We start from the raw sequence: 112,134 nt of genomic DNA on the forward strand, positions 1-112,134 counted from the left end.
TGACGACGCTGCCGCCACGGGCCAGCGTCCGGTCGATGGCGTTCGCGAACCATTCGCGGGCCGCGGCCTCCTCGTGCCGCCGGCTGCCGTAGGTGGACTCCATCAGCAGCACGTCGGCCCCCGTGAAGGGGTCGGGCGGGTTCAGCAGCGGGTGGACGGGCCGCCCGAGGTCGCCGCTGACGGCGAGGGTGTGGCCGTCCTCCAGCACGAGGTGCACCCAGGACGACCCGAGGATGTGCCCGGCGGGGTGCAGGCGCAGGGTGGTTCGGTCGGTGATCCCGATCTCGGCGTGGTGCGGGACGGGGTCGAACTGCTGGAGGGTGCGCTCCACGTCCTGCTCGGTGTACAGCGGCAGCGCGGGCCGGTGCTTGGACCAGCCGTTCCGGTTGGCGTGGTCGGCGTCCTCCTGGAGCAGATGCGCGCTGTCGCGCAGGATCAGCTCGGCGATCCGCGCCGTGTACGGGGTGGTGAAGACCGGCCCGCGAAAGCCGTCCGCGACCAGCCGGGGCAGGTAGCCGCAGTGGTCCAGGTGGGCGTGGGTGAGCACCACGCAGTGCACGTCGGCCGGGTCCAGCGGCAGCGGGCGGCGGTTGCGCCGGCGCAGCTCGGCCAGGCCCTGGAACAGCCCGCAGTCGATCATGACGCGGGCGTGGTCCGTCTCGACCAGGAACTTGCTGCCGGTGACGGTGCCGACCCCGCCCAGGAACGTGAGCAGGCCCGGCCGGGGCGTCGGGGCGGGCTGGTTCTCCATGGCGGCCTCCCGGGGGTCCGCTTCCCAGCATCCGCCGGTGCCGGGCGCTCCGCACCGGCCGCACCCGCACGGAAGGACGTGTACATCCCAGGTTTACCCGCCGCTACCGCACAGGGTTGACGACGCGACGCGACGCCGAAGCGAGGATGGGCCCACCCCGGCAGCAATCCGGCAGAGCCAGACAGCGCCCGACAGAGCTCGGCAGAAGGAGAAGGAACGTGAAGAAGATCGCCGCGATCCTGGCAGGCACCGCCCTGCTGACCCTGGGAACCGCCATGCCGGCCCACGCCTCCGACGACTGGACCAAGATCTCCGGCTGGTCCGGCCTGACCAACAGCCGGGCCACCGGCTACCTGTACTACCAGAACCGGATCGAAGGCTGGGGCCGGGTCGACTGGAGCGGCACCACCGTCGAGGTCCACGCCGGCGCCGAGGACGTCCTCGAGGGTGACGGATTCTGCTCCGCCACCCAGATCCGCTACCACGTCAAGACCGGTTCCGCCTGGAACCCGGACTGGCAGTACCGCACTCCCGCCCTCGACTGCAGCGTGAACGGCAGCCAGGTCATCTCGCCCTACTACCGCTCCAACTACCCCATCAAGGACGTCGCCTTCCGCACCTGCCTGGCCCGCGCGGACGGGACGATCGTGGAGTGCGGCATCTGGTTCTGACCACCCCGAGGACGCCGCAACCGCAGGTCGCCACGCGCCCGTCCCGGCGCCCGCCCAGGCCGGCCGCAGGCGCGGTCAGCTCGGCTGGCGCCGGGTCCACTGCGGCTCGATCTGCTGCCACGCGGTGTCCCAGTCGGCGTAGCGGCGGCGGTCCAGGACGCGCAGCGTTCCCTTCCACACCAGGGTGCAGAGCAGCGGCAGGGCGGTGACGGCGAGCAGTGCGGCGGTCAGCGCCACCGCGACGGCCTCGCCGGCGCCGGCCGGTTGCGGGACGACCTCGTCGCGGTCGTTCAGCCAGATCCGGACCGGGGTGCCGGCCGGCTGGCCGGAGGACACCACGGCGCTCGCCCGGTGGTCGGTGCCGTCGGTGTTCCAGGTGACGGCGGCCCGGGTGGTGGTGACGCCGATCGCGGCCGGGACGTCGGCGACCAGGCGTGCCGTCACCGGGTGCCGGGTGGCGGCCGCGGCCCTGGCCGCCCGGGCCTGGTCCTGGTGGACCAGCAGGCCGACGGCGAGCGCCACCGGGATCGCGCCGATCGCCAGCACCAGCAGAACTCGCGCCACCCACCACTGCACGCGGTCACTGCTCCGCCTCAGTGGGTTCTTCCGTTGCTGCGGATGCGCGTGCATGCCGCCCGCCTTCCTGACCGCTCGACCGGGCCCCGTACCCCTCCAGCTTTTCGGCGACAGCCGCCTCGCGACATGGTCCGGACGGCCCTATTCGGCCCGACAACCGGCCCGGGTCGCCGGGCCGACTCGTCCCTGCGGCGCCACCGGGAGCACGCTGAAGGGACAGGCCGGAAAGGTGGAGACCATGGGTGCGACGGGAACCGCACGAAACGGCGCCTGGGTGGTGGCCCGCCCCGGGCCGATGGGTGCCGGGGACGGGCCGCTCGTCTGGGAGCGGCGGCCACCGCCCGTCCCGGGCGAGCGGGAGATCCTGGTCGAGGTGGAGGCGTGCGGGGTGTGCCGCACGGACCTGCACCTCGCCGAGGGTGATCTCCCGCCCCGGATGCCGCGGTGCACGCCCGGCCACGAGGTGGTGGGGCGGGTGACCTCGACCGGCCCGGGCGTGACGGAGTTCACGGCCGGCGACCGCGCGGGGGTGGCCTGGCTGGCGGGAGTGTGCGGGCGCTGCCGGTACTGCCGCAGCGGGCGGGAGAACCTGTGCCCGGCCTCGACGTACACCGGCTGGGACCGGCACGGCGGCTACGCCAGGTTCGTCACCGCCGACGCCGGCTTCGCCTACCCGCTGCCCGAGGGCCCGCCCGCCGAGGAACTCGCGCCGCTGCTGTGCGCCGGCATCATCGGCCACCGCGCCCTGACCTGCGCGAACCTCCCGCCCGGCGGCCTCCTCGGCATCTACGGCTTCGGCGCCTCCGCCCACCTGACCGCCCAGATCGCGCTCGCCCGGCGCGCCCGCCTGGCGGTCTTCACCCGTGCCCCGGCCGCCCGCGAACTGGCCCTCGACCTCGGCGCGGGCTTCGCCGGGGACTCCTACGACGCCCCGCCGGAGCCCCTGGACGCCGCCATCCTGTTCGCACCCGTCGGCGAACTCGTCCCCGTCGCCCTGGCCGCCCTCGACCGCGGCGGCACCCTGGCGGTCGCGGGCATCCACCTCACCGACATCCCCGCTCTCAACTACCAGCGCCACCTCTTCCAGGAACGCACCCTGCGCTCCGTCACCGCCAACACCCGCACCGACGGCCACGCGTTCCTCGCCGAGGCAGCCCGCGTCCGCCCCACCATCCACCTCACCCGCTACCCCCTGCACCGGGCGGGCACCGCCCTCGCCGACCTCGCCGCCGACCGCGTCACCGGCGTCGCCGTCCTCCTCCCGGACTGACCTGCGCCACCACCCGTCCGACGGCCACGAGTTCCCGGCGAACGCCGCACGCGCGACCGGGGCTGGACGCAGGTCTCCCGGTGACCGTCCCTCGCCCGCAGTAGGGTCCGCGCAAGGGAAAGAGGGGTGCCACATGGAGCGGGCCCGAGTCCTGTTGCTGGATGCGGCTCCTGGCGAGCTGCTGGGTCGGGAACTGGAGCGTCTGCTCGGCCACGGGCTGGCCGTCACGCTGAACCTCCGGCGGGTGGCCGACCGCGCCGGGGCGCGGGCTGCCTGGGCGGGCCGGGTGGACTTCACGGATTTCGACGCCTTCGACGAGTCCGCGCTGCTCGCCGAGACCGTCCGGGGCGGACGCGGCTACCACGCGGTCAAGTCCCGTGCCGGTGTGCCACTGCGCGCGGCGTTCCTCGCGGCTGCGACAGACCCGAGGCTGGCGAACAGGCTTCGGGTGGTCGGCCGGGCCGGGGCGGGCACCGATCACATCGAGTTGGCGGCCGCCGCCCGTCACGGGGTCGCTGTCACCCACACCCCGGGGTCCAACGCGCATGCGGTCGCCGAGTTCGCGCTCGCCCAGCTCCTCGCCCTGGCCCGGGATCTCCCGGCACTCAACGAGGCGGCGCACCACGGCAGTTGGCGCGCACCTGCCGCACCGGCGGTGGAGCTGTCGGAACTGACGCTGGGCATCGTCGGACTCGGCCGGACCGGCCTGGCCCTGGCCGCGCGGGCGACCGCCCTGGGCATGGAGGTCCAGGGCGTCTCGCGGCGACCGGCCGAGGCTTCGGTACCCCGGGCCCGTTCCCTCAGCGCGCTGCTGGCAACCAGTGATGTGGTCTCCCTGCACCTGCCGCTCACTCCCCGGACCCGAGGGCTGGTCGGCCGGGCGGAGCTTGCGCTGATGCGTCCGGGGTCGATCCTGCTGAACACCGCCCGGGGCGGGATCGTTGACGAACAGGCGCTGGCCGATGCGCTCCGCGACCCCGCGCACCCCCTCGCGGCAGCCGCCGTCGACACCTTCGAGCACGAGCACGCGGCCTTCGCCTCACCGCTCTTCGGCCTGCCGAACGCCCTGCTCACCCCGCATGTCGCCGGAATGACCAGGAACGCGATGGCCACGGCGGCCCTGCGCTGCGCGGACCACATCGCGGCCCTGCTCACCAACCGCCCCGACGGCGTACCTGTGGTGTGACCAGGTGACGCCTTCCGGCGAACGCCGCGACCGGGTACCCAAAGGGGCCCGGCGAGCCGACCGCGACACAGAGCGCGACGCGGGACCCTTCCGTACCGGTGTCCTCACTCGCACGGGCGACCTGGTGCACCCGTCCGGGCGGCGTGCCGCACTGGTCGTTTGCTGACCAACTACCAAGTGTTCAGGCTGTGCTGTGCCACTTGATGTGCCACTCCCCACTCCGGCTGTTCGCAGGAGGCGTTCGCCATGGCGTTCTTCGTCAAAGACTTGATGATCACTGTGCTCCCGCAGCACTTCCTTCCCCTCGACATCTGCGACGCGACCACCGGCGACGGTGGTGGCGACGGCTGCGGCGACACGGGGGTCTGTGGTGACACCGGCGTCTGCGGGGAGACGGGGGTCTGTGGTGACACCGGCGTCTGCGGCGACACCGGCGTCTGCGGGGAGACGGGGGTGTGCGGTGCCACCGGCGTGTGCGGGCCCACCGGCTGTGGTGACACGGTCTGCGGCGACACCGGCGTCTGCGGGGAGACGGGGGTGTGCGGTGCCACCGGCGTGTGCGGCGAGACCGGCGTCTGCGGGGAGACCGGCGTGTGCGGCGCCACCGGTATCTGCGGCCCGACCGGCTGCGGCATGACCGACTCCTGCGGCATGACCGACAGTTGTGGGATGACCGACTCCTGCGGCATGACCGACGGCTGCGGCATGACGGACAGTTGCGGGATGACCGACTCCTGCGGCATGACCGACAGCTGCGGCCCCACCGGATGCGGCATGACCGACAGCTGTGGCATGACGGACGGCTGCGGCATGACCGACTCCTGTGGCATGACCGACAGTTGCGGGATCACCGATTCCTGCGGCATGACGGACAGCTGCGGCATGACCGACTCCTGCGGCAGCACGGGCGGCATCAACCAGGCCTGGCAGCTGACGGTCGAGCAGAACCCGGCCGCCCTCGGGCCGCTGATCTCGGTCCGCGCCGAACTGGCGGTGCTGCGCGCCCAGATCGCCCAGCACGAAACGGGCGTGGCTCAGCGCCTGGTCGCCATGCCGCAGGCGGCCCTCTCACCGACGGACATCCAGGTCCCGCAGACCGCGCAGGAGATGGAGTTCCTGGAGGCCCGCCTGTTGGAAGCCGCCCGGCACCTGCGCACGCAGCGTGAGGAGTTGGTGCGGAATGAGCGTCGGCAAGGCTGAGGCACCGCAAGCTCCGTCCGCCGGCCGGGCCTGGGAGGAGCTGCGGGTCCACCCGGACTACCGCCTCGTCCCAGCAGGCGAACTGTCCGCGTCCCAACGTGCCGCGCTCGACCTCGGTGACCCTGGTCAGGTCGCCGGCCTGCTGGTCCCGCAGCGCCCGGGCCGGACGGTGCGGGCTGTCTCCGCCGAGGCGTTCGCCCTGCTCTCCCGGCTGCCCGGCCCCCGGATCGACGAGGTGCCCGATGCCCGGCTGGCCTGCCTGGTGCTGGACGGCGTGCTGGAGCTCACCGGCGGCGGCACCCGGCTCTCCGGCCCCCGCGCGATGGCCGTGCTGGGTGTGCCGGAGCCGGTCGGCACACCGGCCACCCGACTCGACCGGATCAGCCGGGCAGCGGTCCGGCACACGGCCGGGCTCGGCCTCGACGGCCCCGGCGACCTGGCCCGTCGGCTCTACGGCTACCACCGCCACCCCGCCTCGCCGGGCTGGACCGCCCGGTTGGCCACCTCGCGCGCGGTGCGCCAGTGGCTGGCCCGTGGCCGGCCCCCGCACCCGCGCGACTGGCGCGAGGTCGCGCCGCGCCCGGACAACGACCGGTGGCGCATCTACCGTCACCGGCGGGCGGCACCCGGCAGCCTGCGCCACAAGCTGTACATCAGCCCCGAACCGTCGGCGCTGCCCGAGGTGCTGCCGCGGGTGGTCCGGATCCTCGGGGAGCTGGCGGCGCCCTGCTTCAAGGTGGCCGACGACGTCTACGGCGTCCTGCGGCCGGACAAGCTGATCGCCTACCTCCCCTCCAGGGCCCGGCTGGACGAGCTGGCCGGCGTCCTCGCCGCGGAGCTGGCGGGCGTCCCCGTCCAGGGCGTCCCGTTCACCGCGACGCTGACCGCCGACGGCCTGCTCTCCTGGGCAGTGGATCCGCCGCCTCGCGGCGCGCCGGCGGGCGCCGAGAGCTGGCGGGGCTGGGTGGCCGGGCGGCTCGGTCATGCCCTGGCCGCCGCCGGGCGGGCCGCCGCGGACACCGCCGAACCCACCGAACCCGCCTGGAGCTACGCGCTGCGCCGGGTCCGCCTGGAGGACGTCGACACCGACACCTGGACCCCACTCGCGGGCCGTCTGGAAGGGGACTCATGGGCCTGGTGACCGACACCTCGCTGACCGGCGAACTCTGCCTCCCTCCGGACGTCGTGATCGCCCCGGTCACCCAGCTGCACGCCCAGGTCCGGCGACAACTGCGCTGCGCCGACTCGGACTACGTGGTGAGCCGGCCGACCGGCCGGACGCGCTCGCTGCTGATCGACCGTCAGGCCGCCGAGTTCCTCCTGGCCTTCCGCCGGCCGAGCACACTGCCCCAGGCGGTGGTGGCCTACGCCGCCCCGCACGGCCTGGCGGCGCAGCAACTGTTGGACGAGGTGTACCCGGTCGCGGCGCGACTGCGCGCACTGGGCCTGCTGGTCCGCCCGGGCGAGCCGGCCGCGGCCGCCCTGGCCCACCGGCTGAGCCCGGGCGACCGGGTGGCAGGCTGGACGGTGCTGGGCGGGGTCCAGGCACTGGAGGACAGCGAGGTCTACCGGGCCCTCGGCCCCGGCGGGCGCAGCGCCGCCCTGAAGATCGCCCGCCGGCCGGCCGATGCCCGGCTCGCGGCCACCCTGCACCACGAGCAGGCCGTGCTCGCCCGCCTCGCCGGAGCACCGGTGCCGGCCGTCCTGGCAGCCGGGACCGAGGCCGACCGGCCGTACCTGGTGCTGGAGTGGATCGAGGGCGTCGACGCCCTCGCCGCCGCCCGGGCGGCGCGCGCCACCGCTGCCGCACCGTCCGCCCTGCGCGAGCTCTGCGCCCGGCTCTTCGAGGCATACGCGGCAGTCCACGACCGCCAGGTGGTCCACGCCGACGTGCATCCCAAGAACGTGCTGGTCGCTCCGGACGGCACCGCGCGCCTGGTCGACTTCGGCCTCGCCCGGTTCCTCGGCGCCGGTGCCGGACCGGCTCGCCAGGGTGTCGGCTACTTCTTCGAGCCCGAGTACGCGCTGGCGGCGCTGGCGGGACGCCCGCTGCCCCCGGCCTCGGTGCCCGGCGAGCTCTACGCCGTCGGCGCCCTGGCCCACCTGATGCTGACGGGCCGCCACTACACCGACTTCCCGCTGGAGCGCTCCGCGTTCCTCGACGCGATCGCCCACACCCCGCCTTCCTCGTTCGCCGACTCCGGTGCGCCCGCCTGGCCCGAGGTCGAGCAGGCGCTCTCGGCGGCGCTGAGCAAGGACCCGGCGCACCGCCCGGCGTCCGCGCAGGCCCTGGCGGAGCGCTTGCGCGCTGCGCCGCTGCCCCGCGCGCGGCCCCGTCCGGCCCGCACCGCGGTCCCCGACCGCCCGCCCACGGAGCTCGCCGCCTTCCTGCCCGGCGGTGCCTGGTACCCGCGCAAGGCACTCCGGCCGCCGACGGCCTCGGTCCACTACGGCGCGGCCGGGGTGGCCTACGCGCTGCTGCGCCTGGCCCAGCTGACGGATGACCGGACGGCGCTGGCAGCCGCCGATCTCTGGGCCTGCCGGACCGGCGCCGCGCTCGGTGGGACGGAGCGGTACTGGTCCCCCGCCATCGGCATCACCCCCGAAGCGACCGGGCCGACCGCGCTCCACCACACCCGTTTCGGCATCGCGCTGGTGTGCGCCCTGGTCGCGCACGCCCGCTGGGACCCGCCGGCCGTCAACGCGGCGGTGGACGAGGTGGTCGCCGGGGCGCACCGGCCGCTCGACCGGATCGACCTGGTGAGCGGCGAGGCGGGAGTTCTGCTGGCCTGCGCGCAGTTGCTGGAGGCGCTGCCGGACGATCCGCTGCTGCACCGCGCGCAGCTGCGCGCGGCCGGCCGGCAGGCCGCCGAGCGCCTGGCGGAGCGCCTGCGCGCCGCGGGTGTCCCCGGCGGCAGTGGCTTGGCGTCGCTGGGCATCGCGCACGGTTGGGCCGGGGCGCTGTACGCGCAGTTGCGGTGGGCGAAGGCCGCGCGCGTTCTGCCGTCCGCCACCCTGCCCGATCACCTCGACCGGCTGGCCGCCCTGGCGGAGCGCGACGGCGCCCGGCTGCGCTGGCCCGACCGGGCGGGCCGTCCGGCGGCCGCCGCGCCCTTCGGTGCCGGTTGGTGCGGCGGCGCCGCCGGCCAGGTGCACCTGTTCGGGCTCGCGTACACCGTGTTCCCCGGCCGCGGCTACCGGGAGGTGGCCCTCGGGGCGGGCGCGGAAGCCTGGCACGCCCCGGACGCGGGCAGCAGCTTGTGCTGCGGTCTCACCGGGCGCAGCTACGCCCTGCTCTCGCTGGCCCGGCTGACCGGCGACCGGGCCTGGCTCGACGGCGCGGCCGAGCTCGCGCACCGCGCCGAGCCGTCCGCCGACCGCCCCGGGACTCCCGCGCACAGCCTCTACAAGGGCGCCCTGGGCCGCGCCCTGCTGGAACTGGACCTCCAGCACCCGGACCGGTCGGCGCACCCGCTCTTCGCCCCCGAGGGCTGGCCGCCGCGTGCCCGCTCGAAGGCTCCGACCCAGCAGACCGAAGGACTCCGATGAGCGCCCCCGCCGACTCGATCCCGCTCGGCTTCCTCGACCTGGCCAAGCGCGCCAAGGGCCCGGCCCGCAGGGCGCTCCAGGACTCGCTCCGGCTGGCCGAGCTGGCGGACGCCGCCGGGTACGCGCGGTACTGGGTCGCCGAGCACCACGTCGAGGACGCCGCGCACTCGTGTCCCGAGGTGCTGCTCCCGCTGATCGCCGCCCGTACCGAGCGGATCCGGGTGGGTTCGGGGGCGGTGCTGCTGAAGTACTACAGCCCGTTGAAGGTCGCCGAGACCTTCCTCGCCCTGGAGGCGCTCTTCCCCGGCCGGATCGACCTGGGCGTCGCCAAGGGGCCCGGTGTGGTGGACCGGAGCATCGCCGAGGCCCTGGTGAGCGAGAACGTGTGGGAGCTCGGCGAGGACGGCTTCGCCCACAAGGCCTTCCAGCTCGCCGAGCTTCTCGCCGCCGCCCCGGAGGCCCGCCCGGGCGCCGGCGTGCGTGCCCGCCCCTGGGGAGTGGCGCCGCCGCCGCTGTGGATCCTGGGCTCCGGCCCCGGCAGCCCGCAGCTGGCCGCCCGCCTGGGCTGCCCGCTGGCGGTGGCCCTGTTCTTCGGCGGCAGCTCGGCCGACGGCGCCGAGCTTCTCGCCGCCTACCGCGCCTCGGCCCGGCCCGGCACCGCACCGGGTCCGACGATCGTCGCCGTCAGTGTGACCGTCGGCGACTCCCCTGCGGAGGCCCGCCGCCGCGACGACGCGCTGGTCGCGGACGGCCGGCTGGCCGCGAACGTCGTGGGCACCCCGGCGGAGGTGGCGGCCCGCCTGCGGACCATCCAGCAGGCCTCGGGCGCCGACGAGTTGCTCATCACCAGCTTCTCTCCGGACCACGAGGAGCGGGCCCACCTTCTGGCGGCGCTCGCCACCGCCTGGCGCGGCGCGGCCGAGCGGACCCCGCTCGCGCAGCCGGCCGCCAGCTGAGCCCGGGGAGCCGGTTTCCCTCCCCCGGAACCCGCGGACGAGTCCGGCCCGGGCGCGCAGGGGCTGCGCGCCTCCCGGGCGCCCCTCGCTTGTAGGCTCGTGTGGAGCAGCTCTGATTCTTGAAGGGGGATCCTGTGCGCGCCCGTCGGTGGATAACTGTGGTCGCTGGAGTCGTCGCGCTGAGCAGCCCGGCGGTCGCGTACGCCCGTGGCGGGGGCGGCAGCCACGGGTTCGGTGGCGGCGGCGGAGGTGGGGGCGGTGGCTCCCACGGGTTCGGTGGCGGCTTCGGCTACGGTTTCGTGGCCGGTGGCGGCGGCGGTGGGATCTTCCCCCTGCTGGTGATCGTGGCTGTCGTTCTCCTGATCCTGTGGCTCAGGTACCGGCGCCGGAAGGCACGGCAGGCAGCCGGTCTGAACACGGTGTCGGACCGTACGGCGCACCGCGCGGACGAGCAGGCGCGCGAGCGCGCCGACCAGGTCGGGGCCCGGGTCGATGCCATCGCCGACACGGATGCGACCTTCGACCGCGCCGCGCTCGAGCGCCGGGCCGTCTGGCTGTACGTGACCGCCCAGCAGGCCTGGACCCAGAACGATCACGCCACGCTGCAGCAGATCCTGTCCCCGGTGCTCTACGGCAAGTGGGCCGACGAGCTGCACGACTACGCGTCGCGCGGCGAGGTCAACGTCGTGGAGATCGTCTCCGGCCCGGTGGTCGAGCTGGTCGACGTCGCGAACCGCGCAGGCGAGGTGAACGACACCGTCACCTTCCGGGTCACCGCGACGCTCAGGGACTACGTACGCCGCGGCTACGGCCCGGACGCCGTGCGCAAGGACGGCTCGACGCGCCCGGTCGAGTACTGGACGCTGCGCAAGAACCAGGCCGGGGAGTGGATCGTGTCGTCGGTCGAGCAGGCGGCCGAGGGCGCGCACCACCTGACCAGCGCCATCGAGACGGACGGCTGGGACCAGAAGGAGGTCGCTCGCGAGGCGGTGCTCGAGGTGGCCGGGAAGACCGCGGTCAAGGGTGTGAGTGACATCCTCTCGCTCACCAACATTTCGTGGAGCACGGATGCCGACACCGCCGCCGGCGATCTGAGCGTGCTCGACGGCCGCTTCGACAGGGCGGTTCTCGAGGTCGCCGTCGAGCGGTTCCTCGAGGAGTGGGTCATGAACGACGGCAGCCTGGACTTCACGTCCCTGCGCACGGTCGATCGAACCGTCATGCGTGACGCTGTCATCAGGTCGGTCACGGTGCGCTCGCTGGTCTCGCGCGACCCGATCGTCTTCCGTGTCTCGGTCGACGCGGAGGGCGTCTACTACGAGGTCGACCGGCGCAGCGAGCAGGTGCTCCGCGGCGACGCACGCGAGCGCCGGCCGATCACCTTCGTGTTCGACCTCCGGCTGGACGACGCGTCGGCCAAGGCGTGGACCGTGGTCGCCGCCGACGCGAAGTAAGGGCTGCCTCGTCACGCGTGGCGTGTTGGGGCCGGGTCGCACTCTCCGGGCCGGGGTTGTCCAGGCCGGTCAGGCGGCCGGCTCGGCCCAGTCGATGCGGTGCCGCAGCGGCCAGGAGAGCTTCTCCTGGTTCATCAGCTTCATGGCGACCGGCATCAGCGCGTCGCGCAGCACCCGCCCGACCGGGCCGGCCGCCTTGTTGCTGTTGGTGCGCTCGGTCTGCTTGATGATGCGCTCGACCCGCGGGCGGCGCAGTTCCTCGTACCGGTCGAGTGCCCGGGTGAGGGGCAGGTCCCGCAGGCAGCGGGCGAGTTCCACCGAGCTCTCGATCGCCAGTGAGGCGCCCTGGCCGGAGCTGGAGGACGGCGCGTGGGCCGCGTCCCCGGTCAGCACCATCCGGCCGCGGCTCCAGTGCGGCACCCGGGGCATGTTTTCGATCGGCCCGGTCATCAGCAGCGCGGCCGGATCGGTGCGCCGGATCAGGTCCGGCGCCGGGGTGCGGTCGTCGGCGCAGGCCTCGGCCAGCACCTGGAGCCACCGCTCGGCTCCGCGGGAGGCCGCCTCGGCCGGTGTCAGCGGCTCCGGGTGTGGCAGGTTGACGAACCAGACGGCGTTGCCGCCGATCACCTGCAGCCCGAAGAAGGCTCGCTTGCCGAAGGTCATGAACATCTTTCCGCCGGTGTCCGGCACCAGGCCGGCTTCGGCGCTGACGGCGCCGAAGCCCTGCAGCCCGGTGTAGCGCGGCTGCGGGGCGGCCGGGTCGATCAGCGTGCGCACGGTGGAGCGGATCCCGTCGGCGCCGACCAGCAGTTCGCCGGTGGCGGTGGTGCCGTCGGCGAACCTCGCGGTGACGGTGCCCTCGCCCTCCTCGACTCCGGTCAGCCGCTTGCCGTGCTCGATCCGGATGCCCCGGCGCCGGGCCTCGCCGTAGAGCGCCTGGTAGAGGTCGCTGCGCATGACCAGCCGGGTGGGTTCCAGCGTGTCGGGGCTGCCGATCTCGGCGAGCCGCTTGCCGTTCCAGCTCTGCAGCACGATCGCCTTCATCGGGTCGCCGAGTCGCCGGATCCGGTCGCCGACGCCGATCGCGTCCAGCGCGGCGAGGCCGTTGGGTGCCAGGCCGAGTGCGGCGCCGACGCTCTCGGCGGTGCCCTCGTAGGCCTCGTACACGGTGGCCTCGATGCCCGCCTGCTGCAGGGCCATCGCGGTGACCGGGCCGGCCACGCCGCCGCCGATGACCAGGGCAGTGGTGATCTTCGTTGTCATGTCCTCGTGCTCCTTCGGGGTCAGACCCGGGCCGGGTCGTCGGCGACGCGTGCGGCGCCGGTGCGATGGGCCGGTCGGGGGGAGCGCAGGTCCGGGACGTGGATGCGCTCGGTGGTGGTGCTCATGGCGGAAGTGCCCCCTCGTCGGGGCCGACTCTCTGCCGGCCCGCCCATAGTTGCACTGCGACTAGTTCCGCTGCAACTAGTTTCGCTGGGAGTAGTATCCGGCGCATGAGTACTGCCCCCAAGAGCTCGCCGATCCAGCTGACCGTGCTGTCGCTGCTGCACCTCAAACCGCTGCACCCGTACGGGATGCAGCGGCTGCTCAAAGAGTGGGGCAAGGACCAGGTGGTGAACGTCGGACAGCGCACCAGCCTCTACCGCGCGATCGACCGGCTGCTGGGGGCCGGGCTGATCGCCGTCCGCGAGACCGGGCGCGACCAGCAGTACCCGGAGCGCACCGTCTACGAGATCACCGACGCCGGCCGTGCGACCACCCGCACCTGGCTGCTGGAGATGCTGCGCGAACCCAAGCTCGAGTTCCCCGAGTTCCCGGTCGCCCTCGCCAACCTGATGCTGCTCGCACCGGACGAGATCGAGCAGGCCCTCACCGCCCGCCTCACCGCGGTGCGCGCCGGCCAGGCCGCCCAGGAGCGCTCGCTCGCCGACACGGCGGCGCTCGGCGTACCCCGGGTCGCGATGCTGGAGAACGAGTACGCCCGCGCCCTCGCCGCAGCCGAGGGCGACTGGCTGGAGTCCGTCCTCGCCGACCTCCGCTCGGGCCACCTCACCTGGAGCGGCGAGGAGCTGATCGCGATCGCCCAGGCCGGCGACGCCCAGGCACCGCAGTAGCCCACCCGGAGGGGCGGGCCGCCCGCGTCGGCATCAACACTGGTACGCAGGGCGGACGTTGGCGCGAGGCCGGGGCGCGACGTCCCCGTGTTCGCCAACGCGGGCGGCGCGCACGAACCCGAGCCGGTGGGGCCGGTCGGGTGGCCACGGCGGCCGGGCGGCGTCAGGAGGCGAAGAGATCGGTGCGGTCCTCGCCGAGGTGGGCCCGTAGGACGGCCAGGGCGCGCATGCTCTGGGTCTTCACCACGGAGTTGCTGACCCCCACCATCTCGGCGGTGGCCTCGACGGTGTGGTCCTCCCAGTAGCGCAGCAGCACGATCGCCCGATCCCTGGCGGTGAGCAGCGCGAGAGCGTCGATCAGGGTGAGCCGGATGTCCGCCGAGCCGCCCTCGTGGCCGGTGTCCAGGATTCGGTCGGGGACCTGGTCGATCGCCACCTCGCCGGTGCTGCGCAGGCGCTTGTGGTCGAGCAGGCTGTTGAGCAGCACCTTGCGTGCGTAGCCGAACGGGTCGAGGTCCCGACGGGTGATCCGGGGCCAGGCGAGGTACATCTTGGTGAGCGTCGTCTGGGTGAGGTCCTGCGCCAAGTGCCAGTCGCGGCACATCAGGTAGGCGATCTGGCGCAGCCTGACCGCCCCGGCCTCCGCGAACGCGGTGAACTCTGCTTCTTTCCGCACCGGTGGTGCCCCCTGATCGTGTGTGCGGTGGATCCCGGGTGGGGAGCGCGGCCCCGGAGGCCCCGGAGCCGCGCTGGAGCAGGTCAGTCGATCTGCGGGAGTGCCGGGAAGCGGGCGGCGGCGGCCGCGCCCTGGGCAGGGGTCATCATGGTGCGGAAGGCGGGGTTTCCGGCCAGTTCGGCGGCGGCCTCCTCGGTGAGCGGGAGGATCCCGGGCAGGTTCGCCTTGCCGTCCCGGGCCAGGCAGCTGGCCATCTGCACGGTGACAGCGGTGCTGTCGGCGTGGCGGACCGTGACCACGGTGTTCTGGATGCAGTTGTCATCCGCGTGGGTGACTCGGACCTGCTGGCCGTACTTGTCCCGGTGGCAGCCGTCGCCGGTCGAGCACTTGGCGTCGGGGGACGCGGTGCCGACGAAGATCCGCATCATGCCCAGGCCCTCGGGGGTCCTGACGTTGACCTGGGCGACCGGGACGTCGGCGGCGTACTTGCCGTGCGCCTCGGCCGCGTTGTTCGCGGCGTATCCGCTCGTCTCCAGGCCGGCGGGCAGCGCGTCCAGCACCGTCGCGAGTACGGCCGCGCCGCTCACCCGGACCAGGGTGCCGGACGCCGCCGGCGACGGGGCCGAGGCCGGGCCCGCGGAGGCGGCCAGGGCGGGCGTGCCGCCTGCCGCCGGGCCGACCAGCCCGTTCCCGCCGCCGGCGCCGTGCAACTGACCACCGGCCAGCACGGCGACGGCCGTCATCGCCAGCGCCGCCCCGGTCACCTGCCCGACCGTCCGTACCCGGCGGGCGCGGCGGCCCTTCCTGGTCGCCTCCGCCACCATGCCACCCAAGGGGGGCGGCGTCAGCGCGGACAGCTCGTCACTCAGGTCCAAGCGGAAATCCTTCATCGCTGACTCACCTTCTGTCGTCATCTGCGCACGCCGGCCATGCGGACCCGCTCGAACGCGGCTCTGACCTCTACACGGGTGCACGGATGCGCGAGGTCACAGGAATCAGCCGCCGTTACCCGACCGTGACCCCGCCCTGCCCGTGACGGCCGGCCCCGCCCTCCGGCCGGAGGCCCTCGGCTACGCCCGGCTCACCTCCGCCTCCGGAGCCGCCACCGGAGCCGCAGGCCGGCGCATCGTCAGGACGAGGACGGTCAGCGCGGCGAAGATGACCGCCGCGGCGAGGCCGGTGACGTGGAGGGCGGTGGTGAACGCCTCGCGGGCGTGGTGCAGCAGGGTGGCGCCCTGGTCGGCGGGAAGGTGCCGCGCGGCCGCGACCGCGCCGGCCAGGGAGTCGGAGGTGCCGTCCATGCCGTGCCGGTAGACGAGGGCGGCCAGGACGCCGAGCAGGGCGAAGCCGAGCGAGCCGCCGAGGTAGTTGCCGGTCTCCGACATCGAGGCGGCAGAACCGGCCCGTTCCGGGGGGACGGAACCGAGGACGATGCCGGTGCCGAGGGCGAACAGCGGGCCGGTGCCGAGGGCGAGGACGGTGATGCCGGTCATCGCCAGCGGCAGGGCGCGGTCTCCGTCTACGGCCGCCAGCAGCAGGCCGCCGAGCGCGGAGCAGGCCAGGCCGCCGGCGATCGCGGTGGTCTGCTCCATGCGCCGGGCCAGGGCAGGTGCGGTCATCGTGCCGACGGCCACGCCGATGCCCATGGGGGCGAACAGCACCGCCGAGACGGCCGGGGAGTGGTCGAGCACGTTCTGCAGGTACTGGGTGACGAGCAGTCCGGTGCCCGCCATCGCCACGCCCGCCAGGACCAGCCCGACGAGGACCGCCGTGAACGGGCGGCTGCGCAGCAGGCGCAGGTCCAACAGCGGGGATTCGACCCGCAGTTGGCGGCGGACGAAGAGGAGTCCGAGCACCGCGCCGGCGACCAGCGCGAGGGCCGGCCAGGCGGACGCGCCGCCCGTGATGCCCTCGATGGCCAGCTGCTTGATGCCGTACACCAGCAGCATCATCGCCGTCAGCGACAGCCCGACGCCGGCCGGGTCCAGCCGGCCGGCCCGGTCGCTGCGGAACTCGGGGAGCAGGACCGGCCCGGCGATCAGCAGGAGCAGCATCGGCGGGACGGCGAGCAGGAACACCGATCCCCACCAGAAGTGCTGGAGCAGCACTCCGGCGAGCACCGGTCCGAGCGCGCCGCCGGCGAACTGGCCGGTCGCCCAGATCGCGACGGCCCGGCCGCGTTGCTGTGCGTCGGGGAACATGGTGGTGATCAGCGACAGGGTGGACGGGGCCAGGGTCGCGCCGGCGACGCCCAGCAGGGCCCGCGTGATGATCAGCATCAGCGGATCGACGGCGAAGGCGGCCACCACCGAGAGCACCGCGAACGCGGCCGCGCCGGTCAGCAGCAGGCGCCGGCGGCCGATCCGGTCGCCGAGGGTGCCCATGGTGATGACCAGTCCGGCCACCATGAGTCCGTAGCTGTCGCTGATCCACAGCTGCTGGACGTTGTCCGCCCCGAGGTCGGCGCTGAGCCGCGGCAGCGCCAGCAGCAGCGCGGTCACGTCCATCGCGACGATCAGGGTGGGCAGCATGAGCAGGGCCAGTCCCCACCGTGGCCGGTCGACTCGCATCTTTGAAAACTCCGGTTTCTCCGACTGTTCGAGACTGTTCTCGAGCTTGCGCGGGGTGGTCGGAGCGGACGGGCGGTTCTTGACATCCCCGCACCTCCCCGCGCGCAGAGAATTTCCCGCCCGAAAAATGTCAAGACCGCGCCGCCGGCTCCGACCACACCCCGAGGGCCCGGCCGGGCCCGCCAACGACGAGGAGTGCGAGATGAAGTTCCTGATCGGCCTGCACATCAACCCGGCGGTGCTGGACGCGCTGACCGACGAGGAGAAGGCGGGGCTGGGGGCCGGCCACGGCAGGTTCGTCCAGACGCTGAAGGACTCCGGCGAGCTGATCCTCACGCAGGCGCTGGTGGATCCGTCGCAGTCGGCCGTGGTGTCGGTGCGGGGCGGGCGGACGGTGGTGACGGAGGGTCCGTTCCTGGAGGCGAAGGAGTTCCTGGGCGGCTTCTACCTGGTGGACTGCGAGAACAAGGAGCGGGCGGTCGAGTTGGCGGCGCAGATCCCGGACGCCGCGATCGCGGGTCTGGGGGTGGAGGTGCGTCAGGTGATGTTCTCCGACGGAAACCTGGAGGCATGACGGCAACTGACGTCGAGGGCCTGCTGCGTGAGCTCGCGCCGCAGGCCCTCGGCACCTCGGTGCGCCGGTGGTCACGCTCAACCGTGCGATCGCCCTGGCCGGGGCCGAGGGCCCGTCGGCGGGCCGGCGCCGCCGGCGTCCCTGGACGGTGACGGGCGGCTGGCCGGCCATCACCGGCTGCTGCCGGTTCGGGCGCATCTTCACCTGGAGTCCCGGGCGGCCCGGGTGCGGGAGCGGCGGGGCACTGACGGGCCGGGCCCGTGACATGAAGTCATGACCCTGACAACACGGCTGGCGGGCCGTCCCGGACTCCACATGCGTCGATCCCAGGGCCCACCTAGCGTGGGGGGAGGACATCGTCGATCCGACGATGACGTCCGTCCTTCCCCAAGGAGGCGTATCCGATGCTTGCCCAGACCGTGCTTGCTCCGCACCGGGCGACGACGCCCGAACTCGGCGCCGTGAAGGCCCTGATGACCGAGGACGAGTCGGCGGTCAGCGACGCGCCGCTGTACCGCCCGGAGGCCGTCGGCCTGCTCCTGCTCGCCCTGTTGCTCTCCCCGAAGGGTCCGAAGGAGAAGAAGTAGCACCGACCCGGCATCAGATCGGAAAACCCCGAAGAATCGGAAGAAAGCAGTAGATCCCATGCCGTTCGCCGAATCGCCCCAGCGGGAGTTCGCTGCCGCGACCGAGTGGGCGGCAGGCCGCACCCTCGACGCCCTCACCGGCGCCGGGGGCGCGGCTCTTCCCGCCCCCGCCGCGCCCGAGCCGCAGGCCCTGCTGGCGGGCGTCCGGGTGCTTGGCCCGGACGTCTTCGCCCCGTCCCTGCTCACCGGCGTCCCGACCCCGCCGGAGACCGCCGAGATCGCCGCCGAGGCTCTTCGGCTGTTCCCCTCCGACGAGTCCGGGATCCACGTCTGGCGCGACCGGGCCACCGCCGAACTCCTCTCCCTCGCCGGGTATCCCGTCCCGGCCCCGGCCCCGCCCCCGCCGCCCGACCCCGGCAAGGACGGCTGGCAGCGCTGGTCGGTGCGGATGGCGCAGGTGTCCTGCCTGGCGCTGCCGACCCTGGACGGCCCGATGCACGAGCGCGCCCGTGAGCACCCGCTCGCACTCGCCCGGGGCGCCGCCCGGGCCGTGCTGCGGCGCGACCACCGCACCGCCGCCCGCCTGGTCCGCTGGCTGGCCTGGCTGCACCGCACCGGCATCCCGTCCGCACTGGAACTCCCGCCACTGCTGCGGCAGTTGGCGCTGACCGGCGACGGCAGCGCGCGCAGTGCCCTCGACCTGGCCGTCGCCGAACACCTGGCCGCCGCATGAACCCGGCCGTGCTCGGCAACGCCCACCGGTTGGCCACCCGGTCCCTGGAGTGGCTGCACACCGCGCACGAGCAGGGCCTCGGCGTCCTGCCGCCCGACGAAGGGGCCGACCTCTCCGACCCCGACAACGCGTACAAGCCGATCGGCGAATGCGCCCTCGCCGCCTCCCTGGTCCTGCGCGAAACCGTCTCCGGGCCCACCGAACGGGAGCGCGCCCGGGTGCTGCTCGACTTCGGCTGGCAGCAGCTGCGCCAGGGCGACCTGCTGTACGAACGGCAGTTCCGGCACATGCTGCTCAGCGACCCGCTGGAGACGTACCTGCACTTCCACCGCGCCGGCTACCGGCACGCCGCGCTGGACGAACTGCTGCACGGCCTCGACGGGCTGCGCGCGACCCACGCCGTGGAGACCATGCCGAACCGGCGCCTGGCCGTCGCCAACGCCCGCCACGTGATCGGACTGGAGAGCCGCCCCGACTGGAACGCGATCGCCGCCACGACCTGGCTGGGCGCCCGCCCCGAACCGTGGGCGATCGACTGGATGACCGGCTACAGCGTCACCCACACCGTCTTCCACCTCACCGACTGGGGCGCGCTGCCCGGCCGGCTGCCCGCGCCGCTGCGCGAGTACCTCGCGGCCTGGCTGCCGGTGTGGGCCGACATCTGGCAGGAGACCGGGCAGTGGGACCTGCTCGGCGAACTGCTGATCGTCGACGCCTGCCTGCCCGAGTCGGTCTGCGACCCGCAGAACTGGGAGCAACTCGCCGCCGCCCAGCGCGCGGACGGCCTGCTGCCGCGCGACCTGGACCCGGTGGACGAGGATCCGGCGCGCGCCTTCAAGGACCACGAACACACCGCGGTGGTCGGCGTGCTGGCCGGCACCCTCACCCTCGCCCGCGCGCTGCGGTGAACCCGCACCTCGCGGCACTCACCCGCACGGTGCCGCGCCACGCGGCCGTCGCCCTCGCCCTCGTCTCCCCCGACGAGGGCGAGCAACTGCTCTGCCACGGCCGGACGGACGGCCGCTCCGGCGGGCCGGTCACGCCGGACACCGGCTTCGAACTCGGCTCGGTCAGCAAGACGTTCACCGCCCTGCTGCTCGCCGAACTGGCCGCCCGCGGCGAGGTCGCTCCCGGGGACACCGTCACCGTCTCGGACACTCCCCTCACCCTCCTCCACCTCGCCACCCACACCTCCGGGCTCCCCCGCCTGCCGCGCGGCCTGCGGCGCTCGGCGCTGCCCGCCTGGTTCACCAACCCGTACGCGTCCTACTCGGTCGCGGAGCTGGACCGGGCGATGACCCGAACTCGCCTGCGGCACAAGCCCGGTAGCCGGGTGCACTACTCCAACTACGGCGTGGGGCTGCTCGGCCGCGCGCTCGCCGAACGGACCGGCCAGGAGTACCCGGCGCTGCTCGCCTCCCGAATCAGCGGGCCGCTCGGCCTCACCGGCACCGGCTGCGAGCCCGGCTCCGCCGTCGGACACCGCCACGGCCGCCCGCTGCCGCCCTGGCAGATCCCCGCTCTCCCGGGCGCGGGCGCCGTCCGCTCCACCGCCCGTGACCTGCTGCGCTACCTCACCGCCCACCTCGACCCGGCCACCGCCCCCGCCCCCGCTCTTGCCGCCGCGCTGCGCGACGTCCAGCACCCCCGCCTGGTCAAACCCCGCTCCACGGACCGGATCTGCCTGGTCTGGAACCTGCGCCCGACCCCCGACGGCGACGTCCTCTTCCACTCGGGCGGCACCCGCGGCTGCACCTCCTTCGTCGCCTTCTGCCCCGGTCGCGGCACGGCCCTGGCCGCGCTGACCAACGCCGGCCCCCGCCTCGACGGCCGCTTCATCCAGACCGGCTACCAGCTCTTCCGGGCGCTCTGACCGCAGCGCCGGCCTCTGCCTCGAAGCCGGAGCCGGCGGCGGCAGCGGGTGTCCGAGGGCGGCTGCTCCTGCTCCGGGTTCGACGATGCCGGGCTCGTGCGCTTACAGCAAGGGCGGGGTGTCCTGGGTACGGGCGTGTACGCGCTGGCCGGGACACCCTCGGCGGGCTCCTACCCGTCCTCGTTCCCGTACGCGCACACCGGTTCGCTGTACGACGTCACCACCGGCTCCAACGGCAGCTGCTCGCCAAGCTACCTGTGCACCGCCACCACCGGCTACGACGGCCCGACCGGCCTGGGCACCCCCAACGGCACGGCGGCCTTCACCGGCTGACGATTCCGCAGGGTCGCCGACGGGCGGTGGCGCGCAGGGAACTCCCCTCCCCTGCGCGCCGCCGTCCTTGTTCCGTTCCGGGGTGCGGCCGTCAGTGATCGGGGCAGTGTTCAGGACGACGCGGGGCGGATCAGCCGCTCGTCGGGGATGACGGCGACGCCGAGGATCTCGATCATCGCCTCGGGCTGCCACAGTGCGGTGGTGCCGATGCCGGCCATCGCCGGGTAGACCGGCCCGGCGAGCTCGCGCCAGACCTCGCCGATCTGCTTGCCGTGCGCCTGGTAGTCGGGGATGTCGGTGAGGTAGAGCGTGATGCTCACCAAATCCTGCGGCTGCCCGCCGGCCTCGGCGAGCGTGGCGAGCAGGTTGCCGAAGGCCTGCCGGAACTGTTCGACGATCCCGCCGGGGACGATCCGCATGTCCCGGTCGAGGGCGGTCTGGCCGCCGAGGTGGAGGGTGTTGCCGCAGAGCGTGCCGTGCGAGTAGCCGCGGGGTTCGGGCAGCGACGCGGGGTTGACCGGGACGGGGGCCGAGTGGCTCGCCATGGAGGACTCCTGCGGGTCTGGTAACCGTCTGGTGCCGTCGGGTGTCGTCGGTGCGTCACCGTAGCAGCTATTGACAGTCTTGTGACGGTCGCAGAACCATTGAAACGGCGCCCCCGTCCCGGGCGGCGTGCGGCGGTGCCGAAGTGGAGGTAGCTCCATGCGTCTGGCAACGGTCACCCACCCCGGCGGAGGCACCAGCGCGGCCGTGGCCCGGGGAGAGGTCTGGCACGCGCTCCCGGCCCCCGATCTGTCGGTCTGGCTCCGCACCGGCGCGCCGCGGCAGCCCGGTGAGCCGATCCCCGGCGCCGTTCCCGTGCTGCCGCTGCCCGCGCCCGGCAAGGTGATCTGCTGCGGGCTGAACTACGCCGAGCACATCCGCGAGACGGGCCGGGAACTCCCGTCCCACCCCACGCTGTTCGCGAAGTTCGCCGACACCCTGACCGGTCCGCGAAGCGACCTGGTGCTGCCGCGCGGCCTCCAGGTGGACTGGGAGGCGGAGCTGGCGGTGGTGGTCGGCGCGACGCTGCGGCGCGCCGACCGGGCGGCGGCGCTGGCCGGCATCGCGGGGTACACGGTGGCGAACGACGTCTCGGTGCGGGACTGGCAGTACCGGACGCTCCAGTGGTTCCAGGGCAAGGCCTGGGACGCCTCCTGCCCGGTCGGCCCGGTCCTGGTCACCCCGGACGAGCTGGACCCGGCGGCCGGGCTGGAGGTGCTCTGCCGGGTCAACGGCGAGCGGGTGCAGCGCGACAGCACCAAAACGCTGGTCTTCGACGCCGCCGACCTGCTGGCCTACATCTCCGCCTTCACCGTGCTGCGCCCGGGCGACCTGGTCCTCACCGGAACGCCCGGCGGCGTCGGCGCGGCCCGCGACCCGCAGCGTTTCCTGGCCGACGGCGACGTACTGGAGACCTCGATCTCCGGCATCGGCACCCTGCGCAACACGGTGCGCTTCACCGATTGACCTGCGCGACCGGCGAGCCGCACCACCACCGCGCGCGGCAGAGCCGACGATCCATCAGAGCGAACTCTCTCGAACCGACCCCCGCACCGACGAGGAGCTTCCCATGGACCCCACGCCCGGCAACTCCCCCGACTACAGCTCCTACCTGCTCGAAGGCGACAACTCGGGGTACGCCACCGAAAGCGGCCTGGTGGTCCCGGTGGTGACCAGGGCGGGCGACGAGCCCGCCGACACCGGGCAGTCGGCCGGCGCCACCCGGATCTCCGGCATCAGCATCCAGCACACCCCGGCCACCCGGCTGTGGTTCGGCAAGGTCGGCAACGAACCCGGCTACCGGTCGGTGCCGCACCACCACGGCGAGGCGGAGACCGGCGGCTACGTGCTGTCCGGGCGGGGCCGGATCTACTTCGGCGCGAAGTTCGCCGACTACGTCGATCTCACCGAGGGCGACTGGGTGTTCGTCCCGCCGTTCATGCCGCACGTGGAGTGCAACCTCGATCGCAACCGCCCGCTGACCTGGATGACCACCCGCACCCCGGAGAACATCGTGGTCAACCTGCCCGAGGTGCCGGACGCGGAGCTGCCCGACTGGCTGGAGCGGCCCTGATGGCCGACACCACCTCGGAGTTCTTCGCCGCGGCCGTCACCCTGGAGCCCGCCCCGCCCGAGCACTTCGACCTCGCCTTCACCGCGGTGACCCAGCCCTGCCCGTGGCCGAAGGCGTACGGCGGCGACCTGGTCGCCCAGGCGGCGGCCGCGGCGATGCGCTCGGTCGGGGACGGCAAGGTGCTGCACTCGGTGCACTCGTACTTCATGCGCCCGGCCGAGATCGGCGAACCGGTGCGCCACGAGGTGGAGTTGCTGCGCGACGGCCGCGGCTACGCGACCCGGCAGGTGCGCGCCTACCAGCAGGGCAAGGCACTGTACGTATGCCTGGCCAACTTCGCGGCGGGCGAGAGCGGCGGCAGCTTCGCCGCCGCGCTGCCCGAATGGGCCGCCGACGGCCTGCCCGGGCCGGAGGAACTGCCCAGCTCCGCCGAGTACTTGGCGCCGCGCTCGGGCGGGACGATGACGGCGGCGTCCAAGGAGTACTGGTCGGCGGGGCGCAGCTTCGACCTGCGGCACGTGCCGGGCCCGGTGTACCTGGAGGTCGAGGGCGGGCGGGCGCCGCACCAGGCGGTGTGGGTGCGGCCGTTCGACGCGCTGCGGCCGGTGGAGGGGCTGAGCGACGCGCAGCGCGACGCGGCGGCGCTGGCGTACGTGTGCGACTACACGATCCTGGAGCCGGTGCTGCGGGTGCTGGGCCTGGGCTGGGCGCGGCCGGGGCTGGTGACGGCGAGCCTGGACCATGCGATGTGGTTCCACCGGGCGCCGCGCCCGGGGGTGCTGGACGGCTGGCTGCTGTACGCGCAGCAGGCGGTGGCGGCGGAGTCGGGCCGGGGTCTCGGGGAGGGACGGTTCTTCACGCCGGACGGGGTGCATCTGGCGACGGTGCTCCAGGAGGGCATGATCCGTGCGGGGGCCGGGAGATGACGGAGTCCGGGTTCCGTGACACCTTCGCGCGCGACCACCTGCCGCCGGTCGGGCAGTGGCCGGTGCTGGAGTTCACCACCGAGCTGCTGCACCACCCCGAACGTCTCAACGCGGCGGTGGAGTTGCTGGACCGTCAGGTGGCTGTGCTGGGCACGGACCGGCCGGCGCTGCGCACGCCCGGCGGGGAGGTGTGGACGTACGGCGAGTTGCAGTTGCGTTCGGCGCAGGTGGCTCAGGTGCTGGCCGAGGACCTGGGGCTGGTGCCGGGCAACCGGGTGCTGCTGCGTTCGCCGAACAATCCGTGGGCAGTGGCGGCCTGGCTGGGTGTGCTGCGGGCGGGCGGGATCGCGGTGGCCACCATGGCGGCGTTGCGGGCGCGGGAGTTGGGGCCGATCGTCGCGAAGACCCGGCCGGTGGTGGCGCTGGTGGACCACCGCTTCCTGGACGAGGTGCGGGGCTTCCCGGGGCTCACGGTGGTGCCGGTCGGCGGCGACGGTCCCGAGGACCTGGTGCGGCGGGCCGCGGGCCGGGCGGGGCGGTTCGCGGCGGTGGACACGGCGGCGGACGATGTGGCGCTGTTCGGGCCGACCTCGGGGACCACGGGCGTCCCGAAGATCACCGTGCATTTCCACCGCGATCTGCTGTCGATCGACGGCACCTTCGGGAAGTGCACGCTGCGGCTGCGCCCGGACGACCTGGTGGCCTGCACGGCGCCGCTGGCGTTCACCTTCGGGCTGGGCATGCTGGTGGTGTTCCCGCTGCGGGCGGGTGCGTGCGCGTTCCTGACCGAGTCGGCGACGCCGGCGGAGCTGGCCGCGCTGGTGGCCGAGCACGGGGTGACGGTGCTGGCGACGGCGCCGACCGCGTACCGGCAGATCGTCAAGTCGGGTATGGCGGGGCGGCTTTCGGGCCTGCGGTGCGCGGTGAGCGCGGGCGAGCACATCGCGTTGGAGGTGTGGGAGCGGCTGCGGGCGGAGACCGGTCTGCGGGTGGTGGACGGCATCGGGGCGACCGAGCTGCTGCACATCTTCATCTCGGCGGCCGGCGAGGAGATCCGTCCGGGTGCGACGGGCCGGCCGGTGCCGGGGTTCCGCGCCGCGGTGCTCGGGCCGGACGGTGAGGAGCTCGGCCCCGGCGAGGAGGGGCGGTTGGCGGTGATCGGCCCGGTCGGCTGCCGCTACCTGGACGACGAGCGGCAGGCCGACTACGTACTCAACGGCTGGAACGTCACCGGCGACACCTTCGTCCGCGACGAGGACGGGTACTTCTGGTACCGGGCACGCAACGACAACATGATCATCTCGTCCGGTTACAACATCGCCGGGCCCGAGGTGGAGGCCGCGGTGGACACCCATCCGGACGTGGTGGAGTCGGCGGTGGTGGCCGCGCCGGATGCCGAACGCGGCTCGGTGGTCTGCGCGTTCGTGGTGCTGCGGCCGGGCGCGGCGGCGGACGCGGCGACGGCCCGGAGCATCCAGGAGCACGTGAAGCGGCAGCTCGCGCCGTACAAGTACCCGCGCGAGGTGCGGTTCGTCGAGGCGCTGCCGCGCAATCCGAGCGGCAAGCTCCAGCATTTCAGGCTCCGCCGGCTCGTTGAGGACTCGGCGGAGGGTGCGGCAGTGGAGGGCACGGCATGAGGATCGCGGTGGTCGGCGGCGGCCCGGGCGGGCTGTACTTCGCCTCGCTGATGAAGCAGTTGGACCCCTCGCACCGGGTGACGGTGTGGGAACGCAACGCCCCCGAGGACACCTTCGGCTTCGGCGTGGTGTTCTCCGACGAGACGCTGACCGGCATCGAGGGCGCGGACGAGGTGGTGCACGCCGCGATGGAGCGCGGCTTCGCCCGCTGGACGGACATCGACGTCGACTTCCACGGCCACCGCTTCACCGTCGGCGGGCAGGGTTTCGCCGCGATGGGCCGCAAGGAGCTGCTGGAGATCCTCCAGCGGCGCGCCGCCGAACTCGGCGTGCGCGTCCACTACCGCACCCCCGCGCCGGGCGTCGAGGAGCTGCGGGCCGGGCACGACCTGGTGCTGGCGGCGGACGGGGTGCACTCCGCTGTCCGGGCCTCGCTCGCGGAGGCGTTCCGCCCGTCGCTGGACCGCCGGCACAACAAGTACATCTGGCTCGGCACCGACCTGGTCTTCGAGGCGTTCCAGTTCTTCGTCAAGCAGACGCCGTGGGGCACCATGCAGATCCACGGCTACCCGTACTCGGCGACGGGCTCGACGTTCATCGTGGAGGTGCACGAGGAGGTGTGGCGGCGGGCCGGTTTCGACCGCACCGCCGGGCGGGAGTTCGGGCCGGGCGAGTCCGACGAGTACGCGGTCTCCCGGATCGCCGAGATCTTCGCCGAGGAGCTGAAGGGCCACCGGGTCCGCACCAACAACTCGCGCTGGCTGAACTTCACCACGGTGCGCAACGAGCGCTGGTACGAGGGCAACGTGGTGCTGCTCGGCGACGCGGCGCACACCGCGCACTTCTCGATCGGCTCCGGCACCAAGCTCGCCATGGAGGACGCGCTGGCACTGGCGGCGTGCCTGCACGAGCGGCCGACGATCCCGGAGGCACTGGCCGCGTACCAGGAGGAGCGCCGGCCGGTGGTCGAGTCGACGCAGCGGGCCGCGCAGGCCTCGCTGGAGTGGTTCGAGAACATCGGCATGTACGCCGGGCAGGCGCCGACCCAGTTCGTCTTCAACCTGCTGACCCGCTCGCGCCGGATCACCTTCGAGAACCTGAAGGAGCGCGACGCGGAGTTCGCCGCCCTGGTGGAGGGCGACTTCGCCCGGCAGCAGGGGCTGGCGCAGGCACCGGCCATGTTCCAGCCCGTGCAGATCGGCCAGTTGGAGCTGAGCAACCGCGTCATCGTCTCGCCGATGGACATGTACTCCGCGGTGGACGGCGTGCCCGGGGACTTCCACCTGGTGCACCTGGGCTCGAAGGCGCTGGGCGGCGCGGGCCTGGTGATGAGCGAAATGGTCTGCGTCTCCCCCGAGGGCCGGATCACCCCCGGCTGCGCGGGCCTGTGGAACGACGGGCAGCGCGACGCCTGGCAACACGTCACCGCCTTCGTGCACGAGCACAGTTCGGCGCGGATCGGCCTCCAGCTGGGCCACTCCGGCCGCAAGGGCTCGACCCGGCTGATGTGGGAGGGCATCGACGAGCCGCTCCCGGACGGCAACTGGGAGGTGATCGGTCCGTCCGCGCTGCCGTACGGGCCCGGCTGCCAGGTGCCGCGCGAGGCGACCCGGGCCGATCTGGACCGGGTGGTCGCCGACTTCGAGTCCGCCGCCCGGCGCGGGGTGGCCGCCGGCTTCGACCTGATCGAGGTGCACGCCGCGCACGGCTACCTGCTGTCCTCCTTCCTCTCCCCCGTCGCCAACCGCCGCACCGACGCGTACGGCGGCAGCCTGGCGAAGCGGCTGCGTTTCCCGCTGGAGGTGTTCGACGCCGTCCGGCGGGCGGTGCCGGAACGGATCCCGGTGACGGTGCGCATCTCGGCGAGCGACTGGCTGCCGGACGGCACCACCGAGGAGGACGCGGTGGAGATCGCCCGGGCCTTCGTCGAACACGGCGCGGCCGCGATCGACGTCTCCTCCGGGCAGGTCGCCAAGCACGAGAAACCGGCCTACGGACGCTCCTACCAGACGCCGTTCGCCGACCGGATCCGCCACCGGGTGGCCGCCCCGGCGGGGGTGCGGGTGATCGCGGTGGGCGCGATCTCCTCCTGGGACGACGTCAACTCGATCCTGCTGGCCGGGCGCGCCGACCTGTGCGCGCTGGGCCGCACCCACCTGTACGACCCGCAGTGGATGCTGCACGCGGCGGCCGAACAGGACTACCGGGGCACGGGCGCCGAGTGGCCGGTGCAGTGGCGGGCCGGGCGCCGCCGACCGCCCACCGCCCGCACCGACCGCGTCCCGCCCCGGCTGTCCCTGCTGCGCGACGGCGCCCCCGCGACGGTGCACCTGCGGTGGACGCCGGACCGGGTCGGGGCGCCCGCGTGAACGCCCGGGCCGGGGCAGGTGCTGGCGTGAGGGCACGGGCAGGTGCTGGCGTGAACGCCCGGGCTGCGGTCCGATCATCGGTGCGGCGTCCGCCATACTCACTGGGATGAGCGAGACGCAGGACGCCCGGCCCACCGCGGCGCGCCGTTCCCGGACCGTGCTGGTGACCTTCCTCGGCGCCGTCGTCCGCAAGCTGGGCAACTGGATGCCGATCGCCGGCACCGTCGAACTGCTCACCCAGGCCGGCCTGGACGCCTCCAGCGTCCGCACCGCCGTCTTCCGGCTCAAGCAGCGCGGTTGGCTGGAGGCGCAGACCCGCTCGGGCGTGCGCGGGTACGCGCTGACGCCCGCCGCGCTGGAGGCGCTGGCCGCCGGCGACGAGGTGATCTGGCACGCCCGGCAGCCCGCCGACCTGGCGGACGGCTGGTGCCTGGTCAACTTCTCGGTGCCGGAGTCCGCCCGGGCCAGGCGTCATCAGCTGACCGCGCACCTGGCGGCGCTCGGCTTCGGCAACATCGGCGCGGCGGTGTGGATCGCCCCCGCCCGGATGCTGCCCGCCGCCGGGCGGGCGATCGAGGAACTCGGCCTGACCGACCAGTGCGCCCTGTTCACCGGCGACCACGTCGGCGGGCAGGACCTGGCCGCGATGGTCCGCAAGGGCTGGGACCTGGACGAGATCGACCGCCGCTACCGGGAGTTCCTCACCGCCCGCACCGCCGAGGCCGACCGGCTGTCCGCCGCCGCCTTCGTGGACGGCCGGGACGCCTTCGTCGGCTACCTGTCGGTGGTCGACGACTGGCGCAAACTCCCGTTCCGCGACCCGGGCCTGCCCCCGCAGGTGCTGCCCGCCGACTGGTCCGGCCCCGCCGCCGTCCACCTCTTCGAACGCCTGGTCACCGCGCTGGAGGGCCGCGCCCTGGCCCACGCCGCGCCCTACTGGAGACCGTAGGGCGCCCAGGCGGCGGCACACAGGGCGGTGACGAGTTCCTCCTGGTAGCGGGCGGCGGCAAGCCAGGCCGTGGCGAAGCCGAGGTGGTCGGTGATGTGCAGGCGGCCGAAGACGTCGCGTTCCCGGTCCGCCGCGGCCGCGTGGAGCGCGGCGAGCAACTGTTCGCCGGTGCCGAGGCCCGCCGACCGCAGCCCACGCCCTTCGGCGGCGGCCCGGTCGGACCGTCCGGCCAGCGCCCGGCGGCCACCGGTGACGGCCTGTTCGAGCGGGCGGGTCAGCAGGTGGAACGGCGGCTGCGGAGGGAAGACCGCCGCAGGCGGCGTTTCCGTGCCGCCCGATGGCAGGTCGGTGCCGCCCGGCGGCAGGTCGGTGCCGCCCGACGGCAGGTCGGTGCCGCCCGGCGGCAGGTCGGCGTACTGGAGGCGTTCCAGGCCCAGGCTGACGCGGTTGCGGTACGCGGGCGGCAGGGTGAGCGCCGGATCGGGCCGCCCCGGGGCCGGTGCGGCGGCCAGCAGACGCAGGCACGGGTGGGTGGCACGCTCCAGCCTGCCGACCACGCGCAGCGGCAGGCCCGGTGCGGACGCGAGCGCCACGAGGTTGGCGGCGAACGCGAGCCGCGGGTGGTCCTGGGCGGGGAGCAACGCCACCGTCAACTCCCCGCACCGGGCGAGCAGTTGAGGGGCGGCCGACCCGGAAACGGCTCCGGGAACGGCTCCGGGCCCGAGCACGGTGACATCGAGGAACAGCAGGTCCGATCCGGCGGGTCGCCGGTCGTGCGGGATGCGCCCGGCCGTCAGGGCGCGTTCGATCTGGGCGGGCACCGGTTCCGCCCAGAGCCGGGCGACGGGCTCCTCGTCCCAGTCGGCCCCGGCGGCGCGCAAGGCCCGGACCTGCGCGCCCGCGCCGAGCCGCCCGGAGTCGGTCCGGGTGGCGCCCTGGACGGTCAGCCCGGCTCGGGCGAGGTCGCGGTGCGACAAGGTCGCGTCACCGAGCCGGACCGGCCGTCCGGCCGCCGCCCCGGCGAGCCGCGCGGCCTCGGTCGGATCGGCGTGCGGGGTGATGTCGGAGACCGTGGAGAGCCTCCCGGCCGCGTCCACCACCCAGACCGTGACACCGGCGTGGGTGGCCGACACCACCGGTTCGGCGAACAGCCCGTACAGGCGGAGCGCGCCGACCTCCCGGTAGGCCTGCCGGGGTGTTCCCCGCAGCTCCCGGGGCGTGAACACCGTGGTGGCGCCGAGCAGTTCGCGATGGGCGGCCACCAGGTCGGCGAGCCGGTGGTCGGGCTCAGCGGCGCGAGCGGCCCGCAGCCGGGTGACCACGTCGGTGGCCAGGGCGGCCGGCCGGTGCAGGCCGAGCAGCCGGGCCTGGTGGGCGGCACGCAGCAGTTCCGCCTGCAGGATGCTTCCGGCGCCGCTGACGCCTGCGGCCAGGGCCTCGGCCGCGATCCGGCGCAGGCGGTCGACGGCCTCGGCCTCGGCGGGGGTGAGCGGCTCCTCCGGCGGCCGGACGTCAACTCCGGTGTCCGGGGCGGGTTCCGGGCGCGTCGGCTCGTCGGCGGACGGCTCGTCGGCGGTGGGCTCATGGTCGGTGGGCTCATGGTCGGACGGCTCGTCGGCGGTGGGCGCGGCCAGTGGGGCGACCGTGACGGCGGCGGCGCGGTGCAGACACCCGGGGGCGAGCAGGCACCCGCACCGGACGTCCTCGGCCGTGCGGACGGTACCGTCGGGGGCGTGCAGGACCAGCACGGTCTCCTCGTCGATCCGCAGGGTCCAGTCCTCGCCCACCCGCTCGATCGGGCGGTCGGCGAGCTTGGCGGCCGCGCCGTCGAGCCGCTTCTGGAGCCGCGCCGACAGCGCCGACACCACCTCCGCTACCACCTCGGCGGCCACCGCGGGCCATGAGGTGCCTGTCATCGGATCCTCTCCCCCACCCAGCGGGCCAGTTCCAGCGGACTGAGCGCCGCCACCGGCATGCCCGCGGCGACGAGTTGTTCGGCGACGGCTTTGGAATACCGGGGTTTCCCGGTGTCGTCGAGTGCGGCGCAGCCCAGCAGGTGGCAGCCCGCGCCGACCAGCGCCCGGGTCTCGGTCAGCAGCCCGCCGAGCGGGTGGCCCTCCTCGAAGTCGCTCACCACCGCGATCAGCGTGCGGGACGGCACGGTGACCAGCTCGCGGGCGTACCGCAGGCCCGCCGCGATGTGCGTTCCGCCGCCGACCCGGACCTCCAGCAGCAGTCCCAGCGGGTCGTCCACCCGTCCGCTCAGGTCGACGACGTGGGTCGAGAAGGCCACGAAGTGCGCGGTCAGCGACGGAACACCGGCCAGGATCGACGCGGTCAGCGCAGCCCAGACGGTGGAGGCCTCCATCGACCCGGACACGTCCACGACCAGGATCAGGCGCCAGTCGTTGGCCTGGGTCGCCCTGGTCCGGAAGACGGGCCGTTCGGGCACGATCAGAGTGCGGCCGTCCTCGCCGGGCCGGGCGGTGGCGAGGTTGGCCCGGATCGTCCGGTCGAGGTCGAGCGGGCCGCCACGACGGCGGCTGGGCCGGGGCAGGGTGAGACCGGTCAGCGCCGGGCGCAGCGTGCTCGCGAGCTCCCGCGACAGTTCGTCCACCAGGCGCCGCACCAGCGGGCGCAGGGCGGCGAGGCGCGCTTCGGGCAGGCCGCCCGCGTGCTGAAGTACCGTGCGCAGCAGCTCGACCGAGGGGCGGACGGCCTCCGGGGCGAGCGCCTCCAGCACATCGGTACGGCCCTGCCCGGCCGCGGCGGCGAGGACCTCCTCACGGATGCCCGGCCCGAACAGGGCCACCAGTTCCTCGGACCACTCCCGCACCCCCGGGTACGGCGCTTCCCGGCCGCCGCGCCGACCACCGGTCGGGCCGGGGACGGAGCCCTCGCCCCGGCCGGAGCCGTAGAGCTCGTCGAGCGCGGCGGCGAGGCGCGCGGTCCGCCCGCCCGGGCCCGAGCCGCTGCCCGGGCGTCCGAGCACCAGCCGCCAGCGGTCGGCGGGCGGGAGAGTCGTTCCGGGGGCGGAGCCGGGGGCGGACGGCGCGATCTCGGCCGGTTGGGCTGCGGGCTGGCCGAGCTGGTCGAGCCGGCCCTGCGCGTCCATCAACAGGCCGCTGGCTTGCAGGAGTTGACGTACCGCCCGATCAGCCCGGGCCCACGTCGCGAGGGTGGCCGGGTCGAGCTCGGTCGGCAGGGTGTCGACCCGTACGCCGAGGCGTTCCTCGACGACCGCGAGCAGCCGGTCCCGGGCGGCCGGGCTGAGCGTGTCGAACCCGCCGCGCAGGGCGGGCAGCCGGTCCAGGAAGGCCTCGTCGGACAGTTCGGTGACGCGTGCCAGCAGGGGTTCGAGCGCGGCCGGGGCGGCGGTGAGCAGCCCCTCGGCCGCGGTGAGCAGGCCACTGAGGGAACGGCTGAGCGCGGCCCGACCGGCCGGCGCGGTGGCGGCGTCCACCCACGAGGCGACCCGGCCACCGAACTCGGCGGCCTCCTGGTGGCCGAGCAGCACCCGGGTCGCACCGGCCGCGCCACGGATCAGCGGCGAACCGTCGTCGGCGAGGCGGCAGAGCGTGTGGCCGAGCCTGCTGCCACCGTCGGGGTCGGCCCGGCGAGCGAACTCCACCAGGGCGCGGGCGTCGGCGAAGTCGTCGGAGCCCACCAGCCCTTCGAGCCCTCGGACGGCGGCGGCGGTGAGCAACTCGGCGGCCTCGGCGGCCGGGCCGAGCAACAGCGCGACGGCCTCGCGGCCGGCCAGGTGCCCGGCGGCGAACCGGTCGAGCAGCGCGAGCCCGTCGAGCAGTTCGGCCAGGGACGCCACCGCCGGTACCTCCTCGGCGAGTTGGCCGAGCCGGGCGGCAGTCAGCGCGGGCAGGGCGCACCCGGCGGCGGCAGCGAGGCCGTCGATGGTCTGCCGGGCGGTCGAACCGCCCGCCTCCCGTTCGCGTCGCAGCCGTTCGCGCAAGGTCCCGTCGGCGGCCTGAGCCGGCGTCACCCCGCGCATGCCCGCGACAGTGAGCATGGCGGCGACGGCCGGCGTCCACTGCACCCGCCAACGCGACCCGAGCGCGTCGGCGCCACCGGCACCGGTCACGGCGACGGGTTCGCCGTAGGGCACGCCGCACACCTCCAGGCGACGCAGCAACAGTTCGCGGCGGGCGTCAAGCGGCGAGCGGTGCGGGTCGAGCCGGAGGTCGCGCGCGGACGGCTCCGCCACGTCGGGCAGACCCAACTCGGCGAGCAGCCCCTCGACAGCCGGACCGAGACCGCTGCGGGGCGCGGCCGGGGTCGGACGACCGGTCCGCGTCCCGACCAGCACCCCTTCGAGCGCCCGCGCCACGGCCCGCCCCCGCCCGAGCGGCTCCCCCTGTGCCAACACACTCTGCACCGCCTCGATCAACTCCCCCCGCCCCGCCGCCGGCAACCCCCGCAACCGCGCCAGATCCCCGGCCACCCGCACAATCTCCCGCCCATCCGCAGGCCCTGCGGGATGCCCCAGCCCACGCAGCGCATCACAAATCCGCACCACGGTCCGGGTGAGCTCCGCAGCAAGCCTGTCCGGGTCTCCGGCGGCAGTCAGCACGGTGTGCTGCCACTCCGGGTCACGGATACCGGCGGGATAGCCGGACCGGGCGTCGAGCAGGGCGTAGGTGTAGGGGACGAGGGAAACGACATACGACTCCGGCCCGCCGGGTGACTCAGGTACAGCCCCCGACGGCGGGACGATCTCCGGCCCCGACACGGCCGCGACGCCCTTCGCCGGGACGGTCACCGCGAGCGCTGCCGTCAAAGACCCCGCGCCCCCCGACGCCGGTACAGCTGCCGAAGGCGAGGCGGTCACCGAAGGCCTGGCAGCCTCCACCGGCGGGGCAGTCAACGACGGCAAGGCGGTCATCGACGCCGGAACGGCCGGCGCCGGTAGGCCAGTCGCCAACCCCAGCGCGGTCGCTGACGCCGGAACAGCCTCCAACGGCGAGACGGCCGTCGAGGCCGAAACGGCAGACGCCAACGAATCGGTCGCCAACCCCGGCGTGGTCTCTGGCTCCGGGCCGGCCGCCATCGGCGGGACACCTTCCGCCAGCGGCGCAACCGCCACCGGCGCGACGCTCACCGAAAGGGCCGGGGCAGCCGCCGAAGGCGGGACAATCTCCGGCCCCAACACGGCCGCGACGTCCGGCGGGGCGGTCACCACAGGCGCTGCCGTCGGCGACACCGAGGAAACCGTCGAAGACCCCGCGCCCACTGCCCCCGGAACAGCTACCGAAGGCAAGGCGGTCAGCGAAGGCCTGGCAGCCTCCACCGGCGGGGCAGTCAACGACGACGAGGCGGTCATCGACGCCGGAACGGCTGGCGCCGGTAGGCCAGTCGCCAACCCCGGCGCGGTCGCTGACGCCGGGCCGGCCACCATCGACGGGACACCTTCCGCCAGCGGGGCAACCGCCACCGGCGCGACGCTCACCGAAAGGGCCGGGGCAGCCGCCGAAGGCGGGACAATCTCCGGCCCCGACACGACCGCGACGTCCTGCGGCGGGGCGGTCACCACAGGCGCTGCCGTCGGCGACACCGAAGAAACCGTCGAAGACCCCGCGCCCACCGCCCCCGGAACAGCTGCCGAAGGCGAGGCGGCCACCGAAGGCCTGGCAGCCCCCACCGGCGGGGCAGTCAACGACGGCAAGGCGGTCATCGACGCCGGAACGGCTGGCGCCGGTGGGGCAGTCACCAACCCCGGCGTGGTCGCTGACGCCGGAACAGCCTCCAACGGCGAGACGGCCGTCGAGGCCGAAACGGCAGACGCCAACGAATCGGTCGCCAACCCCGGCGTGGTCGTTGCCTCCGGGCCGGCCACCATCGACGGGACACCTTCCGCCTGCGGAGCCACCGCCACCGGCACAGCGCTCACCGAAAGGGCCGGGGCAGCCCCCGAAGGCGGGACGATCTCCGACTCCGACACGACCGGCAACTGGCCGGCCGCAGGCAGCAGATCAACATCCGCCGGTGGCGGGACACTTGCCACCCGGTCGTCCTGAAGCAGCGCCGGTGCATGGAAGGCACCGATGACTGCGGCGACCCGGCGGCCTCCCTCCCCGGCTGCGTGGATGCGTGCGCGCATCCACGCTTCGCGGTGGAGGTCGAGCGGGTCGATGGTGCGGGCGTCCTCGCGCAGGGCCCAGCCGACCAGGAGGGCGGCGCGGCGGACTTCTTCCGGGGTGCAGCCTGGAGCGGGGGCCTCGACGAGGCGGTCCCACAGGTCTTCGTCGGGGCGTCCGGTCAGTCGGCGGCGGAGGGCGTCGGTGAGGCCCGCCGCGCGGTCTGGGTCGCTGTCGCGGGTTTCGGCGGGGCGGTGGGCCAACGGCAGGTCGCAGGCGACGGCAGGCACACCGTTGCGGGCGGCCCAGCGGAGGGCGGTCAGCTCCGGGGAGAAGTCTGCGAACGGGTAGAACGCCGGGCCGGAACCTTCCTCGGCGGTTGCGGCGGCGAGGGCCACCGGCGCCTGGGTTCGCTCGTCCGCGAGGAGGCCGAGCCACGGCTGGAACTCCTCGGGCAGTTCGACGAGCAGCACGTCGGGCCGCGCCGCGTCGAGCAGGGCGGGCAGCACGGCCGCGATCGACGGGGCGTGGTGGCGAACGCCGATCAGGTAGGGGCCGGGGCCGTCCGCACCCGAACCGGCAAGCTCGGCCAGGGCCTCGGCCGGGGACGCCCCGAACTCGCTGTCGGCAGCCACGGCAGCAGCCGACCGCCCGGAACGGTCCTCATCGGAACGGGCAAGCCTCGCCGCAGGCCCCTCGAACGCAAGGTCAGCAGCGACGACAGCGGCCGACCGCCAGGGGTGGCCTCCACCGGACCGGGCAAGCCCGGACGACGAGGCACTCGTGGCTGACAAGGCGCCATGGCAAACATCGATCAAGTCCAGCCCACCGCCGTCCATCTCCGCACGGACAAGCCCCGCTGGCGAGGCACTCGCGGGCGGGCGGAGTCCTACGGCCTGGGCCGACGAAGCTCCATGGCGAACATCAATCAGGTCCAGCCCAGCGCCGTCCATCTCCGCACGGGCAAGCCCCACCGCAGGCCCCTCGAACGCAACGTCAGCAACCGCAACAGCGGCCCACGGCCCAGACCGGGCAAGCCCGGACGGCGAGGCACTCTCGGCCGACAAGGCGCCGTGGCGAACATCGATCAAGTCCGGCCCGCCGCCGCCCGTCCCCGCGCGGGTAAGCCCGGGCGGCGAGGCGCTCGTCGGTGGGTGGGCGAAGGGGGTCATCGCCGTCAGCCCCCCAGGGTGGGGCGCAGGTCCCACAGGGTGCGCCAGGTTGTGGAGCCCTGTTCGGCGCGGCGGCGGACTGCGCCGTCCCAGTAGCCGAGCAGGCGGGCCGTGTCGGCGGGGTCGTCCTTGCGGACGACGCCGACGAGTTGGCCGGGGAGGCGGGTGAGGGTGTCGCCGCCGTCGAGGTAGGCGGCGGTGACGCCGAGCGCGGTGGCGACGGAGACGGCTTCGGCGGTGCTCATGACGGTGGAGGGGCGTTCGACGTCCCAGCCTTCGACGGAGCGGCCGGTGCGCAGGTCGCGGAAGGCGGTGACCAGGGCTTCCAGGACGGCGTCGTCGACCGCGTACGGCGCGCCGGCCCGGGCGACGGCGGCGGTGGACTGGCGCCGGACCAGGTCGATCTCGGCGTCGAGGTCGCCGATCGGGCCGACGGTCTCGAAGTTGAAGCGCCGCTTGAGGGCGGCGGACATCTCGGAGACGCCCTTGTCGCGCAGGTTGGCGGTGGCGATCAGGGTGAATCCGGGGGCGGCGTGCAGTTGGGCGTCGGCGCTGCCGGCGAGTTCGGGGACGGCGATCCGGCGTTCGGAGAGCAGGGAGACCAGGGCGTCCTGGACTTCGGGCAGGCAGCGGGTGACTTCTTCGACGCGGGCGACGGCACCGGTGGTCATCGCGGTGAGGACGGGCGAGGGCACCAGGGCTTCGCGGCTGGGGCCCTTGGCGAGCAGCAGGGCGTAGTTCCAGCCGTACTTGAGCTGGTCCTCGGTGGTGCCGGCGGTGCCCTGGACGGTGAGTGCGCTGGTGCCGCAGACGGCGGCGGCGAGCAGTTCGGAGAGCATCGACTTGGCGGTGCCGGGTTCGCCGACCAGCAGCAGGCCGCGTTCGCCGGCCAGTGTGACCACGCAGCGTTCGACCAGGGCGCGGTCGCCGACGAACTTCGGTTCGACGGTCGTGCTGCGGCGGCCGTGCTTGAGCTTTTCGCCGCCGCTGCCGAGCACGAAGGTGACCACGGCGCGCGGGGTGAGCCGCCAGCCGGGCGGGCGGGGGCCGGTGTCGTACGCGGCGAGGAAGGAGAGTTCGGCGGCGTACTTGTCCTCGGGCAGGACGAGCTGCCGCTCGGGTGCGGAAGCGGTGCTCGTGGCGTGATCCTCGGTGCTCGCGGTGCTCGTGGCGTGATCCTCGGTGCTCGCGGTGCTCATGGCGTGATCCTCGGTGCTCGGGGTGCTCATCGGCGGCCTCGCCGGCGGGTGTTGGTGGTGAGCTGTTCGTAGCCGGGCCGGTCGCCGTCGGTGATCCGCTGCCAGGCGCGGGCGAACAGGTCGGGTGCCGGGTGGTGCGGCAGGATCGCCAGGTCGGACGGGATGGCGTACAGGCCGGCCTTCCAGACTTCCACGGGCAGGCCGGGCGACTTGGCTTCCTGCCAGCCTCCGGGCAGGAACAGGCTGCGCCCGGCCCGGGACCGCTTCGCCTCCAGCACCAGGTCGGTGGCGGCGAGTTCGGCCCGGGCCCGCTTGAGCCGGGCGGGCTTCCAGCCGGTCCAGCGGGCGGTGTTGCGGTCGGTCGGGTCGGGGAGGGCGAGCAGTTGCAGGTAGAGGGCGGCGGCGTCCTCGCCGAGCCCCAGCTTCGCGGCCACCTCGGCGACCAGCGCGGGGGCGCTGCGCTGCGGGTCCTGCGGCAGGCCGGCCGGTTCGTCGGCTGCGGAGCCGTGGGCGGTCAGCCGGGCCAGGTCGTCGCCGAGCAGCGCCCGCAGGGCGGCCAGCCCGTCCTGGTGGCGCTGGGTGCCGAGCAGGTCGGCGAGCAGGCCGAGCAGCGGGTCGTCCGGGCCGGTGAGCGCGGCCGGCCGCAGGTGTGCGGTTTCGCCGTAGTGGCTGGGGGCCAGCACGATGGCCTCGCCGCAGGCCACCGGTTCCTCACCGGCCTGGCCGTTCTGCTCCGGCAGGCCGAAGTGGCCGCGCAGCACGGCCGGGAGCGTCTTGTCGCGGACGGTGGAGTACCGGCCGAGGTCGAGCAGCAGGCCCGGGTCGGCGAGGCGGGCGCGGATCGCGGCCAGCGACCGGGGCAGTGCCGGGCGCAGGTCGGAGCCGTACGGCAGGCGGTGGGCCAGCCAGCGGAGTGCGTCGACCGCCCTGGCGAGGGTCCAGGCGTCGGGGAGCGCGTCGGGGTCGTCGGGGAGCAGCTCGACGCCGTGCTCGGTCGGGCGGACGCGCTGGGTGGTGGTGCGGGCGAGCCAAGCGGTGGTCTCCGGGTTGAGGACCTGTTCGATCGCGGAGATGGTCGTCCCGTTGACGGTGGTCTGGTCCTCCTCGGGGAGGGTCCGCAGGCGTCCGCGGCGCTCGATCCAGCGGGCCGCGGCGGCATCCGTCGCCAGGCCGTCGGACCAGAGCTGCGCCGGGTCGGCGGGGAGCAGGGCGGCCATGACGGCGTCCAGGTCGGTACGGCCGACGGCGCGCAGCCACTCCGCGGCGACGTTGGCCTGGGTGGCCTTCAGCTCGTACTGGGCGAGCTGTTCGGCCGTGGGGAAGTCGCTCCACCGGGAGTACAGCCCGTCAGGCATGGCGAGCAGCAGGGTGGCGCGGGCCCGGCCGATGCCGGTGGCGGCGTCGAACTCCTCGGCCTGCGCGGGCTGCCGGGCGATCGGGCCGTGCTGGGCGAGCTGTGCGGTGAAGCGGGCGATCCAGTCGGCCGTCAGGTCGTCGCGCACCCGCCGTTCCCCGGTGATGGTGAAGTCGGCGACGGGCCCGAACTCCCCGGACGGGTCGTGTTCGATCGCGTCCCAGTGCAGGAGCTCCCCGTAGTGGCTGCGGCATTCCAGCACGACCACGGTGCGCTCGCCCTGGCGCAGCACCTGGCCCTCCCGGGCCGGGCGGGTCCCGGACCCAGGGTTCGCGCTGTCGTTCTTCTCGCTGAGTGTCACCTGACGGAGGGTCGGCCCGCCGTCGGCGAGCGGGCCGCGGGTCAGCTCGGTCAGCAGCAGGGCCAGCGCGGACCGGGCGGGCTGCTCGGTGGCGGGGACGGCGGCGGCCAGGGCGAGTGGGGCGGTGCGGCCGAGCAGGTCGGCCCAGCCGTGGTAGCTGCCCCGCAGGGAGAGGCGGTGCGGGTCGGCCGTCCAGCGGGCGGGCCGCTCCTGCGGCGGCGCGGCCAGCAGGTCGGTGACGGTGCGCAGGTTGGCGAGCACGTGCCACTGCTCCGGCTCGCGCCGCCAGCGCTGCCCGAAGCCGTCCGCGGAGCCGAGGACTCCCTGGAGTGTCTCGTGCAGCGTCCCGTCGTCGCCGTGTTCCGGCTGGTACGCGGCGGGGGCGGCCGGGGTTTCGGTCTCGGGCTGCGGCAGCGGTGCGAACCGGGCGGCGCGGGTCGCGGTGTCGGTGGCGATCCGGGCGAGGCCGGCGACGCCGGCGATCAGCAGCGGGTCGGTGAGGCCCGGCAGCGTATCGGCGACGGCCGCGACCGGGACGGTCTGGCCGGCCAGGGCGCCCGCGACCTGTCGGACGGTGCCCTGGATCAGCACCAGTTCGGGGCGGCGCGGCGGTTCGGCGTCCTCGGCGTCCACCGGCCAGGCGGCGTCGAGGAGTTCGGCGGCCTGGCGGTCGGTGACGGTGCGCAGCAGCTGCGAGCCGGCCTCGTCGCGGGGGCGCAGCGCGTGCCAGTGGTCGAGCGGCGGTACCAGGGCCGTTCCGGCGGCGTGCAGCTGGCCGGGGTGGGCGGTGGTGACCTCGGCGAGCTGGTCGGCGGTGCGGCCGGTGCCGTCGAGGGGTGCGAGCACGATGCTGCGGTCGGCGGCGGCGACCAGGGCGAGGGCGGCGCCGCCGGGCAGGCCGAGGCGGCCGACCGGCCAGTGGGCGGATGTCGGCGCGGTGACCCGGTGGCCGTCGGTGCCGGTGAAGGTGGCCCGGTCGGGGCCGGTGCGCAGCCAGCCGCCGAGCAGGGTGCCGTCGGTGCCGAGCGGGCTGCGTTCCAGGCCGGGCTGGAGCGGCAGCAGCCGGGACTGCAACGGCCGGAGGGTGCCGGTCGGGTCGCCGTCGGTGCTGAACAGTGGCGGTGCGGACGCCCGGCCGTGGCTGCCCGTCAGGGGGTCGTACTCGACCAGGGCGCCGCGGCGGTACGTCCAGTGGCCGACGCCGTCGCTCAGCACGGGGCGTTCGGCGGGCAGCGCGGTGTCGCCGGCGTGCAGGACCCGGCCGCCGGTGGCGCGGCCGCCGCCGGGCAGCGGCAGCGAGGTCCGGCTCATGTGGTGGGGGCCGTAGTAGCCGACGTCCACCGGTTCGCCGGTCGGCGTGAACACCTGGTCGGGCCGGCCGGACCAGTACGCGCGCACCTCGCCGTCCTCCCGCCAGGCGACCAGCAGTTCGCCGTCCACGTAGCGCAGGCGGGGGCTGTGCCAGCGGGGCAGGTCGGCGGGGCAGCGCAGGTCGTGTTCCAGCAGGATGCAGTCCGGGCCGACCACGACGGCCCTGTTGCGGCGGGCCAGGATCAGGGCCGGCCAGGCGTCCTCGATCTGCAGGTCGCTGCGGTCGGTCCGGCCGGGGACGCGGCCGGTCTCCTCGTCCTCGAAGAGGCGGCGCAGTCCCTCCTCCAGGGCGGGCCAGCCGAGTTCGTCGAGGATGCCGGCCCGCAGGGTGTGTCCGAGCAGGGCGGCGACGTCGAGTCCGGCGATCCGGGCGGCGGCGGCCGGGTTGGCCTCGATGAGGGCGGGGCGGACGGGGCCGAGTGCGGCCAGCAGGCTCAGGGCGCCGGCCAGGCCGGTCGCGGACCGCAGTTCGTCGGCCCGCTCGTCGGCCCATTCGACGAACAGGGCGCGCAGCACCGGGTACTGGATGCCGACCGGGCCGAGCCTGCTGCCGCCGTGCTTCTGCCAGACGGCGGGGACGGCGTTCTTCAGCGCGGCGCGGAAGCGCGGGTCGGCGGCGACGGCCGCCAGGTCGCGGCGGCCGGCGTCGCCGTCCTCCAGCCAGGGGCCGAGGTCGATCGACGGGGTGTCCGTCGGGTCGGCGACCGGGACCTGTGCGGCGAGCAGCAGGTCGAGGACGTTGAGCGCCGTCGGGTGCGCGGGCGGGAGTTCCACCGGGACGGCCTCGGTGCGCAGCCGTTCGGCCATCCGGGCGGCGAGTTCGACGGTGGCCCCGCAGGCGGGGCGGGAGCGCCAGCCCCGGTCGAGGTGGGCGGTCCAGCGCTGGAGCCAGCGGGCGGCGGGCTCCGCGCCGGTGGCCTTCGGGTCGGTCAGGAGCTGTTCGGCGCCGGACTCCTGGAGCAGCGTCAGCCAGTCGGCGTCGGTGGCGGCGTCGTCCTTGGAGCCGCTCGGGGTCGGCAGGATCTCCAGCAGCCGGGCCCGGACCGCCTCGTCCCGGCGGGCCAGGTCGGTCAGCGCGCCGCGCCAGGACGTCCACACCGCGGCAGGGGCCCGGCCGACCGCGGGCGAGGACAGCAGTTCGCCGAGCAGCAGCTGTTCCTGTTCCCGCTGGTCGAGCCCGGCGGCCCGGATCAGTTGCCGGGCGTCCTCGGCGATGCCCGCGTACGGGGCCATGCCTGCCGCGGAGCGTTCCGCGCAGAGCTGGCGGAAGCGCTGCCAGGCGGTCGGCGCGTCGAGTCGCCCGGCGAGGTCCTTCACGTACTGGCGCAGCGCCTTGACGGTCAGTGCGCCGCCGAGCGCGAACTCCAGGAAGACGGCGCGCAGCCGTTCCTCGTCGATGGCCAGGCTGTGGGTGCGCTCGGCTTCGCGGGCCTTGCCGAAGTACGTCGCGGCGTAGTTCTGGTTGCCCTGTTCGAGGAAGATCCGGCCGACCTGTTCGCAGTAGGTGGGCAGGAAGTGCGGGACGGCGCGGCCGAGGCGGACGGCCAGTTCGTCGAAGCCGTCCTTGGCGTTGCCGGGCTTGGACTTGATCTGGCGGGCGAGGCGTTCCATCTCCTTGACCACGGCCAGCGCGTGGTGCCCGTTGGCCGGGTCGTGGACCAGTGCCCAGGCGGGGAAGCCGAGTGCCTCCTGCCGGACCTGGCCGACCTCGGCCGGTTCGCCGTCGGGTATCAGGCCCAGGAACTCCACGGCGAGGTCCTCGGCCGGGCCGAGGGCGCCGGGCACCAGGCGGACGACGGTGCGGCCGTCCAGCCCGGGGTGCCGGTAGCTGCGGGCGGTGAGCGTGTCGACAGTGCTGTCGGGGCCGTCGGCGGTGGCGGTCCGGCCGGGCGTCAGGACGGCGCCGGCGTCGAGCAGGTCTTCCCGGTACTGCGCGTCGGTGCGGGTGCTGTCCGTCATGCCGACTCCTCCCCTTCGATGGTGCGGCCGGCGTACAGCGCGGCGGCCATCCGCGCGCCTTCGGACCAGGCCACCGGCCCGACTTCGGTGAGCGGCACCGGCCGCCCGTCGGCGCCGACCCAGCTGAGCGGGCCGGTCTCGCACTCGTCGTACTCGTAGTAGTCGCCGACCCACATCCGGGCCTCCAGCGTGCGGCCGCCCTCGACCAGCGGCACGATCGCGTACCCGCCGCGGATGCGGTGGCCGAGCCGGGTGCAGCGGCCGACCAGTTCGCGCAGCTCCTTGTAGCGGCCGCCGGCCCAGGTGTCGATCCGGGTGGCGGCCGGATCGAGGTCGGCGGGCCGCTGCCAGACCTCGCGGTGCAGCTGCTGGAGCTGCTGGGCGACGTCCAGCTCGACGGCGAACTCCCGCAGCTCGTCGAGGTCTTCCAGCAGGACGGGGTGCGGGATCCGGATCTCGGCGTCGGTCAGGCGGACGGTGTCGCCGTCCAGATCGACCACGCCGATGCCGCGTGCCGGGTCGGCGTCGCGCAGGAAGCCGGCCACCGAGCCGTCGGCGCCCGTCACCACCAGGTCGCGCAGCACCGACCGCCAGGCCTCGTCGGCCCACACCGCGCCGAGCACGGCGGCGGGGACGGGAAGCGAGCGAACCATCCACCGCTCGACGGTGGCCAGGCACTGCCGCTCGTGCCCGCCGAGCCACTCCGCGAGGCGGCGCAGCTGCACGACGGCCGGGTCGTCCTTGAGCTTCGCCGGCACCGTCTTCAACCGGCGGCCCGCCGCGTTCCGGCACGCGACCTTTCCGTCCGCCTCCAGGGTGACCTGATAGTCACCCGCTGTCAGCCATGCCACGTCAGAGCCCTCCCGGCCGCCGTTCCTGAGCTGGGAAGAAACCTAACCGCCCACACCGACACATGATCGTCGTGGGTGGTGCCGTCTTCCCGGCGGCGGGCCGCCGAGGTACCGTCACGAGACGCGAAACTCCCCTGCCACAAGGGCAGTTGCAACACCAACGACACCAGGAGGGCGTTCATGCCTCGTACCGACATCCGTGCCGCCCTCAACGACCTCGTCTTCTCCCCGGACCTCGACCTGAACGAGGCCGCCGAGCGTCACATCACCCCCGACTACGTCCAGCGCACCGACGGCAACACCCTGGACCGCCACGCCTTTCTCGCCCACATCGCCCACCTCCGCGCATCCGTGGCCTCCGGCGTGATCGAGGTGCACCAGGAACTCTTCGACGGCGACCACTACGCCGACCGCCACACCGCCACCATCTCCCTGAAGGACGGCTCCACCCTCCTCATGGAAATCCACCTCTTCGGCGAGTTCGCCCCGGACGGCCGCTTCCGCCGCGTCCACGAAACCACCCGCGTCCTCGAAGGCCCCGTCAACGCCCCCTGACCGGCCCAGCCCCTCAGCCGAAGCGCAGCGCTTCAGCCCCGACCCACCAACCCCCACCCACAAGCCGTGACCACCAGCCGAACCCGGTCCCTCGCAAGTCCCAGACCACAACCACCCACCCCCCAGCCGAAGCGCAGCGCTTCAGCCCCGCCCCACCAACCCCCACCCGCAAGCCGCGATCACCAGCCGAACCCGGCCCCTCGCAACTCCCGAACCACCACCACCCACCCCCAGCCGAAGCGCAGCGCTTCAGCCCCGGCCCACCAGCCCCCACTCGTAAGCCGTGATCACCAGCTGAACCCGGTCCCTCGCGTCGAGCTTGGTGAGCAGCCGGGAGATGTACGTCTTCGCGGTCGCGGCCGTGAGGTGCAGCTCGGCGGCGATCTCCGCGTTGGAGCGGCCGAGGCCGACCAGCGTGAGGATCTCGCGTTCGCGGCCGGTGAGCGCGTCGAGCGTCGCGGTCGCGGCGGTCGCAGACGAGGTCGCCGGTTGCCGGGCGAAGTGGGCGATCAGGCGGCGGGTGACGGTCGGGGCGATCAGCGCGTTGCCCGCGGCCACCACCCGGATCGCGGCCAGGATCTCGTCCAACTCCATGTCCTTGACCAGGAATCCGGACGCGCCGGCCTGCAGCGCGCCGTAGACGTGCTCGTCCTGGTCGAAGGTGGTGAGCACGAGGACCTGCGGGGCGTCCGTGCCGCCGCCGGTGATGATCCGGGTGGCTTCGATGCCGTCCATGCCGGGCATCCGGATGTCCATCACCACGATGTCGGGCCGCAGTTCGGCGGCCAGCCGCACCGCGTCGGCGCCGTTGCCCGCCTCGCCGACGACGGTGAGGTCGGGGGCGTCGGTGATGATCATGTCGAGGGAGGCGCGGACCAGCGGCTGGTCGTCGACGAGCAGGACGCGGATCATCGGGCGGGCTCCAGGGGGACGAGGGGGTCGGTGCTTGCGGGGACGGGCAGCCGGGCGGCCACCCGGAAGCCGCCGTCCGGTTGCGGCCCGGCGGTGAACTCGCCGTGCAGCAGGGCGGTCCGCTCCCGCATGCCGACCAGACCGTACCCGCTGCCGTCCGAATGCCGGGGCCCGGGCCCGGAGTTGACCACACTGAGGGCCAGCTCGGCCGGATGGAACTCGATGAACACCTGGCAGGTGCGCGCCTTGGCGTGCCGCACCACGTTGGTCACCGCCTCCTGCACGATCCGGTAGGCGGACAGTTCGATCTCGGGCGGCAGCGGACGGCGCGGGCCGGACCAGTGCAGGTCCACCCGGACGCCGGCCGCGGTGGTGGTCGCGGCCAGCCGCGCCAGGTCGTCCAGCCCCGGTGCGGGCGCGGACTGTTCGGCGGCGTCCTCGGGTTCCGCGTCGCGCAGCGCGCCGAGCAGGCGGCGCAGCCCGGCCAGCGTTTCGCGTCCGGCGGTCTCCACCTCGCCGAGGGCGGCGCGGGCGCGTTCGGGCTGGGTGTCGAAGACCCGCCGGGCGGCGCCGGCCTGCATCGCCACGATGCCGATGTTGTGCGCCACCATGTCGTGCAGCTCGCGGGCGATGCGCAGCCGTTCGGAGGTGATGGCCTGTTCGGTGGCCTGTGTGCGCAGCGCCTCGGTGTGGGTGTGGCTCTGGTGGACGGCGTGTCCGATCAGCCAGGCGATCGCGGTGGCGAGTGCGCCGGTGAGCGTGGTGCTGCCGTGGTCGTCCATGTGGAACAGCACGCGCAGGCCGGAGTAGCCGAGCAGGGTGCCGAGCGCGAGCGCACCGGCGATGACCGAGGTGCGGGTGGGCTGGGTGGCCGCGAGGTAGCAGATCGCCACGTCCACGACGAGGTACTGGAGCAGCGGGATGTCGGCGACGGCCATCGCCATCACCGACGCGACGGTGCCGAACAGCAGCAGGCAGAGCGCGGTCAGCGGGCGGCGCCGGCGGCGGCCCGCGGCGAGCACGGCCAGCACGGCGATCACTTCGTTGAGTTGGTTGCCGGTGCTCAGGGTGAGGACGGAGATGCCGTCCCGCATGTGCATCTGCTCGAAGACGGTGTACGCGGTGACGGCGAACCAGAGCAGCACCATCCAGGTCCCGGGTGCCACGCGGGAGAGGACCTTCGACGGCACCCGGGTGAGATTCATGCCCCGAGCGTAGCGATCATCATTCAAGCGCCGCAGTCCTCCGTGGATGACATCCCGGAGTTGATCGTCCGTCGATCCGACTGTCCACCGTCGCCGAATGTGCCCGGGTGCCGCTGCCCGGCACCGTTGTCCCCGTGATCGAAGTAACCCGTCTCACCAAGCGCTACGGCCGCATCACTGCCGTCAACGACCTGTCCTTCACGGTCCGTTCGGGCCATGTCACCGGCTTTCTCGGCCCGAACGGTGCGGGCAAGAGCACCACCTTGCGGATGATCCTCGGGCTGCACGCCCCGACCTCCGGTTCGGCGACCGTGGCCGGCCGCGACTGCCGCACCCTGCGGCGGGCGCTGCGGCAGGTGGGGGCGCTGCTCGACGCCGGGGATGTGCACGGCGGCCGGACGGCCCGCGACCAGTTGCGTTTCCTCGCCCGCAGCAATGCGATCCCGGCGGGCCGGGTGGACGAGGTGCTGGGCGAGGTGGGCCTTTCGGCGGCCGCGGACCGGCGGATCGGCGGTTTCTCGCTGGGCATGCGGCAGCGGCTGGGCATCGCCGGTGCGCTGCTGGGCGACCCGCCGGTGCTGATCTTCGACGAGCCGCTGAACGGGCTGGACCCGGAGGGGGTGCTGTTCGTCCGCAACCTGTTCCGGCGGCTGGCCGCCGAGGGCCGCACGGTGTTCGTCAGCAGCCACCTGATGACGGAGATGGAGCACACCGCGGACCGTCTGATCGTGGTCGGGCGCGGCGAGTTGCTCGCGGACGAGACGGTGGCGGACTTCGCGGCCCGCGGCGCGCAGAGGACCGTCCAGGTCCGTACGACCGACCCGGCGGCGCTGGTGACGGCGCTGACCGCCGACGGCGCGCAGGTGACGCAGGCACCGGACGGCCTGCTGACGGTGACCGGCCCGGACGCGACCTCGATCGCCCGGACCGCCCTCGACCACCGCCTGCTGATCCACGAACTGGTGCCCCGCACAGGCTCGTTGGAGCAGGCCTTCATGGAACTGACCGGCAGCAGCGTCGAGTACGCGGCAGGAGAACGAGCATGAGCACCCTTCACCCGACCATCGACCGGGTCGATCCGCCCGCCAGGTTCACCGACCTGCTGGCCGCCGAGTGGATCAAGCTGCGCTCGCTGCGGTCGATCCCCTGGTTCCTGCTGGTCGCCGCGCTGACCATCATCGGCATGAACGCCAACGGCGCCCGCGTCTCCCGCGCCGAGTTCGACTCCTGGACGGCCCAGGCGCAGGCGTACTACGCGCAGTTCGGCGCGCTGCACGACGCGTTCACCCGGCCGTGCGCCTCGCTGGTGCTGCTGATGATGGGTGCGCTGGGCGCGATCGCGATCCTCAGCGAGCAGACCACCGGCCTGCTGCGCACCACCTTCGCCGCCGTCCCGGCCCGCACGGAGCTGATGGCCGCAAAGCTGGTGGTGGTCGCCGCGACGGCCACCGGGTTCGGTCTGCTGGTGGCGTCCGTCTCGTTCTGGCTGGACGAGGCGATTCTGGCCGGCAGGTACGGCGGCGTGTCGATCGGCGATCCGGGCGCGCTGCGGCTGCTGCTCGCCTCCGTGCTGCTGGCGCCGGTGGGCGCGCTGGTCGGTCTGGCGCTCGGCGCGGTGATCCGGCACAGCGTCACGGCGATGGTCGCGCTGTTCGCGCTTCTGTTCATGGTCCCGATGTTCGTCCGCGACAACACCCACTTCGGCGCGGTCGTCGCGCACGCGCAGCCGTTCAACGCCTGGGACCGGCTGGGGCTGGTCGGGGAGCTCACCGGCGTCCCCTACCCGTCCTCGATCGGCGGGGCGTGGACGGTCTACCCGGTGTGGGCGGCTCTCGCGGTGCTGCTCGCGCTGTTCACCGTGCCCCGGCGCGACCAGTGACCCTCCCTGTCCACTCCACCTCTGGAGCCGAAATGTCCCTCCCTCGCCCCGAGTTGACCCGCCGCCGGCTGCTGGGCACCGCCCTGGCCCTCGGCGCGGTCGCACCGTTCGCCGCCGCACCGCTCGCTGCCGCCCGGCCCGCCCGGGCGGAGGGCACCACACCGTCGCGGCTCACCCTGCCCGCCCCCACCGGCCCGTTCCCGGTGGGCACGGCGCCGCTGCACCTGGTCGACACCTCCCGGCCGAACCCGCTGTCCGGCCCCGGCATGAGCCCGTACCGCGAGCTGATGGCGAGCGTCTGGTACCCGGCGTCCCCGGCCCGGGCGGGCGAGGGCCTGCCGCTCGCCCCGTGGCTGGCCGACGGCGCCATGCGGGCGTTCCTGGCGGCCGTCGGCTTCCCGCTCGACCCGGCGCTCGTCCCGCTCACCGCCGGCCGGCTCGGCGCTCCCGTGCACCGCACCGGCCACCGCCTGCCCGTCGTGGTGTACTCGCACGGCTCGGGCAGCCACCGCGCCGACCACACCGTGATGGTGCAGGAGCTCGCCAGCCACGGCTACGTGGTGGTGACGGTGGACCATCTCGGCAACTGCTTCAGCGAACTGCCGGACGGCCGGGTGCTCACCCCGGCGGACCTGCACGGCACGATGTACGCCCTGGACTACTCCGTTGACCTGCGCTTCGTCCTGGACTGCGTCGAGCAGCTGGCCGCCGGACACAACCCGGACGCCGGGGGCCGCCCGCTGCCGGACGGGCTGGGCGCGGCCGTGGACGCCTCGCGGATCGGCATGTTCGGCTGGTCGAAGGGCGGCACGGCCACCGCCTGCACCATGCTGGCCGACCGCCGGGTGCTGGCGGGTCTGGCGCTGGACGGCCCGATGCAGCCCGGCTTCGGCCACCCCAGCATCACCGCCGACCTGGACCGGCCGTTCCTGCTGATGACCGCCGACTTCGCGCGCGCCACGGACCCGTACGTCGCCGAGTTCTGGTCCCACCTGCGCGGCTGGCGCCTGGAAGTCCGGGCGGCGGGCGCCGTGCACCCCTCGTACGGCGACAACGTCACGCTGATCCCGCAGGCGGGCCGCCTGCTCGGCCTGGCCGAGGAGCAGATCCAGCGCATGGTCGGCACCATCGACCCGGCCCGCGCGCTGCTGATCCAGCAGGCCTACCCGCTCGCCTTCTTCGACCTCCACCTGCGCCACCGCGCCGCCCCGCTGCTCGACGGCCCCTCACCCCGCTTCCCCGAGGTGGCGTACCTGCCCTGACCTCCAGGCCCGGAGGATGAGCGGACCTGCCCGCAACTACTGCGGACGCAGTACACAACTGTCTGCACAGCGACGACGACGCAGGTGGGGGCGGTGACGAAGGATGAATCATGCTGCGGGCGGACCGCGCCGGAATCCGGTGCCGGTGCCGCCCTCGGCGTGTTCCGCGACCGTGCACCGAATCCGAAGGAGGCCGCTCCCCCGTGGCCACGTTCCTGTACCGCCTGGGCCGATGGGCCTTCGACCGGCGCAAGCTGGTGACCCTGCTCTGGGTCGCCGTGCTGGCCGTCGGCGGAGTGCTCGCGGCCAAGGCGCCCGCCGCGCCCGCCGACGCCTTCGCGATACCCGGCACGGAGGCGCAGAAGGCCTTCGACCTGATGAACCAGCGCTTCCCCGGCGGCCACGCGGACGGCGCCCAGGCCCGGATCGTGTTCGTCGCCCCGGACGGTCAGAAGATCACCGCGGAGGCGAACCAGCAGGCCGTTCAGAAGACCGTCGGCGAGCTGGCGCACGCCCCCGAGGTCACCGGCGCGGTCGACCCGTTCCAGGCGCACACCGTCTCCCAGAACGGCACCACCGCGTACGCCACCGTCACCTACTCGGCCAAGGCCGGCGAGCTGTCCAAGGAGGCCACCGCCGCCCTGGAGCAGGCCGCGCAGCACGGCCGGGACGCCGGGCTGAAGGTCGAGATGGGCGGCACCGCGCTGGCCGGTCACGGCGAGGCGGGCGGCAGCAGCGAGGCGATCGGCATGGCGCTGTCCGCCGTCGTCCTGGTGATCACCTTCGGTTCGCTGGTCGCGGCGGGGCTGCCGCTGCTGACGGCCGTGGTCGGCGTCGGCCTCGGCATGACGCTGATCACCGCGCTGGGCAGCACCCTGGGCCTGTCCGCCACCACCGGCACGCTGGCGATGATGCTGGGCCTGGCGGTCGGCATCGACTACGCGCTGTTCATCATCTCGCGCTACCGCGCGGAGCTCGCCGAGGGCCGCGCCCCGCGCGAGGCGGCCGGGCGGGCCGTCGGCACGGCGGGTTCGGCCGTGGTGTTCGCCGGTCTGACCGTGGTGATCGCGCTGGCCGGCCTGTCCGTGGTCGGTATCCCGATCCTGTCCAAGATGGGCCTGGCCGCCGCCGGAACGGTCGTCATCGCCGTGCTGGTGGCGCTGACCCTGGTGCCCGCGCTGCTCGGCTTCATCGGCCGCAAGGTGCTGCCCCGCAAGGAGCGCAAGGCCGCCGCGGACAGCACCCGCCCGGCGAGCGGTGACAACGGCGGCGCCCGCTGGGCCCGGTTCGTGCTGCGCCGTCCGCTGCTGGTGCTGATCGGCGGCGTGATCGGCCTCGGCGTGATCGCCGCCCCGGCGCTGGACCTGCGCCTGGGCCTGCCCGGCGACGAGGCGAAGCCGACCTCGACCACCGAGCGCCGCGCCTACGACCTGCTGTCGGACGGCTTCGGCCCGGGCTTCAACGGCCCGCTGACCGTCGTGGTGGACGCCAAGGGCTCGCCCGACCCGAAGGCCGCCGCCGAGCAGGTCTCCAAGACCGTCTCCGGCCTGCCCGGCGTGGTCGCGGTCACCCCGCCGATCTTCAACCCGGCCGGTGACACCGCCCTGGTCAACGCGATCCCGGCGACCGGCCCGGCCGAGGCGAAGACCAAGGACCTGGTGCAGGCGATCCGCGACGACGCGGCCGCCCAGAAGTCCGCCACCGGCGCGACCGTGCTGGTCACCGGTACCACGGCGATGAACATCGACGTGTCGCAGAAGCTCTCCGACGCGCTGGTGCCGTACCTCGCGCTGGTGGTCGGCCTCGCGATCGTCCTGCTGCTGCTGGTGTTCCGCTCGGTGCTGGTGCCGGTGAAGGCCGCGGTCGGCTTCCTGTTCTCGGTGGCCGCCGCGCTGGGCGCCGTCGTCGCGGTCTTCCAGTGGGGCTGGCTGGCCGACCTGATCGGCGTCGAGCAGACCGGTCCGGTGATGAGCATGATGCCGATCTTCATGGTCGGCGTGGTGTTCGGCCTGGCCATGGACTACGAGGTGTTCCTGGTCACCCGGATCCGCGAGGACTTCGTGCACGGCGAGAGCGCCTCGGAGGCGATCGTCACCGGGTTCCGGCACAACGCCCGGGTGGTCACCGCCGCCGCCCTGATCATGATCTCGGTGTTCGCCGGCTTCATCGGCATGAGCGAACCGATGATCAAGATGATGGGCCTGGGCCTCGCCACGGCCGTCGCGCTCGACGCCTTCGTGGTCCGGATGGCACTGGTCCCGGCCGTGCTCGCGCTGCTCGGCCGCCGCGCCTGGTGGCTGCCGAAGAGCCTCGACCGGATCCTCCCGGACGTCGATGTCGAGGGCGCCAAGTTGCAGTCCGCGGCCGACGAGTCCGTCGAGGACCGCAAGTCCGTCACCGTCTGACCGGCACCGGAGCGCTCCGGGCCCGGACCATCGTTCGAGCCCGGAGCGTTACCGTTGCAGGGCGGGGCCGTCCTCTCCGGAGCAGGCCCCGCCGCCGCGCGCCGACCCGGCGCATCCCCCCGTCGAACCCCAGCGCCCGGCCCGGAGAGCACCGTGACGACCACCGACCTGTGGCAGCGCCTGCGCCGCGACCACCCCCGGCTGCTGGACGTCGCGGGCGGCGTCGCGCTGGTCCTCGTCGTCACCCAGGGCGTCAGCGCGGACCAGCACAACGGCCGCTTCGTCCTGCCCGACCTGGCCTCCGTACTGCTCGCCGCGGCCTCCACCGCCGCCGTCTTCCTGCACCGCCGCCACCCCCGGGCGGTGGTCCCCGCCACCTTGGCCTGCACCATGGCGCTGGGCGTGATCAACACCCGGCTCACCGTCGCGCTGGCCGCGCCGCTGCTGGTGGCGCTGTACCTGGTGGCCGTCCGCACCGACCGCTCCACCGCGCTGCGCGCCTCGGTCGCCAGCGCGGTGCTGCTCGCCGGAACGGCGCTGGCCTTCGGCCCCGGCGGTCCGATCGGCGAACGGCTGGGCGTGCTGGCCTGGGCGCTGCTGCCCGGCGCCCTCGGCGACTCGGTCCGCAACCGCCGCGCGCACCTCGCCGCGATCGAGCGGCGCGCCGAACGCGCCGAGCGCACCCGCGAGGAGGAGGCCCGCCGCCGGGTCGCCGACGAGCGCATCCGGATCGCCCGCGACCTGCACGACGTGGTCGCCCACCACATCGCCCTCGCCAACGCCCAGGCCGGCATCGCCGTCCACCTGATGGACCGGCACCCCGACCGGGCCCGCGAAGTGCTCAGCCACCTCACCGACGCCACCGGCTCGGCCCTCCAGGAGCTGCGCGCCACCGTCGGCCTGCTGCGCCGGGCCGAGGAGCCCGCCCCGCTGGAACCCACGCCCGGCCTCGACCGGCTGCCGGACCTGATCAACGCCTTCGAACAGGCCGGGCTGCCGGTGCGGCTCACCGTCACCGGCGAGCAGCGCCCGCTCTCCCCCGGCGTCGACCTGACGGCCTTCCGGATCGTCCAGGAGTCGCTGACCAACGTCGCCAAGCACGCCCACGGCGCCGACGCCGAGGTCACCCTCAGCTACACCGGCAGCCGGCTCGCGCTGTCCGTCGCCAACGGCCTGGCCACCGGACGGCCGGTCCCGGCCTCGGTCCGGCAGGACGGCCCGGGCGGCTTCGGCCTGATCGGCATGCGCGAGCGGGCCGTCGCGGTGGGCGGCCGGCTCAGCGCGGACCGCCGCGCGGACGGCGGCTTCCAGGTCACCGCCGACCTGCCGCTGCGCACCGGCAGCCGCGACACCCCCGCCTTCACCGACCAGGAAGAAAAGGACTCCCCCCGATGACCATCCGTGTCCTGCTCGCCGACGACCAGGCCCTGCTGCGCGGCGCCTTCCGGATGCTGATCGACGCCGAGGACGACATGGAGGTGGTCGCCGAGGCCTCCAACGGCCGCGAGGCGGTCGAGCTCACCCGCTCCACCCGGCCCGACCTGGTCCTGATGGACATCCGGATGCCCGGCGGCGACGGCCTCGCCGCGACCACCGCGATCTGCGGCGACGAGGAGCTGTCCGGCACCCGGGTACTCATCCTGACCACCTTCGAGATCGACGAGTACATCGCCCAGGCCCTGCGCGCGGGCGCCGACGGCTTCCTCGGCAAGGGCGCGGCGCCCGCCGAACTCCTCGGCGCGATCCGCACCGTGGCGGCCGGCGACGCCCTGCTCTCGCCCGCCGCCGCCCGCGCGATGATCGACCGCTTCCGCGCCCAGCCGGGCCCGGCCGCCGAGCCGGCGGCCGACCGGCTGGCCGTGCTCACCGCCCGCGAGCGCGAGGTGATGGCGCTGGCCGCGACCGGCCTGAGCAACGAGGAGATCGCCGAGCGGATCTTCGTCAGCCCGTTCACCGTCCGCACCCACGTCCACCGGGCGATGTCCAAGCTGGACGCCCGCGACCGCGCCCAGCTCGTCGCGCTCGCCTACCAGTGCGGTCTGGTCCCGCCGGGCCGCCCGTCCTGAGGCCTTCGGCGGCTCAGTGGCCGTCGCCGCCCTCGGTGCTGCTGGAGGTGAGGGCGTCCTGCCAGGCGGCCTTCGCGCCGGAGTCGCCGATCCGGTAGACGTCCACGACCGCGCCGACGGCCACCACGGCGCACAGCACGGTGGCGCCGATCCGCATCGCGGTGGAGATCCGCCGGGTGCTGGCGTCGCGGGTGAACCACCAGACGGCCACGGCCAGCAGGAACAGCCCGCCCACCCACGGCAGCAGGCCGTCCCCGAGCTCGGCGTGCTTGCGCACCAGGTCGTTGCGCTCGACGTTGTGCTCCAGCCACTCGCCCGCCTCGGTGGTCAGCGGAACGCACGCCAGCGTGACGAAGGCCAGCACCGGCAGCAGCAGGCCGGCCCGGCGGGCAACGGCCGGGCTGAGCGCGCACACGATCAGCGCGAGCGCGGTCAGCGGGACGAACACCACCACGATGTGGACCAGAAGTATGTGCGTGGGCAGACCGTTGAGCGTGCTCACCGAGAAACTCCTTCCGACCGGCGGGCCCGGCAGCCACCCGGGGGCGGTGGCCGCCGGGCCCGCACCATGGTGGCAGCCCAACTTCTCAGTTCCCCATGAACGGGCACTCAGGCCGCGGGCGCCCGGTGGTCGAAGGCGATCAGCGGGTCGCCGGTGAGCGGATGCACGGTGACGGCGGCCCGGACGCCGAACACCTCGGCGAGCAGCTCCGCCGTGAGCACCTCGCGCGGCGGCCCGGAGGCCACCAGGACGCCACCGGCCAGCACGTGCAGCCGGTCGCAGACGGACGCGGCGGCGTTCAGGTCGTGCAGAGCGACCAGGGTGGTGGTGCGCTGAGCGCGCAACAGGGCGAGCAGCTCGACCTGGTGACGGATGTCGAGGTGGTTGGTGGGCTCGTCCAGCACCAGGACCTCGGGCTGTTGGGCGAGCGCGCGGGCCAGCAGGACGCGTTGGCGTTCGCCGCCGGAGAGAGCGGCGAACCGGCGTTCGGCGTGGGCAGCCATGCCGACCCGGTCGAGGGCGCGGGCGGTCTGCTCGCGGTCCTCGGCGCTGTCGGCGGCGAACGCCCGCTGATGCGGCAGACGACCCAGACCGACCATCTGACGCACAGTCAACTCGAAGGCCTCGCCGCGTTCCTGGGGCAGCGCGGCCAGCTGACGGGCGGCCTCGGCGCGGGGCAGCGCGGCCAGGTCGCGGTCGTCGAGCAGCACCCGCCCGGCCCTCGGGGCGAGGTGCCGGTAGACGGCCCGCAGCAGGGTGGACTTGCCGCTGCCGTTGGGCCCGATCAGCCCGGCGATCTCCCCGGTCTCGGCGACCAGCCGGACACCGGCCACCACGTCCCGGCCGGCCAGGGCGACGTGCAGGTCGTCGAGGGCGAGCCTCACCGGTTGTCCTCCATCCGTCGGTCGAGCAGGAACAGCAGGCCGGGCGCGCCGAGCAGCGCGGTGACCACGCCGATCGGCAGTTCCTGGGCGTCGAGCGCGGTGCGGGCGACGGTGTCGACGGCCGTGAGCAGAACGGCGCCGGTGAGCGCGGACAGTGGCAGCAGGCGGCGGTGGTCGCCGCCGACGAGCAGCCGGCACAGGTGCGGCACCAGCAGGCCGACGAAGCCGATGGCGCCGGAGACGGACACCAGCACGCCGGTCAACAGGCTGGTGACCACGAAGAGTTCACGGCGCAGCCGGTCGGGGGCGACGCCGAGCCCGGCGGCGGTCTCGTCGCCGAGGACCAGCGCGTTCAGCGCCCGGGCGCGGGCCTGCAGAGCGATCCCGCCGAGCGCCACCGCGGCGGCCGGGACGGCGAGTTGGCTCCGGGTGGCGCCGCCGAGGCTGCCCATCAGCCAGAACAGCACGCCGCGGGTCTGCTGCTCGTCCCCGGCCCGCAGCACCAGATAGCTGCACAGCCCGCCGAGGAACTGGCCGACGGCGACCCCGGACAGCACCAGCCGCAGCGGCGAGAACCTGCCACCCACCCGAGTGGAAGGAACCACCCCTGACCATCCACCCGGACAACGTGCTGCCCGACGGCCGATGGGACGACCGGCTCTTCGAACTCGACTACGAAGGCCGCCGAGGCCACTACCGGGTCGTGCGCGGCCTCGGCGAACAGATCGGCATCGTGGAGAAACACGGCGGGGTCTGGATGCCCAAGAACACCGCCGGAGCCTGGGTCGGAGCCACCGCCGGCCGATCGGGCTACCTCACCCGCCAGGTCGCCGCCGTCGAACTGTCCATCACCGTCCCGCTCCCGCCGCCGGAAGAACTTGAGCAGTACCGGGTGATGCCAGACCCCACCCCCTCGTCGTGACCGAGCGTGAGGCCCAGACGCGGAGCACCCCACCTCCATCGGAAGTGGGGGTGGGGGAGGTGAGCGGTCAGCCGAGGTAGACCTTCTGCCACTCCAAGGACGTCATGGTCAGCGCGGCCTCGGCGAGGGTGCGCGCCGACTCGGTCTTGAGGCTGCCGAGGCTGCTGTCGATCCACGGCTGGACGTTCTGGTAGCCCTGCTCGCGGTACTCCACTGCCTGGATCAGGCACTCCAACTTGTCCGCGTCATGGGCGACGACGACCTCCAGGCTCTCGGCGTTCTCGTACTCCTCCACGATGGCCTGTACTCCGGCAACGACAGCCGGATGAGCGGCGCTGACCTGATCGGCGGTCACGCGTTCGTTCGAGGCCGCGGTGAGGTAACGCCGACTGATGTGGGGGATGTCGCTGACCCGGGTCTCCTGGGTGTCGTGGAAGAGGCACAGCAGCGCGACCTTGGCCGGGTCGGCCCCCTCCATCATTGCGAGCACTGCGCCCACGATGCCCGTTCGGAAGGAGTGTTCGGCGATCGTCTCGGGGTCCTTGACCCCAGCGATCCACCAGCCGGAGCGCTTCGCCCGCTTGAGCATGCCCGCCTCGAACAGGTAGCTAGCGGTGCCCTTCGCCTGCTTGTCGTCCGTCATCGCTGTCCTTCGCTGTTTGATCGGTTGTTGCTGTATCCGCCTACCCGCAGACCGTAGTGCACAGACTCCAGCTCTCGGCGGGACTGCCCTGAAAGGCCGTCACCGTCCAGCAACGTGCACACTCGTGCAGCCAGGTCCCGGGCTGTACGGGGGTCTGCGTCGGCCAGGCCCCGGCGGGTGAGCATGAGTGCCCAGATCGAATGGACGTACAGATCGGTGTACTCGCCTGCGCGGTCCAGCCGGATGGCGAACTGCCGCAGCAGCGATGACGCATCCCACGCGGGGCGTTCCTGCTCGGCCATGAAGTCATCGCTGGTCTGGGGACGTGAATCGAGCCCGAGCCAGTGAGCCCAATAGTTCAGGTTCGCGGCTTCGAAGTCGTCGTTGTCGGTGATCGAGCGGGCGATGAAGTCCCGGAGTAGTTCTGGATCTCCCTTCCTCGCCAGTGCCGCCGCGACCGAACGCGCCTCGGCCCAGCGGGGCGACCATCCCGAGCCCGCCGAGGGGATGCGCCCTCGACGCTGCATCCCCCCAAACCATTCGGCCACATCCCGGGTTCGGTCGTAGGAGGACAGGTACCAGACCTGCCTTCGGAGTAAGGCGGTCTCCTCACCCCCGCTCTCCACCAGGTCGGCGGTATGCCGGAGGTTGTCGAAGAATCGCGCGCGCATGTCCTGCCCGAGAAGCGGCGCGGTGGAGACAGGCCCGCGTCGGGCGGCAGGAATGCTCAACTCGGCAGCCACCGCACCGGGCAGAACCCCGCTGACCGCCCAGCCGATCATGTGCGTGGTGTCGCGAGTAAGCACCCACCCGGCCAGCGGATGCTCCAGAACTTCGGCCCTCGCGGGCCTGAACCGCAGTATCTCGCTGAGGACGAAGTCTGCGTCCATGGCAAGGCTGATCAGGTTGACCAGCCCACTTGGCGCGCCGAGCAGGATCAGCCTCCGGCGCAGCATCACCAGGTTCCCGGCCCGCGTGGAGGAGAGTGGCCGGCGGCTGGACTCCCAACCCTGGACGGTGCTCTTGTCGATGCCCAGGTCCACGGCCAACTCGTCCTGAGTTCTCGGGATCTGTTCCCGGATGACCTTGAACAGGAAGCCGGAAATCACCCCTTCGGGGACCCTGACGACCTCGGACGGACTGTCAGTCAGTGTCTCGGTGCGCCTCGGTGGTGTCCGTCCAGCCATTTCTTCCCCCCTTGGCCTCGGTCGTCCAGGTAACTCGTACCGGCAGTCCGTCGAACACTGGATTCACCGGCCGTAACTTCATGACTACGGCATCGCCGGTGACAGCGGAAGCCTAGTGCCACCTCGGTCTTCTGCGAACGACGGTGCTGCCCTGCCGTGGAGCCCCCGCGGCAGCCTCAACCACCCAGCGGGAGGACCAGCATGTCCACCAGCACGATGCCGTCCGTCGGCACGCTCGGCTCGCGCTTCCGGTAGATCCGTAGTGACCGCGACGCCTGATCCCACAAACCCCCAGGCAGTCGCACGATTCCCGAGGACGGGCCTCCCCACGGCGGCCTCGGGGGAGGGAACACCACCATGACGAGACGCAAGACCCCGAGGGTCTACCGCGAGCCCGATCCCGGCCCGTCGAAGGCCGAGCGGTACCGCCTCCCGGAGGGTTGGAGCCCGCTGGCCGAGTACCGGAAGGCCAATGCGGCCGGCAGGGCCCCGTCCCCGGGCGAAGCCGTGCAGGAGTCGGCGGTGCGGCCCTCGTGCCGCTGCCGCAACTGCATCACCCTCAGGGGTGCCGCGTGAGTACGCGGGGAAGCGACGGGGCAGGAATGGGGCCGCTGGTCCGCACCGTGGGCGAGGGGCGCGTCGTTGACCGGCCCGACGGCTACCGCGAGGGGACCTGCTGGGTCTGTCGGCGCGAGACGCTGGTCTGCGTAGGCCTCCAGCTCCAGGCCCCCGGGGAAGCCCGGAGCACGGGCCACTGGATCTGCGACGACTGCATCGCCCGCGCCCGGACTCCCCAGCGTCGCGCCGAGCTGCGGGCCGCGCTCGACCGGCGGCTGGCGTAGCCGGGTGGACGATCAGGACGATTACCGCGCCGCAACCCAGCGGGCCGCTCGGGGAATCCCGGCCTCCAGACCGATCGTCGTGGCGTACACCGTGGCGCTGGTGGTGTTGTTTGCGCTGGCGGCAGCCCTTCTCGTATCCGGCCGCGTCTGACCCGCACCCTCGTGCCGCACGGCACCCATGAACTCCCCGGCTGGCGGAGGATTCTTCGCCAGGCCGGGGCACCACCCTCGCTCCGCCCGCTCGTGACGAGCGGGCGCAGTCAACCCGATGGGAGAAGCACGTGGGCACCATCACCGAACCCACCACGGCGCTGGCCGAGTTGGGCAAGTTCTTCACGATCGCCGGTCAGTTCCTCGATGCCGGCCGACCCGTGCCGCAGATGTTCTCCGGAGCCATCGACCGGGCGTGGCACCGGCTCACCGAGAGCCCCGACAAGCACGACGCTTTCACGATCAAGTACGCCGGCCGCAGGCTCCAGCACGCCGTGGTCGGCGGCGAGGGCTTCATCGACTGGGTGGGCGCCTACGAGAAGGCGTACGGGCCGCTGCCGGAGATCTGGTTCACCGACGCCGACGGCGAGTTGGACGCCGAAGCTCTGGGGCGCTACCGCACCACGGGCACGGTCTGGGCGGAGTGGGACTGCGGCCCGATCGAAGGCACCGACGGCGATGAGCTGGTTCCGGCGGCGTCCTACCTGTGAGTGCAGAACTCCGCGTGGGAGTGTCCCGGCCGACCGCCGGGGCGCTCCGCCTCGTCGAAGCCCGCACCGAGCACCCCGTTAGTGTGGACGCGCACGGGTACGTCGCCGAGGTGTCCGGGCACTGCCCGTTCCTGCGGCCGTCCGTCCGGCGCGGGATGACCGGGTGGACGGTGTACGAGATTGCGCCCGGGGCTCACCGCTGCGCCGTGGAAGCCGAGTTGTTCCACGCCGGGGTTCAGGCCGCGGAATGGGTTCGCCCGCTGATGGGACGGCCGTTCGGCCTCCTCGCGTGCGAGAACGTCGTGGTTCTCGGGCAGTGCGAGGGTGCCGGTCACCGGGAGTTGATGGCCTGGCCGCACTGGGCGCTGAAGCACCTGTACGCCCCGGTCGGCGTCATGGTCGGCAAGTTCGCCCGGGGCGCGGCCGAGACCGGCCGACGTGGACAGCGCATGCCGCCGCCGCCGTTCTCGTTCCTCCCGGTCCGGGCCGGCGTCCGGCCGCTGGACCCGAAGTTCCTCACGAGGACGCCCGACCTCGCCACGGCCCTGGCCGTGTCGGTGGACGACAGGCGGGACGTCTTCGCGCACATCCCTTGCGAATGGAAGGCAGTTCGAGAATGGGCAAGTTCCCTGCCGAGGCCCGGGAAGCGGTGAAGGCCGCCAAGACCATCTGCGGCAGCCCGATGGCGCTGGCGCCGATCAGCGACCGGCGGGGCTCTGCGGTGTGGAAGGCCACCGGCCCGGACGGTGCGGCGAGCATCAAGCTCGGCACCGGCGAGGCCGCCGAGGTCACCGCCCGCGAGGCCTCCGTGCTCGACCAGCTCCCCGGCTACACCGTGACCGCCGACCGGTACACCGACGGCGTCTGGCTGGTCACCCCGTGGCTGGCTGGCAAGTCCACATGGGGGCGCTTCCAGCCCTTCCGCAAGGGCGACGGCGGGCGGGACGGGGCCCACGACGCCGCCGTCGGGCTGTGCCGCGCCGTGGCGGACCTCCACGCCGACGGATGGGTGCACGGCGACCTCCAGCCGCAGCACGGCGTCCACCACAAGGACGGCACCGTACGCCTGCTCGACTTCGCGTGGTCCCGGAAGATCGGAAGCACTCCGTGGACCGCGTTCGACGGCACGATGATCCACCTCACCGCGCCCGAACTGGCGGCCCGGATCATCACCGGCCCCCAACCGGTCAACACCACGCAGCCTGCCGATGTCTATGCCCTGGCCGGCACCCTGTGGACCTGCGTCACCGGGAAGTGGCCACTGCACTATTCGGCTACCGGCCTGAGCTGGCAGACGCCGCTGGGCAAGCGCCGCGAGGCCATCGCCGCCAGGGCCGTGCCGCTGTCTCAGGCGTTGCCGTGGCCCGCCCTCCAGAACCACCTGCGCCCCGTCCTCCTGGCCGAACCGGACGACCGGCCCACCGCCGCCGAACTGGCCAAGCTCCTTGAGACGGTGACCGGTTGATCGAGCTGCGCGAGCTGGGCCCGGGCGACGCCGAGGCCCTGCTGCGGATCTACAGCGCGGAGGCGACGCGCCATCTGGACCGCGAGGCCATGGACGCCACCGAAGCCCACCACTACGTGCGCGACGCCGCAGCCGCCGCAGCCCAGGTCCCGCGCACGCTGTACGTGCTCGGCCTGGCCGTGGACGGCGAACTCGTCGGCGTCGTCAAACTCCACCGCGACCGCCCCGTCGCCGCCGTCAGCTACATCCTGCACACGGACGCCTGGGGCCGGGGCTACGCCACCGAGGGCGTCCGCCGAATCCTCGCCCTCGCCTTCGGGCAGCTCGGGCTGCCGGAGGTCCGCGCCAAGCACCGCCCGGACAACGCAGCCTCCGGCCGCGTCCTGCGCAAGGCCGGCTTCGTCCCGACCGGCGCGCACAACGGCTTCACGACCTACGCCATGCGGGCACCCACACCCCGCGAAGTCACCGTCGAAGTCCACCCCGTGGCGGGCTACGAGCTGGAGATCGAAGGCACGGACGACCGCCCGTTCGTCACCCTCGAAGACATGGATGACAGCCGCCACGAAGTCGTCTCCCTGTCCGTGCGCGAGTCCCTGGGCATCCCCGACCACGTCCCGCTCGTGCTCATGATCAAGGACTCCTCCGGGCCGATCGCCCGCACCGAGCAGGCCGCCGCCGGGTTCCCGCTGCCCCCGGGCAGCACGGACTGAACGCCCTACCCCCGAACCGCGCCCTCTGGAGGAACGTTGGGCACCGCGCCCGCCCATCCGGTCACCTCGTACGTCCTGTGTACGGACCCCGCGTCGCGCCTGCTGCTCGTCCAGGCCGCGGGGGTCGGCACGTGGCACCTGCCCGGCGGCGTGATGGAGATCGGGGAGTCCCCGCTCGACACCGCCCGCCGGGAAGTCAGGGAAGAACTCGGCCTGAAGCTCGACCTGTTGGCCGAAGATCTGCTCGGGGTCGAGTGGGCACAGGCCCGCCGCGAGGGGGCCCGGGATCGCATCGTGTTCCTGTGGGCGGGGCCGATGCTCAGTACCGCCGACACCGACCGAATCGCTTTGCAGGAACGCGAGTTGTCGGCCTGGCGTTGGGCGGATGCCGAGGAAGCCCGCCGGCTGCTGCACCCGGCTGTGGCCGCTCGAATCCGGACGCCTCTCCAGTGGCCCGGACGCGTTACCTATCAAGAGACCCGACATGAGAGGACCGAATCCAATGACAGCCGAGTTCCCCGCCAGGACCCTGCGCATCGGCACGCGTAGCTCGCCGCTCGCCCTGGCCCAGACGGACTTGGTGATCGCGGCCCTGCGGGAGCACGTCCCCGACCTGGTGACCGAGGTCGTGCCGGTGACGACCGAAGCCGATCTGTGGCAGGGCGACCTTGCGCAGCTCGGCGGCAAGGGCCTGTACACCAAGCAGATCGACGCCATGCTGCAAGGCGGCACGGTGGACATGGCCGTCCACTGCATGAAGGACGTGCCCGGCGACGTCCCGCTGCCCCACGGCCTGGTCTTCGCCGCCTACATGGAACGCCCGGACGTGCGGGACGTGCTGCTGTTCCCCGAGGGCTCCGAGTACCGCACGCTCGCCGACCTTCCCCCGGGCGCGGTCATCCTGTCGTCGGCTGTCCGCCGGAAGGCACAGATCCTGCGCGCCCGGCCGGACTTGAAGGTCGTCCGGGTGCGCGGGGCCGTCGGCAGCAGGCTGGAGAAGCTGGACGGCACGAAGAAGATCGACGTCCACGCGGACGGCATGATCCTGGCCACGGCCGGGCTCGCCCGGCTCGGCATCGAGCGGCCCGGGTACGTGCTCGGGATGGACGAGATGCTGCCCGCCGTCGGCGCGGGCGTCCTGGGGCTGGAGTGCCGGCAGGAGGACCACGCCGTCGCCGCGCTGCTGGAGAAGGTCAACCACCCGCGCACGCAGCGGGAGGTGACGGCGGAACGCGTCATGCTGCACGGGCTTCGCGGGCACTGCAACAGCCCCATCGCCGGGTACTGCACCACCGAGCCGGACGGGCAACTCTCCCTGCGCGGAATGGTGTTCGACCGCGAGGGCAGCAAGTTCGCCAACGCGATGCTGTGGGACGAGCACCAGGGCGACCCGGCCGTGCTCGGCGCCCGCGTCGCCGCCGAACTCCTCCGCCAAGGCGCACGCGAGATCATCTCCGGCATCCCGCACTGACCCTGCCGCCGCCGGCCCCGCCTTCTGGTGAACCCGGAACGCGGGCCGGTCTGCGCCAGTAGCTGCAACTCGTCTCGTTCTGGAGAAAGACCATGTGGGCCACCAATGAGGCCGACTGGCAAGGCATGCGCATGACCCTCGCCGTGAAGTCCCTGGCGGCCATCGCCGCGCGGCTCCGCGCCGGAACGGACATCGAAGTCCTCGCGCGGGCGTACGGCTGCGAGGTCAGGTGGCTGGGCGACCAGCTGGTCAAGTCGAGGCTGCCGCTCGACCCCGACGGGTCGCGCCCGCTCGGCCCGCCTTCGTCATGGGAACCGATCCCGCTCCCGGCCCGCGCTGTGCGGCTGTGAGAGTGAGGGGCGCCGGCATGCTTCGGGAGGGTCGCGTAACGCAACACCTCAGACTGTTTCCCCAGGTCGGGAACAAGGTGTAAGTGTGACGCGTCCTCCGTAGTCGAAGAAGAAGTAGCTGGGCCGCCCCTCGCCGGGGAGCCGCCCTAGCCCGGCGGCGACCCTGGCGAGGGTGCCGTCCATGGCGGTGACCAGCTCGTTGGCCCGGGGAAGGGTGCCGGTGACGACGCCGAGCCGTTTGATGTCCTGCTCGACCTCGGCGAGATCGGTCTTCGTCCCCGCCGCGCAGGCAGTGGAGAGCAGGTACATGTGCTTGATGCCGACGGCCGCGAACTCCCGCTCGCTCGGCGGCCCGCCCACCCCGCCGCCCGTCGCCGCGAAGCTGTCGATGTACAGATCGGCGCCGGAGCCGAGCAGCTTCTCCTTGCCGATCACCCCCTCGCCGAGCACCGGTATGCGCGCGCCACGTTCGGCGACCGCGGCGGGCAGTTGGCCGGCGGCGGGCGGGAAGCCGGTGCCGATCACCCGGTCGGCGGCGCCGAGTTCGAGCAGGATCTCCAGCGCGGCGGCGTTGCTGGTGACGATCCGGGCGGGCGCGGCGTCGAAGGTGGTCGCCCGGCCCTGGCAGTCCAGCACCTTGACCGGAAAGTCGGCGGCCCGGGTGGCCGTGACGCCGGCGCTCCCCACGTCGCCGACGCTGCTCGCGCAGCCCGAGGCCAACAGGACCGCCACGGCGGCCAGGCCGTACAGAACACGGGTTCGCACGAAACGCCCTCCTGGGGCTGAGTAGGGGGAACCGGTCACCTGACGCCACCCGTTCGCCCACGGCCCGGCCGCCAGGTGCGCAGCCGCAGGCTGTTGGCTACCACCAGCACCGAGCCGGCGGAGGTCGCGAGGGCGGCGAGCATCGCGTTGAGCGGGCCGAACGCGGCAAGCATCGGGATGAACAGGCCGAACGCGGCAAGCATCGGGATGAACAGGCCGAACGCGGCGAGCATCGGGATGAGCAGGCCGAGCACGGCGAGCGTCGGGATGACCAGACCGAGCACGGCGAGCATCGGGATGACCAGACCGAGCACGGCGAGCATCGGGATGACCAGGCCGAACGCGGCGAGCGGCAGCAGCACCGCGCCACCTGGCCCGGCGGTGCAGCCGGCCCGCTCGACGGGGGCGGCCAGCTCGGCCACCGGCAGACGGACGGGGTGCAGTACCCGGGCCCGGCCGGTGGCGGGGCTGACGGCGGCGGTGACGCCGCCCAGTCGGGGCGGGCGCTTCTCCACCCGGCCCACGCGGGCGGCGCAGGTCGTCCCGCCGACCACGCGGCCGGTGACCTGGCTCTGTGCGGTGGCGCTCACCGCCCGCGCCCGTGGCTCTGCGCGGTGGCGTTGGTGGCGTCGGTGGCGTCAGTGGTTTCGGTGGCGTCGGCGTTGTCGGTGGCGTCGGTGGCCGGGCGCAGGCCCGGACCGATCGGGCCGAAGGCGTGGCCGAGGGTCCAGGAACCGGCGGGAACCGCGGCGAGCAGCAGCAGCGTGAAGCCCACCGGAATCAGCAACGGCCCGGGGGCCGGTCGGGTTGCGTTCACACCTCAGCAGTCGCGTCGGTCCGCAGCCGGGTTCCCGCCGTTTCCAGGCCCACCCGACCGGCCCGGCGGGCGGTCAGATCCGCCCGGTGACGGTGAAACCGGCCCGATCGACGGCCGCCCGGACCTCCTCCTCGTCCACGCCCCCGGTGACGGTGACCCGCCCGGCCTTGGCGTCGGCGCTGACGTCGGTGACCCCGGGCAGGGCGGACAGCCCGGCGCTGACGGTCCGCTCGCAGTGGCCGCAGCTCATTCCCTCGACGGCGAAAACGGTGGTGCTGGACATACCTGCTCCCATGGTTGCGATCAACGATGTGCGGCTCCACGACAGCGCACCGGGAGCGCCGAGGGCACCGGGACACGCGGCCCGGTGCCCCCTTCGGATGGAGCCGGGAACCGTTCAGGCCGCGCAGCCGACGGCGACCTGATCGGCGGGCCCGGCGTCGGCGTTTTCGGCGTCGGCGAGCTTGCGGATCAGCACGCCGCGGGCCCGGTTGACCCGGGAGCGGACGGTGCCGATCGGGCAGCCCGTCAATGCGGCGACCTCCTCGTAGGGCAGGCCGAGCAGCGCGGTCAGCACGAAGGCGTCCCGGCGTTCGGCGGGCAGCGCTTCGAGCAGTTCGCCGAGCGCGATGCCCTCGTCGAAGCCCGGCAGGTGGTGGGGCTGGACCTGCTCGGCGGCGCTCTGCCAGTCGTCGGTGTCGAGCAGCCGGGGCCTGCGGGCGGCGAACCGGAACCGGTCGACCACGGTGCGCCGGGCGATGGACAGCAGCCAGGTGCGGGCCGAGGAGCGGCCCTCGAAGCGGGGCAGGCTGCGCAGCGCGCGCAGGTAGGTGTCCTGGGTGAGGTCGTCGGCGGCCTGGGGTTCGCCGCTGAGGTGGGTGACGAACCGCCGGACGTCGGGCCGGGTGGCGCGGACGAAGCGTTCGACCGCGGCCGGGTCGCCGCTGCGGGCGGCCAGCGCCCAGGCGGTCACGGTCTGGTCGTCGGCGCGTGTCCGTGCGGTGTGGGTCTGGTCGTCGGCGCGTGTCCGCCCGGTGACGGAACGTGGCGCGGGAAGAGCGGAAATCATCTCCGGGTGTCCTTGCTCGGGAGACGGAAGCGGCCGGATCGGGCCGCGAGGCCGGCCCGGGGCGCGCGCCGACGGCACCGCCGCCCGAGCAGGGCGTGCGGTGGTGGGGCGGAGCGGCTCCGGGATGTGACGAGGCCGTCAGCGGACGGCGGCCACCACCGGCGGTCCCCGCGTGGCAAGGGAGTGGACGAGCAGCCGCGACCGCGGCCGGCGCGCCGAGGTCCGGGGCCGACGCGAGCGCAACGGCACCCAGGCGGGCCGAACCGCGCCGAGCAGCAGCAGGACGGGCGCGAACAGGCGGGCGGCGACGGTCCGGGCCAACGTGTGCACGGCACGCTCACCGGCCGCCAGCCACAGGCCGAGCAGCAGCGCGGCCAACAGGTGCGCGGCAAGCATGCCGCCGCCCCCGTGCTGCCCGGTCATCGCCATGGCGTGGTGCTCCATGCCGGGCATAGCGGACATGGCGGACATTCCGGACGGATCGACGAGCGACGCCACCGACCCCGGGTCGAGACCGGCGGCCTCGACCAGCCGGGCGGCCTGTTCGTCGGTCAGCGGCCCGGCATTGCACAGCAGCAGGTGCGCCCACCGGGCGGCAAGCCCGTCCGACGCGGGAGCCGCGGCGGGCACCGCCGCAGCCTGGCCGAACGAGAACACCGTGTGCAGGGCGGCCTGAACGCCGACCGTCAGCGCCGTCACCACCAGCGGCCCGCGCTCCCGGCGAGCCGTCAACCAGCCCACCCCGGCGACCCCACCGAACGCGGCCGCCAGCACCGGAGCCGCCACCGGCCGCCCGGACATCAGCACGTGCGCGACGGCAGCAAGCAGCACACACCCGGCCGCGAACACCGCAGCCCGGCCTGCCCGTACCACTCGCCCTGCCTCCATGACGGGCTCATCATCACACCCTTCACACCCACCGAACCCCGCCCTCCCCCACCTTTCCCCCACCCGCACGACTATGACGACCGTCACACCAACTCCCCGGGAACCAGGCCGCCTTCCCCACCGACCACTGATGTGCGGCGCCGCCGCGCCCCCGAACGGACGCGAAACCCGGCACCCTCCAGGCGGAAACCCGAAGAGATCTTCAGTCCCCCAGCTCGCCCCGACCCCGCTGCCGCCAGGCCCGGCCGCGCCACCACTGCGGGCACCACGACAAGCCCCGACCGGACCAGCCGGGCGGACAGCGCTCCACTTCACCCGCCCGCTCGGCACCTGTTTCGCCGACCGGGCCGCCCTCGGCCGGGAGCGCGGCAGCCTCGACCTCGACACCGGCCCGGCAGGTCCGGTGCTCGCCGCGCTGATCGCGGTGGCGGTCCTCGCTCTGGCGGCCGGCGACCGTAGGTGCCACCGAGGGATCGTCGTACCACCCCGGCCGGTGCCCGCCGTTCTGTCACGGAGCGGCGGGCACCACATGGGCCGGTCTAGAAGCCGGTGAGCGGAGCGTCCTGCGGGGCACCCTGCCCGCCGCCGGAACCGGTGATCGGGGCGCTGAGCGCGACGGTCTGCCCGGTGAGGGTGGTCTGCACGAACTGCCAGGTGATGCCGTTGATGACGCCCTGGGAGAGCGGGGCGAACTGGGCGAAGGCCGGCTTGCTGAGGTCGAGGTGGGTGGAGGCGCAGGACGGGCACTTGTCCTTGACCGGCAGGGTGAGTGTCTTGCCCTGGTACGTCACCTTGACCGAAATGCCCTTGCAGAGCGGGTCGTTGTTCGGGTTCGCGGTGGTCCACCAGCTGGCGGGGACGGCAACCAGCAGCTGGGTACTGGCGTTGATCTGGGTGCCGCAGGCACCGTAGCCGGTGTCGGTGAAGTAGGTGGCCATGCCGGTCATCGGCTTGTTGATCGGTATCGCGGCACCGGCGGGGCCGGCACCCAGCGCGAGCAGGGCGGCTGTGGCGAGCGGGACGCCCGCCAGCAGCCTCAGGTTCCTACGGGTGGCACGCATGCTTTCCTCCGCATCGCAGCACTCGACGTGGCAGTAGCAACTCGCCGCCCCCGGATGGGAGTTCGGCGATCGCACTGTCACCGGAAGGCACCGAACCTACGGAAGCAACCCTTCGTGGTCCACACCTTTGACATATTGTCATGGCCACAACTCGGTAAACTTTGCCACCCTCCCCCGCGAACGACCCCGCAAACGCCCTCGCGCACGCCCCCGTGAACGCCCCCGTGAACGCCCTCATGACTGAACTGCCGTCAGGACCCGACCACGTCCAAGTGGTAGGTGGTGTCCACCTCGAAGTCCCCGGACGCCCCCTTGATCGACAGGACGTACTGGCCGGGCGTCAGCGGTTCGACCGAGCTCCACAGGCCCCACGCGACTCGCGGGAGCACGCCCGCCATGAACCGCCCGGAGGCGAACTCCTGCATCGGCAACGGGCTTCCGTTCAGTTCGGCCTCGGCCCGGGACACCTCCATCGTCCACGGGCGCGAGGAGAAGCCCAGCGCCGGACGGACGTTGTTCAGCACGGGGAAGAACAGCGGCTTGCCGGCCGGTATTTGGCACCGTCGGACCACCCGGCCGCCGTACGTCCCGGCCAGGAACCAGACGTCCGACGGCTGCTGCCAGCCGGCGAACTCGCCGGTCTCGTCCGCGACCGGCGAGCTCTCCTCCGGCGCCGACAGCGCCCACTTCCACCAGCGGGCCGCCAGCTTCCCACCCTGGCCCGGATCCATCGGCCCGACACTGCTTCCCTGCAACACGCCCTCGCTCGCTTCAGCCCTCGACGGCGCCCACGCCGGACGCCGTTCCGACCGGACTCTATCCGCCGCGCTGCGCTGACTCCCGGTCAACCCCCATGTCAGGAGGGCTCCGCCGGACCCTTCGCACCGTGTGCGAGCCGCTGGCGGGCGGTGGCGCCGCGGCGCTCGATCGGGAGGGTTCCGGTGGCGGCGGCGAGGCCGTACGGGGGCATGTCGCCGTAGATCGCCTCGTAGGAGCCGGGCGGGACGATGTACGTCTCGTGCCAGATCCCCACGTGCTGACGGGACTTGCGCTCGAAGCGGTTGATCATCGCCCAGGCCTTGCGGTGCAACTGCTGGGGCGCGGCGGCGTACTTGAGCAGTTTCTCCTCGGACTCCCAGTACTGGACCACGTAGTAGGTGCGCGGCGAGCCGGAGAGCAGGTGGTAGCCGAGCAGTCCGCTCTGCGGGTCGCGGGAGAGTTCGCGCAGCATCCGCGGCATCGCGATGAACACGGGCAGCCAGTGGTGCGGCGCCCAGAAGTGGTTGATCCGCATGCCGATCAGGAAGAGGACGACCTTCCCTTCGGCGGCGGCGGTGGTTCGGCCGGGTATCGGCTTGGCGAACATGACGCCCCCTCTCGTCGGACCGTCCATGATTGGATAGCCCCACTCATCAATTGCCTTGGATAGTGACACTCGCCGACGGAGGGCACAAGGGGATGCGTCTGGCAGATCTCAGCGAAATCAGCGGCGTCTCCCTCGCCACGATCAAGTACTACCTGCGCGAGGGCTTGCTCCCGCCCGGCCGCCTGGTCAACGCCACCCAGGCCGAGTACGACGAGTCGCACCTGCGGCGGCTGCGGCTGGTGCGGGCGATGATCCAGGTCGGCCGGATCCCGGTGGCCACCGTCCGGGAGGTGCTCTCGCACATCGACGACGACTCCCTCGGCCTCACCCTCCGCCTCGGCGCGGCACTGTGGGCGCTGCCCCACCCCACCGAGCCGGCCCTCGGACCGGCGGACGATCCGTCAACCACCGACGCCCGCAAGCTCGTTGACGACCTGCTTGCCCGCCTGGGCTGGGCCCACGTTCGCGAGGTCGGCGAACTCTCCCCCGCCCACCGCGCCCTGATCGCCGCCCTCGCCACCCTCGGCCGGCTCGGCTACCCGCTCGACGCGGACGACCTGCTCCCGTACGCCCGCACCATGGAACAGGCCGCCGCCTACGACCTCGACCGCATGGAGGCACTGCCCACCCCCCAGGAACAGGCCGAGTACGCGGTCGCCGCCGCCGTCCTGTTCGAACCCGTCCTGCTCAATCTCCGCCGCCTCGCCCAGTCCGAGGAGTCCGGCCGCCGCTACGGGGTGTAGGCGGATTTCGCCAATCTGCGGGCGGGGCTCCGGCGTTCGCCCCGCCCAGGCCGTCGTCCCAGCTCGCCCCCGGTGGCCGCGCCCCACGTGGTGCACCGCACCCCCGAACCCCACCGGCCGCCCCCGAGGTGGGAGCCAGGACGCGCCGCGGCGTACGCCCCCGGCGCACGTGTCCTGTTCACGGCCATCGAGCCCTTCGAGTGCGGACAATCGCCCACCGGCCGTCCCCCGCCGCTGGTACACCAATCGGTCAGGCGCAGCGGGCGCCGGACCGACGAGTGGAAGGAACACCGTGGCGAGCAGCGGCGACCGGATCTGGGTACGCGGGCACTTCCGGCGCAGGGCCGGTTCCGGCGGCTCCGCGAAGTGGGGGCTGGGGACGGTCCTCGCGATCGCGGCGGCCCTGCTCTTCCTGAACAGCACCGTCCACGACTCCACCCCCGCGCAGCCCGCACCGTCCGCGTCCGCCACACCGAGCGGCCACTGATGGGACAGCCCAACATCCCTTCTCCCGGCCCGACTTGGTGGCTGCGATGAGCGAGGACGCGGTCAAGGTCGTGCTGTGGATCCTCGCCCTGGGCGCCGCCGTGGTGGTGCTGAAGGCGGCCTGGGGGTGGGCCGCCGCACACCTGCTGTACCTGGGCGTCGGCCTCGGCGGGCTCGCCCTGCTGATCGCCGTCACCGTCACGGCCACCCTGGTCGGCCGGGCGGGCGCGCCCGGCGGGCTGGACGCCGACCCGCGCCACGAGGCCGTGACCGCGCAGTGGTCGGCCGACTACACCCTCGACGACTTCGCGAACTCCTCGCCGCGCGGCTTCGAGGAGATGTGCCGGACGCTGCTCGACCGGGACGGCTTCTCCGGCGCGCTGCGGGTCGGCGGCGCGGGCGACCTCGGGGCCGACGTGATCGCGCACGACGAGGACGGCCGGAAGGTGGTCGTCCAGTGCAAGCGCTACCACCGCCCCGTCGGCAGCCGCGAACTCCAAACCTTCAACGGCACCGCCCGGCCCGTCCACAAGGCGCGGATCGCCATCGTGGTCGGCCTGTCCGGATTCACCGCCCCGGCCCGCACGTTCGCCCACCAGCAGCGCATCCACCTGGTCGACCGGGCCGCGCTGGAGCGCTGGGGCGCCGGCGAGCACCTCTACGACATCCTCGGCATCGCGGCCGCCGCCGCGTAACCGTCAAACGAGCCCGAGACCGTCCAGCACGGTGCGCGCCCCGACGGTGAACGCGGGGCCCGCAGGGGTGGCGTCGCGGGTGGTGAGAGCGGCGGCGAGCAGGGGGAAGGCGTCGGGGGTGGGGCCGGGGTCCGCACCCTGGTGTTCGAGTTCGAGGGCGCCGATGGTGTAGGCGACCAGCGCGTGCAGGGCGGCGGCCCGTGCGGGGCCGTCCAGCCCGGCGGCGGGCCGCCGGCATCCGCGAGGCGGCCGTCTTCCACTCCCCCGCCCCGGAGCTCCGGCCGTACGCCGACGACCTGCCGTTCACCCTGGTCGCCGACCCCGAGCAGCGTCTGTACCGCGCGTACGGCGTCGAGCACGGCGTCCGCGCGCTGCTCGACCCGCGGGCCTGGCCGGCCATCGCACGGGGCGTGCTCCGCAGCATCCCGCTGATCCTGCGCGGCCGCGAGCGGCCCCCCGCGTCCCGCCCGCTCGGCGGCCGGATCGGGCTGCCCGCCGATTTCCTACTCGCGCCCGACGGCCGCATCCTGGCCGCCCACTACGGCACCCACGCCGCCGACCACTGGACGGTCGACCAGGTACTCGCCCTCGCCGCCGAGCACCGCGAAGCGCCGCTGCACCAGCCCGGCTGAGCCCGCACGATTGGGCGCCGCCCAGCCGGGCACACGCGGAAGAAGACCCCGTCCGACCCGCGAGGAAGGGAGCCGGCGCCATGGACGAAATCCCGCAGAGCGGCGTGCCCGCGCCCGAGCCGGACCACGAGAAACTCCGTGAAGAACTCCACGAAGAACCCCGCGAGGAGCAGCGCGAGGACTTCCGCGCCGAAGGCCGTCCGCCGACCGTCACCCACGACTGGCCGCCGGACGAGGAGGCCGCACCCGCCAGCACGCTGCGCCGACCGGTCCGGGAGGCGCACCGCGCCGAGGGCCGTCCGCCGACCGTCACCCACGACTGGCCGGCTGAGGAGGCCGCGCCCGCCGACGAGCACTGACAACCCCGGACCGGCCCGTCCGACTGCACGGGTGTCCGCCGGTGCCCCTACGATGACCGCCATGATGACAGGGGGCGCGGGCGGCCAACTCGTTGACGGCCGTTTCGAGTTGCTGGGTCGGCTCGGTGGCGGCGGGATGGGTCTGGTGTGGCGGGCCAGGGACACCGTGCTGGAGCGCGAGGTCGCGCTGAAGGAGGTCCGGCCGCCGGACCCGGCGATGCTCGCCGCCGACCCGGCCGCGGCGTTCGAGCTGCGCGAGCGGGTGCTGCGCGAGGCGCGGGCGCTGGCCCGGCTCCAGCACCCGCACGTGGTGACCATCCACCACATCGTCGACTCCCCCGAGCTCCCGCACCCCTGGCTGGTGATGGAGCTGGTCGCCGGGGGTTCCCTCCAGGACCGCCTCGCCCGCGGCGCCCTCTCTCCGCAGGAGGCGGCCAGGATCGGCCGTGGCGTCCTCTCCGCACTGCGCGCCGCGCACACCGCCGGCATCCAGCACCGGGACGTCAAACCCGCCAACATCCTCCTGCGCGCCGACGGCACCCCCGTCCTGACCGACTTCGGCATCGCCGCGCTCAGCGAGTCCACCAGCCTGACCGCCACCGGCGCCCTGATCGGCTCCCCCGAGTTCATCGCCCCCGAACGGATCCGCGGCCGCGAGGGCGACCCGTCCTCCGACCTGTGGTCGCTCGGCATGACGCTGTACGTCGCCGTCGAGGGCCACCATCCGCTGCGCCGCGCCACCAGCATCGCCACCCTGGCCGCCGTCCTCGACGAGCCGCTCCCCCCACCCGTGCGCTCCGGCCCGCTCGGCGCCACCCTCACCGCCCTGCTCGCCCGCGACCCGGCCGACCGCCCCGACGCCGACCGGCTCGACCGCCTGTTCGCCGCCGCCGAGCAGGGCATCGACGGCACCCTGGGCGGCGGAACCTTCGCCCCCACCCAGCTCAACACCACCGGCACCGCCACCACGTACTCCCCCACCGAACTCAACGGCACCACCCGCCAGTTGGCCCCCCGCCGCCGACGCACCGCCCCGCTCCTGGCGGCCGCCCTGGCCGCCGTCGCGGTGGCGGGCCTGCTCGGCTGGCAGCTCACCGACAGGCTGCGCACGCCCGACGGCCACCACGCCGCCACCGGCTCCTCCGCCGCCGGAGCCACCGGAGCCACCGGAACCACCGGAGCCACCGGAACCACGGGGACCACCACCACCGAGAATCTCCTCACCCCGGACGGCGCCCGCGCCCTGGTCGACTCGATCCGGGCCGCCACCGGCGACGCCACCATCACCCAACTGGTGATCCACCCGGAGTTCGCCAGTGCCAAGGTGGTGACCAAGGACAACCCCAAGCACTACGACGACGTCAGCTACCGCGCCGGCAAGATCACCAGCAAGCCCGGTGGCACCCTCGGCACCAACGAGAAGCCCGTGGACCTGACCCGGATCGACTGGACCCAGCTCCCGTCGGTCTTCACCAAGGCCCAGACCGAACTCGGCGTCCCCGCCCCCAAGTCCCGCTACCTGATCGTCGACTACGGCTGGTTCGCCGACGAAATCACCATCCGCTACTACCTCTCCGACGACTACGGTGGCGGCGGCTACCTCTCCACCGGCGCCACCGGAAAGGTCCTCAAGGTGGCCAAGTCCGGCTGACGCCAACCCTCTTCGCCGTCAGTCGGCCATGAACCACAGGTAGCTGCCCGGCATCGCCGCACCCGCTTCGAGCATGGCGTCGAGGGCGAGCAGCGCCGACCTCCGACACTCGGAGACGCAACGCTCGGTCAGCACCGCAAGCTCCCGGCGGGCCACCTCGGCCCCTGCTCGTTGATCACGGCGTCCCGGTACGGATCCACCCCCACCGAGCACCCTCGCGCCACGCAGTCCGATCGCACTCAACGCCCGCGCCGGCCCCTCGCCCCGCCCCTCCTACGTATCCGATCGTTCCGCCGGGCATCCGTCGGCGATCGCAGAAATGTGTCCGCGATCTGCCAACCCGATGCGGAACCATTCCGGCGGGACGAGCGTTTCGGAGCTGCCGAGAAAAAGAGTTGACGGTCCATCATATCCTGTGCAGTCAAGCCAGGTTGGCGAGCTCCGGAGCCCGGAGAACGGAAGAAGTTCCCTGGTCGTCCCGGCCGACTCACGGTTGCCGTGAGGCTCGGACCGGCGCCGGGCTTGCGCGCCGCCCTCAGTTGCGGATGGCAAAGAAACTGTCATGAAACAGCCAACAGGATCCCCTGGCGAATCAGATCTCGCGACGGATAGAACCGTATCGGGGGAAAGATCCCCTCCGTCTCATCGGGAGGATTCAGTCATGAAGAAGCTGGCACGCATGCTCGCGGTTCTGGGCTCGGTGGCCGCCCTGCTGTTAGGAGTTGCCACCCCCAGCCAGGCCGACGACATCTTCATGTGGGACCCGGCCGCTCGCTACCTGCTCCAGAATGTGAACAGCGGTCAGTGCCTGGTCGTGCAGGACAGGGACAACGGCAATCCCGCCTTCCAGTACCCCTGTTCCAACTACATGGACCAGAGGTGGTGGTACACCTCACTCGAAACCCTGGTCAACAACAACTCGGGCAGGTGCCTGGAGATCGCCGACTGGCGCACGGACAATGGCGCTCCCGCGCGTCAGTGGCAGTGCACCGGGGGTGAGAACCAGCGGTGGCGGGTGCGCTCGAACGGCTGGGCCGGGATCGAGTTCATCAACGGTCATTCCGGCAAGTGCCTGGTTGTGCGGACCCTCAACAGCGGGCAGCAGGCCGCCCAGTACGACTGCAACAACCCTCCCTACCTGGACCAGCTCTGGCGGCTTCGCGCCTGACCCGACAGCCCCACTGCCGCTCGCAGTGGGGCTCGTCGCGGTCCTGCGGCAGTAACGCTTCGTTCCTGTCCGGACCCCGGCCGCCGCCCCAGGGCCCCTCGCACCCCGACCTGCCGGACGCAAGGGACTCACCCACGCACGCGCACAAATCCGGCCCTCCCGGCCATCAGCGCCGGCCGCGCAGCCGAGGAAGCCCTCCGGACGTGACCGCGTGGGTGGCGAGGCCGAAGATCAGGCCCCAGAACGCGGAGCCGATGCCGAACAGCGTGGTGCCGGAGGCGGCGGCCAGCAGCGTCACCACGGCGGCGTCGCGGCCGGGTTCGGGGGTGAGCGCGGCGGCGAGGCTGTTCTGCAGCGAGGCGAGCAGGGCGACACCGGCGACCACGGCGACCAACTCCTTCGGCAGGCCGGTGAACAGGCCGACCAGGACACCGCCGAAACTGCCGACGAGAACGTACAGCGCACCGGACGACATGCCGGCCACATAGCGGCGGCGCGGGTCAGGGTGGGCCTCGGGGCCGGAGCAGATCGCGGCGGTGATGGCGGCCAGGTTGACGCCGGGCGAGCCGAACGGGGCGAGCAGGACGGAGGCCCCGCCGGTCACGCCGATCAGCAGGCGGTCGTCGGGGCGGTAGCCGAAGGCGCGCATCACGCCGAGCCCGGGGGCGTTCTGCGAGGCGAGCGAGACGATGGTGAGCGGCAGCGCGAGGCCGACCAGCGCGGGCCAGGAGAACGCGGGGGCGGTGAACACCGGCACGGTCGGCCCGCCGGATCCGGGGTGCAGCCGAAGCCCGACCGTCAGCGCGGCCAGCACTCCACCGGCCACCAGGGCGATCACCACGGCGTAGCGCGGCGCGAGACGCTTGGCGAACAGGAACGCGACGAAGCTCCCGACCACCAGGACGGGTGCCCCGTGCACCGCCCCGAAGATCCCGGTGCCGAAGGAGAACAGGATCCCGGCCAGCATCGCGTGCACGACGCCTTCGGGCACGGCGGCGATCAGCCGGCCGAACCAGCCGGTGATGCCGAACAGGGTGACGGCGACGGCACTCACCAGGAACGCACCGACAGCCTCCCGGTACGGGTAGTGCCCCAGACTCGTGACCAGCAGCGCCGCCCCGGGGGTCGACCAGGCGGTCACCACCGGCGTCCGGGTCCACCAACTGAGCGCGAACCCGGTGACGCCACTGCCGATCGCCACCGCCCAGATCCACGACGCGGTGTGCGCAGCGTCCAACCGCCCGGCCGCGGCCGCCGCGAGCACCACGACCAGCGGCCCGGAGAACGACACCGCGACACACACCAGCCCGGCGAGCAGGGCCGGCCCGGACACATCCCGCCGCAGGCTCCGCCGTTGCTCCTCAACCGCCCCGGCTTCTGATCGGACCGTCAGATCGTCTGTCATTCGGGCAGTATCCCGGGGAATCGGCCGGGAGTCGCCGACGGGTCAGCCCCACCCCGAGCCCTCGCCCACCACCGGGGTACCACCCACGACTGGCGCCACAAAGGCTTCGCACCACACCATCACGACCACGCCATTTGCCTAAGCCACTTAGGAAGATGCATGATGCGCATAGGCGATCGAAGGAGAGGCCATGGCCACCAAGGCGGAAGCGACGAGCACCGACGCGCCGGACTGGATCACCACCCCCATCACCCCCCAACTCCTGCGCGGCCACCTCGACTTCGAGGTGACGCCGCACGGCCTGCTGCCGCACCGGCTGCCCGACCGCGCGCGGCGGCAGGTGCCGGACCAGCAGTTGGCCGTCGCGGAGGCGCAGCCGTCGGGGGTGCGGGTGGTGTTCCGGACGGCGGCCACCCGGATCGAGCTGGACACCTTGCCGACGAAGCGGGCCTACCGGGGCTTCCCGCCGCCCGCCGACGGGGTGTACGACCTGCTGATCGACGGGCGGCTTACGGCGCAGGCCACGGTGGCGGGCGGCAACCTGCGCACCGTCACGGACTTGGTGACGCAGGCCGCCGAGCTGACCGAAGGGCCGGTCGGCACGGCCCGGTTCGAGGGGCTGCCGGGGCGGGCGAAGGACGTGGAGATCTGGCTGCCGCACGCCGAGGTCACCGAGCTGGTCACCTTGCGCACCGACGCGCCGGTCGAGCCGCTGCCGGAGCGCGGGCGGCCGGTCTGGCTGCACCACGGCAGTTCGATCAGCCACGGCTCCAACGCGGCGCACCCGAGCGGGACTTGGCCGGCGATCGCGGCGGCGCGCGGCGGCGTGGAGCTGGTCAATCTGGGTTTCGGCGGCGGCGCGCTGCTCGACCCGTTCACCGCCCGCGCGATCCGGGACGCCCGGGCGGACCTGATCAGCCTGAAGATCGGCATCAACGTGGTGAACAGCGACGCGATGCGACTGCGCGCGTTCGGCCCGGCGGTGCACGGCTTCCTGGACACCGTGCGCGAAGGGCACCCGCGCACCCCGCTGCTGCTGGTCTCCCCGATCCTGTGCCCCCTGCACGAGGACACGCCCGGCCCGCTCATGCCGGACTTCACCGGCGGAACGCTCCGCTTCCGGGCCACCGGCGACCCGGCCGAACGCGCCGCCGGCCGCTTGACGCTCACCGTGATCCGCGACGAACTGGCCCGCATCGTCGGGCTACGGGCGCTGGACGACCCGCACCTGCACTACCTCGACGGCCGTCAGCTCTACGGCGAGCGCGAGTACGCCGAACTCCCCCTCCCGGACGGCCTCCACCCGGACCAGGCCGGCCACCGCCGGATCGGCGAGCACTTCGCCCGGCACGCCTTCGGACTCGACCGGCCCTTCCGTAGCCGGTGAGCGGCGCCGCCCGCCGAGGGCTTCTCGGTTCCTGACCGGACGCAACCCGCAGGGGGTCAGGCCCGGTGCGGGGTGATCAGTCCGGATTCGTAGGCGGCGATGACGGCCTGGGCGCGGTCGCGGACGTCGAGTTTGGCGAACAGGCCGGTGATGTGGTTCTTCACCGTGGACGGGCTGATCTCCATCGCGTCGGCGATCGCGGTGTTGTCCAGGCCGGTGGCCATCAGCCGCCAGACCTCGCGTTCGCGCGGGGTGAGGTCGTCGGGGACCGGGGCGGCGGCCGGCGGGGCGGGGCGGGGGGCCCGGACGTGGGTGGCGATCAGGCGGGTGAGCAGGCGGGGTGCGACCACGGCGTCACCGGCGTGCACGGTGCGGATCGCGGCCGCGAGGTCCTCCGGGGAGACGTCCTTGGGCAGGAAGCCGTGGGCGCCGGCCCGCAGCGCGGCGACCACGTACTCGTCCAGGTCGAAGGTGGAGAGCGCGAGCACCCGGCAGTCGGGAACCAGACCGGCGAGCTGTTCGGTGGCGGCGACGCCGTCGAGGACGGGCATCCGCAGGTCCATCACCACCACGTCGGGGCGCAGGCGCTGGGCGAGAGCGACGGCCTGTTCGCCGTTCTCGGCCTCGCCGACCACCTCGAAGGACGGGTCCGGGGAGAGGATCAGCGAGAGTCCGCGGCGGACCAGGGGCTGGTCGTCGGCGACCAGGACGCGGATCGCGGGGGCGTCGTTCATGCGGACACCTCTCCGTACCGGGGCTCGGCCCCGGCCGTCTCCTCGGCGGTCGGGGGCTCGACCCCGACCGTCCCGTCTCCGTACCCGGGTCCGGCCCCGGCCGTCTCCTCGGCGGTCAGGGGCAGTTCGGCCAGCACGGCGAAGCCGCCGTCGGGGTGCGGGCCGCAGCTCAGGCTGCCGCCGTGCAGGACGACGCGTTCGCGCATGCCGATCAGGCCGTGGCCGCCGCTCTCGCCACCCCCGCCGTGACCGCCGCCCTCACCCACGCCGTCGTCGCGCACCAGGACCACCACGGCGTCCGGGCGGTAGGTCAGGCGGACGGTCGCGCGGGCCGCCGGACCGGCATACTTGCGGGCGTTGGTCAGGCCCTCCTGGACGATCCGGAAGACCGTCAGGCCGAGGGTCGGCGGCAGCGGGCGCGGGGTGCCGTGGACGGTCAGCCCGGTGGGCAGGCCGGCCCGGCGGGAGTCCTCCACGAGCCGGTCGAGGTCGTCGGCGCCGGGCTGCGGGGCGGGCGGGACGGCGTCCGGTTCGTCGCCGGCCCGCAGGACGTCCAGCAGTTGGCGCATCTCGCGCAGCGCGAGCCGGCCGGAGGACTCCAGCGTGATCAGGGCGTCCCGGACCACCTCGGGGTCGGCGAGGTTGGCGCGGGCGCCGCCGGCCATCAACTGCATGGTGGTGATGTGGTGGGCCACGATGTCGTGCAACTCCCGGGCGATGCGCCGCCGTTCCTCGGCCACGGCGCGGTCGGCCAGCAGTTGGCGGTTGGCGGCCACCTCGCGCTGCCAGCGGGCGACCGCCAGTCCCGCGCCCGCCACCAGCAGGCCGGAGGACGGTGCGGCGACCACGGCCTGCCAGTCGGGCATCCGGAAGTGGCTCTGGGTCAGCACCGTCAGCACCGAGGTGACGGCGATGGCTGCGGCGGTCACCCGGAGCCGGCTGTGGCGGGCGAGCGTGTACAGCGCCACCGTCAGGACGGCGCCGAAGTGGATGCCGATCGGCTCGGCCAGGTTGGTGCCCGCCTGGAGCAGCAGCACGGCGGCGAACATCGGCACCGGGTGGGTGCGCCGCGCCAGCAGCGGCAGCCCGGAGATCAGGGCGAGCAGGAAGCCGGGCACGCCCGGACCCCCTTCGGCCGCGGCGAACAGCAGGTAGCCGAGCACGTCCAGCAGGCCGGCGCCGACGGCCACCAGGGCGTCGGCCTGGCTCCACGGCAGGCCATCCGGCCGGCGACGCGAGGCCGCGCCCGCGCCCGGTCCGGCCGTCCTGGGACCCGCCGTCCCCCTCATGTCCCAACTCCCTGGTTCCCGGCCGTCCCCGGGTCGCTGATCTGCAGTGATGGCCCCATTCTCGCACCGGCCGGACGGGCCCGACATGGGCCCCGGAGGCAGCTCGCCCTGGGAGCACGGTCCCAGACCCGGACGGACGGCGGGAGCGGGGGCCCCACCGCGGATCGTCCGTCGCCAGGACGCCCCGGCCCGAACCGACTGATGAGCTGTGATCAGGCCGGGAACTCCCGGCGCAAGCACCGACGTTCACGCCCATCGGCGGCGCGCGCGTCCATCAGCGGGAGGGTTCCGTGATCCGCGCACTGACCGGATTCGCCACCAGAAACGCCTGGAAGGTCATCGCCGCCTGGGCGGTGCTGGGGATCGGCCTGACGATGCTCGGCCCGCTGCTGTTCGAGCGGGTCACCCAGTCGCAGTCCGGCGACTTCCTGCCCCGCAGCTACGACTCGGCGGCCGCGCTGCGGATCGCCGAGGACCACTTCGGCCTGGACCCGGACGCCACCGTCGTCACCGTCCTGGTCGCCCGCACCGACGGCCGGGCGCTCACCGACGACGACCAGCGGCGGATCGAGGCCGAGGCGGACCGGCTCGGCAAACACCGCGTCGTCATGCCACGCAAGAAGGACGAGCCGGCCTTCCTGCTGCCCGACCACTCGCAGACCCCGAAGGTCGCCCCGGCGATGCTCGCCCCCGACCGCAGCTTCGAGCTGCTCGCCGTCGAACTGACCGGCGACTCCTCGAACGAGGGCGTGCAGGGCGTCTACCGCACCTTCCGCGACGACGCCCGCGAGCGGTTCGCCGGCGCCGGGATGCGCACCGGCTTCACCGGCGGCCTGGCCGACGCGGCGGACTCCGCCGACGAGCACCGGACGGCAGCGACCATCGGCAGCGCGCTGCTGGCCGGGCTGATCGTGCTGCTCAACGTGCTGGTGTTCCGCAGCGTGCTGGCGGCCGTCCTGCCGCTGCTGGCGGTCGCGATGATCGGCGGCGCGGCAGGCGGGGCGGTGGCCGGGGCGGCGGCGCTCACCGGGCTGAAGCTGGCCCCGTCGACGTCGAGCCTGATCTCGGTGGTGCTGCTCGGCATCGGCATCGACTACCTGCTGTTCCTGCTGTTCCGGTTCCGCGAGCAGCTGCGGGCCCGGCCCGAACAGCCCGCCCGGGAGGCGGCGGCCGAGGTCGCGGGCCGGGTCGGCACCGCGATCACCTCGGCCGCGCTGACCATCGTCGCGGCCTTCGCCACCCTGGGCGTGGCGAGCTTCGGCCAGTTCCGTTCACTCGGCCCGGCCGTCGCGGTCGCCGTGCTGGTCATGCTGCTGGGCAGCCTCACGCTGATGCCCGCCCTGCTCGCGGCGTGCGGCCGGGCGATGTTCTGGCCGTCCCGCGCGCTGCGCCGCCCGGCCCGGGAGGGCTTCGCCGGACGGTTCGGCGAGCTGGTCGCCCGGCGACCGGCGGCCCTGCTGCTGGCCTCCGTCGCACTGCTCGGCGCGCTGACCGCCGGGGCGGTCGGAATCCGGATGGACTACGGCCAGGGCGGCTCCTCGGGCACCCCGGCGGCGGCCACCGCGGCCGAGATCTCCCGCGCGCTGCCCGCAGGAGTCTCCGACCCGACCACGGTGTACCTCACCGCGACCGACGGCGGCGCCGTCGAGGCACGCCAACTGGACGGCCTGGCCCAGGCGTTGGCCAAGGTGGACGGCATCGGCCAGGTCGGCCGGACGGTCCTCGCCCCGGACGGCCGAGCCGCCCGCATCGACCTCTACCCCACCGCCGACCCGCAGAGCAAGGCCGCCCGCGACCTGGTCTCCGGCCCCGTCCGCGCCACCGTCGCCGCGCACACCCCCGCCGGAACGAACGCCCACGTCGGCGGCACGGCGGCGATCTTCGCGGACATCTCCACCGCCGTCGATCACGACCTGACGCTGGTCTTCCCGGTCGCGGCGGCGCTCATCGCCGGCATCCTGCTGCTGCTCCTGCGCAGCCTGCTGGCCCCGCTGGTGCTGATGCTCGCCGTCGGCGCGGGCTTCACCGCCACACTGGGCGCGGCCACCCTGCTCTTCCAGCACCTGCTGTCCGAACCCGGCGTCAACTTCACCCTGCCGCTGGTGCTCTTCCTGTTCGTGGTGGCGCTCGGCACCGACTACAACATCCTGATCACCGACCGGATCCGCGAGGAGATGCGCCGCCCCGGCTCCGCCCGTGCCGCCGTCGCCCGTGCCGTCCGCCACACCACCCCCACCATCGCCACCGCCGGCCTCGTCCTGGCCGGCTCCTTCGCCACCCTCGCCGCGACACCCGGCACCGAACAGATCGCCTTCGCCCTCACCCTCGGCATCCTGCTCTCCGCAGCCGTCCTCTCCCTCGCCCTCGTCCCCGCCCTCGCCGCCCTCCTCGGCCGCACCCTCTGGTGGCCCCTGCGCCCCACCCCGCGCGAACACCCCTCCGAGCCGACCCACCTCCCCTCGCCGGCCCGTCAACCCCTGTAAGAGGGTGCTCGACAGGGGAATCCCCCCAACTGACCGGACCCGGTTCCATGACATCGTGGCGGCCGGGTCCGTGTCCGCGACATTCATCACCCGCGCCGGAACGGAACGACGCCGGTACCCCTCGGACCTGAAGGACGATCAGTGGCAGCCCATCGAACCGATGCTGCTGCGATGGCACGCGGCCCGCGCCGAAGGCCGTGAGCCGACCACCGAACTGCACGAGGTGGCCAACGCGATCCTCCGCGCCGCCCGGACCGGAATCGCCTGGCGGTACCTGCCGCACGACTTCCCGCCCCACACCACGGCTACTTCAAGGAGTGGAAGCGCGACGGCACCACCCAGCAGATCCACGACACCCTCCGCGACCAGCCGCGGGCGAAGAAGGACCGCCGCACCCTGCCGACCGCGGCAATCACCGACGCCCAGTCCGTGAAGGCCTCACCCAACACCCCCGCCGACTCGCAGGGACTCGACGGCGACAAGAAGACCAAGAGCCGCAAGCGACACATCGCCACCAACACCCCCGGCCCGCTGCTGGTCCTGATCGTCACCGCCGCCGGCGTCCAGGACTCCGCCGGAGGCCGTCAGGTCCTCGACGCCCTCGCCAACCGGTGGCCGACCGTGACCAAGGCCTGGGTCAAGACCGCCGAGCGCGTGGAACCCAAGGCCAGCTGACCCGACTTCCGGTCCATGACCGGCGAAGACCTCCTCGACCTCCAGGTCGAGGAGGCCTTCGCCGTCGGCGCCGGGTTCGCCACCCAGGGTCCTCCCCGCGTGCGCGGGGATGCTTGTCGGCGTACACCGGAACGTGCCCAGTCGCGTAACAGTGACCCCGCTCAAGGCGAGGAAGCTCAGCGGAAGGCTGCAACGTTCTCCGATGCCCACTGTTGGAAGGGCCTGGCCGCTGAGCCGGTGACCCGTGCAACCGTGTCGCGCACCCGCTGCAGTGCCTCGTTGACATCTCCGCCCATCACGTCGAGCACCGCGTCCGCAGTCTCGGCGCCGAAGACCGCGGTCATCTGAGCGTGGGCCTCCTCCCGGCTGATCTCGGCGAACGGCACCTCCTGTCCGAGTGCCGCCGCGACGGACTCGACCTGCTGACGGGCTGTCACCTGTTCTGGACCGGTCAGTGCGTATGTCCGGCCCCGGTGACCGGGCTCGGTCAGAGCGACGCGCGCGACGGACGCGATGTCCGCGGGGTGGATCGTGGGCAGCCCGATGTCCGCGTACGGCATGCGGACCGTCTCCTGCTCTCGGATCGACGCCGCCCACATCAGGGCATTCGAGGCGAACTGTGTCGGCCGGAGGATCGTCCAGGCCATGCCGCTGTCCTGGAGCAGCCGCTCGACAGCGAGATTCTCTGCGGCAGGGCCGAGGTGCGGATGGGTCTGGACGGTGATGGACGAGACGAGCACGACATGCTCCACGCCCGCCTGCCGGGCGGCCTCGAGGATGTCGGCGTCCGGACCCAGGCGTGACACGAGGAACAGCGATCGCACACCCTCCAGAGCGGGTTTCAGTGACGCTGTCTCGGCGAAGTCGCCCTCGACGACCTCGACCCCTTCAGGGAACGCGGCCCGTGCAGCATCACGGGTGAGTCCCCTGATCGGGCCGGCACCGCACGCCTGCAGTTCCTTCAGCAGAACACTTCCGATGTTCCCGGTGGCCCCTGTCACGAGGATCACGAGCGTCTTCCCCCTTCGTCGGACGATCAACTGGAAGGGACCCTAGAGATTCAAGCGCGCTTCAAGTCAAGACGGCCCTCGGCAGTTCGCCGGGCACGTCATCCGTACCTGCCTGAGCACCTTCGCGGGTACGCCGACAATGCTCCCCGGACTGCCGAAGCGGTTGCCCGGATCAAGCGCCGCTCCCCGCACGCGCGGGGATGATCCCTGGCGACGGGCGACACGTTCGGACGCTCACCACTGCTCACCGCACGCGCGGGGATCGTCTTGACGTCAGCAGACCGTCGGGCAACACGGCCGGATGCTCCCCGTGCACGCGGGCGTCGTACTGCCGTGGGAGCATCCACCCACGCGCCACTGCTCCTTGACACCTTCACAGCACCACTGATCCCGGAGTGCGGCGCCGTTGCACTCGAACGCCGCCGACCGGGCCAGCCCGAGACCGCAGGCGGCCCGCGCCGACAGCCGCTCCAGAACGAGCCGGACGTCGTTTATGTCTGAACCTCTGGAAGTGGGTCATTTCCGCGTCAGCGGCGTATGACACCGCAGGTCAACGAGTCTGCTCCCCGCGCCTGCGGGGATGGTCCCTGTTGTCGACGACCAGGCGCAACCCGCCCGCTCTGCTCCCCGCGCCTGCGGGGATGGTCCCCCGCACACCGGCAAGGACGACTGAACCGGCCGGGCCCGAACCTGCTCCCCGCGCCTGCGGGGATGGTCCCGAGGTGCGACGCGTGTTGCACCCGCGCGCTCACTGCTCCCCGCGCCTGCGGGGATGGTCCCGACTCGCCGCCGCCCTCGGCCGCACCACCCTGCTGCTCCCCGCGCCTGCGGAGATGGTCCCGCCGGATCGCTGGCGGCGCGTTCGTTCAGCTCCTGCTCCCCGCGCCTGCGGGGATGGTCCCGCAGCCTGGCTGGTGCTGACGGGTTTACCCAACTGCTCCCCGCGCCTGCGGGGATGGTCCCTGCTGCCGATGTTGGAGGCGGTGTCCCAAGCCTGCTCCCCGCGCCTGCGGGGATGGTCCCGCCGCCGTCGCGCAGAAGGGACGCCGGGCCGCCTGCTCCCCGAGCCTGCGGGGATGGTCCCCGCCTGCTCCACGAGTGGCAGGACTTCGCCGCCCGCCTGCACGACGCCGGGCGCCAGCTGCCCTGCCTGGTATGGCCCTGACCTGTGGCTTCACCCCTTCCTGATCTTCCTTTCGGGGCTACTCGGAGGACGGTCGGAAGGGGGGTCGTCAGACAACCAGCTCACATTGAGGGCACATCCCTCCAGAAGTGCCCCCACCGGCCGTGCTGCCGCCGCCGGATGACCGCCCGTCGGTGCCCGGCGATAGCGTGTGCGCGCCCGCTCGTGGCCCGCGACTCGGAAGGCTCAATGGTGGATCATCAGCGTCCCTCCACGGAGGAGATCCTGGCACGCATGCCGGAACTCGCACCCTACGGCCGCGAGGCCGCTCTGCTGCGCCCCGAGCGTGGGGCACCCGAGGTCGGCGACAGCTCGATCGGCGGCCCGCTGCTGTGGCCCGCCGACGAACCGTGGCCCAGGTGCCCAGTGCGGGAGGACGACGGGCCGGACGGGTACCCGGCGATGGTGCCACTGGCGCAGATCCACACTCGTGACGCACCCGGCCCGTGGTGGCCGAACGGCGCGGACCTGCTGCAGGTGCTCTGGTGCCCTGTCGAGCACTGGGACCCGCCGGCCGACCAGGCCGACGGGAGCCCGGTGGTCGAACTGCGCTGGCGGCGCACCGCCGAGCTCTCCGGCCCTCCGGTGGCGGGCCCGCCGGAGGCGTCGATGCACTACGAGGACGAGTACCTGCCCGAGCCGTGCATCTTCTCGGTGGAGCACCTCACCGACTTCCCGTATCGCGAGGAGTTGCCGCCCGAACTGCGGCCCGCCCTCCAGCAACTGGTGAAGGACACCCACCCCCAAGGCAAAGGACGTGATTACCCGCGTCGCCGGCTGGAAGCTCGGCGGCTGGCCGACCTGGCACCTCAACCACCCTCACCCATACGAGTGCGAGACCTGCGGGAACCGAATGACGCTGCTCTTCACGATCGCCAGTGACGACGTGACGGGCATCGTCGTCGGCCGCTGGGGCGAACTGCGGATCTTCACCTGCCCGGCCGACCACACGCACCCGTTCACCGCCGACCTGCACTGACATCCACTCGGCGCCGCCAAGCCCATCCCGCAGTGCCCGAGTGGGCAGCCCCCGGTGGCATTGCCGCAATCCGCCGCCGTAGGCTCACCGGCATGGATCTCCCCGCCTGCGGCTGTCTGCTCTGCGACACCACCAGCGACAAATCCGCGTGGGACGCACGCGACAACCGCATCGCGGCGAACATTCGCGAGTACGACTGGAACGTCAACGGAGTCGCCGGCGGCGAACTGCCCGGCGACTGGTCCTACTCGATCGGACTCTGGCACACCCTGCGCAGCCCCGAGGTCAGCATCTTCGGCATCCCCTCGCAGACCGGCATGCGGATCGTCAACGCCCTCGCCCGCGAGATCCGAGCCGGGCATCCGCTCGAACCGGACCAGCGCCGCGACGACGTCCTGGGCGGCGGCCTCTCGGTGGCGATCCGGCCGGTCCACCCCAGCTGGTACCTCAGCTTCTTCGGCGCCGGTGTCGACTTCTACCAGCGACCGCCGCTGCCCATCACGCAGATGTTCTGGCCGGACAAGCAAGGACGCTTCCCCTGGGACGAAGGCGTGGACAAGACCTGCCGCACCACCCAGCCGCTCCTGTGGATACCCCGCGAGGAATCCACCGGTCCCTGGGCGAACGCCGAACCCGCCCAGTACCGACCTCACGAGTAACCGGAGCGGGGTCGACCTCGGTCACAGCCCCAGTCGAGCCCAGTCCGCACCCGGATAGTCGGACTTGCACTCCCTCGCCCTGCTGGACGGTGCCCTGACCGAGAAACTGTTCCCCCGCACCCGCAGGGATGGCCCCTGGGGCAGGGCCGCAGACCGCACGAACACCTCCTGCTCCCCCCGCCCTCGGGGATGGTCCTCGCGAGACGTCCAGAACGAAGAGGTTGTGCGACTGCTCCCCGCCCGCGCGGGGATGGTCCCCGAGCGGGAACCTCCCGCGGTTCACACCCGGTCTACTCCCCGCGCCCTGCGGAGATCCGTCCTCGACGCTGCTGCGTACGACCGCCAGGCCTGCCCCCCACTCGCGGGGATCGTCTCGCCGTCGGCAGACTGTCGGGCACCACGGCCGGCTGCTCCCCATGTACACCAGCGTCGTGCTGCCGTGGGAGTATCCACCTAGGTACTACTGCTCGTTGACACCTTCACCGCGCAACTGAAGGGCGGCGCCACCGCGCTCGAGCGGCGTCGGCCACAAGCCGGCCCGCGCCGGAAGCATCCGGGAAAAAGGGAAAGGTCACTTATGCCCGAATCTCTGAAAGTGGGTAATTCCAGGGTCGGTGGCATGTAACGCCGCAGGTCAACAAGTCTGCTCCCCACACACGCGGGGATGGTCCCTCCCCGCCCCCGCACCGACGGTGGCCGCCGTCCTGCTCCCCACACACGCGGGGATGGTCCCTTGAACTGCCGGTACCGGTCCTGCGCGTCTTCCTGCTCCCCACACACGCGGGGATGGTCCCAGCGACGGCGCGATCGCGCCGAAGAGGGAGTCCTGCTCCCCACACACGCGGGGATGGTCCCGACCGAGCGCTGCAACTGCACTGAGCCGATCCCTGCTCCCCACACACGCGGGGATGGTCCCTCACCCCTCGACTCTCCGCTGCGCCGCAGCCTCTGCTCCCCACACACGCGGGGATGGTCCCACGCCCGTCGCAGCATCGATCGTGCCCGTGAGCTGCTCCCCACACACGCGGGGATGGTCCCTGCGTGACGTCGCCGGTGATCTCGGTGTTGGGCTGCTCCCCACACACGCGGGGATGGTCCCCATCACGGTTCGGCACCTGCTTCGCCGCCCGCCCTGCTCCCCACACACGCGGGGATGGTCCCGACTCGAACCGCCCCTGCCCGGAGGTGGTCACCTGCTCCCCACACACGCGGGGATGGTCCCGCATCACGTACGCGAGCACCAGGCCGCCGCCGCTGCTCCCCACACACGCGGGGATGGTTCCTCCGCGGCCAGTACACCGGGGTGGACTCGGCGCTGCTCCCCGCACACGCGGGGATGGTCCCCAGGACCAACAGCTGTTCAGGGTGATCACGATCTGCTCCCCGCACACGCGGGGATGGTCCCCGGGCCGGAGCGGTGATTGACGGCGTCACAGGCTGCTCCCCGCACACGCGGGGATGGTCCCAGTGCGCCGGTCGTTGCCGGGCACGGCAGGGTCTGCTCCCCGCACACGCGGGGATGGTCCCGTCAGCTCCCGTTGCGCCTTGCCGATGAGTTGCTGCTCCCCGCACACGCGGGGATGGTCCCGTCCGCAAAGCCACCATCGACGACCTGACGATCTGCTCCCCGCAGACGCGGGGATGGTCCCCACGTGATGTCGGGCAGCGGTGTGTGCTGCCACTGCTCCCCGCACACGCGGGAATGGTCCCACCTCAGCCGACGGCAGCTCCGCGTGGGGCGACTGCTCCCCGCACACGCGGGGATGGTCCCTGGTAGTTGTACAGCTCGTTGCCGGGGATGTTCTGCTCCCCGCACACACGGGGATGGTCCTCACGCCGGCCTCTACGCCGCGAACGTCACCCACTGCTCCCCGCGCACGCGAGGGTCAGCCGGACGACACCCCGTCCGACCGGGCTGAGCGCACGTCCGCCCCGAGGGCCGCTCGCCATCGCGCCAGCATCGGTTCGACGAGCTGCCACTGATCGTCCTTCAGGTCCGAGGGGCACCGACGTCGCTCCGTCACAGTTGATCAATATCGCGGACACGGACCCGGCCGCCACAAGATCACGGAACCGGGTCCGTGCCGTCACGACCGAAGCCGAACAGCTGGGGGAATCCCCTATCGAACACCCTCTGGGAGGACCCCTCGGCGGGAACTCCGTGGGCGGCAGGATCCGTCCCGGTCCGGGTGGGCACCGGCAGTCGGCTCTCCCCCGCCAACGCGGTCGCCCCGCAGCCCGGAACGCCCAACTGAGGGCGCCGGGCAGGTCATCTGTGGTTGACGATGACGGAGATGCCCCAGCCGATCGCGGCGAGCACCACAGCGAACATCAGCCCGGCCACGGCGCGAGCGACCGGCCCAGCGGCAGGCCGGTCGGCGGCAGGCCGGTCGGCCGCAGGCCGGTCGGTGCCCGTTGCCGGGTTGAGCAGGCGCAGAGCGATCGCGAACAGGGCGGGGAGGCCCGCGCCGGTGAGCAGGCCGACCATGACGATCCGCCAGAGCGCGTTTAGGTTGATCCAGGAGTTCACGGGCTCACCTGGTCATTGGACTTGACCCGCTCGGGCACCACCGAGCCCGTCCATACGGCGTTGACGTTGTCCGGCGTGACGGCCGCCCGGCGGGACGCCACGAAGAAGGCCGCCGACGCCAGGACCAGCAGCACGAAGATCACCACCACCCCGGCCGTCCCGCCGATCCCGTCCGCCACCCAGTAGGCCAGCGCCCCGACCAGCGCGGCGGCCGGCAGCGTCAGCAGCCAGGCCGTCACCATCCGACGGGCGAGCCGCCAGCGGACCATGGCGCCGCTGCGGCCGATTCCCGAGCCCAGGATCGATCCGGTGGCGACATGGGTGGTGGAGAGCGAGTAGCCGAAGTCGGTGGAGCAGAGGATCACGGCCGCCGAGGCCGACTCGGCGGCCATCCCCTGCGGCGACTCGATCTCCACCAGGCCCTTGCCCAGGGTGCGGATCACCCGCCAGCCGCCGATGTACGTCCCCAGGGCGATCGCCACCGCGCAGGAGAGGATCACCCAGTCCGGCGCCTTCGACCCGGCGGGCAGGGTGCCGTTGGCGATCAGGGCCAGGGTGATGACGCCCATGGTCTTCTGCGCGTCGTTGGTGCCGTGGGCGAGCGAGACCATCGACGCCGAACCGATCTGGCCGTACCGGAACCCACGCCCACGCGCGTCCTCGGGGACCCCGCGGGTGAGGCGGTAGACCAGGACGGTACCGGCGGCGGCCACCGCACCGGCGATGAACGGCGACAGAGCTGCGGGCACGATCACCTTGGAGACCAGTCCCTGCCACTTGACGGCCGAGGCCCCGGCCGCCGCCACCGTCGCCCCGATCACCCCGCCGATCAGCGCGTGCGAGGAACTGGAGGGGATCCCGAGGAACCAGGTGGCCAGGTTCCACAGGATGCTGCCGGTCAGTCCGGCACAGACCACGGTCAAGGTCACCACCCCCGTGGCCACCAGCCCGTTGGCGATGGTCGCCGCCACCGCGGTCGACAGGAACGCCCCGACCAGGTTCAGCACCGCCGACACCGCAACCGCGACCCGCGGAGGGAGAGCCCCGGTGACGATCGATGTCGCCATCGCATTGCCGGTGTCGTGAAACCCGTTGGTGAAATCGAACCCCAGCGCCGTGACCACCATCGACGCCAGGACCGCGTCGTTGCCGGTCACGGACCCGAATCTACCCCGCACCCCGCGCCGATCCCGGCCCCAAAACGGCGCCCCGCACCGATCGGATCAGTCCCCCGACCGGGCAGCCGCACCCCGCTCGGCGGCACTGCGCAGTACACAGAACTCGTTGCCCTCGGGATCTCCCAACACACAGAACTGGATGTTCTGGAGTGTGAGAGATGGCAGCGGCATCTGTGCTGGTCAGGGGCTCGGAAGCTGGTCAGGGGCAAGGCGCGCTCCCCAAGTGGGACATGGAAGATGCGCGCAACCCACTGTCCGGCACGGTGTTCACCGAGACCCTTCGGGGTGTCCGGTGCATCCGGCTGTCCGTCCTCACGGACGAGACCACCAGCCCCGAGCGCCAGCGGGAAGCGTGCGACCACGTAGCCGGAGAGTTGCGGGTCACCTTCGGCGACGGGGACGCGCTCCGCGAAGCGGTGGACCTTGACGTCAGCGCGTCCAAGACGTCCCCGTGGGAGCGCCCGCAGCTTCTGCGCTGGCTCAGCGACCCGAGCGCGTACGACGCGCTGGTGTTCTGGCGTTTTGACCGTGCCATCCGGTCCATGGGGCACATGTACGCCCTCGCCAACTGGGCGCGCGAGCACCGAAAGGTGCTCATCTTCGCCGAGGGTCTGGGCGGGGGCCGGCAGGTGTTCGACTTCCGCAACCCCATGGACCCCATGGCGGAACTCCAACTGTTCATGCTGGCTTTCGCCGCACAGTTCGAGTCGCAGTCCATCAGCGACCGCGTCAGCGGCGCACAGGCCGCCATGCGCAAGATGCCGCTTCGCTGGCGTGGCGGTGGCCGCCCGCCGTACGGCTACATGCCCGCACCCATGCCCGAGGAGTTCGGCGGCAAGGGCTGGACCCTGGTGCCCGATCCGGACGCCGTGGCGGTCATTGAGCGCATCGTCCGTGAGCTGCTGGAGGGAGCCACGGTGTCCGCCATCGCTGCGGATCTCAACGCCGATGGTGTGCTCAGCCCGCGCGACTACTGGGCCGACAAGATGGGCCGCGAGCGGGGCGGCAAGACCGGCGGAACGAAGGGCTCGCACGTCGTGCGGGAGACGTTCAAATGGACCCCGGCCGTCATAGCCCGGATGCTCCGCAACGAGGTGTTGTTGGGCTGGAAGATGCACAACGGCGTGCCTGTGCGGGACGACAAGGGCAACCCGATCATGTGCAGCGAGACGCCGATTCTCACCCGTGAGGAGTTCGACCAGATCGGCGCCGTTCTGGACGAACGCAGCATCAACAACGGCGACCGGTCCGACACGGACGCGCTGTTGCTGCGCGTCATCCACTGCGATTCGTGCGGCGGGCGCATGTACCTCAACAAGCAGGACGGCAAGCAGCCCACGTACAAGTGCAATTACCACGCCCGGGGCGACAAGTGCGAAGCGCCCGCGAACATCCGGGGAGACTGGGCGGACGAGTACGTGATAGCCGAGTTCCTGCGCCTGGTCGGCGGAATCCAGACCCGAACGACCGTGGTCGTCCCCGGGTACGACCCCGAGCCCGAGTTGAACGCGACCGTGGCCGAGTTCACCGCGCACCTGAAAATTCAAGGACAGCAGAAGTCCAAGCACGCCGCGAACGAGTGGCAGAAACGGCATGACGCGCTGGACAGCCGCATAGCCGAGTTGGAGTCCCGCGAGAAGACCGAGCCGCAGCGCATCACCACGGCCACCGGGCGCACCTTGCGGACGACTGGCAGGCTGCCGACACCGCAGAGCGGCGCGGCATGCTGGTTGACGCCGGAGTCCGGCTGAACGTCCGCCGGGGCACCCGTGGCGGGTGGCGCAAGCTCGACACCCGGCGGGTGGACTTCACCATGAACGGCGAACTCGACCAAGCCGCAGAGGAACTGTCCGCATGGGCAATCGGCGTGGCTGCCGAGCCCACGCCCGAGATGCTGCCAACAGCCGCGTAGCGCCCGCACACGGCCCGTACAGCCCCGGCTGGTCCTCCTCGGACCGGCCGGGGCTCTCTGCTACCCGCAGACAGGCGCCTACGCCCTCGGGCTCGCTGGCTCCGGCCTGGCCGACAGCGGCAAGAGGGGTGGTGGGTGGTGGTTCTTCCCTATTTTTTGAACACATAGAAAAACTAAGAAAAAACAGAAACAGGACCACTCGCGCCACCCCGCCACCGGGTACGGGCCCATACCCCCTCGCCACGTCCGGGAGAAGGTCCGGCAAGGTCCGCTCCCCACCCATACCGGGAAAGCCCTGCCGTGAACAGCGAAATGGAGACAGCACCATGGGAGACACCCTGCACCAGGTCTCGTATCTGGACGGGCCTCGGGACAAGGATGCGTCCCGCGCCGCCGAATGGCAGCGAGATGAACGCATGGAGCAACTGGCCGCCCTCCGAAAGTCGAACCCCGAGATGTTCGACCATACGGGCACCACTGCCCGCCTGATGCTCGGCTACTACGAGAATGCCAAGAGCACTGCGGCCCAGTACGGGCGCGACACGGAGAAGGGCGGCAACTGATATGAGCACCGAAATCGAGAAGGCCGCCGAGCGCGTCGCCAAGCTGCGGGCGCAGATCGACAAGGTATCCGGCCCGCTGGCAAATGCCGAGGCCGAGCTGCGTGTCGCCGAGGACGCCGAGAAGGCCCGCCGTGCAGATCGTGAGATTGAGTACAGTCGGCGGTTCGCTGAGACGTGGCAGAGTCAGGCTGATGAGGCTGCGAAGACGGAGATCAGAGAGGGGGTGATCGTTCCGCGCGCTGTTCTCTCCGAGCCTGATTGGTGCGACGTTTTCAAGGACTCGCCGGCCGCCGAGATCCAAGAGGCCAATATCCGCTGTCGGGAAATGGCTTCGGCCGAGTGGCAGCGTATTGTGCCGATTCTCGAAGTGGCTGCCGGGCTCGGCGAGGTGGACCACTCGACCGTCAAGGATCTGTGCGTCTGCGTGGCCCGCATTGACCAGGCTGAGCGGGACCTGTCCGAACGCGGACTCATGGTCACCGCCGAGCGTGGCACGGTGAAGAACGGCGCCGCCACCATCGCAGCACAGTACCGCTCCCAACTCTCACGAGATATCAGGGAATTGGGACTCTCGCCGAGTGCGCGAGTGGCCATTGCCCCGCCGGAGTCAGCAGACGACTCCGATATCTGGGACTGATCGGTCCCGCCCACATGAACGCCCCCGTCCCTTCCTTCCTCATCAGGTGGTTGGGGCGGGGGCCTTGTTGCGTTCCTGCTCTCCACCCTGCCTTCACTCGCCCCTTCCCACGTGCTCGGTTCGAACCGGTGTTGGCCCAGCAGCGCTGGTCCTACTCTTACCCCATGGCTATGGCTGTTGATCCGGCGCTGTCTGTTGGCCAGCGCATCAAGCTTTTCAGGGAGCGCGCGGGCAAGTCCCGTGCCGTGCTGGCCGGGTTGGTAGGCCGTTCAGAGGGATGGTTGAAGGCTGTTGAGAACGGCCGGCTCTTGCCGCCGCGTCTGCCCATGCTGGTGAAGATCGCAGAACACTTGGGCATCGAAGACCTGTCGGCCCTGACGGGGGACGTGTCGATGCCCCGAGCGCTGTTCTCCGGGGCGGAACATCCGGCGCTATCGGTGGTCCGGAGGGCCGTTGACTCGGCGCCTCTGGGCCTGGCTGATGGCCCGGTTCCGAGCGTCGAACACGTTGCGGCTCAGGTGGCTGCGGCTTGGCAAGCTCGGGACTCCCGGGGCGACCACCGTACGGCTCTTGGGGACCTGCTCCCGGCGCTGGTATCGGCTGCCTCGGTCGCCGCATCGCACCCTGACTGCCCGGATCGTCGGCGCGCTGAGGTGCTGTATGCCTCAGCTCTGAATCTCGTTCAGATGTTCGCGGCCTACCAGGGGGATGGAAACCTGGTCTGGCGCGTGGCTGAGCGTTCCTTGGCGACCGCCCGAGCGTCCGGTGATGCCGTCGCCGTTGCGCAGGCGTGTTGGTTCCTGGTGGAGGCGTTCCGGAAGTCCGGGCAGTGGGACAGTGCCCAGACGCTCACCGAGGAGGCTCTGCAGCTGCTGGGACCGGTTAGGAGCGATTCTCCGTCGCTTGCTGCGGCATGGGCAGACATGGCGTTCCACGCGGCCATTACGCACGCTCGCGCGGGAGAGTCGGGCGAGGCTTGGGGCTGGTTCGATCGTGCCGAGGAGGTCGCCAGGACCCTGCCGGTTGATTTCTGGCACTCGCCGACCTCTGCATCTGCACGGGTAGTCCCGGTGCACGCTGTAACGGTCGCTGTCGAGCTGCGACAGGTCGGTACCGCCTTGCGGTGGGCTGACCGGCTGGCACCGGCGGAACTTCCCGCACGGCCGAGGCGGGCGCGGCACTTGATCGAGGTCGCACGGGCGTACGCTCTGCGAGGCGAACCGGATTGGGTGGCGTCGCTGCTCACCGACGCAGTGGAGGCAGCGCCCGACACCGCCCGGTGGAACCATGAAACTCATGACTTGGTTAGGGGCCTGCTGGACGGTCCGCCGTCTGTTCGAACTGCCGCCCGTGATCTAGCAACCGCAACCGGGCTTGCTGCCTGACTGATAGTTAGGGGCACAAACTGTGCCTCTCGGCCGTGCTGAGTGCCCGTACCGTCCATGGGACGTGACGGGCATTCAGCGTTTTGGAGGCCGAATGAGCAGCATGCCGACCAGGGAACTCCCGTCGGTGCTGACGCACACGGACTGCCAGGAGACGAACCGGATCGTTACTCGGTTCGGGGACTGGAAGTTGCGCCCGGATGACCCTCGGATCGTTCCGGCGCGCTACGTCCTGTCCTGCGTGTCCGAGGACGAAGACGGCACCGTGTGCGGCGAGACTTCCCGGCCGAGTGCGGACGTGGGGGCCGTGGCGGAGTGGGCGCGCACGCACACGTGGCTCAACCAGGACCACCGGTCGTACAGCTTGGACGCTGCCTCGGTGCCGATGGTGCTGGTGCCCGAGGAGGAACCGGCGTGAGCCGCAAGACCCTTATTGCCTGTGCCTTGGCCGTGGCGGTTGCTCTCGGACCCGCCGCTCTGGTGGTCGCCCTCGCCAAGCTCGACCCGCAGTCCGCGCGCCGTTGGGTCTGGTGGTTCTTCGCCCTGGCGGTTGCCATGCTCGGCGTCGTCTACGGCGGGGATTGGGAAACCTGGTGGCGCCGGAGATGGGCCGCGCGGCGGTCCCGGCTGCGGGTCACAGTTCGCCACGTCCGTGCCGGAGACCCGCCGTGACCCTCGCTGCCGAGGTACTGCCCACGCTGGCCGAGATCGGCGCGGGGCTGCTGCCGGAGCCGCCCGAGGCCGACGACGGGAACCCATGGGCGCGCGGAGACTGCTGGCTCTACTGCGGGCGCACCTCGGTCCGAGTGCTCTGGCTCGGCCCGGTGACCGCAGCCGGCGGAGTCACGGCCGGGCTGCTCGCCTGCGCCGACTGCATATCGACCCTGCACAGCACGGCAGTTGCCGCAATAGCCAAGCGGGACAACTCGGTGGCCGAGCGAACCCACGGTGCTCGGCACGCCCGGCCCCGGCCGAGGTGGGGCACCAGGGTTCGGTAGCGACTCGCCCGTTCGACTCCCGGCGGTGCCTGCGCTGCGCCGGGCTGCACAACCCCCGCCCTGGTGACGGGAAATGGACGGCCCGGACGATCAGGGCGGGGCACAGACGATTCACGGTATGGAGCGGAGATGCACGAGTGCCCCGAGGACCCCGAACACGAGGTCGAGACGACCACGGAACCCGGCGCCTTACAGAGCGGTCCGGGCGGGCCGGTCTGGCGGTGCCTGACGTGCGGCCGGTGGGGCGGTGTCATGACCGCCGAGTGGGCCGCGCTGTTCCCCGGTGAACCCGTGCTGTTCCCCCTCGGGTGGACGGCGCCCGGCGAGTCGGCCCCGCTCCGTAAGGCACGCCCCCTCGGGCGCGGATAGCCGCGCCCCATGAACTCCCGTCCTGGCGGACGGAAAGGGAATCAGCCGCCAGGACGGGCCCAACTCCCGCTCCGGGCACACCCAATCCCGTGCCCGGAGCGGACCCTAGGTTCCCGTCCCGGGCTTTGGTTGAGGTCCATTCCGCCCGGGGCGGGGCATAACCCCACATTGCCTGTTCCTACCCGGCAACAGGCCGGAGCGGGCAAGGTGGGTCTTTCGCACCTCCGAGCAACACCTAGACGTAGGAGGAAAGTTGAGCACCGCTACCGAATTCGCTCCCGTTGCCCCGTGGGGCATGGGGCGTATGGCGCCGCTGCGCAACGGCGAGCCGTCGCAGTGGCAGTACGCGGGGCTGGACCCCACGACGCAGACCGGCCTGTGGTTCGGCGAGGACGGGACCATGAGCCCCGCCGAGCTGGGCAAGCACGGTACGTCGGTGGGCACCTACCCGCCCACCCAGGTCGGCAAGGACGGCAAGGTTGACGGCGACTCCGGCCACGACGCGACGCAGGACTAGGAGGTAACACCATGGACGGACGCCCGGTGCTGGTCTCCACCGAAGCCGAGGACCCGACCGCCGATCTGGTCATAGCGGAGTTGAACCGGCGCCGGGTGCCCGTCCTCCGGTTCGACCCCGGACGAGACTTCCCGACCCGCGCGACGCTGGCCGCTTCGATCACGGCTGACGGCTGGTCGGGAAGTCTCACGGTGGGCAAGCGGACTGCCGATCTCTCCCGCGTCCGCGCGCTCTACCACCGGCGGCCGAACCCGTACGTGCCGCAGAGCGACCACCAGGCCGACCGGTTCGCCGCCCAGGAGAACCGCCGGGGGCTCAATGGCGTGCTCGGCGCACTTCCGGGCTGTCTCTACCTGAGCCACCCGCAGGCCATTGCTCGCGCCGAGTACAAGCCCGCGCAACTCTCCCTCGCCTCCCTGTTCGGGTTGCTGGTCCCGGCGACGCTGATCACCAACGATCCGGCCGAAGCGAAGCTGTTCGCCGCCGCGCAACCCACGATCTACAAGCCCTTGCACGCCGGGGCTTACCGCGTGGACGGCGAACCCGCCGGTATCTGGGCGGCACCGGCCGAGCCAGGTGAGATCACCGACGCCGTGAGTAACTGCGCCCATCTCTTTCAGGCGCAGGTGTCGAAGTCCGGCGACGTGCGCGCCGTGGTGGTCGGGGAGCAGGTGTTCTGCGCGCTGATCACCGCCCCTCCCGGGGTGCTCGACTGGCGCAGCGAGTACCGGAACCTGAGTTACGAACCCGTGGACTGCCCCGGACCGGTCCGGACCGCCCTGCTGCGGTTCCTCGGTGAGTTCGGCCTGCGCTTTGGGGCGTTCGACTTCGCCGTGACCCCCGAGGGTGAATGGTGGTTCCTGGAGTGCAACCCGAACGGTCAATGGGCGTGGCTGGAGCACGCGGCGGGCCTGCCGATCACGTCCGCTATCGCGGATCTTCTGGAGAACGGAGTAACCGAGTGAACGAGTCCGAGGGACTGCGGGCGGTGCTGGCCGCGCAGCTCAAGGAGGCGGGCGCGATCCGGTCCGCTGAATGGGAAGCGGCCGTGCTGGCTGTCCCGCGTGAGGCGTTCCTGCGCGACGGCTGGTTCGAGTACGACGGCGACGGGTGGTATCGGCCCGTGTCGCTGGAGAAGTCGCCCCAGCAGATCGGCCGCGTGTACGAGGACGACACGTTGGTGACGCAGCTCGCCGGCTGTGTGGTGCCCCGGCAGGTCGAGGGCCGGTTGGCGCAGGTGCCCACGTCGTCTTCGACGCTGCCCGGCCTGGTGGTCCGGATGCTCGAAGACCTGCGGGTGCAGCCCGGCATGTCCGTGCTGGAGGTGGGCACCGGCACCGGCTACTCAACTGCCCTGCTGACACACGTCCTTGGCGACGACCAGGTGACATCGATCGAGGTGGACGCGGACGTGTCGGCTCGGGCGTCCGTGGCGCTCGGCGGACTCGGCTACTGGCCCGAGCTGGTGACCGGTGACGGGCTCGCCGGGTACGCCAAGGGGGCGCCGTATGACCGCATCATCGCCACGTGCGGGGTCCGGACCGTTCCAACCGAGTGGATCGCGCAGACCCGGCCGGGCGGCGAAATCCTGGTGACCGTGGGCGGTTGGATGAACGCTTCCGAGCTGGTGCGGCTCAGGGTGGCCGAGGACGGCACGGCAGCGGGTCCGGTGCTCGGCGGCGGTGTGTCATTCATGCTCGCCCGCCCGCACATGCCCCCGCCGCTCGGCATGCTGCCCGCGCTCGACCAGGGCGAGGCCCGTCCAGCGGGCATCGGCGCTGACGTGCTCGACCAATGGGCGGCCCGGTTCGTGGCGCAGTTCGCCGCACCCACTGCGCAGTACTTCGCCATGCCCCGGAACGGACGCACCGAGCACGTGTTGGTGGACGTGGACGGCGGGTCATGGGCCGTGGTGTTCGAGGACGGGGGCCGGTGGCTGGTCCGGCAGGGCGGACCGGTCCGGCTCTGGGACTCAGTGGCCGAGCTGATCACCCGGTGGCGCGTCGCGGGTGAGCCCACCGGCGAGCGGCTGCGGATGGTCGTCAGCGCCGAGGGCCAGCGGATCGAATGGGACTGAGCGAGGAAACTCGGGCGCCTGGCCAGTAGGCCCCATGTACGACGATGCCCCGTGCGGTCTCTTTGACCGTGCGGGGCCTCTTGCATGCTCTGGCGTGACGATATGCTCAGCAGAACTGGTAGTCGCGTGTGTTGGGGTCGGCGAGCACGGCCCACCCGGTTCCGTCGGGGTTCCGGTGGTCGGCGACGAACCTCGCGCCCAGGGCCACCAGCCGCTCGATCTCACCATCGCGCGCGGTCTCGGGACGCAGGCACAGGTGGACGCGGTTCTTGACCGTCTTCGGCTCCGGCACCTGGTTGAAGTACAGCACCAGCCCGCCACCGAGCGACACCTGCGTCTCCCGGTCCCCCGGCACCGCGTCCGGATCGACCGGCCGACCCGTCACCTCGCCCCAGAACCGGGCCAGTTCGTACGCGTCGGCGCAGTCGATCGCCACGTTCTGCAGTACCGAGACCATGCGCGCGAGTCTCCCCGATCCGCCGCCGGGACGCCAACTCCCGCGCGACAGGGGGGTCCAGGCGCCCGCCCCGCGAAGGTCGCCTGATCCCCGGCACCGCACTCAGCCCGCCGGAACGGAGTCCTGCTGCCCCAGATGGTCCCCGTACACCGCGACCTTGTACCGCACAATGTCCAACGACTGTTGCAGCTCGCCGAGTTGGCCGAGCGCCCGGCCCTCGTGCGTGCGCAGCAGGGCGAGCCGGTCGGGTTCGGTTCCGACGCCCGCGCGGACGAGTTCGGCCCGGCGGGCGGGTTTCCATCGGATCAGGTGCACTTCCCGATGGGCGAGGGGCCGAACCGGGGCGGGAACTCGCGGCGGTGGATCGTGCAGGCGGTGGAGGACAGTCTGCGGCGGCTGCGCACCGACTGGATCGACCTGTACCAGGTGCACCGGCCGGACCACCGGACGGATGTCGAGGAGACCCTGTCGGTGCTGGGCGACCTGGTCCGGCAGGGAAAGATCCGGGCGTTCGGCTGCTCGACCTTCCCGGCCGAGCAGATCGTCGAGGCGCACTGGGTGGCGGAGCGCCGCGCGCTGCCGCGCTTTCGGACCGAGCAGCCTCCGTACTCGCTCCTGGCGCGCGGCGTCGAGTCCTCGGTGCTGCCGGTGGCGCAGCGCTACGGGATGGGGGTGATGACCTGGAGTCCGCTGGCATCGGGTTTCCTGACCGGCCGTTACCGCAAGGGCGGGACGATCGACCTGTCCTCGGGCGGGCGGCGCTGACGCCGCACCGGTTCGAGCCGGCGCTGCCGGTGAACGCCCGCAGGCTGGAGGCGGTGGAGCAACTGATCGAGCTCGCGGACGAGTTGGGCTGCACGCTGCCGGAGCTCGCGGTGGCGTTCCCGCTGGCGCACCCGGCGGTCACCTCGGTGATTCTCGGCCCGCGCACGGTGGAGCAGCTGATGGGCCTGTTGAAGGGCGCCTCGCTGGTGCTGGACGACGCGGCGCTGGACCGGATCGACGCGATCGTCGCGCCGGGCACCGACCTGTACCCCCCGGACGGCGTCTGGACCTCCCCGGGGCTCGCCCCCGCCGCCCGCCGCCGCCCGGCCGCCGAGCGCGCGGCGGCGACGGTGGCGGTGGCGGCGGACCACTGACGACCGCTCAGCGGGGCAGCTCGGCGTGCCGTCGCAGAAAGGCTTCGACGTCCGCCGGGTCCTCCAGCGGCAGCGGGTAGAGCAGCAGCCGGTCGACGCCGAGGTCGGCGTAGCGCCGCGCGTCCTCGGGGCTGGTCTCGACCGGGTCGATCTGCATGAAGTTGATCTCCAGCCGGCCGAGGTGCGCGGGCCGGGGCACCTCGGCCGCGGCCTTGCGCAGCCCGTCGAGGTGGCGGGCCAGGTCCTGCGGGCTGCGGCCGTTGCCGATCCAGCCGTGGCCCTTGGCCACGGCCCGGCGGTAGGCGGCGGGGCTGTGGCCGCCGATCATGATCCGCGGGCCGTCCGGCCGGACGGGGCGCGGGTGCGCGTCCACGTGGTCGAAGTCGGCGTACCGGCCGTGGAACTCCGGTTCGGGCGAGCTCCACAACTGGCGCATCGCGTCCAGGTATTCGTCGGTGCGCCCGCCACGCTCGGCGAGCCGCACGCCGACGGCGGCCAGCTCCGGCTCCAGGTAGCCGGGTGCGACGCCGAGCAGCAGCCGGCCGCCGGAGAGCACGTCGAGGCTGGCGGCCTGCTTGGCCAGCACCACGGGGTTGCGCTGCGGCAGGATGAGGATTCCGGTGCCCAGTTCCATGCGTTCGGTCAGCGCCGCGACGAAGGACAGGTGCACCAGCGGATCGAGGATCGGATCGGTGGGTGCCATCGGTGATTCCGGCACCCGGGGGCTGGGCAGTACCACATGGTCGCCGACCCACCACGACCGGTAGCCCCACTCCTCGGCCCTGCGCGCCAGCCGCGCCGTGTCGGCGGGCCCCAGCGTCGCCTTGGCGCTCAGCCCGTACACACCCAGTTCCATCGTCCCCGCCTCCGTCGGTCCTGCCCCGCCCCGGGCTCCGGCCACCAACCGGCCGGAGCCGTACCGGCCCCTGCTCACCCACGAACAGGCGAGCGACCTCGATCATTCCCCGGGCCGCCCCCCGGCCTGTCCCGGGAACGCCCCCCGCGACCGGTGGCGGCCGGTCAGTACCGGACGACCGCCAGGAACGCCGTCGTGCAGAGCACGGTGGCCAGCAGGGCGGAGAGCAGGCAGCGGACGCGCAGGCGGTGGTAGCGGGCACCGTACTGCTCGCGGAGCCGTTCCCGGGTCTCCCGGAACTGTTCGAGCCTGCGCCGGGCGGCCTGGAGCTGGGCGTGCGCGAAGTGGTGCTCCAGATCAAGGCGTTGAGTGGCGGTCAGCCAAGGCAGCAGGTCGGCGAATTCCGCGGCGGCCCGCCGGGCCTGCCGGGTCTGGTCCTGCCAGTACAGGTAGCCCTCGAGTTGCCGCAGGCCGGTGTCGGCCTCGCCCGCGGCGCCGACGGAGGGGCCCGGGCCGGTGGGCGTCCGCTCGGTCATGACCGCTCGTCGCGCGTGATCACCCGGCCGCCCTGGTGTCCGGCGTCCTGGAGCTCGTCGGGGACGTCGGGGTGGTTCAGGTTGAACGCCGGGGATTCGGAACGGACCTTCGGCAGGGTGACGAAGTTGTGCCGCGGCGGCGGGCAGGAGGTCGCCCACTCCAGCGAGCGGCCGTAGCCCCACGCGTCGTCGACCGCGACCTTCTCGCCGTACTTGGCCGTCTTCCAGACGTTGTAGAGGAACGGCAGCATCGACAGGCCCAGCAGGAACGAGCCGATGGTGGAGATCATGTTGAGGGTCGTGAAGCCGTCCGAGGCCAGGTAGTCGGCGTAGCGGCGGGGCATGCCTTCCGCACCGAGCCAGTGCTGGACCAGGAAGGTGGTGTGGAAGCCGACGAACAGCGTCCAGAAGCAGATCCTGCCGAGCCGTTCGTCGAGCATCTTGCCGGTCATCTTGGGCCACCAGAAGTGGAAGCCGGCGAACATCGCGAAGACGACGGTGCCGAACACCACGTAGTGGAAGTGCGCGACCACGAAGTAGCTGTCGGAGACGTGGAAGTCGATCGGCGGGGAGGCCAGCAGCACGCCCGTCAGGCCGCCGAACAGGAAGGTGACCAGGAACCCGAACGCCCACAGCATCGGTGTTTCGAAGCTCAGTGAGCCCTTCCACATGGTGCCGATCCAGTTGAAGAACTTCACGCCGGTCGGGATGGCGATCAGCAGCGTCATGAAGGAGAAGAACGGCAGCAGCACTTGGCCGGTGACGAACATGTGGTGCGCCCAGACCGTGACGGACAGGCCGGAGATGGCGATGGTGGCGGCGATCAGGCCGGAGTAGCCGAACATCGGCTTGCGGGCGAAGACCGGGATGATCTCGGAGACGATGCCGAAGAACGGCAGCGCGATGATGTACACCTCGGGGTGGCCGAAGAACCAGAACAGGTGCTGCCACAGGATCGGGCCGCCGTTGCCGGGGTCGAAGACATGGGCGCCGAACTTGCGGTCCGCCTCCAGGGCGAGCAGCGCGGCGGCCAGCAGGGGGAACACCATGATGATCAGCACGGCGGTCAGCAGGGTGTTCCATACGAAGATCGACATCCGGAACATCGTCATGCCCGGGGCACGCATGCAGATGATCGTGGTGATGAAGTTGACCGAGCCGAGGATCGTGCCGAAGCCGGAGAACACCAGGCCCATGATCCACAGGTCGCCGCCGATGCCCGGCGCGTGGATGGCGTCCGAGAGCGGGGAGTAGGCGAACCAGCCGAAGTCCGCCGCGCCGTTGGGGGTGAGGAAGCCCGCCGCCGCGATCAGCGAGCCGAACAGGTACAGCCAGTAGGCGAACATGTTCAGCCGCGGGAAGGCCACGTCCGGCGCGCCGATCTGCAACGGCATGATCCAGTTCGCGAAGCCCGAGAACAGCGGGGTGGCGAACACCAGCAGCATCACCGTGCCGTGCATGGTGAACAGTTGGTTGAACTGCTCGTTGGAGACGATCTGCGTGCCCGGCCGGGCCAGCTCGGCGCGCATGATCAGCGCCATCACGCCGCCGATCAGGAAGAACGCGAACGACGTACCCAGGTACAGGGTGCCGATGGTCTTGTGGTCGGTGGTGGTGATCCAGCGGACCAGCACGCTCCCCGGTTTGCGCACTGCGCCGCGCGAATCGGGTTCCGCCGCAGGCGACGGATTGCGGTCGGTCAGGACGGTCATGGTGGCTCCCTTGCCAAGACGGACCCCCCATCTCTATCAGTAATCACCCGAACCCGTACGGTTACGAAACGGCCTGCGGGCGCACCACGCCCCGCCTCCCGAGGACACGAAGGCGGGGCGCAAAAACGATGCAGCGTCAGAACGCTCGTCAGAACGCGGAGGTGTACGCGGTGAAGAACGGCGCGGTGGTCGGCCCGCCGCCGGGGGTGAAGCAGATCGGATACAACTGGACGGCGCCCGAGCTGCGGACCCAGGGCTGCGCGAGCTGGCACCAGCCGGCGCCACTGCCGAACGCGGTGACCTGGGCGTGGTCGGCCGGTACGGCAACACCCGGCAGGGTGACGGTGGACGGGATGCCGACGGTCAGCGTGTTGACGGCGCCCGCCGAGTTGAAGGTGGTGGCGGGCGGCACCGAGCCGTTGTACCAGAGATAGCCGAAGGACTTGGGCGGGATCGCGGGTCCGTGCACGGCCCGTTTGACGGAGTAGCTGAGCGTCCATTCGGTGTCGAAGGGCGCGTTCGAGGCGTCGAAGCAGGCCACCACGAAGGTCTGGCCACTGCTGGACGGCCCCCACTCGGTGACCTTGCAGCGGGCGCCCTGGCCGGGGTCCACGGCGGTGACCTCGACGTTGCCGAGGTAGCCGGGGCCCCCGACGCCGGGCAGCCAGGCCTTCCAGCTGCCGGTGGCGCCGTGGAAGGAGCTGTTGCCGCCGCCGGAGGAGTTGTACTGGTCGAGCAGCGTGCCGCCGGCGGTGGAGTCCAGGTAGGCGTAGGCGGCGCCGGGCGGGAGGGGAGCGCCGCTGCTGGCGGTGTACAGCACGGTGAACGGCGAGTCGTCGAGCGCGCCGCCGGGCCGGTGGCAGCTCACGCCGACGTCGATACCGCTGCCGGCGGCGACCCAGCCGGCCACCTGACACCAGGTGCCGGCGCGGTTGACGGCGGTGACGTGGGCGACGCCGCCGGGCCCGGCGATCAGCGGGAAGTGCACCACGTAGCTGCCGGTGCCGAGCTGGTCGACGGTGACGGGGTTGGTCGCGGGCGACGGCCAACTGCCCCACTGGCGCGACGGGTCGGGGACGTAGCCGGGCGGCGGGGTCGGGTTGTCGAGGTAGGCGAAGCCCCAGCGGTCGGGAACGGCGGCATGCGCGGGGCCGGCGGTGGGGACGGCGGCGGCAAGCAGCGCGGCCAGCAGGGCCAGCACCAGCAGGGCGGCCCGGACGGGCCGGGCGGTCCGGGCGGTCCGGGCGGGCAGTACGGCGGATCCGGTGTGCATGGGCGGTCAACCCCCAGGGTGGCGAGGACGGGTGCGGCCGCCGTGCGCGCGCCCCGCCGCCGGGCTGCGGGACGGGGCGGGGCGGCGGGGCAGTCGGCACCCGGCACGACGGACGGTGTGGTGCGGTGCGCGGTGCGGTGCGGTGCGCGGTGCGGTGCGGTGCGGTGCGGTGTGCGGTGCGGTGCGCGGTGCGGTGCGGTGCGGTGCGTGGTGGCACGGGAGTCCGGTGGCCACACATGCTAGGCGGGTCGTCGGCCGGTGGCCCAGCGTCCCGACCCGAACCCGTACGTCCGGCTACGGCGGGCGGCCGTTCGCAGGGCGGCCACTGCGTCGGCCGACGGAGCAGCCGCTACCGGTTGTGACGTAGCGGTGAAGGGCCCGGGGCGGCTGGGGCGTCCGGTGCCCGGTGGGGGCCGGGCCGCTCGGCGCCGAGGGGTGGCGTCCCGCCAACCCTGGTGGCCCGCAGGGAAGTTGACGAACCGGCCGTCGATCCGGCCCTGGCACTCCCCACCGGCGCGCAGGAGACCTGCTGGCGCTCGTGCTTGCGCTCGGCACGCTCCTTGAGGTGCCGCGCACGAAGCTCCTCGTCCGAGCCGAACAGGGTGATCACCTGCCGATCAGCGGGAAGCGGCGGCCGCGCCGGGTCGCATCGGCGGCGGCGCCAGTCACCCCGGCACGCAGCGCGACGGGCCCGGAATCGCCACCGGGGTCGGCTGTCCGCCCCCGCCGGGATGCGAGTGGCGGCGGCGCCAGAACGGGCGGTCCGGCCAGCGCTGTTCGGCGACGACGCCAGTCACCCCGACACGCGGGCCGGCGTGCATGCGATCTCCACGGGGGTCGGGCACCCGCTCCCGCCGGGAGGCGGGTGGCGGCACCAGAACGACCGGCCCGGCCAGCACTGCTCGGCGGCAGCGCCAATCACCCCGGCACGTGGGGCGACGGGCCCAGGATCGCCACCGGGCTCGGGTAGCCGCCCCCGCCGGGATGCGAGTGGCGGCGGCACCAGAATGGGTGGTCGGGCCAGCGTTGTACGCGGGGCGGTTGGCATGGGATCTCCACGGGCGTCGGCTGCCCGCCCCCGCCGGGATGCGAGTGGCGGCAGCGCCAGAACGGCCGGCCCGGCCAGCGCTGTTCGGCGACGACGCCAATCACCCCGGCACGCGGGGCGGTTGGCATGGGATCTCCACGGGGGTCGGGTGTCCGCTCCCGCCGGGAGGCGGGTGGCGGCGCCAGAACGGCCGACCCGGCCAGCACTGCTCGACGGCAGCGCCAGTCACCCCGGCACGTGGGGCGACGGGCCCGGGATCGCCACCAGGGTCGGGTAGCCGCCCCCGCCGGGAGGCGGGTGGCGGCGGCGCCAGAACGGGTGGTCGGGCCAGCGTTGTTCGGCGGCGTAGTGGGTGCGGTGGTTGCGCAGGTAGGTCGCGCCGATGGCGGCCAGGTCGGCGCGGTACGTGTCGAGCGCGTCGGCCTGGCCGGCCAGCCGGGCGTGCACGGCCCGGCCGGCGGCCAGGCCGGTGTACAGGGCGGTGAGGATGCCCTGCGAGGACAGCGGGTCGAAGGCCGCGGCGGCGTCCCCGGCGGCGATCCAGCCGTCGCCGGTGGGGTCCGCCAGCCGGGCGGTGTGCGCGGGGGCCCGCCGGGGTGCGGCGCCGGCGGGCCACGGGTGGCGGGCCGCCAGTTCGAGGATGTGCCGGGTGGCGGCCAGCCGGGCCGCGAACGCCGGGCGCCGGGGGTCGGCGGCGGGCAGGTCCGCGTCCGTGTACCAGACCAGCAGGCGGCGGCCGGTGGGCAGCGGCGCGGTGTACCACCAGCCGTCGGGGGCGGCCTCGACGGTGGTGGTGGTGTCGGGGTCGGCCGGGTCGGCGGGCCCCAGGGTGAGGTGCAGCGCCACCAGCCGGTCGCCGGTGCGGCGGCGCGCCCCGCACGCGGTGGCGAGGGCGGCCCGCCGCCCGGTGGCGTCGATCAGCCACCGGCAGCGCACGGTCCGCCGCTCCCCCGCCCCGCGCAGCTCGACGACCCAACTGCCGTCCGCTGTCCGAACGTTGGGCCGCGCCGTCACGCCGGTGGCGAGCCGGGCGCCCTGCGTGCGGGCGTGTGCGCGCAGTTGACGGTCGAACCGGGCGCGGTCCAGGTGCCAGCCGTGGCCGTGCGGGTCGAAGACGCTGTCGGTGGACGCCAGCCGGGGCCCGCCCCAGGCGGAACGGTTCGCCAGGCACGGCAGGTGGCCGTCCGTCAGGGCATCGTCCGCGCCGAGGTCGCCGAGCAGCACCCGGGCGGCGGCCGGCAGCGCCTCGCCGACGGGGGCGGGGCCGCACCCGGAGTCGGCGAGCAGCACGCTGCGTCCGGCCCGGGCCAGGGTCAGCGCGGCGGCGGCGCCCGCCGGCCCGCCACCGGCCACCAGCACGTCGTAGCAGGTCACGGGCCGGTGGGCGCGGCGGGGCGGGCGCCGCCGCCGTTGGCGGCCTCCTCACCGAACGGGTCGAGCTTGTCGATGTAGCCGACGGTGATCTGCTCGGCCCGGAAGCCGGTGCGTTCGACGGCGTCGCCAAGCAGTCCGCTGACGGCGGTGACGTCCAGCGCGGAGGTCTCCGGCACGTGGACGGTGACCAGGTTGCGGTCGTGCGGGACGCCTTCGAGGTCGAAGCCGGGAACGGACTCGACCTGCAGCACGGACGGGAACTTTCCGTCGCCGACGGTGTAGCGGCGGGTCTCGACGATGCCGAAGTGGTGCCACTCCTTGACGGCCTGCGCGAGCTGGTCGGGGTACTCGCCGAACAGGCCGCGCAGCCAGGACGCCCGGCGGGCGAACGCGTCTTCCCGCTCCTCGTCCGAACTGCCCTGTCCGTCCTCCTTGTTGACGATCCGGAAGTCCTCGTCGGTGAGGACGTGGTTGGGCACCCGGGCGGGCCAGAAGGTCGGCACGTAGGGGTCGTAGCGGTCCGGCGGCAGCACCTGGATCTCGTAGCCGGCCCGGCAACTGGCGGTGTCGGTCTGCCAGGGGACGGCCATCCAGCGGGTGAGGTCGCCGGGGCCCTGGGCGTGCAACGGGCCGTCGGGGCCGAGCGCCCGCTCGGCGCTCAACTGCGGGCCGTAGTCGGGTTCCTGCTGGCCCTCGGGGCGGCGCAGGATCCGGAACGGGTGCTCGAACATGGAGGAGTGCCGGATCGGCCAGGTGACCTCGCAGCCGGGGTGGAAGGCGTCGGCGAGGCAGAAGTCGAGGGCGGCGCGGTCCAGCAGGCCGGGCTGGTCGGCGACCGGGGCGTCCTCCAGGCGGCGCGGGAAGCCCGGCCAGGGGGTGGTGCTGAACTCGCCCTTGGACCAGGCGGTCAGCTGCGCGATCTGGGTGTCGGACAGCGCCAGGTACTGGAGCACCGACTTGGGCGTCCTGGCCATGGCGTCGCCGTAGATCCACGGCCACGGCACGGGCGACATGCCGTCGCGGCTGTGGTCGCGCATCGTGGTGAGCACCTGGTGGCGCAGTTCGCGGTTGCGCTCGGCCGGGCTGGCCAGGCGCTTCAGCAGGTCGGGGGCGAGGAAGTCCTCGGGGCCGCCGAAGCCGAAGTGGGTGGCGAATCCCTTGTTGGCCCACTGGAGTTCGCAGAACCGCCGCAGGATCGGCTCGATGTCCCGCGCGAAGTTGACGCCGTCCTGCTCGTTGTCCCCGAAGCCCGCGCCGGCGCCGAACACGTCGTGCAGCACGTCCCACAGGGTGCGCACGGCCTTCAGGTCGGGGCCGTAGTTGGGCGGGGCGACCACCACCCAGGCGCCCTGGACCGGGATCTCCCGGCCGCCGAGGGTCAGGCTCGCGCTGACCGGGCCGTCCGAAGTGTCGTCGTACCAGCCGTCGTTGTTGCCGAAGGAGTGCAAGGGCTCGCCGCCGGGCGCGCCGGAGTCGCCCATGCCGCCGAGGACGACCAGGCGGCCCTGGTCGTCGGTGTGCATCCGGCCGAGCGGAACGGGCTTGCCCAGGAAGCTTCCGCCGGTGAACTCGACGGCGCCCGTGCTGCCGGCGGTCAGGGTCTTGGGCCCGGGATCGATGACCAGGCTGTCGCGGTCGGCCTGCTTGGGGTTGCGGCGGGCGGACGCCTGGCCCTTCATGTCCGGGATGTCCAGCGCGAGATCGAAGTTGTACCAGGCGGCCTTCCGATTGGCCACGTGCACGGTCCACTCGATCGTCACCCCGGCCTCGGTGGCGGTGAGTTCGCGCACCACCTGGTGCCGGCTGTCGTACCCGTAGATCCGGAACCGGGCGGCCTGCCGTTTGATCGCCCCGGTCTCGTCCTTGTAAAAGCCGGCCGGCGCAGGCTCCGGATCGGGCGTCTCGGGCCCGTGGAACCAGGCGTCCTCACGGGTGCTGTTGCCGATCCGGGCCACACCGATGGCGGGGTGGATCCGGGCGTACGCGATCTCGTCGGTCATCGCTGCGAGGTCCTCTCGTCCGTGGTCGGGGATTGCCCGCACAGGCCCAAGAAGCGCACGGCACGCGCGGGGCAGAAGGGGCGGAGCCGTCAGCCACCCTGGCAGCTCGGCCACAACCGGCCCCGACGGCTCGCAGCCCCCTCTTCCGACAATCACCTCAACGGGCCCCGCCCTCGGAGAACGCCAGAACGGGGCAGGCGCCGGCTCCGCCCCCCACGGACGCCGGCCCCTCCCCCTTCCTCGACGCCCCACCCCCCGAGTCAGGGCGTCTCCCCCCTCCGGCGCCGACGCTCCACCCCCCGGTTCCGGGCATCGACACCCGAGCCAACGGAACGAATCCCCCCGATTCCCGCCGGCCCGACCGCGCCGGTCTCCCGGCGACAGGGAAGATCGTGTCAGCTCGGCCCCACTCCGCGCATTGCCAGGATCCGGCAATCTTGACGCTCCATTGACGCCCTATCCGCGCACCACGAAGAGGCACGAGACGCACGCGGACGCGAAACGCAGGCGGGCGCGAAACCAGGGGCGCGTGGGGGCACCTCCCGGCCCGCTAGGGCTGGGGGAGAACTGCGCGCAGCGGAAGGCACCCACCCGCAAGATCGCGACGCAGGACAATCACTTGCACGTGATCGCGACCTTGCGGATGTGATGTGCGCTTGTCGCGCAGTTCTCCCCGCCGTCAGGCCCGGTACGCGGCCCAGGAGGTGGCCATCCGGGCAACCTGGCCTGCGGTGAACTGCGTCATGCAGGAGTCGTAGGTGTAGTCCATGAAGTTGTGGATGGGGTCGACGCCGGTGGCGGTGCAAGTGTCCCGGCCGGCCGGGCACTGGTAGGCGGCGCTCTTTTCGGCCGGGGTGTCGGAGACGGAGTCGCCCTGGCCGCCGCAGCCGCCCTGGAAGGTGTGGTACAGGCCGAGCCAGTGGCCGACCTCGTGGGTGACGGTGTCGCCCTCGTTGTAGTTGGTGGCCGAGCCGCCGGGGAACGAGGTGTCGAGTATGACCACGCCGTCGTCGGTCGGGTTGGACTTGTAGCTGCTCGGGAACGTCGCCCAGCCGAGCAGCGACTGTCCGAGACTGGCGCTGTACACGTTGAGGGCGTTGGCGCCGCCCTTGCGCAGCGCGCTCTTCATCGAACTCTCGGCGGTGGAGCCCGGCGCGACGCCGGCGTACCAGCTCGCGTTGTCGGTGTAGTCGGTGGAGACCAGTTGGAACTGGAACTGGCTGGGGGTGTTGCCCGCGCCCTGGCCGCCGTAGGCCGCGTTGAGGACATCGATCTGCTTGGCGATGGTGGTGGCCGACAGCTTGCCGGTGGTTCCGGAGTGGATGACGTGCATGTACACCGGGATGGTGGTGGTCGCCGTCACGCCGGGGGCGAGCAGGGCGCCGCCCTGGGCGGAGTTCGCCAGCTGGGCGACGCGGGCCTTGAGGTCGGCCTCCATCGTCTTGACCTGCGCGTCGGTGACGGCGTTGGGGTCGCGGCCGACGGAGTTGCCAGCCGGCTTTCGGGCCGCAGCGTCGTCGTGGGCCGCCGCCCCGGCGCACTCGGTGGAGGCCGCGGCCTGCGCGGTGGTGGCCGTGGAGGGGACGGCGAACTGAGTGAGGCCGAGGCCTGCGACCAGTGCCGCGGCGCTGAGGAGCCTGCCGACGGCGCGCGAGGGCATGCGAACGGAACGACGCATCTGTGCTCCTGGGGAGTTGTGGGGGACGGCGGTCGAGGGGGGCCGCCGGGTCAAGGCTACGCAAAGGAGCATGTCCGCGTCAGGCGCGTTCCGGCCTGGAGATTCTGACGACGAATCGGACAAAATCCGAAAGTTTGAACGGCTCGACCCGGCTGCACATGGCCGATTTCCGGTCGCGCGCACGGACCCGGCACCGGCCCTCGAGTGTCCGAAAACCGACGGTCCGCCACCAGGCGCGCCGACCCGCGCGTACCAACCCGCGCGTACCAACCCGCGCGTGCCGACCCGCGCGTACCAACCCGCGCGTACCAACCCGCGCGTGCCTACCCCCGCGTACCGACCCGCGCGTGCCGGCCCTCCCGGGCCTCCTCGGTGCCGACGTCCGGCCCAGTCACGGTTCGGCCCCCAGCCGCACTACAGCCCCTGTTGCGGCCACCCCAGCAGCCGCGCCCCCATCGCCGCCGTCTCCAGCGTGTAGCGGTGCAGCGCGTCGGCCGGGTCGTAGCCGGTCAGGGCCTTGATGCGTTCGGTGCGGTAGCCGAGGGTGCGGACGCTGATGCCCAGGCGGCGAGCCGCTTCCGCGTTGACGTAGCCGGCCTCCGCCTGCACGGCGATGGTGTCGAGCAGCGGGCCGGCCCCGCCGCGCGCCGCGGCGAGCGGGCCGAGGACGGTGCGCACCAGGTCCGCCATCGCGGCCCGGTCGCGCATCAGGACGGGGAAGACCAGCAGCTCCTCGGCCTTCAACAGCTCGGCCGGCAGGCCGAGTCGCTCCGCGAAGTCGAGCGCGTCGAGCGCCTCCTCGTAGCTGCGCACCACACCGCCGGCCCCGGAGTGCCGCCGTCCGGTGGCCACCCGCCGGGCGGGCGGGTGTCCGGGGCCGGGGCGCAGCGCGAGTTGGGCGAACGCGTCGAGCACGGCGTGTTCGCTCGCGGGTGCGACGCACACCAGCCGGCCGTCCTTGGTGGCGAGCAGGACGTCGCGTTCGCCGTAGCGGCCGG

Annotated in this window: 106 protein-coding genes, 4 pseudogenes and 2 CRISPR repeat arrays (2 of these 112 only partly in view); of the genes and pseudogenes, 65 read left to right on the forward strand and 45 right to left on the reverse strand. The window is 72.8% G+C overall.

All coding sequences use genetic code 11. The features are described 5' to 3' along the window. Positions 1–751 carry the 5' portion of an MBL fold metallo-hydrolase RNA specificity domain-containing protein gene (locus ACZ6R9_RS19190; RefSeq protein WP_380482377.1) on the reverse strand. The gene continues 665 nt to the left of window position 1, outside the view, so only the first 751 of its 1,416 coding nucleotides appear in the window; the start codon lies at positions 749–751; its stop codon lies off the left edge, out of view. 218 nt (positions 752–969) lie between these two features. Between ACZ6R9_RS19190 and ACZ6R9_RS19195 the strand changes: the two genes are divergently transcribed. After that, positions 970–1,422: a hypothetical protein gene (locus ACZ6R9_RS19195; RefSeq protein WP_465539061.1), complete on the forward strand. Its 453-nt coding sequence runs from the start codon at positions 970–972 to the stop codon at positions 1,420–1,422. Between the two features lie 75 nt (positions 1,423–1,497). On the opposite strand, the gene ACZ6R9_RS19200 is transcribed toward ACZ6R9_RS19195, so the two are convergent. Further along, on the reverse strand, positions 1,498–2,052 hold the full coding sequence (locus tag ACZ6R9_RS19200) for an Rv1733c family protein (protein WP_465539063.1): 555 nt from the start codon (positions 2,050–2,052) through the stop codon (positions 1,498–1,500). 184 nt (positions 2,053–2,236) lie between these two features. Here ACZ6R9_RS19200 and ACZ6R9_RS19205 point away from each other — a divergent pair, with 184 nt between their 5' ends. The 7 genes from ACZ6R9_RS19205 to ACZ6R9_RS19235 all read left to right on the forward strand — a co-directional run bounded on the left by ACZ6R9_RS19205 (position 2,237) and on the right by ACZ6R9_RS19235 (position 11,613). Next, positions 2,237–3,268: a zinc-dependent alcohol dehydrogenase family protein gene (locus ACZ6R9_RS19205; RefSeq protein WP_465539065.1), complete on the forward strand. Its 1,032-nt coding sequence runs from the start codon at positions 2,237–2,239 to the stop codon at positions 3,266–3,268. Positions 3,269–3,401: 133 nt separating this feature from the next. Further along, on the forward strand, positions 3,402–4,454 hold the full coding sequence (locus ACZ6R9_RS19210; RefSeq protein ID WP_465539067.1) for an NAD(P)-dependent oxidoreductase: 1,053 nt from the start codon (positions 3,402–3,404) through the stop codon (positions 4,452–4,454). A 246-nt stretch (positions 4,455–4,700) separates the two neighbouring features. After that, on the forward strand, positions 4,701–5,654 hold the full coding sequence (locus ACZ6R9_RS19215) for a hypothetical protein (RefSeq protein ID WP_465539069.1): 954 nt from the start codon (positions 4,701–4,703) through the stop codon (positions 5,652–5,654). Then, complete coding sequence (locus ACZ6R9_RS19220) at positions 5,635–6,795, forward strand: hypothetical protein (RefSeq protein WP_465539071.1); 1,161 nt, start codon at positions 5,635–5,637, stop codon at positions 6,793–6,795. The genes ACZ6R9_RS19215 and ACZ6R9_RS19220 overlap by 20 nt, the downstream gene beginning before the upstream one ends. Beyond that, the gene (locus ACZ6R9_RS19225) at positions 6,783–9,203 is read left to right on the forward strand and encodes a lanthionine synthetase LanC family protein (RefSeq protein ID WP_465539073.1); all 2,421 of its coding nucleotides are present in this window, start codon (positions 6,783–6,785) and stop codon (positions 9,201–9,203) included. The genes ACZ6R9_RS19220 and ACZ6R9_RS19225 overlap by 13 nt, the downstream gene beginning before the upstream one ends. Then, a complete protein-coding gene (locus tag ACZ6R9_RS19230) occupies positions 9,200–10,159 on the forward strand; it encodes an MsnO8 family LLM class oxidoreductase (RefSeq protein WP_380482390.1) in 960 nt (319 codons plus the stop codon). The genes ACZ6R9_RS19225 and ACZ6R9_RS19230 overlap by 4 nt, the downstream gene beginning before the upstream one ends. A 299-nt stretch (positions 10,160–10,458) precedes the next feature. Next, positions 10,459–11,613, forward strand: a complete 1,155-nt coding sequence (locus ACZ6R9_RS19235) for a Tim44 domain-containing protein (protein WP_380482392.1) — start codon at positions 10,459–10,461, stop codon at positions 11,611–11,613. 69 nt (positions 11,614–11,682) lie between these two features. Here ACZ6R9_RS19235 and ACZ6R9_RS19240 read toward each other — a convergent pair whose 3' ends face one another. Then, positions 11,683–12,876 (reverse strand): FAD-dependent oxidoreductase, encoded by a 1,194-nt coding sequence (locus tag ACZ6R9_RS19240; RefSeq protein WP_465539076.1) that lies wholly within the window; start codon positions 12,874–12,876, stop codon positions 11,683–11,685. A 230-nt stretch (positions 12,877–13,106) separates the two neighbouring features. Here ACZ6R9_RS19240 and ACZ6R9_RS19245 point away from each other — a divergent pair, with 230 nt between their 5' ends. Continuing rightward, the gene (locus ACZ6R9_RS19245) at positions 13,107–13,727 is read left to right on the forward strand and encodes a PadR family transcriptional regulator (RefSeq protein WP_465539078.1); all 621 of its coding nucleotides are present in this window, start codon (positions 13,107–13,109) and stop codon (positions 13,725–13,727) included. 163 nt (positions 13,728–13,890) lie between these two features. Here the strand turns inward: ACZ6R9_RS19245 and ACZ6R9_RS19250 are convergent, their stop codons facing one another. From ACZ6R9_RS19250 to ACZ6R9_RS19260, 3 genes are all read right to left on the reverse strand, one after another. Next, positions 13,891–14,403, reverse strand: a complete 513-nt coding sequence (locus tag ACZ6R9_RS19250) for a SigE family RNA polymerase sigma factor (protein WP_465539080.1) — start codon at positions 14,401–14,403, stop codon at positions 13,891–13,893. An 83-nt stretch (positions 14,404–14,486) separates the two neighbouring features. Beyond that, positions 14,487–15,293 (reverse strand): hypothetical protein, encoded by an 807-nt coding sequence (locus ACZ6R9_RS19255; protein ID WP_465539082.1) that lies wholly within the window; start codon positions 15,291–15,293, stop codon positions 14,487–14,489. Between the two features lie 180 nt (positions 15,294–15,473). After that, entirely contained in the window at positions 15,474–16,973 is a 1,500-nt protein-coding gene (locus tag ACZ6R9_RS19260; RefSeq protein ID WP_465539084.1) for an MFS transporter, read from the reverse strand. Positions 16,974–17,175: 202 nt separating this feature from the next. Between ACZ6R9_RS19260 and ACZ6R9_RS19265 the strand changes: the two genes are divergently transcribed. The 6 genes and pseudogenes from ACZ6R9_RS19265 to ACZ6R9_RS19290 form a co-directional block, all read left to right on the forward strand. Next, on the forward strand, positions 17,176–17,547 hold the full coding sequence (locus tag ACZ6R9_RS19265) for a YciI family protein (protein ID WP_380482403.1): 372 nt from the start codon (positions 17,176–17,178) through the stop codon (positions 17,545–17,547). 404 nt (positions 17,548–17,951) lie between these two features. Beyond that, entirely contained in the window at positions 17,952–18,134 is a 183-nt protein-coding gene (locus ACZ6R9_RS19270) for a hypothetical protein (protein WP_380482404.1), read from the forward strand. A 58-nt stretch (positions 18,135–18,192) separates the two neighbouring features. Continuing rightward, positions 18,193–18,867 (forward strand): hypothetical protein, encoded by a 675-nt coding sequence (locus tag ACZ6R9_RS19275; RefSeq protein WP_380482405.1) that lies wholly within the window; start codon positions 18,193–18,195, stop codon positions 18,865–18,867. Further along, positions 18,864–19,775, forward strand: coding sequence for a DUF6895 family protein (locus ACZ6R9_RS19280; protein ID WP_380482407.1), 912 nt, complete (start codon positions 18,864–18,866; stop codon positions 19,773–19,775). Before ACZ6R9_RS19275 ends, ACZ6R9_RS19280 begins: the two co-directional genes overlap by 4 nt. Then, the gene (locus ACZ6R9_RS19285; protein WP_465539088.1) at positions 19,772–20,740 is read left to right on the forward strand and encodes a serine hydrolase domain-containing protein; all 969 of its coding nucleotides are present in this window, start codon (positions 19,772–19,774) and stop codon (positions 20,738–20,740) included. Before ACZ6R9_RS19280 ends, ACZ6R9_RS19285 begins: the two co-directional genes overlap by 4 nt. Positions 20,741–20,872: 132 nt before the next feature. Next, positions 20,873–21,067, forward strand: a pseudogene (locus ACZ6R9_RS19290) (peptidase S8); the annotation flags it as partial. A gap of 116 nt (positions 21,068–21,183) precedes the next feature. Here ACZ6R9_RS19290 and ACZ6R9_RS19295 read toward each other — a convergent pair. Further along, positions 21,184–21,618 carry a RidA family protein gene (locus ACZ6R9_RS19295; protein ID WP_465539090.1) on the reverse strand — a complete coding sequence of 145 codons (435 nt, stop codon included), beginning with the start codon at positions 21,616–21,618 and terminating at the stop codon, positions 21,184–21,186. A gap of 157 nt (positions 21,619–21,775) precedes the next feature. On the opposite strand from ACZ6R9_RS19295, the gene ACZ6R9_RS19300 reads away from it, so the two are divergent. The 6 genes from ACZ6R9_RS19300 to ACZ6R9_RS19325 all read left to right on the forward strand — a co-directional run bounded on the left by ACZ6R9_RS19300 (position 21,776) and on the right by ACZ6R9_RS19325 (position 29,070). Beyond that, positions 21,776–22,582 carry a fumarylacetoacetate hydrolase family protein gene (locus tag ACZ6R9_RS19300; protein ID WP_380482412.1) on the forward strand — a complete coding sequence of 269 codons (807 nt, stop codon included), beginning with the start codon at positions 21,776–21,778 and terminating at the stop codon, positions 22,580–22,582. A 103-nt stretch (positions 22,583–22,685) separates the two neighbouring features. Further along, positions 22,686–23,189, forward strand: coding sequence for a cupin domain-containing protein (locus tag ACZ6R9_RS19305; protein ID WP_465539092.1), 504 nt, complete (start codon positions 22,686–22,688; stop codon positions 23,187–23,189). Then, a complete protein-coding gene (locus ACZ6R9_RS19310; RefSeq protein WP_465539094.1) occupies positions 23,189–24,115 on the forward strand; it encodes an acyl-CoA thioesterase in 927 nt (308 codons plus the stop codon). Before ACZ6R9_RS19305 ends, ACZ6R9_RS19310 begins: the two co-directional genes overlap by 1 nt. After that, positions 24,112–25,752: an AMP-binding protein gene (locus ACZ6R9_RS19315; protein ID WP_465539096.1), complete on the forward strand. Its 1,641-nt coding sequence runs from the start codon at positions 24,112–24,114 to the stop codon at positions 25,750–25,752. Before ACZ6R9_RS19310 ends, ACZ6R9_RS19315 begins: the two co-directional genes overlap by 4 nt. Then, positions 25,749–28,121 carry a bifunctional salicylyl-CoA 5-hydroxylase/oxidoreductase gene (locus ACZ6R9_RS19320; RefSeq protein WP_465539098.1) on the forward strand — a complete coding sequence of 791 codons (2,373 nt, stop codon included), beginning with the start codon at positions 25,749–25,751 and terminating at the stop codon, positions 28,119–28,121. The genes ACZ6R9_RS19315 and ACZ6R9_RS19320 overlap by 4 nt, the downstream gene beginning before the upstream one ends. Before the next feature lie 106 nt (positions 28,122–28,227). Continuing rightward, entirely contained in the window at positions 28,228–29,070 is an 843-nt protein-coding gene (locus tag ACZ6R9_RS19325; RefSeq protein ID WP_465539100.1) for a PaaX family transcriptional regulator, read from the forward strand. Here ACZ6R9_RS19325 and ACZ6R9_RS19330 read toward each other — a convergent pair. The 6 genes and pseudogenes from ACZ6R9_RS19330 to ACZ6R9_RS19355 all read right to left on the reverse strand — a co-directional run bounded on the left by ACZ6R9_RS19330 (position 29,055) and on the right by ACZ6R9_RS19355 (position 43,429). Further along, positions 29,055–30,986, reverse strand: a complete 1,932-nt coding sequence (locus tag ACZ6R9_RS19330; RefSeq protein ID WP_465539102.1) for a hypothetical protein — start codon at positions 30,984–30,986, stop codon at positions 29,055–29,057. The two genes, ACZ6R9_RS19325 and ACZ6R9_RS19330, sit on opposite strands and share 16 nt — an antisense overlap. Continuing rightward, complete coding sequence (locus tag ACZ6R9_RS19335) at positions 30,983–34,759, reverse strand: DUF5682 family protein (protein ID WP_465539381.1); 3,777 nt, start codon at positions 34,757–34,759, stop codon at positions 30,983–30,985. The genes ACZ6R9_RS19330 and ACZ6R9_RS19335 overlap by 4 nt, the downstream gene beginning before the upstream one ends. A 342-nt stretch (positions 34,760–35,101) precedes the next feature. Beyond that, positions 35,102–36,001, reverse strand: a pseudogene (locus ACZ6R9_RS19340) (DUF5682 family protein); the annotation flags it as partial. Positions 36,002–36,339: 338 nt separating this feature from the next. Next, entirely contained in the window at positions 36,340–37,533 is a 1,194-nt protein-coding gene (locus ACZ6R9_RS19345; protein ID WP_465539104.1) for an ATP-binding protein, read from the reverse strand. A 26-nt stretch (positions 37,534–37,559) separates the two neighbouring features. Then, complete coding sequence (locus ACZ6R9_RS19350) at positions 37,560–42,578, reverse strand: hypothetical protein (protein WP_465539106.1); 5,019 nt, start codon at positions 42,576–42,578, stop codon at positions 37,560–37,562. After that, positions 42,575–43,429 carry a DUF4132 domain-containing protein gene (locus ACZ6R9_RS19355; protein ID WP_465539108.1) on the reverse strand — a complete coding sequence of 285 codons (855 nt, stop codon included), beginning with the start codon at positions 43,427–43,429 and terminating at the stop codon, positions 42,575–42,577. The genes ACZ6R9_RS19350 and ACZ6R9_RS19355 overlap by 4 nt, the downstream gene beginning before the upstream one ends. A gap of 180 nt (positions 43,430–43,609) precedes the next feature. Here ACZ6R9_RS19355 and ACZ6R9_RS19360 point away from each other — a divergent pair, with 180 nt between their 5' ends. Then, the gene (locus tag ACZ6R9_RS19360) at positions 43,610–43,984 is read left to right on the forward strand and encodes a nuclear transport factor 2 family protein (protein ID WP_380482438.1); all 375 of its coding nucleotides are present in this window, start codon (positions 43,610–43,612) and stop codon (positions 43,982–43,984) included. A gap of 249 nt (positions 43,985–44,233) precedes the next feature. On the opposite strand, the gene ACZ6R9_RS19365 is transcribed toward ACZ6R9_RS19360, so the two are convergent. Next, positions 44,234–44,896: a response regulator gene (locus ACZ6R9_RS19365; RefSeq protein ID WP_380482440.1), complete on the reverse strand. Its 663-nt coding sequence runs from the start codon at positions 44,894–44,896 to the stop codon at positions 44,234–44,236. After that, positions 44,893–46,101, reverse strand: a complete 1,209-nt coding sequence (locus ACZ6R9_RS19370) for a sensor histidine kinase (protein ID WP_380482442.1) — start codon at positions 46,099–46,101, stop codon at positions 44,893–44,895. The genes ACZ6R9_RS19365 and ACZ6R9_RS19370 overlap by 4 nt, the downstream gene beginning before the upstream one ends. 134 nt (positions 46,102–46,235) lie before the next feature. On the opposite strand from ACZ6R9_RS19370, the gene ACZ6R9_RS19375 reads away from it, so the two are divergent. The 6 genes from ACZ6R9_RS19375 to ACZ6R9_RS19400 all read left to right on the forward strand — a co-directional run bounded on the left by ACZ6R9_RS19375 (position 46,236) and on the right by ACZ6R9_RS19400 (position 53,713). After that, the gene (locus tag ACZ6R9_RS19375) at positions 46,236–47,147 is read left to right on the forward strand and encodes an ABC transporter ATP-binding protein (protein ID WP_465539112.1); all 912 of its coding nucleotides are present in this window, start codon (positions 46,236–46,238) and stop codon (positions 47,145–47,147) included. Continuing rightward, positions 47,144–47,980: an ABC transporter permease subunit gene (locus ACZ6R9_RS19380; protein WP_380482448.1), complete on the forward strand. Its 837-nt coding sequence runs from the start codon at positions 47,144–47,146 to the stop codon at positions 47,978–47,980. Before ACZ6R9_RS19375 ends, ACZ6R9_RS19380 begins: the two co-directional genes overlap by 4 nt. 32 nt (positions 47,981–48,012) lie before the next feature. Continuing rightward, a complete protein-coding gene (locus ACZ6R9_RS19385; RefSeq protein ID WP_465539114.1) occupies positions 48,013–49,242 on the forward strand; it encodes an alpha/beta hydrolase family protein in 1,230 nt (409 codons plus the stop codon). 203 nt (positions 49,243–49,445) lie between these two features. After that, positions 49,446–51,647 carry an MMPL family transporter gene (locus tag ACZ6R9_RS19390; RefSeq protein WP_380482453.1) on the forward strand — a complete coding sequence of 734 codons (2,202 nt, stop codon included), beginning with the start codon at positions 49,446–49,448 and terminating at the stop codon, positions 51,645–51,647. Positions 51,648–51,800: 153 nt separating this feature from the next. After that, positions 51,801–53,042: a sensor histidine kinase gene (locus tag ACZ6R9_RS19395; RefSeq protein ID WP_465539116.1), complete on the forward strand. Its 1,242-nt coding sequence runs from the start codon at positions 51,801–51,803 to the stop codon at positions 53,040–53,042. Then, positions 53,039–53,713, forward strand: a complete 675-nt coding sequence (locus ACZ6R9_RS19400) for a response regulator transcription factor (protein ID WP_380482459.1) — start codon at positions 53,039–53,041, stop codon at positions 53,711–53,713. The genes ACZ6R9_RS19395 and ACZ6R9_RS19400 overlap by 4 nt, the downstream gene beginning before the upstream one ends. 13 nt (positions 53,714–53,726) lie before the next feature. On the opposite strand, the gene ACZ6R9_RS19405 is transcribed toward ACZ6R9_RS19400, so the two are convergent. The 3 genes and pseudogenes from ACZ6R9_RS19405 to ACZ6R9_RS19415 form a co-directional block, all read right to left on the reverse strand. Further along, positions 53,727–54,215, reverse strand: a complete 489-nt coding sequence (locus tag ACZ6R9_RS19405; RefSeq protein ID WP_465539119.1) for a DUF2231 domain-containing protein — start codon at positions 54,213–54,215, stop codon at positions 53,727–53,729. A 107-nt stretch (positions 54,216–54,322) separates the two neighbouring features. Further along, on the reverse strand, positions 54,323–55,099 hold the full coding sequence (locus ACZ6R9_RS19410; RefSeq protein ID WP_465539120.1) for an ABC transporter ATP-binding protein: 777 nt from the start codon (positions 55,097–55,099) through the stop codon (positions 54,323–54,325). Further along, positions 55,096–55,689: pseudogene (locus ACZ6R9_RS19415) on the reverse strand (FecCD family ABC transporter permease); the annotation flags it as partial. The pseudogene ACZ6R9_RS19415 and the gene ACZ6R9_RS19410, both read right to left, overlap by 4 nt. 38 nt (positions 55,690–55,727) lie before the next feature. On the opposite strand from ACZ6R9_RS19415, the gene ACZ6R9_RS19420 reads away from it, so the two are divergent. Beyond that, the gene (locus ACZ6R9_RS19420) at positions 55,728–56,021 is read left to right on the forward strand and encodes a hypothetical protein (protein WP_465539122.1); all 294 of its coding nucleotides are present in this window, start codon (positions 55,728–55,730) and stop codon (positions 56,019–56,021) included. A 67-nt stretch (positions 56,022–56,088) separates the two neighbouring features. On the opposite strand, the gene ACZ6R9_RS19425 is transcribed toward ACZ6R9_RS19420, so the two are convergent. Together ACZ6R9_RS19425 and ACZ6R9_RS19430 are read right to left on the reverse strand one after the other, a co-directional pair. Continuing rightward, a complete protein-coding gene (locus tag ACZ6R9_RS19425) occupies positions 56,089–56,664 on the reverse strand; it encodes an HD domain-containing protein (RefSeq protein WP_380332111.1) in 576 nt (191 codons plus the stop codon). Beyond that, positions 56,661–57,773, reverse strand: coding sequence for a helix-turn-helix domain-containing protein (locus ACZ6R9_RS19430; protein ID WP_465539124.1), 1,113 nt, complete (start codon positions 57,771–57,773; stop codon positions 56,661–56,663). The genes ACZ6R9_RS19425 and ACZ6R9_RS19430 overlap by 4 nt, the downstream gene beginning before the upstream one ends. Before the next feature lie 435 nt (positions 57,774–58,208). Here ACZ6R9_RS19430 and ACZ6R9_RS19435 point away from each other — a divergent pair, with 435 nt between their 5' ends. From ACZ6R9_RS19435 to ACZ6R9_RS19480, 10 genes are all read left to right on the forward strand, one after another. Further along, complete coding sequence (locus tag ACZ6R9_RS19435) at positions 58,209–58,427, forward strand: hypothetical protein (RefSeq protein ID WP_465539126.1); 219 nt, start codon at positions 58,209–58,211, stop codon at positions 58,425–58,427. Beyond that, complete coding sequence (locus ACZ6R9_RS19440; protein WP_465539128.1) at positions 58,424–58,693, forward strand: hypothetical protein; 270 nt, start codon at positions 58,424–58,426, stop codon at positions 58,691–58,693. Before ACZ6R9_RS19435 ends, ACZ6R9_RS19440 begins: the two co-directional genes overlap by 4 nt. 4 nt (positions 58,694–58,697) lie before the next feature. Beyond that, positions 58,698–58,844 carry a hypothetical protein gene (locus ACZ6R9_RS19445; protein WP_465539130.1) on the forward strand — a complete coding sequence of 49 codons (147 nt, stop codon included), beginning with the start codon at positions 58,698–58,700 and terminating at the stop codon, positions 58,842–58,844. Between the two features lie 130 nt (positions 58,845–58,974). Then, the gene (locus tag ACZ6R9_RS19450) at positions 58,975–59,394 is read left to right on the forward strand and encodes a hypothetical protein (RefSeq protein WP_465539132.1); all 420 of its coding nucleotides are present in this window, start codon (positions 58,975–58,977) and stop codon (positions 59,392–59,394) included. A 14-nt stretch (positions 59,395–59,408) separates the two neighbouring features. Continuing rightward, complete coding sequence (locus ACZ6R9_RS19455) at positions 59,409–60,047, forward strand: hypothetical protein (protein ID WP_465539134.1); 639 nt, start codon at positions 59,409–59,411, stop codon at positions 60,045–60,047. Further along, complete coding sequence (locus ACZ6R9_RS19460) at positions 60,011–60,859, forward strand: protein kinase domain-containing protein (protein WP_465539136.1); 849 nt, start codon at positions 60,011–60,013, stop codon at positions 60,857–60,859. Before ACZ6R9_RS19455 ends, ACZ6R9_RS19460 begins: the two co-directional genes overlap by 37 nt. After that, positions 60,856–61,572, forward strand: coding sequence for a GNAT family N-acetyltransferase (locus ACZ6R9_RS19465; RefSeq protein ID WP_465539138.1), 717 nt, complete (start codon positions 60,856–60,858; stop codon positions 61,570–61,572). The genes ACZ6R9_RS19460 and ACZ6R9_RS19465 overlap by 4 nt, the downstream gene beginning before the upstream one ends. 36 nt (positions 61,573–61,608) lie before the next feature. Next, positions 61,609–62,121 carry an NUDIX domain-containing protein gene (locus tag ACZ6R9_RS19470; protein ID WP_465539140.1) on the forward strand — a complete coding sequence of 171 codons (513 nt, stop codon included), beginning with the start codon at positions 61,609–61,611 and terminating at the stop codon, positions 62,119–62,121. Further along, the gene (gene hemC, locus ACZ6R9_RS19475) at positions 62,075–63,043 is read left to right on the forward strand and encodes a hydroxymethylbilane synthase (RefSeq protein ID WP_465539142.1); all 969 of its coding nucleotides are present in this window, start codon (positions 62,075–62,077) and stop codon (positions 63,041–63,043) included. The genes ACZ6R9_RS19470 and hemC overlap by 47 nt, the downstream gene beginning before the upstream one ends. 92 nt (positions 63,044–63,135) lie before the next feature. After that, positions 63,136–63,393 (forward strand): hypothetical protein, encoded by a 258-nt coding sequence (locus ACZ6R9_RS19480; RefSeq protein ID WP_465539143.1) that lies wholly within the window; start codon positions 63,136–63,138, stop codon positions 63,391–63,393. Between the two features lie 48 nt (positions 63,394–63,441). Here ACZ6R9_RS19480 and ACZ6R9_RS19485 read toward each other — a convergent pair whose 3' ends face one another. The 9 genes from ACZ6R9_RS19485 to ACZ6R9_RS19525 all read right to left on the reverse strand — a co-directional run bounded on the left by ACZ6R9_RS19485 (position 63,442) and on the right by ACZ6R9_RS19525 (position 69,359). Then, positions 63,442–64,158, reverse strand: coding sequence for a TroA family protein (locus ACZ6R9_RS19485; protein ID WP_465539145.1), 717 nt, complete (start codon positions 64,156–64,158; stop codon positions 63,442–63,444). A 35-nt stretch (positions 64,159–64,193) separates the two neighbouring features. Then, on the reverse strand, positions 64,194–64,748 hold the full coding sequence (locus ACZ6R9_RS19490; RefSeq protein WP_465539147.1) for a heavy-metal-associated domain-containing protein: 555 nt from the start codon (positions 64,746–64,748) through the stop codon (positions 64,194–64,196). Then, positions 64,745–64,975 carry a hypothetical protein gene (locus ACZ6R9_RS19495; RefSeq protein ID WP_465539149.1) on the reverse strand — a complete coding sequence of 77 codons (231 nt, stop codon included), beginning with the start codon at positions 64,973–64,975 and terminating at the stop codon, positions 64,745–64,747. Before ACZ6R9_RS19495 ends, ACZ6R9_RS19490 begins: the two co-directional genes overlap by 4 nt. 73 nt (positions 64,976–65,048) lie before the next feature. Further along, entirely contained in the window at positions 65,049–65,258 is a 210-nt protein-coding gene (locus ACZ6R9_RS19500; RefSeq protein ID WP_465539151.1) for a heavy-metal-associated domain-containing protein, read from the reverse strand. A gap of 114 nt (positions 65,259–65,372) precedes the next feature. After that, complete coding sequence (locus ACZ6R9_RS19505) at positions 65,373–66,044, reverse strand: sigma-70 family RNA polymerase sigma factor (protein WP_465539152.1); 672 nt, start codon at positions 66,042–66,044, stop codon at positions 65,373–65,375. A gap of 138 nt (positions 66,045–66,182) precedes the next feature. Then, positions 66,183–66,932: a PE-PGRS family protein gene (locus ACZ6R9_RS19510; RefSeq protein ID WP_465539154.1), complete on the reverse strand. Its 750-nt coding sequence runs from the start codon at positions 66,930–66,932 to the stop codon at positions 66,183–66,185. Positions 66,933–67,471: 539 nt separating this feature from the next. Next, positions 67,472–67,993 (reverse strand): cysteine/serine endopeptidase inhibitor, encoded by a 522-nt coding sequence (locus ACZ6R9_RS19515; protein WP_465539156.1) that lies wholly within the window; start codon positions 67,991–67,993, stop codon positions 67,472–67,474. Between the two features lie 251 nt (positions 67,994–68,244). Beyond that, a complete protein-coding gene (locus ACZ6R9_RS19520) occupies positions 68,245–68,724 on the reverse strand; it encodes a hypothetical protein (RefSeq protein ID WP_380482478.1) in 480 nt (159 codons plus the stop codon). Between the two features lie 125 nt (positions 68,725–68,849). Further along, positions 68,850–69,359 carry a DUF4188 domain-containing protein gene (locus ACZ6R9_RS19525; protein WP_465539160.1) on the reverse strand — a complete coding sequence of 170 codons (510 nt, stop codon included), beginning with the start codon at positions 69,357–69,359 and terminating at the stop codon, positions 68,850–68,852. A 92-nt stretch (positions 69,360–69,451) separates the two neighbouring features. Between ACZ6R9_RS19525 and ACZ6R9_RS19530 the strand changes: the two genes are divergently transcribed. The 7 genes from ACZ6R9_RS19530 (at position 69,452) to ACZ6R9_RS19560 (ending at position 75,093) form a co-directional block, all read left to right on the forward strand. After that, positions 69,452–70,102, forward strand: a complete 651-nt coding sequence (locus tag ACZ6R9_RS19530; RefSeq protein ID WP_465539161.1) for a MerR family transcriptional regulator — start codon at positions 69,452–69,454, stop codon at positions 70,100–70,102. 292 nt (positions 70,103–70,394) lie between these two features. Further along, positions 70,395–70,589 (forward strand): hypothetical protein, encoded by a 195-nt coding sequence (locus tag ACZ6R9_RS19535; RefSeq protein ID WP_380482486.1) that lies wholly within the window; start codon positions 70,395–70,397, stop codon positions 70,587–70,589. Between the two features lie 46 nt (positions 70,590–70,635). Next, a complete protein-coding gene (locus ACZ6R9_RS19540; RefSeq protein WP_465539163.1) occupies positions 70,636–71,283 on the forward strand; it encodes a restriction endonuclease in 648 nt (215 codons plus the stop codon). A gap of 200 nt (positions 71,284–71,483) precedes the next feature. Next, positions 71,484–71,915, forward strand: a complete 432-nt coding sequence (locus ACZ6R9_RS19545; RefSeq protein WP_465539166.1) for an AhpC/TSA family protein — start codon at positions 71,484–71,486, stop codon at positions 71,913–71,915. A gap of 80 nt (positions 71,916–71,995) precedes the next feature. Next, the gene (locus ACZ6R9_RS19550) at positions 71,996–72,274 is read left to right on the forward strand and encodes a hypothetical protein (protein WP_465539167.1); all 279 of its coding nucleotides are present in this window, start codon (positions 71,996–71,998) and stop codon (positions 72,272–72,274) included. A 61-nt stretch (positions 72,275–72,335) separates the two neighbouring features. Next, positions 72,336–73,925, forward strand: coding sequence for a serine/threonine-protein kinase (locus ACZ6R9_RS19555; protein ID WP_465539169.1), 1,590 nt, complete (start codon positions 72,336–72,338; stop codon positions 73,923–73,925). Positions 73,926–74,586: 661 nt separating this feature from the next. Then, positions 74,587–75,093: an RICIN domain-containing protein gene (locus ACZ6R9_RS19560; protein ID WP_380482498.1), complete on the forward strand. Its 507-nt coding sequence runs from the start codon at positions 74,587–74,589 to the stop codon at positions 75,091–75,093. 166 nt (positions 75,094–75,259) lie between these two features. On the opposite strand, the gene ACZ6R9_RS19565 is transcribed toward ACZ6R9_RS19560, so the two are convergent. After that, complete coding sequence (locus ACZ6R9_RS19565) at positions 75,260–76,498, reverse strand: benzoate/H(+) symporter BenE family transporter (protein ID WP_465539171.1); 1,239 nt, start codon at positions 76,496–76,498, stop codon at positions 75,260–75,262. 190 nt (positions 76,499–76,688) lie between these two features. On the opposite strand from ACZ6R9_RS19565, the gene ACZ6R9_RS19570 reads away from it, so the two are divergent. Next, positions 76,689–77,885 carry a GDSL-type esterase/lipase family protein gene (locus ACZ6R9_RS19570; RefSeq protein WP_380482502.1) on the forward strand — a complete coding sequence of 399 codons (1,197 nt, stop codon included), beginning with the start codon at positions 76,689–76,691 and terminating at the stop codon, positions 77,883–77,885. A gap of 56 nt (positions 77,886–77,941) precedes the next feature. Here ACZ6R9_RS19570 and ACZ6R9_RS19575 read toward each other — a convergent pair whose 3' ends face one another. Next, entirely contained in the window at positions 77,942–78,619 is a 678-nt protein-coding gene (locus ACZ6R9_RS19575) for a response regulator transcription factor (protein WP_465539174.1), read from the reverse strand. Beyond that, complete coding sequence (locus ACZ6R9_RS19580) at positions 78,616–79,908, reverse strand: sensor histidine kinase (protein ID WP_465539176.1); 1,293 nt, start codon at positions 79,906–79,908, stop codon at positions 78,616–78,618. Before ACZ6R9_RS19580 ends, ACZ6R9_RS19575 begins: the two co-directional genes overlap by 4 nt. 290 nt (positions 79,909–80,198) lie before the next feature. Between ACZ6R9_RS19580 and ACZ6R9_RS19585 the strand changes: the two genes are divergently transcribed. The 3 genes from ACZ6R9_RS19585 (at position 80,199) to ACZ6R9_RS19595 (ending at position 83,066) form a co-directional block, all read left to right on the forward strand. After that, positions 80,199–82,391: an MMPL family transporter gene (locus ACZ6R9_RS19585; protein ID WP_465539178.1), complete on the forward strand. Its 2,193-nt coding sequence runs from the start codon at positions 80,199–80,201 to the stop codon at positions 82,389–82,391. Between the two features lie 70 nt (positions 82,392–82,461). Then, on the forward strand, positions 82,462–82,824 hold the full coding sequence (locus ACZ6R9_RS19590) for a transposase (protein ID WP_465539180.1): 363 nt from the start codon (positions 82,462–82,464) through the stop codon (positions 82,822–82,824). After that, positions 82,803–83,066 (forward strand): transposase, encoded by a 264-nt coding sequence (locus ACZ6R9_RS19595; RefSeq protein ID WP_465539383.1) that lies wholly within the window; start codon positions 82,803–82,805, stop codon positions 83,064–83,066. Before ACZ6R9_RS19590 ends, ACZ6R9_RS19595 begins: the two co-directional genes overlap by 22 nt. A 176-nt stretch (positions 83,067–83,242) precedes the next feature. Here the strand turns inward: ACZ6R9_RS19595 and ACZ6R9_RS19600 are convergent, their stop codons facing one another. Further along, entirely contained in the window at positions 83,243–84,076 is an 834-nt protein-coding gene (locus tag ACZ6R9_RS19600) for an NAD(P)H-binding protein (protein ID WP_380482513.1), read from the reverse strand. A gap of 559 nt (positions 84,077–84,635) precedes the next feature. Continuing rightward, a CRISPR array of direct repeats spans positions 84,636–85,160; the repeat unit is 29 nt; unit sequence CTGCTCCCCGCGCCTGCGGGGATGGTCCC. Between the two features lie 333 nt (positions 85,161–85,493). Here ACZ6R9_RS19600 and ACZ6R9_RS19605 point away from each other — a divergent pair. The 3 genes from ACZ6R9_RS19605 (at position 85,494) to ACZ6R9_RS19615 (ending at position 86,897) form a co-directional block, all read left to right on the forward strand. Beyond that, entirely contained in the window at positions 85,494–86,141 is a 648-nt protein-coding gene (locus tag ACZ6R9_RS19605) for a hypothetical protein (RefSeq protein WP_465539182.1), read from the forward strand. Beyond that, positions 86,113–86,238: a hypothetical protein gene (locus ACZ6R9_RS19610; RefSeq protein WP_465539184.1), complete on the forward strand. Its 126-nt coding sequence runs from the start codon at positions 86,113–86,115 to the stop codon at positions 86,236–86,238. The genes ACZ6R9_RS19605 and ACZ6R9_RS19610 overlap by 29 nt, the downstream gene beginning before the upstream one ends. Positions 86,239–86,330: 92 nt before the next feature. Further along, on the forward strand, positions 86,331–86,897 hold the full coding sequence (locus ACZ6R9_RS19615) for a DUF4262 domain-containing protein (protein ID WP_465539186.1): 567 nt from the start codon (positions 86,331–86,333) through the stop codon (positions 86,895–86,897). A gap of 643 nt (positions 86,898–87,540) precedes the next feature. Continuing rightward, positions 87,541–88,729: direct repeats of the CRISPR family, unit length 29 nt; unit sequence CTGCTCCCCACACACGCGGGGATGGTCCC. A 437-nt stretch (positions 88,730–89,166) separates the two neighbouring features. Here the strand turns inward: ACZ6R9_RS19615 and ACZ6R9_RS19620 are convergent. Next, positions 89,167–89,427, reverse strand: coding sequence for a hypothetical protein (locus ACZ6R9_RS19620; protein WP_465539188.1), 261 nt, complete (start codon positions 89,425–89,427; stop codon positions 89,167–89,169). Then, the gene (locus ACZ6R9_RS19625; RefSeq protein ID WP_465539190.1) at positions 89,424–90,584 is read right to left on the reverse strand and encodes an inorganic phosphate transporter; all 1,161 of its coding nucleotides are present in this window, start codon (positions 90,582–90,584) and stop codon (positions 89,424–89,426) included. Before ACZ6R9_RS19625 ends, ACZ6R9_RS19620 begins: the two co-directional genes overlap by 4 nt. Before the next feature lie 179 nt (positions 90,585–90,763). Here ACZ6R9_RS19625 and ACZ6R9_RS19630 point away from each other — a divergent pair, with 179 nt between their 5' ends. The 11 genes from ACZ6R9_RS19630 (at position 90,764) to tgmC (ending at position 99,063) form a co-directional block, all read left to right on the forward strand. Beyond that, the gene (locus ACZ6R9_RS19630; protein ID WP_465539192.1) at positions 90,764–92,356 is read left to right on the forward strand and encodes a recombinase family protein; all 1,593 of its coding nucleotides are present in this window, start codon (positions 90,764–90,766) and stop codon (positions 92,354–92,356) included. Further along, complete coding sequence (locus tag ACZ6R9_RS19635; RefSeq protein WP_465539194.1) at positions 92,329–92,517, forward strand: hypothetical protein; 189 nt, start codon at positions 92,329–92,331, stop codon at positions 92,515–92,517. Before ACZ6R9_RS19630 ends, ACZ6R9_RS19635 begins: the two co-directional genes overlap by 28 nt. A 326-nt stretch (positions 92,518–92,843) precedes the next feature. Beyond that, positions 92,844–93,080, forward strand: a complete 237-nt coding sequence (locus tag ACZ6R9_RS19640) for a hypothetical protein (protein ID WP_465539196.1) — start codon at positions 92,844–92,846, stop codon at positions 93,078–93,080. A gap of 1 nt (position 93,081) precedes the next feature. Continuing rightward, positions 93,082–93,717, forward strand: coding sequence for a P27 family phage terminase small subunit (locus tag ACZ6R9_RS19645; RefSeq protein WP_465539198.1), 636 nt, complete (start codon positions 93,082–93,084; stop codon positions 93,715–93,717). A gap of 164 nt (positions 93,718–93,881) precedes the next feature. Continuing rightward, on the forward strand, positions 93,882–95,102 hold the full coding sequence (locus tag ACZ6R9_RS19650; protein WP_465539200.1) for a helix-turn-helix domain-containing protein: 1,221 nt from the start codon (positions 93,882–93,884) through the stop codon (positions 95,100–95,102). Between the two features lie 64 nt (positions 95,103–95,166). After that, on the forward strand, positions 95,167–95,520 hold the full coding sequence (locus ACZ6R9_RS19655) for a DUF7848 domain-containing protein (protein ID WP_465539202.1): 354 nt from the start codon (positions 95,167–95,169) through the stop codon (positions 95,518–95,520). Next, complete coding sequence (locus ACZ6R9_RS19660; protein ID WP_465539204.1) at positions 95,517–95,774, forward strand: hypothetical protein; 258 nt, start codon at positions 95,517–95,519, stop codon at positions 95,772–95,774. The genes ACZ6R9_RS19655 and ACZ6R9_RS19660 overlap by 4 nt, the downstream gene beginning before the upstream one ends. Then, positions 95,771–96,100, forward strand: coding sequence for a hypothetical protein (locus ACZ6R9_RS19665; RefSeq protein ID WP_465539206.1), 330 nt, complete (start codon positions 95,771–95,773; stop codon positions 96,098–96,100). Before ACZ6R9_RS19660 ends, ACZ6R9_RS19665 begins: the two co-directional genes overlap by 4 nt. A 622-nt stretch (positions 96,101–96,722) precedes the next feature. Next, on the forward strand, positions 96,723–96,986 hold the full coding sequence (gene tgmA, locus ACZ6R9_RS19670; protein WP_465539208.1) for a putative ATP-grasp-modified RiPP: 264 nt from the start codon (positions 96,723–96,725) through the stop codon (positions 96,984–96,986). An 11-nt stretch (positions 96,987–96,997) separates the two neighbouring features. Further along, complete coding sequence (gene tgmB, locus ACZ6R9_RS19675; RefSeq protein WP_465539210.1) at positions 96,998–97,951, forward strand: ATP-grasp ribosomal peptide maturase; 954 nt, start codon at positions 96,998–97,000, stop codon at positions 97,949–97,951. Then, positions 97,948–99,063 (forward strand): ATP-grasp peptide maturase system methyltransferase, encoded by a 1,116-nt coding sequence (gene tgmC / locus ACZ6R9_RS19680; protein WP_465539212.1) that lies wholly within the window; start codon positions 97,948–97,950, stop codon positions 99,061–99,063. The genes tgmB and tgmC overlap by 4 nt, the downstream gene beginning before the upstream one ends. A gap of 106 nt (positions 99,064–99,169) precedes the next feature. On the opposite strand, the gene ACZ6R9_RS19685 is transcribed toward tgmC, so the two are convergent. Both ACZ6R9_RS19685 and ACZ6R9_RS19690 read right to left on the reverse strand, forming a co-directional pair. Then, positions 99,170–99,520 (reverse strand): VOC family protein, encoded by a 351-nt coding sequence (locus tag ACZ6R9_RS19685; RefSeq protein WP_465539214.1) that lies wholly within the window; start codon positions 99,518–99,520, stop codon positions 99,170–99,172. Positions 99,521–99,622: 102 nt separating this feature from the next. Next, complete coding sequence (locus ACZ6R9_RS19690) at positions 99,623–99,835, reverse strand: hypothetical protein (RefSeq protein WP_465539402.1); 213 nt, start codon at positions 99,833–99,835, stop codon at positions 99,623–99,625. Between ACZ6R9_RS19690 and ACZ6R9_RS19695 the strand changes: the two are divergent. Next, positions 99,827–100,659, forward strand: a pseudogene (locus tag ACZ6R9_RS19695) (aldo/keto reductase); the annotation flags it as partial. The gene ACZ6R9_RS19690 and the pseudogene ACZ6R9_RS19695 sit on opposite strands and share 9 nt — an antisense overlap. A gap of 7 nt (positions 100,660–100,666) precedes the next feature. Here ACZ6R9_RS19695 and ACZ6R9_RS19700 read toward each other — a convergent pair. The 8 genes from ACZ6R9_RS19700 to ACZ6R9_RS19735 all read right to left on the reverse strand — a co-directional run. Next, positions 100,667–101,515 carry an LLM class F420-dependent oxidoreductase gene (locus ACZ6R9_RS19700; RefSeq protein WP_380482551.1) on the reverse strand — a complete coding sequence of 283 codons (849 nt, stop codon included), beginning with the start codon at positions 101,513–101,515 and terminating at the stop codon, positions 100,667–100,669. A gap of 164 nt (positions 101,516–101,679) precedes the next feature. After that, on the reverse strand, positions 101,680–102,051 hold the full coding sequence (locus ACZ6R9_RS19705; protein WP_465539216.1) for a hypothetical protein: 372 nt from the start codon (positions 102,049–102,051) through the stop codon (positions 101,680–101,682). Continuing rightward, positions 102,048–103,754 carry an aa3-type cytochrome oxidase subunit I gene (ctaD, locus tag ACZ6R9_RS19710; RefSeq protein ID WP_465539385.1) on the reverse strand — a complete coding sequence of 569 codons (1,707 nt, stop codon included), beginning with the start codon at positions 103,752–103,754 and terminating at the stop codon, positions 102,048–102,050. Before ctaD ends, ACZ6R9_RS19705 begins: the two co-directional genes overlap by 4 nt. Before the next feature lie 157 nt (positions 103,755–103,911). Then, complete coding sequence (locus tag ACZ6R9_RS19715) at positions 103,912–105,036, reverse strand: hypothetical protein (RefSeq protein WP_465539218.1); 1,125 nt, start codon at positions 105,034–105,036, stop codon at positions 103,912–103,914. A 1,273-nt stretch (positions 105,037–106,309) separates the two neighbouring features. Next, the gene (locus ACZ6R9_RS19720; RefSeq protein ID WP_465539220.1) at positions 106,310–107,458 is read right to left on the reverse strand and encodes an FAD-dependent monooxygenase; all 1,149 of its coding nucleotides are present in this window, start codon (positions 107,456–107,458) and stop codon (positions 106,310–106,312) included. Beyond that, complete coding sequence (locus tag ACZ6R9_RS19725; protein ID WP_465539222.1) at positions 107,455–109,458, reverse strand: LodA/GoxA family CTQ-dependent oxidase; 2,004 nt, start codon at positions 109,456–109,458, stop codon at positions 107,455–107,457. Before ACZ6R9_RS19725 ends, ACZ6R9_RS19720 begins: the two co-directional genes overlap by 4 nt. Before the next feature lie 679 nt (positions 109,459–110,137). Next, positions 110,138–111,136 carry a zinc metalloprotease gene (locus ACZ6R9_RS19730; protein ID WP_380482563.1) on the reverse strand — a complete coding sequence of 333 codons (999 nt, stop codon included), beginning with the start codon at positions 111,134–111,136 and terminating at the stop codon, positions 110,138–110,140. 414 nt (positions 111,137–111,550) lie between these two features. Further along, positions 111,551–112,134, reverse strand: partial view of a PucR family transcriptional regulator gene (locus ACZ6R9_RS19735; RefSeq protein WP_465539225.1) — the 3' portion only. The gene runs 523 nt beyond the window's last position; 584 of the gene's 1,107 nt are visible here — the last part of the coding sequence; the start codon falls outside the window, past its right edge — the gene reads right to left on this strand; its stop codon occupies positions 111,551–111,553.

The sequence above is a fragment of the Kitasatospora sp. NPDC048662 genome (assembly GCF_055587065.1).

Excerpts from the sequence above, each read along its gene's own strand:
- ACZ6R9_RS19610 (WP_465539184.1), top strand. The coding sequence starts at position 86,113 with ATGACGCTGCTCTTCACGATCGCCAGTGACGACGTGACGGGCATCGTC.
- ACZ6R9_RS19255 (WP_465539082.1), bottom strand. The coding sequence starts at position 15,293 with ATGAAGGATTTCCGCTTGGACCTGAGTGACGAGCTGTCCGCGCTGACG.
- ACZ6R9_RS19425 (WP_380332111.1), bottom strand. The coding sequence starts at position 56,664 with ATGACGGACGACAAGCAGGCGAAGGGCACCGCTAGCTACCTGTTCGAG.
- ACZ6R9_RS19565 (WP_465539171.1), bottom strand. The coding sequence starts at position 76,498 with ATGACAGACGATCTGACGGTCCGATCAGAAGCCGGGGCGGTTGAGGAG.
- ACZ6R9_RS19530 (WP_465539161.1), top strand. The coding sequence starts at position 69,452 with ATGCGTCTGGCAGATCTCAGCGAAATCAGCGGCGTCTCCCTCGCCACG.
- ACZ6R9_RS19310 (WP_465539094.1), top strand. The coding sequence starts at position 23,189 with ATGGCCGACACCACCTCGGAGTTCTTCGCCGCGGCCGTCACCCTGGAG.
- ACZ6R9_RS19460 (WP_465539136.1), top strand. The coding sequence starts at position 60,011 with ATGGGCAAGTTCCCTGCCGAGGCCCGGGAAGCGGTGAAGGCCGCCAAG.
- ACZ6R9_RS19335 (WP_465539381.1), bottom strand. The coding sequence starts at position 34,759 with ATGACCGCCTTGCCGTCGTTGACTGCCCCGCCGGTGGGGGCTGCCAGG.
- ACZ6R9_RS19245 (WP_465539078.1), top strand. The coding sequence starts at position 13,107 with ATGAGTACTGCCCCCAAGAGCTCGCCGATCCAGCTGACCGTGCTGTCG.
- ACZ6R9_RS19260 (WP_465539084.1), bottom strand. The coding sequence starts at position 16,973 with ATGCGAGTCGACCGGCCACGGTGGGGACTGGCCCTGCTCATGCTGCCC.
- ACZ6R9_RS19370 (WP_380482442.1), bottom strand. The coding sequence starts at position 46,101 with ATGAATCTCACCCGGGTGCCGTCGAAGGTCCTCTCCCGCGTGGCACCC.
- tgmB (WP_465539210.1), top strand. The coding sequence starts at position 96,998 with ATGGACGGACGCCCGGTGCTGGTCTCCACCGAAGCCGAGGACCCGACC.
- ACZ6R9_RS19315 (WP_465539096.1), top strand. The coding sequence starts at position 24,112 with ATGACGGAGTCCGGGTTCCGTGACACCTTCGCGCGCGACCACCTGCCG.
- ACZ6R9_RS19540 (WP_465539163.1), top strand. The coding sequence starts at position 70,636 with ATGAGCGAGGACGCGGTCAAGGTCGTGCTGTGGATCCTCGCCCTGGGC.
- ACZ6R9_RS19575 (WP_465539174.1), bottom strand. The coding sequence starts at position 78,619 with ATGAACGACGCCCCCGCGATCCGCGTCCTGGTCGCCGACGACCAGCCC.
- ACZ6R9_RS19240 (WP_465539076.1), bottom strand. The coding sequence starts at position 12,876 with ATGACAACGAAGATCACCACTGCCCTGGTCATCGGCGGCGGCGTGGCC.
- ACZ6R9_RS19555 (WP_465539169.1), top strand. The coding sequence starts at position 72,336 with ATGATGACAGGGGGCGCGGGCGGCCAACTCGTTGACGGCCGTTTCGAG.
- ACZ6R9_RS19725 (WP_465539222.1), bottom strand. The coding sequence starts at position 109,458 with ATGACCGACGAGATCGCGTACGCCCGGATCCACCCCGCCATCGGTGTG.
- ACZ6R9_RS19650 (WP_465539200.1), top strand. The coding sequence starts at position 93,882 with ATGGCTATGGCTGTTGATCCGGCGCTGTCTGTTGGCCAGCGCATCAAG.
- ACZ6R9_RS19435 (WP_465539126.1), top strand. The coding sequence starts at position 58,209 with ATGACGAGACGCAAGACCCCGAGGGTCTACCGCGAGCCCGATCCCGGC.
- ACZ6R9_RS19300 (WP_380482412.1), top strand. The coding sequence starts at position 21,776 with ATGCGTCTGGCAACGGTCACCCACCCCGGCGGAGGCACCAGCGCGGCC.
- ACZ6R9_RS19365 (WP_380482440.1), bottom strand. The coding sequence starts at position 44,896 with ATGATCCGCGTCCTGCTCGTCGACGACCAGCCGCTGGTCCGCGCCTCC.
- ACZ6R9_RS19605 (WP_465539182.1), top strand. The coding sequence starts at position 85,494 with ATGCCGGAACTCGCACCCTACGGCCGCGAGGCCGCTCTGCTGCGCCCC.
- ACZ6R9_RS19705 (WP_465539216.1), bottom strand. The coding sequence starts at position 102,051 with ATGACCGAGCGGACGCCCACCGGCCCGGGCCCCTCCGTCGGCGCCGCG.
- ACZ6R9_RS19225 (WP_465539073.1), top strand. The coding sequence starts at position 6,783 with ATGGGCCTGGTGACCGACACCTCGCTGACCGGCGAACTCTGCCTCCCT.
- ACZ6R9_RS19220 (WP_465539071.1), top strand. The coding sequence starts at position 5,635 with ATGAGCGTCGGCAAGGCTGAGGCACCGCAAGCTCCGTCCGCCGGCCGG.
- ACZ6R9_RS19275 (WP_380482405.1), top strand. The coding sequence starts at position 18,193 with ATGCCGTTCGCCGAATCGCCCCAGCGGGAGTTCGCTGCCGCGACCGAG.
- ACZ6R9_RS19505 (WP_465539152.1), bottom strand. The coding sequence starts at position 66,044 with ATGATTTCCGCTCTTCCCGCGCCACGTTCCGTCACCGGGCGGACACGC.
- ACZ6R9_RS19510 (WP_465539154.1), bottom strand. The coding sequence starts at position 66,932 with ATGGAGGCAGGGCGAGTGGTACGGGCAGGCCGGGCTGCGGTGTTCGCG.
- ACZ6R9_RS19685 (WP_465539214.1), bottom strand. The coding sequence starts at position 99,520 with ATGGTCTCGGTACTGCAGAACGTGGCGATCGACTGCGCCGACGCGTAC.
- ACZ6R9_RS19210 (WP_465539067.1), top strand. The coding sequence starts at position 3,402 with ATGGAGCGGGCCCGAGTCCTGTTGCTGGATGCGGCTCCTGGCGAGCTG.
- hemC (WP_465539142.1), top strand. The coding sequence starts at position 62,075 with ATGACAGCCGAGTTCCCCGCCAGGACCCTGCGCATCGGCACGCGTAGC.
- ACZ6R9_RS19215 (WP_465539069.1), top strand. The coding sequence starts at position 4,701 with ATGGCGTTCTTCGTCAAAGACTTGATGATCACTGTGCTCCCGCAGCAC.
- ACZ6R9_RS19640 (WP_465539196.1), top strand. The coding sequence starts at position 92,844 with ATGGGAGACACCCTGCACCAGGTCTCGTATCTGGACGGGCCTCGGGAC.
- ACZ6R9_RS19270 (WP_380482404.1), top strand. The coding sequence starts at position 17,952 with ATGCTTGCCCAGACCGTGCTTGCTCCGCACCGGGCGACGACGCCCGAA.
- ACZ6R9_RS19360 (WP_380482438.1), top strand. The coding sequence starts at position 43,610 with ATGCCTCGTACCGACATCCGTGCCGCCCTCAACGACCTCGTCTTCTCC.
- ACZ6R9_RS19615 (WP_465539186.1), top strand. The coding sequence starts at position 86,331 with ATGGATCTCCCCGCCTGCGGCTGTCTGCTCTGCGACACCACCAGCGAC.
- ACZ6R9_RS19520 (WP_380482478.1), bottom strand. The coding sequence starts at position 68,724 with ATGGATCCGGGCCAGGGTGGGAAGCTGGCGGCCCGCTGGTGGAAGTGG.
- ACZ6R9_RS19715 (WP_465539218.1), bottom strand. The coding sequence starts at position 105,036 with ATGCACACCGGATCCGCCGTACTGCCCGCCCGGACCGCCCGGACCGCC.
- ACZ6R9_RS19400 (WP_380482459.1), top strand. The coding sequence starts at position 53,039 with ATGACCATCCGTGTCCTGCTCGCCGACGACCAGGCCCTGCTGCGCGGC.
- ACZ6R9_RS19350 (WP_465539106.1), bottom strand. The coding sequence starts at position 42,578 with ATGACGGACAGCACCCGCACCGACGCGCAGTACCGGGAAGACCTGCTC.
- ACZ6R9_RS19730 (WP_380482563.1), bottom strand. The coding sequence starts at position 111,136 with ATGCGTCGTTCCGTTCGCATGCCCTCGCGCGCCGTCGGCAGGCTCCTC.
- ACZ6R9_RS19205 (WP_465539065.1), top strand. The coding sequence starts at position 2,237 with ATGGGTGCGACGGGAACCGCACGAAACGGCGCCTGGGTGGTGGCCCGC.
- ACZ6R9_RS19560 (WP_380482498.1), top strand. The coding sequence starts at position 74,587 with ATGAAGAAGCTGGCACGCATGCTCGCGGTTCTGGGCTCGGTGGCCGCC.
- ACZ6R9_RS19295 (WP_465539090.1), bottom strand. The coding sequence starts at position 21,618 with ATGGCGAGCCACTCGGCCCCCGTCCCGGTCAACCCCGCGTCGCTGCCC.
- ACZ6R9_RS19630 (WP_465539192.1), top strand. The coding sequence starts at position 90,764 with ATGGCAGCGGCATCTGTGCTGGTCAGGGGCTCGGAAGCTGGTCAGGGG.
- ACZ6R9_RS19635 (WP_465539194.1), top strand. The coding sequence starts at position 92,329 with ATGCTGGTTGACGCCGGAGTCCGGCTGAACGTCCGCCGGGGCACCCGT.
- ACZ6R9_RS19265 (WP_380482403.1), top strand. The coding sequence starts at position 17,176 with ATGAAGTTCCTGATCGGCCTGCACATCAACCCGGCGGTGCTGGACGCG.
- ACZ6R9_RS19230 (WP_380482390.1), top strand. The coding sequence starts at position 9,200 with ATGAGCGCCCCCGCCGACTCGATCCCGCTCGGCTTCCTCGACCTGGCC.
- ACZ6R9_RS19480 (WP_465539143.1), top strand. The coding sequence starts at position 63,136 with ATGTGGGCCACCAATGAGGCCGACTGGCAAGGCATGCGCATGACCCTC.
- ACZ6R9_RS19500 (WP_465539151.1), bottom strand. The coding sequence starts at position 65,258 with ATGTCCAGCACCACCGTTTTCGCCGTCGAGGGAATGAGCTGCGGCCAC.
- ACZ6R9_RS19550 (WP_465539167.1), top strand. The coding sequence starts at position 71,996 with ATGGACGAAATCCCGCAGAGCGGCGTGCCCGCGCCCGAGCCGGACCAC.
- ACZ6R9_RS19380 (WP_380482448.1), top strand. The coding sequence starts at position 47,144 with ATGAGCACCCTTCACCCGACCATCGACCGGGTCGATCCGCCCGCCAGG.
- ACZ6R9_RS19385 (WP_465539114.1), top strand. The coding sequence starts at position 48,013 with ATGTCCCTCCCTCGCCCCGAGTTGACCCGCCGCCGGCTGCTGGGCACC.
- ACZ6R9_RS19345 (WP_465539104.1), bottom strand. The coding sequence starts at position 37,533 with ATGAGCACCGCGAGCACCGAGGATCACGCCACGAGCACCGCGAGCACC.
- ACZ6R9_RS19320 (WP_465539098.1), top strand. The coding sequence starts at position 25,749 with ATGAGGATCGCGGTGGTCGGCGGCGGCCCGGGCGGGCTGTACTTCGCC.
- ACZ6R9_RS19330 (WP_465539102.1), bottom strand. The coding sequence starts at position 30,986 with ATGACAGGCACCTCATGGCCCGCGGTGGCCGCCGAGGTGGTAGCGGAG.
- ACZ6R9_RS19305 (WP_465539092.1), top strand. The coding sequence starts at position 22,686 with ATGGACCCCACGCCCGGCAACTCCCCCGACTACAGCTCCTACCTGCTC.
- ACZ6R9_RS19645 (WP_465539198.1), top strand. The coding sequence starts at position 93,082 with ATGAGCACCGAAATCGAGAAGGCCGCCGAGCGCGTCGCCAAGCTGCGG.
- ACZ6R9_RS19280 (WP_380482407.1), top strand. The coding sequence starts at position 18,864 with ATGAACCCGGCCGTGCTCGGCAACGCCCACCGGTTGGCCACCCGGTCC.
- ACZ6R9_RS19570 (WP_380482502.1), top strand. The coding sequence starts at position 76,689 with ATGGCCACCAAGGCGGAAGCGACGAGCACCGACGCGCCGGACTGGATC.
- ACZ6R9_RS19200 (WP_465539063.1), bottom strand. The coding sequence starts at position 2,052 with ATGCACGCGCATCCGCAGCAACGGAAGAACCCACTGAGGCGGAGCAGT.
- ACZ6R9_RS19515 (WP_465539156.1), bottom strand. The coding sequence starts at position 67,993 with ATGCGTGCCACCCGTAGGAACCTGAGGCTGCTGGCGGGCGTCCCGCTC.
- ACZ6R9_RS19580 (WP_465539176.1), bottom strand. The coding sequence starts at position 79,908 with ATGAGGGGGACGGCGGGTCCCAGGACGGCCGGACCGGGCGCGGGCGCG.
- ACZ6R9_RS19325 (WP_465539100.1), top strand. The coding sequence starts at position 28,228 with ATGAGCGAGACGCAGGACGCCCGGCCCACCGCGGCGCGCCGTTCCCGG.
- ACZ6R9_RS19525 (WP_465539160.1), bottom strand. The coding sequence starts at position 69,359 with ATGTTCGCCAAGCCGATACCCGGCCGAACCACCGCCGCCGCCGAAGGG.
- ACZ6R9_RS19700 (WP_380482551.1), bottom strand. The coding sequence starts at position 101,515 with ATGGAACTGGGTGTGTACGGGCTGAGCGCCAAGGCGACGCTGGGGCCC.